Annotated in this window: 108 protein-coding genes and 4 tRNA genes (2 of these 112 cut by a window edge); 69 read left to right on the top strand and 43 right to left on the bottom strand. The window is 68.4% G+C overall.

Features of this window, described 5'->3' with window-relative positions:
* Positions 1-685 carry the 5' portion of a GNAT family N-acetyltransferase gene (locus IPN02_08925; protein MBK9296945.1) on the bottom strand. Its footprint begins 50 nt before the window's first position, so 685 of the gene's 735 nt are visible here — the first part of the coding sequence; the start codon lies at positions 683-685; its stop codon lies off the left edge, out of view.
* A 107-nt stretch (positions 686-792) separates the two neighbouring features.
* Between IPN02_08925 and IPN02_08920 the strand changes: the two genes are divergently transcribed.
* Entirely contained in the window at positions 793-1833 is a 1041-nt protein-coding gene (locus IPN02_08920) for a histone deacetylase (GenBank protein MBK9296944.1), read from the top strand.
* A 55-nt stretch (positions 1834-1888) separates the two neighbouring features.
* On the top strand, positions 1889-3271 hold the full coding sequence (locus IPN02_08915; GenBank protein ID MBK9296943.1) for a CCA tRNA nucleotidyltransferase: 1383 nt from the start codon (positions 1889-1891) through the stop codon (positions 3269-3271).
* Positions 3272-3352: 81 nt separating this feature from the next.
* On the opposite strand, the gene IPN02_08910 is transcribed toward IPN02_08915, so the two are convergent.
* Positions 3353-4171: a methyltransferase domain-containing protein gene (locus IPN02_08910; GenBank protein MBK9296942.1), complete on the bottom strand. Its 819-nt coding sequence runs from the start codon at positions 4169-4171 to the stop codon at positions 3353-3355.
* 72 nt (positions 4172-4243) lie between these two features.
* Here IPN02_08910 and IPN02_08905 point away from each other — a divergent pair, with 72 nt between their 5' ends.
* Both IPN02_08905 and IPN02_08900 read left to right on the top strand, forming a co-directional pair.
* On the top strand, positions 4244-4642 hold the full coding sequence (locus IPN02_08905; GenBank protein MBK9296941.1) for a DUF5318 family protein: 399 nt from the start codon (positions 4244-4246) through the stop codon (positions 4640-4642).
* A gap of 138 nt (positions 4643-4780) precedes the next feature.
* Positions 4781-7165, top strand: a complete 2385-nt coding sequence (locus IPN02_08900) for a transglycosylase domain-containing protein (protein MBK9296940.1) — start codon at positions 4781-4783, stop codon at positions 7163-7165.
* A gap of 6 nt (positions 7166-7171) precedes the next feature.
* On the opposite strand, the gene IPN02_08895 is transcribed toward IPN02_08900, so the two are convergent.
* Positions 7172-7363, bottom strand: coding sequence for a hypothetical protein (locus IPN02_08895; protein MBK9296939.1), 192 nt, complete (start codon positions 7361-7363; stop codon positions 7172-7174).
* An 87-nt stretch (positions 7364-7450) separates the two neighbouring features.
* On the opposite strand from IPN02_08895, the gene panB reads away from it, so the two are divergent.
* The 10 genes from panB (at position 7451) to IPN02_08845 (ending at position 15036) form a co-directional block, all read left to right on the top strand.
* On the top strand, positions 7451-8314 hold the full coding sequence (gene panB / locus IPN02_08890; protein ID MBK9296938.1) for a 3-methyl-2-oxobutanoate hydroxymethyltransferase: 864 nt from the start codon (positions 7451-7453) through the stop codon (positions 8312-8314).
* A gap of 190 nt (positions 8315-8504) precedes the next feature.
* Positions 8505-8840, top strand: coding sequence for a 30S ribosomal protein S6 (gene rpsF, locus IPN02_08885; GenBank protein MBK9296937.1), 336 nt, complete (start codon positions 8505-8507; stop codon positions 8838-8840).
* An 11-nt stretch (positions 8841-8851) separates the two neighbouring features.
* Positions 8852-9325: a single-stranded DNA-binding protein gene (gene ssb, locus IPN02_08880; GenBank protein ID MBK9296936.1), complete on the top strand. Its 474-nt coding sequence runs from the start codon at positions 8852-8854 to the stop codon at positions 9323-9325.
* Complete coding sequence (locus tag IPN02_08875; protein ID MBK9296935.1) at positions 9325-9786, top strand: 30S ribosomal protein S18; 462 nt, start codon at positions 9325-9327, stop codon at positions 9784-9786. The genes ssb and IPN02_08875 overlap by 1 nt, the downstream gene beginning before the upstream one ends.
* A complete protein-coding gene (gene rplI / locus IPN02_08870) occupies positions 9783-10232 on the top strand; it encodes a 50S ribosomal protein L9 (GenBank protein ID MBK9296934.1) in 450 nt (149 codons plus the stop codon). The genes IPN02_08875 and rplI overlap by 4 nt, the downstream gene beginning before the upstream one ends.
* Positions 10233-10420: 188 nt before the next feature.
* Positions 10421-11827, top strand: a complete 1407-nt coding sequence (gene dnaB / locus IPN02_08865) for a replicative DNA helicase (protein ID MBK9296933.1) — start codon at positions 10421-10423, stop codon at positions 11825-11827.
* An 85-nt stretch (positions 11828-11912) separates the two neighbouring features.
* Positions 11913-13490, top strand: a complete 1578-nt coding sequence (locus tag IPN02_08860; protein ID MBK9296932.1) for an AMP-binding protein — start codon at positions 11913-11915, stop codon at positions 13488-13490.
* Positions 13491-13580: 90 nt separating this feature from the next.
* On the top strand, positions 13581-13973 hold the full coding sequence (locus IPN02_08855) for a hypothetical protein (GenBank protein MBK9296931.1): 393 nt from the start codon (positions 13581-13583) through the stop codon (positions 13971-13973).
* A gap of 136 nt (positions 13974-14109) precedes the next feature.
* The gene (locus IPN02_08850) at positions 14110-14409 is read left to right on the top strand and encodes a hypothetical protein (GenBank protein ID MBK9296930.1); all 300 of its coding nucleotides are present in this window, start codon (positions 14110-14112) and stop codon (positions 14407-14409) included.
* 33 nt (positions 14410-14442) lie between these two features.
* Entirely contained in the window at positions 14443-15036 is a 594-nt protein-coding gene (locus tag IPN02_08845; GenBank protein MBK9296929.1) for a class I SAM-dependent methyltransferase, read from the top strand.
* A gap of 4 nt (positions 15037-15040) precedes the next feature.
* Here the strand turns inward: IPN02_08845 and IPN02_08840 are convergent, their stop codons facing one another.
* The 3 genes from IPN02_08840 to IPN02_08830 are packed head-to-tail and all read right to left on the bottom strand — an operon-like array spanning position 15041 to position 17232.
* On the bottom strand, positions 15041-15589 hold the full coding sequence (locus IPN02_08840; GenBank protein MBK9296928.1) for a VOC family protein: 549 nt from the start codon (positions 15587-15589) through the stop codon (positions 15041-15043).
* A gap of 9 nt (positions 15590-15598) precedes the next feature.
* Positions 15599-16357: a leucyl/phenylalanyl-tRNA--protein transferase gene (locus IPN02_08835; GenBank protein MBK9296927.1), complete on the bottom strand. Its 759-nt coding sequence runs from the start codon at positions 16355-16357 to the stop codon at positions 15599-15601.
* Between the two features lie 23 nt (positions 16358-16380).
* Complete coding sequence (locus IPN02_08830) at positions 16381-17232, bottom strand: NAD(P)-binding domain-containing protein (GenBank protein MBK9296926.1); 852 nt, start codon at positions 17230-17232, stop codon at positions 16381-16383.
* A gap of 84 nt (positions 17233-17316) precedes the next feature.
* Here IPN02_08830 and IPN02_08825 point away from each other — a divergent pair, with 84 nt between their 5' ends.
* Complete coding sequence (locus tag IPN02_08825) at positions 17317-18000, top strand: Type 1 glutamine amidotransferase-like domain-containing protein (protein MBK9296925.1); 684 nt, start codon at positions 17317-17319, stop codon at positions 17998-18000.
* Positions 18001-18006: 6 nt separating this feature from the next.
* Here the strand turns inward: IPN02_08825 and IPN02_08820 are convergent, their stop codons facing one another.
* Entirely contained in the window at positions 18007-18720 is a 714-nt protein-coding gene (locus IPN02_08820) for a peptidylprolyl isomerase (GenBank protein MBK9296924.1), read from the bottom strand.
* Between the two features lie 141 nt (positions 18721-18861).
* Here IPN02_08820 and IPN02_08815 point away from each other — a divergent pair, with 141 nt between their 5' ends.
* Entirely contained in the window at positions 18862-20103 is a 1242-nt protein-coding gene (locus IPN02_08815; protein MBK9296923.1) for an aspartate kinase, read from the top strand.
* A gap of 57 nt (positions 20104-20160) precedes the next feature.
* Positions 20161-21192: an aspartate-semialdehyde dehydrogenase gene (locus tag IPN02_08810; GenBank protein ID MBK9296922.1), complete on the top strand. Its 1032-nt coding sequence runs from the start codon at positions 20161-20163 to the stop codon at positions 21190-21192.
* Positions 21193-21247: 55 nt separating this feature from the next.
* On the opposite strand, the gene IPN02_08805 is transcribed toward IPN02_08810, so the two are convergent.
* From IPN02_08805 to IPN02_08795, 3 genes are all read right to left on the bottom strand, one after another.
* Entirely contained in the window at positions 21248-21502 is a 255-nt protein-coding gene (locus IPN02_08805; protein MBK9296921.1) for a pyrophosphohydrolase, read from the bottom strand.
* A gap of 108 nt (positions 21503-21610) precedes the next feature.
* Positions 21611-21685: transfer RNA gene (locus IPN02_08800), tRNA-Pro, on the bottom strand.
* Between the two features lie 1015 nt (positions 21686-22700).
* Entirely contained in the window at positions 22701-24278 is a 1578-nt protein-coding gene (locus IPN02_08795; protein MBK9296920.1) for a glycosyltransferase family 39 protein, read from the bottom strand.
* 106 nt (positions 24279-24384) lie between these two features.
* Here IPN02_08795 and IPN02_08790 point away from each other — a divergent pair, with 106 nt between their 5' ends.
* Genes IPN02_08790 through IPN02_08780 form a run of 3 tightly spaced genes read left to right on the top strand, consistent with a single transcriptional unit; the run spans position 24385 to position 27429 of the window.
* Positions 24385-25155, top strand: coding sequence for an SDR family NAD(P)-dependent oxidoreductase (locus IPN02_08790; protein MBK9296919.1), 771 nt, complete (start codon positions 24385-24387; stop codon positions 25153-25155).
* Positions 25156-25181: 26 nt separating this feature from the next.
* Positions 25182-26075 (top strand): decaprenyl-phosphate phosphoribosyltransferase, encoded by an 894-nt coding sequence (locus IPN02_08785; protein MBK9296918.1) that lies wholly within the window; start codon positions 25182-25184, stop codon positions 26073-26075.
* Entirely contained in the window at positions 26050-27429 is a 1380-nt protein-coding gene (locus IPN02_08780) for an FAD-binding oxidoreductase (protein MBK9296917.1), read from the top strand. Before IPN02_08785 ends, IPN02_08780 begins: the two co-directional genes overlap by 26 nt.
* 134 nt (positions 27430-27563) lie before the next feature.
* Here the strand turns inward: IPN02_08780 and IPN02_08775 are convergent, their stop codons facing one another.
* The gene (locus IPN02_08775) at positions 27564-27986 is read right to left on the bottom strand and encodes a response regulator (GenBank protein MBK9296916.1); all 423 of its coding nucleotides are present in this window, start codon (positions 27984-27986) and stop codon (positions 27564-27566) included.
* Positions 27987-28095: 109 nt separating this feature from the next.
* On the opposite strand from IPN02_08775, the gene IPN02_08770 reads away from it, so the two are divergent.
* The gene (locus tag IPN02_08770; protein MBK9296915.1) at positions 28096-28437 is read left to right on the top strand and encodes an STAS domain-containing protein; all 342 of its coding nucleotides are present in this window, start codon (positions 28096-28098) and stop codon (positions 28435-28437) included.
* A 42-nt stretch (positions 28438-28479) separates the two neighbouring features.
* Here the strand turns inward: IPN02_08770 and IPN02_08765 are convergent, their stop codons facing one another.
* On the bottom strand, positions 28480-29571 hold the full coding sequence (locus IPN02_08765) for an ArsA family ATPase (GenBank protein MBK9296914.1): 1092 nt from the start codon (positions 29569-29571) through the stop codon (positions 28480-28482).
* Positions 29572-29612: 41 nt separating this feature from the next.
* The gene (locus IPN02_08760; GenBank protein ID MBK9296913.1) at positions 29613-30584 is read right to left on the bottom strand and encodes an AAA family ATPase; all 972 of its coding nucleotides are present in this window, start codon (positions 30582-30584) and stop codon (positions 29613-29615) included.
* Positions 30585-30760: 176 nt separating this feature from the next.
* Here IPN02_08760 and IPN02_08755 point away from each other — a divergent pair, with 176 nt between their 5' ends.
* Both IPN02_08755 and IPN02_08750 read left to right on the top strand, forming a co-directional pair.
* On the top strand, positions 30761-32074 hold the full coding sequence (locus IPN02_08755; protein ID MBK9296912.1) for a hypothetical protein: 1314 nt from the start codon (positions 30761-30763) through the stop codon (positions 32072-32074).
* A 90-nt stretch (positions 32075-32164) separates the two neighbouring features.
* Positions 32165-32434 (top strand): WhiB family transcriptional regulator, encoded by a 270-nt coding sequence (locus IPN02_08750; GenBank protein ID MBK9296911.1) that lies wholly within the window; start codon positions 32165-32167, stop codon positions 32432-32434.
* Between the two features lie 23 nt (positions 32435-32457).
* Here IPN02_08750 and selB read toward each other — a convergent pair whose 3' ends face one another.
* Entirely contained in the window at positions 32458-34206 is a 1749-nt protein-coding gene (gene selB / locus IPN02_08745) for a selenocysteine-specific translation elongation factor (protein ID MBK9296910.1), read from the bottom strand.
* A gap of 13 nt (positions 34207-34219) precedes the next feature.
* Positions 34220-35563 (bottom strand): L-seryl-tRNA(Sec) selenium transferase, encoded by a 1344-nt coding sequence (gene selA / locus IPN02_08740; protein MBK9296909.1) that lies wholly within the window; start codon positions 35561-35563, stop codon positions 34220-34222.
* A gap of 34 nt (positions 35564-35597) precedes the next feature.
* On the opposite strand from selA, the gene IPN02_08735 reads away from it, so the two are divergent.
* On the top strand, positions 35598-36470 hold the full coding sequence (locus IPN02_08735; GenBank protein ID MBK9296908.1) for an NUDIX hydrolase: 873 nt from the start codon (positions 35598-35600) through the stop codon (positions 36468-36470).
* Between the two features lie 15 nt (positions 36471-36485).
* Here IPN02_08735 and IPN02_08730 read toward each other — a convergent pair whose 3' ends face one another.
* Positions 36486-37844 carry an Mrp/NBP35 family ATP-binding protein gene (locus IPN02_08730; protein ID MBK9296907.1) on the bottom strand — a complete coding sequence of 453 codons (1359 nt, stop codon included), beginning with the start codon at positions 37842-37844 and terminating at the stop codon, positions 36486-36488.
* A 39-nt stretch (positions 37845-37883) separates the two neighbouring features.
* On the opposite strand from IPN02_08730, the gene IPN02_08725 reads away from it, so the two are divergent.
* The 6 genes from IPN02_08725 to IPN02_08700 all read left to right on the top strand — a co-directional run bounded on the left by IPN02_08725 (position 37884) and on the right by IPN02_08700 (position 42559).
* Positions 37884-38558, top strand: a complete 675-nt coding sequence (locus tag IPN02_08725) for a helix-turn-helix domain-containing protein (GenBank protein MBK9296906.1) — start codon at positions 37884-37886, stop codon at positions 38556-38558.
* Positions 38559-38698: 140 nt separating this feature from the next.
* Positions 38699-39016, top strand: coding sequence for an iron-sulfur cluster assembly accessory protein (locus IPN02_08720; GenBank protein ID MBK9296905.1), 318 nt, complete (start codon positions 38699-38701; stop codon positions 39014-39016).
* Between the two features lie 49 nt (positions 39017-39065).
* A complete protein-coding gene (locus tag IPN02_08715) occupies positions 39066-40817 on the top strand; it encodes a 2Fe-2S iron-sulfur cluster binding domain-containing protein (protein MBK9296904.1) in 1752 nt (583 codons plus the stop codon).
* Positions 40814-41779: a hypothetical protein gene (locus IPN02_08710; GenBank protein MBK9296903.1), complete on the top strand. Its 966-nt coding sequence runs from the start codon at positions 40814-40816 to the stop codon at positions 41777-41779. Before IPN02_08715 ends, IPN02_08710 begins: the two co-directional genes overlap by 4 nt.
* A 231-nt stretch (positions 41780-42010) precedes the next feature.
* Positions 42011-42391 carry a RidA family protein gene (locus IPN02_08705; protein MBK9296902.1) on the top strand — a complete coding sequence of 127 codons (381 nt, stop codon included), beginning with the start codon at positions 42011-42013 and terminating at the stop codon, positions 42389-42391.
* A gap of 9 nt (positions 42392-42400) precedes the next feature.
* The gene (locus IPN02_08700; protein ID MBK9296901.1) at positions 42401-42559 is read left to right on the top strand and encodes a hypothetical protein; all 159 of its coding nucleotides are present in this window, start codon (positions 42401-42403) and stop codon (positions 42557-42559) included.
* Positions 42560-42562: 3 nt separating this feature from the next.
* Here the strand turns inward: IPN02_08700 and IPN02_08695 are convergent, their stop codons facing one another.
* Positions 42563-43324, bottom strand: coding sequence for a winged helix-turn-helix transcriptional regulator (locus IPN02_08695; protein ID MBK9296900.1), 762 nt, complete (start codon positions 43322-43324; stop codon positions 42563-42565).
* A gap of 16 nt (positions 43325-43340) precedes the next feature.
* Positions 43341-44717 carry a glutamine synthetase gene (locus IPN02_08690; protein ID MBK9296899.1) on the bottom strand — a complete coding sequence of 459 codons (1377 nt, stop codon included), beginning with the start codon at positions 44715-44717 and terminating at the stop codon, positions 43341-43343.
* A 177-nt stretch (positions 44718-44894) separates the two neighbouring features.
* On the opposite strand from IPN02_08690, the gene IPN02_08685 reads away from it, so the two are divergent.
* The 11 genes from IPN02_08685 to IPN02_08635 all read left to right on the top strand — a co-directional run bounded on the left by IPN02_08685 (position 44895) and on the right by IPN02_08635 (position 55844).
* Positions 44895-45914, top strand: coding sequence for a glutamine synthetase beta-grasp domain-containing protein (locus IPN02_08685; protein ID MBK9296898.1), 1020 nt, complete (start codon positions 44895-44897; stop codon positions 45912-45914).
* Between the two features lie 177 nt (positions 45915-46091).
* A complete protein-coding gene (locus IPN02_08680; GenBank protein MBK9296897.1) occupies positions 46092-47849 on the top strand; it encodes an NAD+ synthase in 1758 nt (585 codons plus the stop codon).
* Between the two features lie 161 nt (positions 47850-48010).
* Positions 48011-49132, top strand: coding sequence for an MFS transporter (locus tag IPN02_08675; protein MBK9296896.1), 1122 nt, complete (start codon positions 48011-48013; stop codon positions 49130-49132).
* 98 nt (positions 49133-49230) lie between these two features.
* A complete protein-coding gene (locus IPN02_08670; GenBank protein MBK9296895.1) occupies positions 49231-51465 on the top strand; it encodes a molybdopterin oxidoreductase family protein in 2235 nt (744 codons plus the stop codon).
* Positions 51462-52079, top strand: a complete 618-nt coding sequence (locus tag IPN02_08665) for a 4Fe-4S binding protein (protein ID MBK9296894.1) — start codon at positions 51462-51464, stop codon at positions 52077-52079. The genes IPN02_08670 and IPN02_08665 overlap by 4 nt, the downstream gene beginning before the upstream one ends.
* The gene (locus IPN02_08660; protein MBK9296893.1) at positions 52076-52618 is read left to right on the top strand and encodes a Rieske (2Fe-2S) protein; all 543 of its coding nucleotides are present in this window, start codon (positions 52076-52078) and stop codon (positions 52616-52618) included. Before IPN02_08665 ends, IPN02_08660 begins: the two co-directional genes overlap by 4 nt.
* Positions 52615-52929 carry a hypothetical protein gene (locus IPN02_08655; GenBank protein MBK9296892.1) on the top strand — a complete coding sequence of 105 codons (315 nt, stop codon included), beginning with the start codon at positions 52615-52617 and terminating at the stop codon, positions 52927-52929. Before IPN02_08660 ends, IPN02_08655 begins: the two co-directional genes overlap by 4 nt.
* Before the next feature lie 55 nt (positions 52930-52984).
* Positions 52985-53602, top strand: a complete 618-nt coding sequence (locus IPN02_08650; protein ID MBK9296891.1) for an HPP family protein — start codon at positions 52985-52987, stop codon at positions 53600-53602.
* A 57-nt stretch (positions 53603-53659) separates the two neighbouring features.
* Complete coding sequence (locus IPN02_08645) at positions 53660-54082, top strand: CopG family transcriptional regulator (protein ID MBK9296890.1); 423 nt, start codon at positions 53660-53662, stop codon at positions 54080-54082.
* Positions 54079-54435: a DUF5615 family PIN-like protein gene (locus tag IPN02_08640; GenBank protein MBK9296889.1), complete on the top strand. Its 357-nt coding sequence runs from the start codon at positions 54079-54081 to the stop codon at positions 54433-54435. Before IPN02_08645 ends, IPN02_08640 begins: the two co-directional genes overlap by 4 nt.
* Before the next feature lie 44 nt (positions 54436-54479).
* Complete coding sequence (locus IPN02_08635) at positions 54480-55844, top strand: flavin monoamine oxidase family protein (GenBank protein MBK9296888.1); 1365 nt, start codon at positions 54480-54482, stop codon at positions 55842-55844.
* A gap of 1 nt (position 55845) precedes the next feature.
* Here the strand turns inward: IPN02_08635 and IPN02_08630 are convergent, their stop codons facing one another.
* Both IPN02_08630 and IPN02_08625 read right to left on the bottom strand, forming a co-directional pair.
* Complete coding sequence (locus IPN02_08630) at positions 55846-56151, bottom strand: type II toxin-antitoxin system PemK/MazF family toxin (GenBank protein ID MBK9296887.1); 306 nt, start codon at positions 56149-56151, stop codon at positions 55846-55848.
* A gap of 11 nt (positions 56152-56162) precedes the next feature.
* Positions 56163-56408, bottom strand: coding sequence for a ribbon-helix-helix protein, CopG family (locus IPN02_08625; protein ID MBK9296886.1), 246 nt, complete (start codon positions 56406-56408; stop codon positions 56163-56165).
* 162 nt (positions 56409-56570) lie between these two features.
* Here IPN02_08625 and IPN02_08620 point away from each other — a divergent pair, with 162 nt between their 5' ends.
* Both IPN02_08620 and IPN02_08615 read left to right on the top strand, forming a co-directional pair.
* Positions 56571-57596, top strand: coding sequence for a class I SAM-dependent methyltransferase (locus IPN02_08620; GenBank protein ID MBK9296885.1), 1026 nt, complete (start codon positions 56571-56573; stop codon positions 57594-57596).
* Positions 57597-57618: 22 nt separating this feature from the next.
* On the top strand, positions 57619-58986 hold the full coding sequence (locus IPN02_08615; GenBank protein MBK9296884.1) for a TrpB-like pyridoxal phosphate-dependent enzyme: 1368 nt from the start codon (positions 57619-57621) through the stop codon (positions 58984-58986).
* A gap of 8 nt (positions 58987-58994) precedes the next feature.
* On the opposite strand, the gene IPN02_08610 is transcribed toward IPN02_08615, so the two are convergent.
* Positions 58995-59435, bottom strand: a complete 441-nt coding sequence (locus IPN02_08610) for a type II toxin-antitoxin system VapC family toxin (GenBank protein MBK9296883.1) — start codon at positions 59433-59435, stop codon at positions 58995-58997.
* Positions 59432-59725 (bottom strand): transcriptional regulator, encoded by a 294-nt coding sequence (locus IPN02_08605; GenBank protein MBK9296882.1) that lies wholly within the window; start codon positions 59723-59725, stop codon positions 59432-59434. The genes IPN02_08610 and IPN02_08605 overlap by 4 nt, the downstream gene beginning before the upstream one ends.
* A 102-nt stretch (positions 59726-59827) precedes the next feature.
* On the opposite strand from IPN02_08605, the gene IPN02_08600 reads away from it, so the two are divergent.
* The gene (locus tag IPN02_08600) at positions 59828-62737 is read left to right on the top strand and encodes a leucine--tRNA ligase (GenBank protein MBK9296881.1); all 2910 of its coding nucleotides are present in this window, start codon (positions 59828-59830) and stop codon (positions 62735-62737) included.
* Between the two features lie 101 nt (positions 62738-62838).
* The gene (gene arfB / locus IPN02_08595; protein MBK9296880.1) at positions 62839-63282 is read left to right on the top strand and encodes an aminoacyl-tRNA hydrolase; all 444 of its coding nucleotides are present in this window, start codon (positions 62839-62841) and stop codon (positions 63280-63282) included.
* A gap of 24 nt (positions 63283-63306) precedes the next feature.
* Here arfB and IPN02_08590 read toward each other — a convergent pair whose 3' ends face one another.
* Complete coding sequence (locus IPN02_08590; protein MBK9296879.1) at positions 63307-63807, bottom strand: GNAT family N-acetyltransferase; 501 nt, start codon at positions 63805-63807, stop codon at positions 63307-63309.
* Positions 63808-64020: 213 nt separating this feature from the next.
* On the opposite strand from IPN02_08590, the gene scpA reads away from it, so the two are divergent.
* The 5 genes from scpA (at position 64021) to IPN02_08565 (ending at position 69409) form a co-directional block, all read left to right on the top strand.
* A complete protein-coding gene (gene scpA / locus IPN02_08585) occupies positions 64021-66216 on the top strand; it encodes a methylmalonyl-CoA mutase (protein MBK9296878.1) in 2196 nt (731 codons plus the stop codon).
* A gap of 54 nt (positions 66217-66270) precedes the next feature.
* A complete protein-coding gene (gene upp / locus IPN02_08580; GenBank protein ID MBK9296877.1) occupies positions 66271-66894 on the top strand; it encodes a uracil phosphoribosyltransferase in 624 nt (207 codons plus the stop codon).
* A gap of 17 nt (positions 66895-66911) precedes the next feature.
* Positions 66912-67499 (top strand): mismatch-specific DNA-glycosylase, encoded by a 588-nt coding sequence (locus IPN02_08575; GenBank protein MBK9296876.1) that lies wholly within the window; start codon positions 66912-66914, stop codon positions 67497-67499.
* A gap of 75 nt (positions 67500-67574) precedes the next feature.
* Positions 67575-68366 (top strand): SDR family oxidoreductase, encoded by a 792-nt coding sequence (locus IPN02_08570; protein MBK9296875.1) that lies wholly within the window; start codon positions 67575-67577, stop codon positions 68364-68366.
* A 113-nt stretch (positions 68367-68479) separates the two neighbouring features.
* Positions 68480-69409 carry a hypothetical protein gene (locus IPN02_08565; GenBank protein ID MBK9296874.1) on the top strand — a complete coding sequence of 310 codons (930 nt, stop codon included), beginning with the start codon at positions 68480-68482 and terminating at the stop codon, positions 69407-69409.
* Positions 69410-69411: 2 nt separating this feature from the next.
* Here IPN02_08565 and IPN02_08560 read toward each other — a convergent pair whose 3' ends face one another.
* The gene (locus tag IPN02_08560; protein MBK9296873.1) at positions 69412-70554 is read right to left on the bottom strand and encodes an HlyC/CorC family transporter; all 1143 of its coding nucleotides are present in this window, start codon (positions 70552-70554) and stop codon (positions 69412-69414) included.
* Positions 70551-71897 (bottom strand): HlyC/CorC family transporter, encoded by a 1347-nt coding sequence (locus IPN02_08555; protein ID MBK9296872.1) that lies wholly within the window; start codon positions 71895-71897, stop codon positions 70551-70553. The genes IPN02_08560 and IPN02_08555 overlap by 4 nt, the downstream gene beginning before the upstream one ends.
* Before the next feature lie 95 nt (positions 71898-71992).
* On the opposite strand from IPN02_08555, the gene meaB reads away from it, so the two are divergent.
* Positions 71993-73081: a methylmalonyl Co-A mutase-associated GTPase MeaB gene (meaB, locus tag IPN02_08550; protein ID MBK9296871.1), complete on the top strand. Its 1089-nt coding sequence runs from the start codon at positions 71993-71995 to the stop codon at positions 73079-73081.
* 42 nt (positions 73082-73123) lie between these two features.
* Here the strand turns inward: meaB and IPN02_08545 are convergent.
* A tRNA-Leu gene (locus IPN02_08545) sits at positions 73124-73207 on the bottom strand.
* Between the two features lie 158 nt (positions 73208-73365).
* On the opposite strand from IPN02_08545, the gene IPN02_08540 reads away from it, so the two are divergent.
* From IPN02_08540 to IPN02_08530, 3 genes are read left to right on the top strand one after another with little or no spacing between them, the layout of a single operon-like run.
* Positions 73366-74022: an FHA domain-containing protein gene (locus tag IPN02_08540; protein ID MBK9296870.1), complete on the top strand. Its 657-nt coding sequence runs from the start codon at positions 73366-73368 to the stop codon at positions 74020-74022.
* A gap of 46 nt (positions 74023-74068) precedes the next feature.
* On the top strand, positions 74069-74533 hold the full coding sequence (locus IPN02_08535; GenBank protein ID MBK9296869.1) for an FHA domain-containing protein: 465 nt from the start codon (positions 74069-74071) through the stop codon (positions 74531-74533).
* Complete coding sequence (locus tag IPN02_08530) at positions 74530-75978, top strand: Stp1/IreP family PP2C-type Ser/Thr phosphatase (protein MBK9296868.1); 1449 nt, start codon at positions 74530-74532, stop codon at positions 75976-75978. Before IPN02_08535 ends, IPN02_08530 begins: the two co-directional genes overlap by 4 nt.
* Here the strand turns inward: IPN02_08530 and IPN02_08525 are convergent.
* Positions 75975-76130 carry a hypothetical protein gene (locus IPN02_08525; GenBank protein MBK9296867.1) on the bottom strand — a complete coding sequence of 52 codons (156 nt, stop codon included), beginning with the start codon at positions 76128-76130 and terminating at the stop codon, positions 75975-75977. The two genes, IPN02_08530 and IPN02_08525, sit on opposite strands and share 4 nt — an antisense overlap.
* On the opposite strand from IPN02_08525, the gene IPN02_08520 reads away from it, so the two are divergent.
* The 5 genes from IPN02_08520 to IPN02_08500 all read left to right on the top strand — a co-directional run bounded on the left by IPN02_08520 (position 76129) and on the right by IPN02_08500 (position 83413).
* Positions 76129-77325, top strand: a complete 1197-nt coding sequence (locus IPN02_08520) for an FtsW/RodA/SpoVE family cell cycle protein (protein MBK9296866.1) — start codon at positions 76129-76131, stop codon at positions 77323-77325. The two genes, IPN02_08525 and IPN02_08520, sit on opposite strands and share 2 nt — an antisense overlap.
* The gene (locus IPN02_08515) at positions 77322-78878 is read left to right on the top strand and encodes a penicillin-binding protein 2 (protein ID MBK9296865.1); all 1557 of its coding nucleotides are present in this window, start codon (positions 77322-77324) and stop codon (positions 78876-78878) included. Before IPN02_08520 ends, IPN02_08515 begins: the two co-directional genes overlap by 4 nt.
* Positions 78879-78981: 103 nt before the next feature.
* Positions 78982-81048 carry a Stk1 family PASTA domain-containing Ser/Thr kinase gene (gene pknB, locus IPN02_08510; GenBank protein MBK9296864.1) on the top strand — a complete coding sequence of 689 codons (2067 nt, stop codon included), beginning with the start codon at positions 78982-78984 and terminating at the stop codon, positions 81046-81048.
* 77 nt (positions 81049-81125) lie between these two features.
* Positions 81126-82094 (top strand): PASTA domain-containing protein, encoded by a 969-nt coding sequence (locus IPN02_08505; GenBank protein MBK9296863.1) that lies wholly within the window; start codon positions 81126-81128, stop codon positions 82092-82094.
* Entirely contained in the window at positions 82091-83413 is a 1323-nt protein-coding gene (locus IPN02_08500; protein ID MBK9296862.1) for a PASTA domain-containing protein, read from the top strand. Before IPN02_08505 ends, IPN02_08500 begins: the two co-directional genes overlap by 4 nt.
* On the opposite strand, the gene IPN02_08495 is transcribed toward IPN02_08500, so the two are convergent.
* Positions 83414-84031 (bottom strand): aminodeoxychorismate/anthranilate synthase component II, encoded by a 618-nt coding sequence (locus IPN02_08495; protein MBK9296861.1) that lies wholly within the window; start codon positions 84029-84031, stop codon positions 83414-83416. It abuts the gene before it with no gap.
* Positions 84032-84123: 92 nt separating this feature from the next.
* On the opposite strand from IPN02_08495, the gene IPN02_08490 reads away from it, so the two are divergent.
* On the top strand, positions 84124-84543 hold the full coding sequence (locus IPN02_08490; protein ID MBK9296860.1) for a hypothetical protein: 420 nt from the start codon (positions 84124-84126) through the stop codon (positions 84541-84543).
* Positions 84544-84681: 138 nt separating this feature from the next.
* Here IPN02_08490 and IPN02_08485 read toward each other — a convergent pair whose 3' ends face one another.
* Together IPN02_08485 and IPN02_08480 are read right to left on the bottom strand one after the other, a co-directional pair.
* Entirely contained in the window at positions 84682-85089 is a 408-nt protein-coding gene (locus IPN02_08485) for a hypothetical protein (protein MBK9296859.1), read from the bottom strand.
* Positions 85090-85182: 93 nt separating this feature from the next.
* On the bottom strand, positions 85183-86388 hold the full coding sequence (locus IPN02_08480; protein ID MBK9296858.1) for a thiolase family protein: 1206 nt from the start codon (positions 86386-86388) through the stop codon (positions 85183-85185).
* Positions 86389-86585: 197 nt separating this feature from the next.
* On the opposite strand from IPN02_08480, the gene IPN02_08475 reads away from it, so the two are divergent.
* Positions 86586-88376: an AMP-binding protein gene (locus IPN02_08475; GenBank protein MBK9296857.1), complete on the top strand. Its 1791-nt coding sequence runs from the start codon at positions 86586-86588 to the stop codon at positions 88374-88376.
* A 43-nt stretch (positions 88377-88419) separates the two neighbouring features.
* Here the strand turns inward: IPN02_08475 and IPN02_08470 are convergent, their stop codons facing one another.
* A complete protein-coding gene (locus IPN02_08470) occupies positions 88420-89241 on the bottom strand; it encodes a DUF983 domain-containing protein (GenBank protein MBK9296856.1) in 822 nt (273 codons plus the stop codon).
* Between the two features lie 407 nt (positions 89242-89648).
* Here IPN02_08470 and IPN02_08465 point away from each other — a divergent pair, with 407 nt between their 5' ends.
* Complete coding sequence (locus IPN02_08465; protein MBK9296855.1) at positions 89649-90518, top strand: maleylpyruvate isomerase N-terminal domain-containing protein; 870 nt, start codon at positions 89649-89651, stop codon at positions 90516-90518.
* Positions 90519-90773: 255 nt separating this feature from the next.
* Positions 90774-92510 (top strand): hypothetical protein, encoded by a 1737-nt coding sequence (locus IPN02_08460; GenBank protein ID MBK9296854.1) that lies wholly within the window; start codon positions 90774-90776, stop codon positions 92508-92510.
* An 18-nt stretch (positions 92511-92528) separates the two neighbouring features.
* Here IPN02_08460 and IPN02_08455 read toward each other — a convergent pair whose 3' ends face one another.
* Positions 92529-95543, bottom strand: coding sequence for a hypothetical protein (locus IPN02_08455; protein MBK9296853.1), 3015 nt, complete (start codon positions 95541-95543; stop codon positions 92529-92531).
* A 654-nt stretch (positions 95544-96197) separates the two neighbouring features.
* Between IPN02_08455 and IPN02_08450 the strand changes: the two genes are divergently transcribed.
* Together IPN02_08450 and IPN02_08445 are read left to right on the top strand one after the other, a co-directional pair.
* A complete protein-coding gene (locus tag IPN02_08450) occupies positions 96198-97271 on the top strand; it encodes a tyrosine-type recombinase/integrase (GenBank protein ID MBK9296852.1) in 1074 nt (357 codons plus the stop codon).
* Entirely contained in the window at positions 97268-99196 is a 1929-nt protein-coding gene (locus tag IPN02_08445; protein MBK9296851.1) for a tyrosine-type recombinase/integrase, read from the top strand. Before IPN02_08450 ends, IPN02_08445 begins: the two co-directional genes overlap by 4 nt.
* A gap of 2 nt (positions 99197-99198) precedes the next feature.
* Here the strand turns inward: IPN02_08445 and IPN02_08440 are convergent.
* Positions 99199-99272 (bottom strand) — tRNA-Ala (locus tag IPN02_08440).
* A gap of 197 nt (positions 99273-99469) precedes the next feature.
* Positions 99470-100351 carry an AIM24 family protein gene (locus IPN02_08435; protein ID MBK9296850.1) on the bottom strand — a complete coding sequence of 294 codons (882 nt, stop codon included), beginning with the start codon at positions 100349-100351 and terminating at the stop codon, positions 99470-99472.
* Between the two features lie 112 nt (positions 100352-100463).
* On the opposite strand from IPN02_08435, the gene IPN02_08430 reads away from it, so the two are divergent.
* Positions 100464-101483 carry an alpha/beta hydrolase gene (locus IPN02_08430; GenBank protein ID MBK9296849.1) on the top strand — a complete coding sequence of 340 codons (1020 nt, stop codon included), beginning with the start codon at positions 100464-100466 and terminating at the stop codon, positions 101481-101483.
* On the opposite strand, the gene IPN02_08425 is transcribed toward IPN02_08430, so the two are convergent.
* A complete protein-coding gene (locus IPN02_08425; protein MBK9296848.1) occupies positions 101437-103029 on the bottom strand; it encodes a peptide chain release factor 3 in 1593 nt (530 codons plus the stop codon). The genes IPN02_08430 and IPN02_08425 overlap by 47 nt on opposite strands.
* A gap of 259 nt (positions 103030-103288) precedes the next feature.
* On the opposite strand from IPN02_08425, the gene IPN02_08420 reads away from it, so the two are divergent.
* Positions 103289-104248, top strand: coding sequence for an alpha/beta hydrolase (locus tag IPN02_08420; protein ID MBK9296847.1), 960 nt, complete (start codon positions 103289-103291; stop codon positions 104246-104248).
* Positions 104245-104940, top strand: coding sequence for an alpha/beta hydrolase (locus IPN02_08415; protein MBK9296846.1), 696 nt, complete (start codon positions 104245-104247; stop codon positions 104938-104940). The genes IPN02_08420 and IPN02_08415 overlap by 4 nt, the downstream gene beginning before the upstream one ends.
* Before the next feature lie 133 nt (positions 104941-105073).
* Here IPN02_08415 and IPN02_08410 read toward each other — a convergent pair whose 3' ends face one another.
* The 5 genes from IPN02_08410 to IPN02_08390 all read right to left on the bottom strand — a co-directional run bounded on the left by IPN02_08410 (position 105074) and on the right by IPN02_08390 (position 111557).
* The gene (locus tag IPN02_08410) at positions 105074-105910 is read right to left on the bottom strand and encodes an endo alpha-1,4 polygalactosaminidase (protein ID MBK9296845.1); all 837 of its coding nucleotides are present in this window, start codon (positions 105908-105910) and stop codon (positions 105074-105076) included.
* Positions 105911-105990: 80 nt separating this feature from the next.
* Positions 105991-106263: an exodeoxyribonuclease VII small subunit gene (xseB, locus tag IPN02_08405; protein ID MBK9296844.1), complete on the bottom strand. Its 273-nt coding sequence runs from the start codon at positions 106261-106263 to the stop codon at positions 105991-105993.
* The gene (xseA, locus tag IPN02_08400) at positions 106260-107840 is read right to left on the bottom strand and encodes an exodeoxyribonuclease VII large subunit (GenBank protein MBK9296843.1); all 1581 of its coding nucleotides are present in this window, start codon (positions 107838-107840) and stop codon (positions 106260-106262) included. Before xseA ends, xseB begins: the two co-directional genes overlap by 4 nt.
* A 115-nt stretch (positions 107841-107955) precedes the next feature.
* Positions 107956-109839: an ABC transporter ATP-binding protein gene (locus IPN02_08395; GenBank protein ID MBK9296842.1), complete on the bottom strand. Its 1884-nt coding sequence runs from the start codon at positions 109837-109839 to the stop codon at positions 107956-107958.
* An 83-nt stretch (positions 109840-109922) separates the two neighbouring features.
* Positions 109923-111557: an acyl-CoA synthetase gene (locus IPN02_08390; protein MBK9296841.1), complete on the bottom strand. Its 1635-nt coding sequence runs from the start codon at positions 111555-111557 to the stop codon at positions 109923-109925.
* 198 nt (positions 111558-111755) lie between these two features.
* On the opposite strand from IPN02_08390, the gene IPN02_08385 reads away from it, so the two are divergent.
* Positions 111756-113165 carry a DUF1298 domain-containing protein gene (locus tag IPN02_08385; GenBank protein ID MBK9296840.1) on the top strand — a complete coding sequence of 470 codons (1410 nt, stop codon included), beginning with the start codon at positions 111756-111758 and terminating at the stop codon, positions 113163-113165.
* Between the two features lie 94 nt (positions 113166-113259).
* Here IPN02_08385 and IPN02_08380 read toward each other — a convergent pair.
* From IPN02_08380 to ric, 3 genes are all read right to left on the bottom strand, one after another.
* Positions 113260-113349, bottom strand: a tRNA-Ser gene (locus IPN02_08380).
* A gap of 65 nt (positions 113350-113414) precedes the next feature.
* Complete coding sequence (locus tag IPN02_08375) at positions 113415-113846, bottom strand: nucleoside deaminase (GenBank protein ID MBK9296839.1); 432 nt, start codon at positions 113844-113846, stop codon at positions 113415-113417.
* Positions 113847-114705: 859 nt separating this feature from the next.
* A protein-coding gene (ric, locus tag IPN02_08370) for an iron-sulfur cluster repair di-iron protein (GenBank protein MBK9296838.1) crosses the window boundary here: on the bottom strand, positions 114706-115343 show its 3' portion. 85 nt of this gene lie beyond the right edge of the window; only the last 638 of its 723 coding nucleotides appear in the window; its start codon lies off the right edge, out of view; it ends in the stop codon at positions 114706-114708.

The following is a 115343-nucleotide window of genomic DNA, read 5'->3' as shown; positions in this document are numbered from 1 at the left end:
TCACGGTCAACGGCCGCGACCGGCGCTGGAACCCCAGCTTGTCGTACAGCTCGAGGGCGGCGGAGTTCGAGCGCTGAGTGTTGACGAAGGCCACCCCGGCCATGTGCGACTTGGCCCAGGCCAGGCCGTCGACGGTCAGCGCCCGGCCCAGGCCCACTCCCTGGTGGTCCGGGTCGACCGCCAGACGCTGGATGAAGGCTTCGGACCCGGACAGTCCGACCACGCTGTAGGCGATGACCGAGTGGTGATCCCTCACCAGCCGCCCGCGGGCCCGGGGCGTCGCCCCGAAGGCCTCATCGAGGCCGGCCGAGTCCAGCTGCCAGAATTGCTGGAAGGCGCGCTCGTCGACGGCGAGTACCTCGCTGCGGTAGCGGAGACGAAACGAGCGCACCCGGTAGGTCGGCGCAGTCGGCAGGGTGGCCAGGTCGTGGGCGAGCACGATCAGCTCCTCGACCGGCTCGAACCCATGCTGAACGAACGGATGGAGATCGTCGTCGTGGAGGGCGGCGGTCAAGATGCGCTCGAAGCCTCGTTCGGTTGCCTCGGCGACGCATCGACCCACGCCCGTGGTGGTGGGGTGTGCACCGCGGGCATCGATCGACAGGTGGGCGACAACACCCTCGCCACGCCAGGGGGTCACCCGAAAGCGTTCGCCGCGCCAGGCGAGTGTGGAGGATCGAGCCATGGCAGTCGCGAGGTTAGTGCTGGCTCCGCTACGGTGACCGCACCCGAACCCGGGAGGATCGACATGCCATCGCCGAGGCACCTGCGACGCAACCGATGGTTCATGCCGTGACGGTGCTGGTCGTCACCAGCGATCGCTTCGCCGCACACGACACCGGTCGTTGGCACCCGGAGCGTGCCGCCCGCCTGACGGCCACCGCTGCGGCGCTCCGCGATCCGGAGTTTGAGGGCGCCCTGAGGGTGATCGAGCCACGACCGGCGACCGACGCCGAGCTGATGCTGGTTCATAGTGCCGAGCACGTCGGACGCATCCGCGTGCTGGCCAACTCGGGAGGCGGCTCGATCGACGCCGACACGCCGCTGGTGGCGGCGTCGCTGCCAGCAGCGCTCGCCGCAGCGGGCTCTGGGCTGAGCGCGATCGAGACGCTGTCGGCCCAGCCTGCCGGGCCGCCCTCCCCCGAGCTGGACACCGCCTTCTGCGTGGTCCGGCCCCCAGGCCATCACGCCACCGCCACGACGGCGATGGGCTTCTGTCTGTTCAACAACGTGGCCGTGAGTGCAGCGGCGTTGGCAGCGCGCGGCGAGCGGGTGCTGATCGCCGACTTCGATGCCCATCACGGCAACGGCACCCAAGACATCTTCTACGGGCGCGACGACGTGATGATGGTGAGTTGGCACGAGTTCCCTCAGTATCCGGGATCCGGCAGGATCGAGGAGATGGGGGCGGGCCGGGGGCTGGGCACCACGCTCAACATCCCTCTGCCAAGCGGTGCCACCGTCGAGCATTACCTGGCGTCGCTCGAGGGCCCGGTCGGCGCAGCGATCGAGGCGTTTGCCCCCACGTGGGTGCTGATCTCGGCGGGCTACGACGGCCACCGGCGCGACCCCCTTTGCGGGCTGGCGTTGACCGACGCCGACTTCGGGGCACTCACCGGCGCATTGCTCGGCTGGTCGACGCCCGGCAGGCGCATGCTGTTCCTCGAGGGGGGCTACGACCTCGAGGCCCTGCGGGATTCGTTGCGCGCCACGCTCTCGACGATCACCGACGCCGGGCTCCCCCCGGTCGACCGGCCCTCCTGGGGCGGCCCGGGTGCCGAGGTCATCGCCAGCCTCGACGCGGCGCGCCGCCGCCTCGACCTGCCGGCCTGAGGCCCTGCGGCCCCGCCTGTCTGCAGCCCCGACAGCCTCTTGTAGCCTCGCTGCGGTGATCCCGACCCGACTGGCGTCCTTACTGGACAGCCTGCGCCCCCTGGCCGAGCGCTTCAGCGCCCGCGATCATCGCCTGTACCTCGTCGGCGGCTCGGTGCGCGACCTGCTCTTGGGCGGCGACCGCCTGCCCGAGGACCTCGACTTCACGACCGACGCCTCGCCCGAGCAGATCAAGGCGACGCTCGGCGGGTGGGCCGACGCCCTGTGGACCCAGGGCGAACGCTTCGGCACCATCGGGGCGATGGCCGCCGGGGTGACCGTGGAGATCACCACCCACCGGGCCGAGGTGTACCACCCGGAGAGCCGCAAGCCCGAGGTGACCTTCTCGGCCGACGTCGTCGACGATCTGGCCCGGCGCGACTTCACGGTCAACGCGATGGCACTCGAGGTCACCGGCACGGCGCCCGAGCTGATCGACCCCTTCGACGGTGCGGCCGACCTGGCCGCCTCGCGGCTGCGCACCCCGTCCGGGCCTCAGGTGTCCTTCGGGGAGGATCCGCTGCGCATGATGCGGGCGGCGCGCTTCATCGCCTCCCACCACCTGGTGCCCGATGACGACGTCGTCCAGGCGGTGCGCGACATGGCCGAGCGACTGTCGATCGTGTCCCCCGAACGCATCCGCGACGAGCTGAACAAGCTGGTGGTCGTTCCGGACCCCTCGCCCGGCCTGTGGTTTCTTCACGACACCGGTCTGGCCGCCCAGTTCTTTCCCGAGCTGCCGGCGCTGCGCGTCGAGCAGGACCCGATCCACCGCCACAAGGACGTGCTCGCCCACTCGATCGCGGTCGTCGCCAAGACTCAGCCCGAGCTGGTCGTGCGCCTGGCGGCGCTGTTTCACGACGTGGGCAAGCCGGACACCCGATCGTTCTCCTCGGGCAAGGTGAGCTTTCATCACCACGAGGTGGTCGGGGCCCGCATGACCAAGGCCCGCATGCGGTCCTTGAAGTACTCCAACGAGCTGGTGTCCGACGTCAGCCGGCTTGTCTACCTGCACCTGCGGTTCCACACCTACCAGATGGGCTGGACCGATTCGGCGGTGCGTCGCTTCGTGCGCGACGCCGGCCCGCTGCTCGACCGGCTGGTCGATCTCACCCGCTCGGACTGCACAACCCGCAACCAGCGCAAGGCCCAGGAGCTGTCGCGCCGCATGGACGCGCTCGAGGAGCGGATCGAGGTGCTGGCGGTCGAGGAGGAGCTGGCCGCCATCCGTCCGGATCTCGACGGCAAGGCGGTGATCGAGTTGCTCGGCATCGAACCGGGTCCGGTGGTCGGTCGTGCACTCAACCACCTGCTGGAGCTGCGCCTCGACGAGGGTCCCCTCGAACCCGAGCGGGCCGAGGCCGAGCTGCTCAAGTGGTGGGCCGACCAGAACGCCTGACGCCAGGCCCGATACTTCCGTAGTGGGGAGCCCAGAGCGCGCTCTGGCGGTCGTGCGGGCTCCCGAGTTCGGGGTTTGGCGTTATCCGCCGTCCTTGCGGCCCCGGAAGATCACGGTTTCGGGCAGCCAGCGGCGGGCGGGATGAAAGTGCTGGGAGTTGGCCGACCCGGGGACGGGGAAGGGCTCGGCGAGCGTATCGACCCGAAAGTTGGTGCGGGCCAGGGTGGTGAACACTTCGGAGATCGGGTGCAACAGCACCTCGCCCACCTCGCCGGCCACCCGCCAGTTGATCGTGTCCGCCGACGGATACGGGGTGGCGAGGACCGGCCGTTCGTAGTCGTCGGGCTCGGTGAGGTGCGCCACCGGATGAGGCAGCGACACCAGAAACACGCCGTCGGGCCGCAGCACCCGGTGCACCTGGCGAAACACCCGGCTGAGGTCGTGCTCCCGGGCCATCGCGTAGATCGACACGCACAGGTCGACGCTGTCCGCCCGGATGAACGCCAGGTCGGCGAGATCCGCCTGATGGAGTTCCACCCGAACCTCGGCCTCGTCGGCCAGCGCTCGCGTGCGCCGCAGCCGGGCGGTGGAGGGCTCGACCGCAATCACCCGGGCGCCGGCGCGGGCCATGGCGACGGTGCCGGCGCCACCGCCGATGCCCAGCTCGAGCACCCGGCGACCCTTGAGGTTGCCGAGCAGGCGTTGGTGGTTGGCGTGGTCGAGGTCGGGGCCGAGCTCGACCAGGTCGGTCTGCTGGCTCAGGCCGTGGGGAAAGCTGGTCGGCGGTAGCCCGGGGGCGGGCGCGTCAGGGGTCAGCAGCAACGGGCGGGGTCCAAGATTGCCGGCGGAGGGATGGCGGCGGGAGCGACGCAAGGCCGGGCGATTTTCGAGGCTGGACACGCTGCCAGTCTGACCCGCGCACCCCGGTGGTGTGGGCGATGGTGGGGGTCGCCACGGGTAGGTTGTCGGCCCATGGAGCAACTTTGGGCTCAGCTACCCGGGCGCACGACGCCCTCGGGTGAGGTGGATTACCGCATCTCGCGGCAGTCCACCCTGCGGAGCCTGGCCGCTGGTGAAGTCGAGCGCTCCGAGGTGTGCGACGCCCAGCGCGAGCTGATGCGGGTGGCCCTCGGCTGCTCGGAATCGGCCGACGGGGTCTGCCCGGTGTGCTCCTCATCCGACGGCCTGCGCCTGGTGCGCTACGTCTTCGGTCCACGGCTCGGGCCGGGTGGGCGGGCGGTGGCGTCGGCCAGGGAACTCAAGGCGATCGGACGTCGCAAGGGCGAGTTCCGGTGCTACGTCATCGAAGTGTGCACCGCCTGTGCGTGGAACCACCTGCTGCGCACCTTTCTCGTGCCGCAGCTGAGCTGACGGCGTGAACCTGTTGGGTTCACGCCGTCGGCAACCGTCTGCGGGAGGGTGACCGGGCCCGGTTTCTGAGTGTCCGACGGCACATTGATGACGGGTCGGTCCCCGTCGGCCCTGCGCACGGGGCAAAATGGTCCGGTCATGCCCGAAACGCCCCCCACCAAGCGCAGCCTGTTCTGGCGTAGCCGCCGACTCTGGTACTCCGCTGTGGTCGTCATCGTGCTGGGCGCTGGGGGCGTGTGGCGCCTGCTCGACCAGCTGGAACTGCCCGAAACGACGCTGAACCCGCTGGCGAGCACCTCGTTGATCTGCGATGCGTCGGTGCCGGTCGGCGAGTGCGACGCCGACAATGCCGCCGGCCAGATCTTCTCGGGCACCGAGAGCCTTCCGTTGGCCTACGACGACATCCCGCTGGTGGTCAAACAGGCGGTGGTTGCGTCGGAGGATCGGAAGTTCTTCGAGCACCAGGGCCTCGACCCGTTCGGTATCGCCCGCGGCCTGTACCAGAACTCCAAGGGCGGCGGCAGCTTGCAGGGTGGCTCGACGATCACCCAGCAGTACGTGAAGCTGGCCTACCTCGAGAACAAGCGCTCGCTGGTGCGCAAGGTGCAGGAGTCGGTGCTGGCGCTGAAGCTCGAGCGCTCCATGCCCAAGGAGAAGATCCTCGAGAACTACCTCAACAAGGCGTTCTACGGGCGTTCGGCGACCGGAATCGAGGCGGCGGCCCGGGTGTACTTCGACAAGCCGGCGGCCGACCTGTCCGCCTCGGAGGCAGCGTTTCTGGTCGGCCTGGTGCGCAACCCGGCGCGGGCGGAACCGACCGAGCATCAAGAGACAGCGGTGAACGTGCGCAACTCGGTGTTGGCCGCCATGGTCGAGGAGGGCTACCTCCCGCAGTCGACCTACGACACCGAATCCAAGCTGCTCGTCGTCACGACCGACCCCTCGGCAGGGGAGTCCAACGGCAACTCGCCGCGCAACTTCACCATCCCCGACGATCTCAAAGCGGTGGGGTACGAGTACATCCTGGCGCAGGCCCGCACCCAGGCGAAACAGTTGCTCGGCGGCGACGACGCCGCGGCCGACCTGGTCAACGAGGGTGGCGTCCGCATCTACACGACGATCAACCCCGACTGGCAGAAGAAGGCCTACGCGGCGATCTATGGCCGTCTGCCCGACCCTGCGGGCGACCCGGACGGCGCGATGGTGACCCTCGACAAGCTCGGAGCGGTGCGGGTGATGGTCGGTGGTCGCGACTACGCCCGCAGCAACGTCAACCTGGCGATGGGCACCGAGGGCGGCGGTTCGGGCCGTCAGCCGGGATCGACGTTCAAACCAATCGTGCTCGCCGAGTTCATCAAGCAGGGCTACAACCTGGACAGCACCTTCGACGGACCGCCGCGCATCATCGTCCCCGAGGCCAACATCGACGGCACCGACTGGCGCGTGGACAACTACGGCTACGTCGACGCCGGCCGGGTGACGGTGCGGGAGGCCACGAAGAAGTCGATCAACACGATCTACGCCCAGATGATGGAGCAGGTCACCCCCGAGAAGGTGGTCGAGCTGGCCGCCAACCTGGGCCTGGGCGACTTCAACCCCGACCCGTCGCTGGTGCTGGGCACCAGCGAGGTGTCACCGGAGGCCCTGGCGGCCGCCTACCTCACCTTCGACAACGACGGCACCTTCACCGAACCGTTCCTGGTGTCGCACATCGATGGCGCCGACGGAACCGCACTGTGGGATGCGAGCGGGGAAGGCAACATCACCCGGCGATCGGTGATGGACCCGGCGGTGGCCAAGTCGGTGTCGTCGGCACTTCGCGGCGTGGTCGCCCAGGGCTCCGGTCAGAACGCGGCGCTCCCCAACACCCAGGCTGCGGGCAAGACCGGTACGACCCAGGACAGCCGCGACGCATGGTTTGCCGGGTTCACCTGCAACGTCGCCAACGTCGTGTGGATGGGCTACCCCGAGGGTCAGCAGCGCATGACCAACGTCGACGGGGAAAAGTCGGTGACCGGCTCCAACGTGCCCGCCAGGATCTGGCACGACCTGATGAGCCAGATTGCCGACGACGACCCCGGCTGCGACTTTCCGGCGGCCAACGGAGGCCCGAACGTCGTGGTCGGGCCCACCCTCGAGCGGATCCCGATCACCGACGAGAAGGGCGAGTTGGTGCTCGACGACGAGGGTGTCCCTGTGTTCAACCCGGTCCCGTCGGTTCCCGACCGAGACAAGGGCACCTCCGGCACCGGGTCGGCATCGACAGGCGGCGGCACCAGGACCGGCACGAGGACCGGCACTCAAACCGGCAACAAGACCGGCGGCGGAACCTCGACGGGCACCGGTGGATCGAGTGGTACCACCGGGGGCGGGTCGACCGGTTCTTCAGGGTCGGGCCCGACCGCCCCGCCGTCGACAGCGGCACCACCCGAGGGGACCGAGCAGCCTCCGACCGATGGCGGGGCCGGCGATGGCGGTGCCACCACCGGCACCGATGGTGCCGAGTCCCCCGACGTCGGTTAGTTCCCTCTACCTCTGGCCAAGGTGGGGATAGTTGGCCACGCACGAGGCGCACCACGCCTCGATGTCGTCGTCCACACTCGCCGCCTCGAGGTCGTCGGGTGCGTCGGGATCGAGGTACACGCGCCGCACCGGCTCGGTGTCCACGTCGGTCGAGGCGCAGTTCTCGCACTCGGTGATGGGGGCAGGCGTCGTGCTCATCGGGGGGAGGGTACCCCCGAGGCCGCACCCGCACTAGGGTGGGGTATCCGGCCGGCAGCCTTCGGGCGCTGGACCAAAGGAGGAAACATGAGTGATCGTCCGACCGTTCCTCAGATCCGCGCCCGTAAGGTGCGCGACGGCGCCGAACCGTTGGTCATGGTGACCGCCTACGACGCGCCCTCGGCCCGCATCGCCGACGCTGGAGGGGTCGATCTGATCCTCGTCGGCGACTCCCTGGCGATGGTGGCCCTTGGCTACGACGACACCCTGACGGTGACGATCGACGACATGGCCCATCACACCGCAGCGGTCGCACGGGCCAAGCCCGGCGCGCTGATCGTTGGCGACCTGCCCTGGATGAGCTATCACACCGGGCCCCACGATGCCGTCCGCAACGCCGCCACGCTGGTGCGCGCCGGTGCCCAGGCGATCAAGCTGGAAGGTGGTGCCAAGCGGGTACCGGTGATCGATGCCATCGTCGACGCCGAGATCCCGGTGATGGGGCACCTCGGCCTGACACCCCAATCGATGCACGCCATGGGCGGCTTTCGGGTGCAGGCCAAGACCTCCGACGCCGCCATGGCGCTGGTCGAGGAGGCCAAGGCGCTCGAACACGCCGGCTGCTTCTCGATCGTGTTGGAGGGGATCCCCGATGTCGTCGCCAACCTGGTGACCGAATCGGTCAGCGTTCCCACGATCGGTATCGGCGCCGGTGCGGGCACCGACGGCCAGGTGTTGGTGTTCACCGACCTGCTCGGCCTCGACCCCTCGCGCCCACCGAAGTTTGTGCGGCGCTACGCCGAGGGCTACGACCACCTGACCGGTGCCGTCGCCGGGTACGTGGCCGACGTGCGCTCGGGGGCGTTCCCCGCCGACGCGGAGACCTATCACGCCTCGGCTGAGACGACGGAAACGCTGGCGATCTACGGCGGCACCCCCGGGGACTCCTGAGGCGAGCCATCCGAGGGTCGGTCCCCGGTGACCGCGACCCAATGACAGGGCCACCGTCGGCGGTCATGCTGTGTCGATGAGGAACCTGACCTGCGCCCGGTCTACGCTCGTTCGCTTGCGTGATCCCCTGGCCCCGGAGATTCCGGGGTCCGATCGGCCCGATGGGCCGTGGTCCACAGGGAGGTATGAGATGAACCGCGCCTACGAAATGATGGTCATCATCGACACCGATGTTGCCGACGCCGATAACAAGGTGATCGTCGACCGGGTCGAGGCCCTGATCAACGATGCTGGTGGTGAACTGACCAAGACCGACCGGTGGGGTCGGCGTAAGTTCGCCTACCTGATCAACCACAAGGCCGAGGGTTATTATGTCGTCTTCGACTTCACGGCCGATCCGGCCAAGCTCGAGCCGATGGAACGCTACCTTCGACTGCACGACGACGTCGTCCGACACAAGATCTTCCGCCTGCCCGACGCCGAGGCCGAACGCCGGACCTTGGCCGCCGTGGCCGCCGACGACTGAGGAGCACCCCTATGGCGACGAACACCGTCACGATCATCGGAAACATCACGCGCGACCCCGAGTTGCGCTTCACCCCGAGCGGCCAAGCGGTCGCCAACTTCGGGGTGGCCGTCAACCGGCGCTGGCAGAATCGCCAGACCAACGAGTGGGAAGAGGCGACGTCGTTCTTTGACATCGTCGCCTGGGCCCAACTCGGCGAGAACGTCTCGGAGTCCTGCCCGAAGGGCACGCGTGTGATCGTCACCGGTCGCCTGGACCAGCGCAGCTGGGACGGCCCCGAAGGCGATCGCCGCTCCAAGGTGGAGATCGTGGCCGATGAGGTGGCACCCAGCCTGCGCTGGGCATCCGCCGAGATCACCAAGAACGAAAAGCGTAATCCCGGCGACGGTGGGTTCAGCGGAGGAGGAGGCGGCGGCGGTAGCGCTGCGGCCCCGCCCCCTGCAGCACCCCCAGCTGGATACAACTACGACGAGGAGCCCTTCTAATGGCACGCCCACGCCGCCCCAAGCCCAAAGAGTCCACCCGACGCACCAAGAAGAAGGTGTCGATCCTCAACACCGAGAGCATCGACTACGTCGATTGGAAGGACGTCAACCTGCTGCGTCGCTTCCAGTCCGATCGGGCCAAGATCCGTGCCCGTCGGGTCACCGGTAACAATACCCAGCAGCAGCGTCAGATAGCGGTCGCCATCCGCAATGCCCGCGAGATGGCCCTCCTGCCCTACACCAACCGCGTGACCACCCATCGCGGTGGCGGCGGTGGACGCGGCGGCGGTCGCGATCGTGGCGAGCGCGGTGATCGTGGCGACCGCGGTGACCGAGGTGATCGTGGCGAGAGCAGCGATCGCGGTGGCCGGGACGAAGGGTCGTCGGAGGACCGGGACACCGGCACCGGCGACACCGAGGCCCCAGTGGTGGAGACGAGCACCGAGGAAGTGACGTCATGAAGCTGATCCTTCGTGCCGATCTGGCCGACCTGGGCAAGCGCGGCGACCTGGTCGAGGTCGCCGACGGCTACGCCCGCAACTACCTCATTCCCAAGCACCTGGCCATGCCGTCCACCCCCGGCGCGTCGGCTCAGGCCGACTCGATGCGGCGAGCCCGGGACCAGCGCGACGCTGCGGCCCGCGAGCAGGCCGAGGAGATGGCGACCAAGCTGGTCACCGCAGCGATCACGATCACGGCCAAGGCCGGTGCGTCGGGCAAGCTGTTCGGTTCGGTCACCAACGCCGACGTGGCCGACGCGATCGCCGAGCAGACCGGTTACGAGGTCGATCGCAAGGTCATCCACCTCGAGGACCAGCACCTGCGCTCGCTGGGCAGCCACACGGTCACGTTGCAGCCGCACAGCGATGTGTCGTTCCCGGTCAACGTCGAGGTTGTCTCGGCCTGACCGGCAGCCGCCGGTGGCGGGTGGGCCCCGACGGGTCTATCCACACGGCATCCACAGCTGTGATCAACCCGATCATCCACCCATGATTTGGGCAGGTGATCGGGTTGTCGCGTCCACAGGTGATGTGGACAACCGAGCCGACCCTGTGGGCTTCGTTCGTTGTCGGTGGGTGGCACCATGATGGAACGATGACCGCGACCGCTTCGCACTACACGGACGCTCGACCCGGAAACGGGGCGGAGCGCTCCGGACCCTCCGCCGGGCGCGGTGGGCGCCAACCCCCCCACAACCTGGCGGCCGAACGGTCCCTGCTGGGTTCCATGTTGCTCAGCCCGGCGGCGATCGGCGACGCACTGCAGCGCTTGGACGCGTCCGACTTTTACCAGCCAGCGCACAGCCACGTGTTCGACGCCATCGCCGGCCTGTATGCGGCTGGGTCGCCGGTCGACTCGGTGCTGGTCGCCGACCAGCTGACCCGCAACTCGCTGCTGGACAGCATCGGAGGGGTCGGCACGATCATCGAGCTGCAGGGCTCGGCCGCCGCCGTCTCCAACGCCGCCTACTACGCCAAGGTGGTGGAGGAGAACGCCCTGTTGCGGCGCTTGATCGCCACCGCCTCGGAGATCTCCGAGCTGGGCTTCCAGCCGGCCGACGACGTGTCGCAGACGATGGACCGGGCCGAGTCGCTGATCTACCAGGTGGCCCAACGCCGGGTGACCGACACGCTGGTGCCCCTGCGCGACCTGCTCGGCGACACGCTCGACCGCTTCGAGCAGATGTACGAGCAGGCCGGCGCGGTCACCGGCACGCCGACCGGCTTCACCGACCTCGATACCAAGCTCTATGGCCTCCAGCCCGGCGCACTCGTCGTGCTGGGCGCTCGTCCCGCCATGGGCAAGACCGCGCTGGCGTTGGCGATCGCTCGCAACGCTGCGATGTCGGCGGGCAAGTCGGCGGTGTACTTCAGCCTGGAGATGAGCCACCTCGAGCTCACCCAGCGGCTGGTCTCGATGGATGCCCGGGTCGACTCGAGTCACCTGCGCAACGGCAAGGTGTCCGACTCGGACTGGACGCGCATTACCCGGTCGCTGGGACGCCTCGGCGACGCGGACCTGTGGATCGACGACAACGCCAACCTGACCGTCATGGAGCTGCGGGCCAAGGCCCGCCGCCTGAAGTCGGAGCTGGGCGGCTCGCTCGGGCTGATCGTCGTCGACTACCTCCAGCTGATGAGCGGGCCCGGTCGGGCGGAGAACCGCCAGACCGAGATCGCCGAGATCAGCCGTGGGCTGAAGGTGCTGGCCCGCGAGATCGATACGCCGGTGTTGGCGCTGTCCCAGCTATCGCGTTCGCTCGAGCAGCGGGCGGACAAGCGGCCGATGCTGTCCGACCTGCGCGAGTCCGGCTCGATCGAGCAGGACGCCGACGTCGTCTTGTTCCTATACCGCGACGAGGTTTACAACCCCGACACGCCCGATGCCGGGCTGGCCGAGGTGAACATCTCCAAGCACCGCGCCGGGCCCACCGGCACCTGCCGACTGGTCTTCCTGCCCCACCACACGCTGTTTGAGAACGAGGCTCGCGAGGAGCACTGAGCTCACTCCCGCTGAGCCCAGCAGCTGAGCAACTACTCTCACCCCCAGTCGATTCGGGGCGCTGGCGCCTCGCAAAGGGGACAGCGTGAGCACACCGGAAACCGCCGCAACGATCTGGGAGCTCGTCGAGGCCAGGGCGGTGGCGTCGCCCGACGCCATCGCCCTGATCGACGAATCCGACACCCGGATCAGCTGTGCCGAGCTGCGCGATGAGGCGCTGCGCACGGCCGCCGGGCTGGCCGAGATGGGCGTCGGCGAGAACACGCCGGTCACCTGGCAGCTGCCGACGACGATCGACGCCATCGTCATCTCGCTGGCGCTCGCCCGGCTGGGTGCGCTGCAGAACCCGATCCTGCATATCTATCGGGAGCGGGAGCTGGGCGTGGCGATCCGTCGCACGCGGCCCGAGCTGGTGATCGTGCCCGGCGAATGGATGGGCACCGACTTCGCCGCCATGGCCGCAGGCGTCATCGACTCGCTCGACGGCGCCGTTCCGGAGGTGCTCAACCTCGCCGATGGCCGCCCCAGCGGCGACCCGGCCACCCTCAGCCCGTTCGTGGCCCCGGCCGATCCGGCGACCACCGTGCGCTGGATCTACTACACCTCGGGCACCACGTCGGAGCCCAAGGGCGTGCGCCACACCGATGCCACGCTGCTCGCCGGCGGTCGTGGCCTGGCCGCAGCGGTCGACCTCGGCCCCGATGACGTTGGGTCGATGGCCTTTCCCTATGCCCACATCGCCGGGCCCGACTACCTGATCATGTGCCTGCACTCCGGGTTTCCGGTCGTGCTCATCGAGGCCTTCAACCCGCCGAAGGCGGTCGAGACCTACAACCGCTTCGGCGTGACGATGATCGGCGGATCGACCGCGTTCTACCAGATGTTCCTGGCCGAGCAGGCCAAGACCCCGGGCGAGAAGTTCATCCCCACGCTCAAGTTGATCTCGGGCGGCGGGGCGCCCAAGCCGCCCGAGCTCGCCGCCCGCATCCGCGACGAGATCGGCGTGCCGGTGTGCCACGGCTACGGCATGACCGAGGTGCCGATGATCTCCCAGGGGTCACCACGCGACACCGAGGAGCAGCTGGCCAACACCGAGGGGGCGCCGGTGCCCGGCTGCGAGGTCCGCATCGTGACCGAGGGCGGCGACGTGGCGCCCGCCGGCGCCGAGGGCGAGGTTCGCCTGAAGGGCCCGATGGTGTGCCTCGGCTACACCGACGACGAGGCCACCGCAGCCGCGTTCGACGACGATGGCTGGTTCCGTACCGGCGACCTGGGTGTGCTGCGACCCGACGGACATCTGGCCCTCACCGGCCGCCTCAAGGACGTGATCATCCGCAAAGGTGAGAACATTTCGGCCAAGGAGGTTGAGGACCTGCTGTTCACCCATCCCAAGGTGGGCGACGTCGCCGTGATCGGGCTGCCCGACGAGGATCGGGGGGAGCGGGTGGCGGCGATCGTCGAGCGGGCCGACGGCACCGACGACCTCACCTTTGCCGAGATGTCGGCACATTTGAACGCCGCCGGGCTGATGACCCGCAAGATCCCCGAGCAACTCGAGGTGATCGACGCGCTGCCCCGCAACGAGACCCTGCGCAAGGTGCTGAAGTTCAAGCTGCGTGAGGCGTACGCCAAGGAGCCCTGGACCCCCGCACGTCGCCAGTAGTTGCGAGTTGGCGAGGGTCGCGCTCCCCGTTGCCGCCCCGAGACGCGCTTTCTACCCTGGCCATGAGCAGGCGATGGATGGCGGGAAGACATGGCGTTGACAGAACCAAATCGCTCGGTAGTGTTTCGAGGGCTGAGCAATCTGCTGGAGAGTGAGGAGGCGGCGGTCGAGATGATGTCATGTCTTCCTTCAACCGCAGCGTCCGAACCGGCGACGAAGGCGGACCTCGACGAGCAGTCGGTCGAGGTGGAGAAGCGGTTTGTCGAGGTGGACAAGCGGTTTGTCGAGGTCGATAAGCGGTTTGTCGAGCTGACCGCGGCGATGCAGGTGGGGTTCGCAGATCAGAACCTGAAGCTCGCCAACATGGAGACTCGGTTGATGGCGCACGTACACGCCGAGGTTCAAAGCTCGATGCACTGGACCATCGGGGTCGTGATCAGCTTCGCCGTCGTTCTTGTGGGGGCTTTGGCGTTGTTCGTCTGACGACGCCGATTCCTCGGGTTGTCCGGTCACACTCGACGCACGTGCCGGTGTCGTCCCTGGGTTCAGACGAACCCCATGGGAATCAGCCAGCGGGAGGCGCGTCGGCGGCGGGGCGCAGCGTCGGTAGTTTCGCGATGTGCTCTGCGACATCACTGGATCGGTCGATACTGCGTCGGTCACCGACGACGAACTGGTCGCGCAGGCGATCGCCGCCGATCCGACCGACGAACTGCCCGACGACGCGGTCAGCTTTGACGAGCTGACCGGCGTCGTTGACCACGAGCTACTGCCCGATTGGTACATGCCCCGGCCCGGGCCCAGAGCCCGGATCATCGACGGGTGGCGCCGTCGGCTGGTGGTGGCGGTGGTCGGCAGCATCGTGCTGGTCGACGCCGCCGGGTTCTGTGTGATCTACGGTCGCATCACGATCGGCTGACCGCGTCGATCGCCGAGTGGGATGGATCATGCGATGAGTTCTCGTTGGAACGACACCGACGCGCCGCGGGGGGCCGAGTACGACGCTCGCTTCGCCGTCCTGGCCGCAGCCGGCGAGGACGTCCATGGCGAAGCGACCTTCGTGGCCGGGTTCCAGCCGCGCAGCGTGCTCGATGCCGGGTGTGGAACCGGCCGGGTGGCGATCGAGCTGCGCCGTCGCGGCATCGAGACGGTGGGCGTGGACGCCGACAGCGGAATGCTGACGGCTGCTCTCGAGGGCGACCCCGATGGCGAGTGGCACCTGGGCGATGTGTCAACGATGAGCTTCGATGACGGCTTCGGGGCCCTGCGGCGCTTCGACGTGGTGGTGGCCGCCGGCAACGTGATGATCTTCCTCGCCCCGGGCACCGAGGCGGCCACCGTCGCCAACCTGGCGGCGCACCTCACGCCCGGCGGGGCACTGATCTGTGGCTTCCAGCTCAAGCCCGACCGCTACTCGCTCAACCGCTTCGAGGCCGATTGTGAGGCGGCCGGTCTGGAGCCGGTCGAACGCTGGAGCACCTGGGACCGCCAGAGCTTCGACCCGGGCGGCGACTACGTGGTCGCCGTGCACCGCCAACCCCGCTGAGGGCTCAGCCCACCGTGGCCGGGTCGGCCGCCGAATAGCTCACCAGGTCGGGCAGCGCGTCGAACTCGGGCTGCTCGGCCAGACGGTCGGCCTCTGCCCGGGTGGCCTCCTCGTCGGTGAAGGAGCGCACGTCGAGGCACCACTCGACCAGGATGCCGTTGGGATCGTGGGCGTACACGCTGCGACAGAACTCGTGGTCGAGTTCGACCACTTCGAGGCCTGCGGCGACCATCGCATCGCGCCTGGCGGCGAAGCGGGCCTCGTCGATGGCGTCGAAGGCCAGGTGGTTCACCCAGTCGGGCAGGCCCAGGTCGGTCGACACGGCCGTCTTGGGCGGGTCCATGCCGGGGACGTGCAGGTCCCAAAAGGCGATCATGCCCGGACTGCCCGGGTGGCTGTCGCGGGCGGTTGCGTAGAACAGGTGCTTGGCCCAGCCGCCAACCGGCGTCGGCGCCGAGACCGTCTTCACCAGGGAGAACCCCATCACCTCGGTGTAGAAGCGGTGGGTGGCGTCCAGGTCGGCGGTGGCGTAGGCGACGTGGTGTACTCCCATCGGTCCAGCCTACCGATGACGACCTCGCTTGGCTCGGGAACGAGCCAACTCGGTGAATCCGGCGGGGTCGCCCGCCCAGCGGGCGAAGTCCGGACCGGTGGCGCCGATCAGGTCGGGAAGGCCGTCGAGGTAGCGCTCACGATCCCACTCCTCGATGCCCAGGGAGGCCAGATGCGGCGTGACCCACTGGGTGTCGATCAGGGTGGTGCCCGGCTCGCTGTCGGCCATGAGGAGGGCCGTCAGCCCGACCAGCGCCACCTTGGAGCCGTCCCTGGCGGTGTGGAACATCGATTCGCCGGCGAACAGCGCCCCCAGCGAGAGGCCGTAGACGCCGCCGACCAGCTCGTCGTCGCCGTTCCGCACTTCGACGCTGTGGGCCAGACCCGACCGGTGCAGGCGAACGTAGGCCTCGAGGATCTCGTCGCTGATCCAGCGGCCGCGCCGCGCCGGATCGGCACACCCTGCGATCACCGCCTCGAAGTCGGCGTCGACGCTCAGGTGGTAGCGGCGGGTCGATTTGGCCAACGAGTGGGAGATGTCCAGCGCCTCGGGCCTCAACACGCCGCGTTGCTGCGGTGAGAACCACCCGATTCGGGGCCCACCGTTGGCGCGGCGCAGGCGCACGCGCTCGAGTGGGCCGCTCATCGGCATGGGGAAGTACCCGGCGGCGTAGGCGGCGATCAGCGTCTGGGGCGCCAGGTCGGCGCCGAACGCCACCAGGTCGTCCGCGTCGGGGTCGGGTCGGGGGAAGCTCCAGGTGGTCTCCACTCCGGCCCGCCGCCCGTCGCTCGCTACTTGCTGTAGTCGTAGAAGCCCTGGCCGGACTTCCGACCCAGGTAGCCGGCGGTCACCATGCGGCGCAGCAGCGGCACCGCCCGGTAGTGGTGGTCGCCGAACTCGTCGTAGAGGGCGTCGAGGATGGCCACCGAGGTGTCGAGGCCGACCAGGTCGAGCAGGGCGAGGGGACCCATCGGGAAGTTGCAGCCGCCCATCATCGCCTGGTCGATGTGCTCGCGGCTGGCGGTGCCGTTCTCCAGCATGCGAACGGCGTTGTTGAGATACGGGAACAACAGGTGGTTGACGATGAACCCGGCCCGGTCGGCCACCTTCACCGGATCCTTGCCACACTTGGTGGCGAAGGCAACGGCGGCCTCGATCGTCTCGTCGCTGGCCGTCATCGGCGTCACGATCTCGACCAGCTTCATCGCCGAGGCCGGGTTGAAGAAATGGATGCCGCACACCTTGTCGGGGCGCCCGGTGGCCACCGCCATCTCGGTGACCGCCAGGGTGGAGGTGTTGGTGGCGAGGATCGTGTCCGGTCCGCACACCTGATCGAGCTCGGCGAACAGGGCGGTCTTGGTGGCGAGGTCCTCGACGACCGATTCGATCACCAGTCCGCAGTCGGCGACCTGGGACAGGTCGTCGGTGGCGGTCACGCGGGCCAGGATGGCTGCGTGCTCCTCCTCTGAGAGGCGGCCCTTGCTGACCGCCCGGGCCAGGCTGGAGTCCATCTTGGCCAGCGTGGCGTCGGCGCTCTCCTGCTTCCGGGAGCGCAGCACCACCTCGTAGCCGGCCCGGCTCGCCACCTCGGCGATGCCCGAGCCCATGATTCCCGATCCGATAATGCCCACGCGTGTCGTCATGGCGCCGGAGGGTACAGACCAAACGCCATCGCGTGCCACGCTGGGCGATGTGGGACCATCTCGGTCCATGGTGAAGGAGCTGACATGAGCGGAACGCTGGCGCTGTTGGGCGGGGCCGAATGGACCGAGGGGGTCACCCTGGATGCCCGGCTGGCCGCGGAATCCTCGGCCACCGAGGTGGTCGTCCTGCCGACGGCGACCGCCTATGAAAACCCCGGTGCCCGCGTCGAAGCGGCCCGGCGGGCGTTCGAGCCGCTCGGGCTCTCGGTCACGGTCCTTCCGGTGTACAAGCGGGCCCAGGCGATGGAGCCCGAATGGGCCGACCTGGCGGCCGGGGCCTCGTGGCTGTACCTGAGCGGCGGGTCGCCGATGCACCTGCGCTCGGTGCTCCTCGACACACCGCTCTGGGACGGCATCACCGAGGCCTTCGAGCGCGGGGCGACGCTGGTCGGCGCTGGTGAGGCGGCATCGGTGTTCTGCGATGCGTTGCCCGACCCTCGGGGCGGCGCGTTCACCGTGGGCCTCGACATGATCGACACGCTGACCGTGCTGCCCCGCTACGAGCGGTGGTCCGAGGACACGTTGCATCGCACGGTGTCGCTGGCACCCGCCGGGCTGCCGGTGGTCGGGCTCGACGCCAAGACGGCGCTGCTGCGATCGCCCGACGGTACCTGGAGCGCCGAGGGCCCGGGCAGGGTCGCCGTGTTTATCGACGGCCACCGGGCCGAGGTGTCCGATCTACCCTCCGAGCTGCGCCGAGCCTCGTAGGTTGCCCTACTTCTCGGTGATTTGAACCGACTCGATCGTCACCGGTTTCTCGGGCGTGTCGCCGTTGGGCCCGCCGACGGGGGCGTTGCCGATGGCGTCGACGACGTTCTTGCCGTCGGTGACCGTGCCGAACAGCGAGTAGGTGGGGCTGGAATTGAGGGGAGCCGGGTCGCCGGTGACGACGAAGAACTGCGAGCCGGTGCTGTTGGGCTCCTGCGTCTTGGCCATCGCCAGGTCGTAGGTGTCGTAGACGCCGTCGGTGGGTGGCTCCTCGGGGATGGTGTAGCCGGGCCCGCCCGCGCCCAACTGGGTGAGGTCGTCGGTGTCGGTGGGATCGCCCGCCTGAATGACGAAGTCCGGCACCACCCGGTGGAACGGGATGCCGTCATAGAAGTGTGAGCGGGCTAATACCACGAAGTTGTTGACGGTCGTCGGCGCCGCCTGGGCATCGAGCGAGGCGGTAAAATTCCCCGCCGACGTGACGAACTCCGCCGAGTACTCCTTGGACGGGTCGATGCATTCCCGCGGCGGTCCGTCGAAGCTGGTGATGCGCTCGTCGGTGCCCCCCGCAGGTGGACACGGGGCATCGGACGCTGTCTGGCCGGTCGCGTCCGCCACGGTCGTCCCCGAGGCGGTGCTCACCGTGTCGTCGCCGCCCCACAGCGCCCACGCTGCCACCCCGATCACGGCGATGACCGCCACCAGGGCGGCGCCGCCCATCAGGTTGCGGCGCTGCTGTTGTCGCTTGAGCTCCGCCCGGACTGACTCCTGGTGCTGGCGGTGCTGGTCCTTCTGACGATCACGGCGTTCGGTACCCACGTGGGGTCACGCTACTGCCCCCGGCGTGTAGCCTCGCCGCCCGTGGATACCGTCGTGCAGAAGTTCGGTGGAACCTCGGTGGCGGATGCCGATCGCATCCGCGAGGTGGCCGACAACGTCGCCCGCTATCGCCGTCGAGGCGACCGCGTGGTGCTGGTCGTGTCGGCGATGGGCAAGGAGACCGACCACCTGCTGCGGTTGGCGGAAGAGGTTTCCTCGGTGCGCCCGGGCCGCGAGATGGACATGCTGATCACCGCCGGCGAGCGCAAGGCGGTCGCGCTGGTGTCGATGGCGCTGGCCGACATCGGGGTGCCATCGGCGTCGTTCACCGGCAGTCAGGCGGGGTTCATCACCGACACCAATCACATGGCGGCCAAGATCATCGAGGTGAAGGGCGACCGCATCCGAGCGGCCCTCGACGCCGGCCAGGTGCCGGTGGTCGCCGGGTCACAGGGCTATTCCACCGACGGCGACGTGACGTTTCTGGGCCGGGGTGGCTCGGACACGACGGCGGTTGCATTGGCCGAGATGCTCGGCGCCGACAGCTGCGAGCTCTACACCGACGTCTCCGGGGTGTTCACCACCGACCCGCGTCTGGTCCCCGAGGCGACCAAGATCAAGCGGATCAGCTTCGATGAGATGCTGGAGATGGCTGCGACCGGTTGCCCCAAACCGGCGATGCGCTCGGTCGAATACGCCTCGCGTCACGGGGTGGCACTGCACGTTCGTTCGGCATTCACCTGGGAGCCGGGCACCTGGATCGTCGAGGAGGAACCCGACATGGAACAAGCCGTTATCCGTGGGATCACACAGGACCCCAGCCAGGCCAAGGTGACCGTCGCCAACCTGCCGGACCGCCCCGGCGTGGCCGGCACGCTGTTCCGCGCCCTGGCCAACCGTCACGTCAACGTCGACATGATCGTCCAGAACACCTCCGAGGCTCAGAAGACCGACATCTCCTTCACCGTGCCCCACGACGAGCTGGAGGTCACCCTCGAGGAGGCCACCGCCCTGATGGGCGAGCTCGGCGCCAGCGGCGTGTCGGCCTCGGCGGACATCGCCCGGGTGAGCGTGATCGGCGCCGGGATGAAATCCCACCCGGGCGTGGCGGCCACCATGTTCGAGACGCTGGCCGACAACGACATCAACATCGACATGATCTCGACCTCGACGATCCGCATCAGCTGCGTGGTGGCCCAGGTCGACGCCGAGCGGGCGGTCAGGTTGCTGCACAAGTGCTTCGGCCTGGGCGACGGCGACGAAGCGGTCGAGTTCGACGCCTGAGGCCCGCCCCCCGCAACTTGGTTGGGTGCCAAGGCCTCACCGCTTAGCCTGGGTGGCATGAAGATAGGAATCGTAGGAGCCACCGGTCAGGTCGGCGGGGTCATCGCACGCCTGCTCGACGACCGTCACCTGCCCATCGACGAGCTGCGGCTGTTCGCCTCCGCCCGCTCGGTGGGCAAGGTGCTGTCGGCGGCCGGACGCGAGGTGACCGTCGAGGATGCCGCCACGGCCGATTACACCGGCCTCGACGTGGCGCTATTTTCCGCCGGCGGAGCCACCTCGCAGGCGCTGGCGCCCAAGGTCGCCGCTGCCGGTGTGGTCGTCGTCGACAACTCGTCCGCCTGGCGGATGGACCCACGGGTGCCGCTCGTCGTGCCCGAGGTCAACGCCGACGCGCTGGACGACCTGCCGCTTGGGATCATCGCCAACCCCAACTGCACCACGATGGCCGCCATGCCGGTCCTCGGCCCGCTACACGCCGAGGCCCAGCTGACCCACCTGGTCGTCAGCACCTATCAGGCCACCTCCGGCGCCGGCCTGGCCGGGGTGGACGAGCTCGACTCGCAGGTCACCCAACTGGGCGACACCCGCACCGGGCTGACCGAGGACGGGTCGCTGGCCGACGGCCTCACGCCCAAGAAGTTTCCGGCGCCGATCGCCTTCAACGTCGTGCCCCAGGCCGGGAACTACGTCGACGACGGCTCCGGCGAGACCGACGAGGACCAAAAGCTGCGCAACGAGAGCCGCAAGATCCTCGGCATCGACGGCCTCGTCGTCTCCGGCACCTGCGTGCGCGTGCCGGTGTTCACCGGCCACGCCCTGTCGATCAACGCCCGCTTCGCCCGCCCGATCAGCCCCGAGCGGGCCACCGAGGTGCTGGCCGACGCTCCCGGGGTGGAGCTGAGTGACCTGCCCACGCCGCTGGATGCCGCCGGGCGCGACCCGTCGCTGGTCGGACGCATCCGTGTCGACCCCACCGTCGAGCACGGCCTCGCGCTGTTCGTCGTGGGCGACAACCTGCGCAAGGGCGCCGCCCTCAACACGGTGCAGATCGTCGAGGCCCTCGTCGAGCGCGGCCGCTTCGGCTGATCGGCTGAACCCAACAGGTCCACCGCAGTATCACTCCCGCTGGCGGTGTCGGCAGCTACAGCGGCGGGTCGGTGACGTAGCGCCCCATCGCCTCGTCCAAGGTGATGTCGCACTGGTTGGCCAGCGACGCCAGCCAGGCGAGCACGTCGCCGAACTCGTGCACCTGTTGGTCCCGCGTGCCCTTGCGCACCGCCTGGGCCAGCTCGCCCAGCTCCTCGCACAGCCAGGCGACCGTGGCCGGCACGCCGCGCTCGCGGTCGGCCTCGCCGTAGAGACGATCCATGAGGGATTGCACGTCGCTGAGCTCCATCGGGCCAGTCTCTCAGCCCCACTCCGGGCATCGACAACGAGCGGGCCATCCCGAGGCGACGGCTGCCCTGGGGGATCACGTTGACGTGACCCCCCAGGGCGGACGCAGTCGGGGAGGGGAGATTTGAACTCCCGGCCTCCACGTCCCGAACGTGGCGCGCTAACCAAGCTGCGCTACTCCCCGGATGTGGTGGTCATGTTACCGCCGCGTCGCCCTCGCCCGGCAATACGGTTGGGAAGTGGCCTGGTGACTTGAAGAACGCTCATGGTAACTTTCTGCTCGCGAGCTGGCACCGTTGGGGTGTCGCCCTGGCGGAGAGCAGATCCCCATGACCTCACTGAAGCTTCGCCGAGGGCGCTGCTGGGCGGCCGCAGGTGCTGCCCTATGGCTCCTCGCCGCCTGTGGTCCCGTACCGGGCAACCCCGCCCGTCGCCAGCCAGCGGCCGCCCCCCGGGTGTGGGACCAGTCCGATCCGGCCGTGCTCGTGGCCGGCACGACCACCTACCTGTACGGATCGTCGAACAACAAGAAGCTGCCGGTGCGCAAGGTCACGACCTTTCGAGGTTCGCTGAGCGCCAGCCAATCGGACTGGGCGGCCAATGCACGCGACGCCATGCCGACCCGGCCGGGGTGGATCAACCCCGGCAACGCCGGCATCTGGGCGCCGTCGGTCATCAAGATCGGCAGCCGCTACTGGGCCTACTTCGCCGGTCACCGCGCAGGCGCCACCGATCGCTCCAACGACCAGTGCATCGGCCGGGCCTCGGCCACCTCTCCGATGGGGCCGTTCTCGCCCGAGTCGAGCCCGATCTACTGCGGCCTCACCAAGGAACGGGGTTCGAACTCGTGGGGTCGCGGTGCGCTCGACCCAGAGGTGATCAGGGGGTCGGACAACAAGCTGTACCTGCTGGTGGCGCTGTCGCGCACGAAGGCCAACATCGGGGCGCTCAAGTTGAACACTGCGGGCACGGTGGTCGGCGGCACCAACGCCAAGCCCACCACGTTGGTGTCACAGTCGGCGCCGTGGCACGACGGAGTCGACGACAAGACCATGACGTCCAAGGCGTTTCTGGAGAACCCGTCGATGGTCTACGAGCCCAAGTCGAGGACCTACCTGCTGTTCTACTCGGCAGGCGAGTGGTACTCCGCCCGCTACAACACCGGGTTCGCCCGCTGCTCGAGCCCGGTCGGGCCGTGTTCACCCGATCTGGCCGGCCCGATGCTGATCAGCAGCTCCACGCGCACCGGTCCCGGCGGCCTCACCGCCTTTCGTGACGCGTCCGGGACTCTTCGAGCGGGTTACGCCACCTGGCAGAAGGGGTACGAGAGCCCCCGCAGCAATCCCGGCGGTCGGTACTCCCGCCACCTCAGCTGGGCCACGATCAAGGTGTCCGGGTCCTCGCCGCAGACCCAGGCCGTCTCGCTCGGCGCTCCGTAGCGTTCGGGTCCGGTCTGAGGGCCAGCGCCAATCGGCGAACCAACCGAGCAACAGCCCCAGGCCGATGCTGCAGGCCAGGTCGAACGGCGCCCGCAGGCGCGGAGGAGCGACCAGCAACAGCGACAGCACGACGTACTGGGCCGTGATCGCTGCGATCACGCGAACCCGGTTGTCGCGCCAGTGCCTGGCCAGACCGACCAGCCCCAGGATCGTGGTGAGGAAGAACAACGGTCGCACGAGCGGCAACAGACCGAGGCGTCGGCCGTCGATCCGCTGGGCGACGACCGAACGGCTCGGGTCGATCTCGAAGAACGCCGGCAGGTTGCTGCCGACGACCTGGGGGATGTAGCCGGGGTTGCTGGTGATCCCCTCGATGGCCCGATCGGTGAGTAGCGCGTTCCATTCACCCTCGTTGAACTGGGACAGGCGAACCTCCGGGTCGCTGAACGCCGGACTCAGCACCGGGTCGGTAAAAGTACCGGCGGCCTGGGCGGGTTGGGCGTAGATGGCGGCCAGCGTGAACCCGTCGGAGGTATTCAGGGTCCACGTGCCCAGCTGGACGCGGTTGCGCACCAGCCACGGCACCAGGACACATGCGGCGACGGCGACCAGCGCGACTGCGGCCCGGGGGCCCAGCTTGCGCCACACCCACAACGCCAGGATCGCCACCACCAGGTAGCCGTTGGGGCGGGTGAGCAACAACAGGCCGGTGACGAAGCCGGCCTGGAGGTATCGGCCCTCGTCCAGCAGCAGGATCGCCGCCAGGCCCAGCAACAGTGCCAGCGGTTCGGTGAGGGTGATCGTGTCGTTGGCCAGGAGTGGGGGCGAGAACATCACGACCAGAGCGGCGAGGTAGCCGGCGCGGCGACCGCCGATGCGTGCCGCCAGCACGCCGGCGAGCACCACGACCGTGCTCCCGAGGATCACGCTGAGCAGCCGCCCGGGCCACAGCGCCTCGCCGAACAGCCAGTGGCCGGGGGTCAAGAGCAGCGGCAGCAGCGGTGGCCGGAACGCGGTTGGGTGGTGCACGATCTGCGGGAACTGCAGGCCGTAGCCGGTGCCGTTGGCCAGCGACCTGGCGATCTTGTCGTACTGGTCCGCGTCGGAATCGGGGATCCAGTGGGGTTGGACGACCACCCAGTAGGCGATCCGAACGGCGACCGCGGCCAGAAAGGTCGGACCCCAGCGCCGCACCCGGTCGGACAGCGCCGCACCCGGTCGGGCAGTGACACCTGGTCGGGCAGTGACGTGCGATTCTGCGATGACTGCTTCAGCGGACTCACTCCCCCCGGCCCAACCGGCTGGCCAGCGCCCGACCACCGGTGTCGATTCTGGCACGAGGCCGACACGAAATGGGTGACCGATGCGACTACCTGGGGGTCGGACAACGCATCGGAACTAGTGTCATGCCCGCTCTGACGTCGAGCCGATGAAGGACCCCGCCTTGGAAGACGCACACGGCGAGCCGCGCACCGCCCTGATCTTCGGCGGTACGTCGGAGATCGCACTGGCCATCGCCCGCAAGCTGATCGATGGTCGCCTGCGTCAGGTGGTGCTGGCGGTGCGCGACCCCGAGGACGAGCGCACCGTGCAGGCCCGCGCCGACCTCCAACGGGCGGGCGCCACCTCGGTCGACGTGGTTGCCTTCGACGCGTTGGCCCCCGAGACCCACCAGGCGGTGGTGGCCGCAGCGGTGGAGGCCGTCGGTGACCTCGACCTGGTCGTGTTGGCCCACGGCCAGCTCGGCGATCAGGAGTCGCTGGTCGACGACCCGGTCGGCGCCGCGCTCCTGGTCAACGTCAACTTTGCCGGTGTCGTGTCCGCCGGCCTGGCCGCCGCCGCCCGCCTGCGGGGGCAGGGCCATGGTCGGTTGCTGGTGATCTCGTCGGTCGCCGGCATCCGTCCTCGAGCGACCAACTACCTGTACGGGTCGACCAAGGCCGGGGTGGACGCCTTTGGCCGCGGCCTGTCCGACGACCTCGAGGGCTCCGGGGTGCGGGTGTCGGTGCTGCGTCCCGGGTTCGTGCGTTCCCGCATGACCGAGGGCATGGAGGAGCAACCGTTCACCGTCGACCCCGACGAGGTGGCCGAGGCCGCGGTGACCGGCATGTTGAAGGACCACCGGGTGATCTGGGCGCCCGCTGCGTTGCAGGGTGTCTTCGGTGTGATGTCGGTGTTGCCCGGTCCGATCTGGCGTCGTCTGTCCAAGCGGTGAGCGAACAGCGACCAGCGGTCCGAGCGGTGAGCGAGAAGCAACCGTCGTTGATCGTCGGCCTGCTGCGGGCGCTGCGTCCCCAGCAGTGGACCAAGAACCTGCTGGTGGTGGCCGCGCCGCTGGGCGCGGGCGTCCTGGGCAGCGCCGATGGGCTGGCATCGGTGGTGATCGCGTTCGTCGCGTTCAGCCTGGGGGCGGGCGCCACCTACGTGCTCAACGACCTGCGCGACCTGGAACGCGACCGGATCCACCCACGCAAGCGACACCGACCGTTCGCTTCGGGTGCGGTGCCGGTTGGCGTGGGGGTGGCCTGGGGGCTGATCGTGTTCGCTGCTGCGATCGGCGTCTCGTTGCTGCGCCCCAACCTGGTGTGGGTGCTGTTGGGCTACGTCGCCCTGACGACGGCGTACTCGCTGTGGCTCAAGCACCTGGCCGTGATCGAGCTGGTGGCGATCGCGGCCGGCTTTGTCGTGCGCGCCGTCGCCGGTGCGGTGGCCGCCGACGTGCCGATCTCCCCCTGGTTTTTCGTGGTCGTCTCGGCCGGGGCGCTGCTGATGGTCACCGGCAAGCGGTCCGCCGAGATGTTTCACCTGGGCGAGGGGGCCGTCGTCGCCCGCCCGGTGCTGGCCGAGTACACCGCCGGCTACCTGCGATCGGTGGAGATCATCGCCGCCTCCCTCGCCCTGATCGGCTATGCCCTGTGGTCCTTCGATTCGGCCGTCGCCCTCCAGGGCGGCCTGGCCGACGTCTTGTTCAAGGTGTCGCTGGCGCCGTTTGCGGCGGCGCTGTTGCGCTTCGTGTTGATCGTCGACCGGGGCGAGGGTTCCGAACCGGAGTACGTGTTGGTTCGTGATCGCCAAATGCTGATCGTCTCGTTGGTGTGGTTGGGTGTGTATGGCGCGGGTGTCCTCCTTACCTGAGCCGCGCCGATCGGCGCTGCTGACCGGCTGGGGGCGCACCAGCCCCACGCGGGCCGAGGTGCTCGCGCCCGTATCGGCCGCCGAGCTCGACCGTGCGCTGTGCGACCCACCGTCGCGGGGGATGGTGGCCCGGGGCCTGGGCCGGTCCTACGGCGACGCCGCCCAACGCTCCGGCGGACGGGTGATCGACCTCACCGGGTGGACCGACGTCGACCTCGACATCGACACGGGCGACTGTCGAGCCCGGGCCGGCACCAGCATCGACACCCTGTTGCGAGTGCTCGTGCCGCGGCGCTTCTTTGTGCCGGTCACCCCCGGTACCCGCTTTGTCACCCTGGGCGGTGCCATCGCCGCCGACATCCACGGCAAGAACCACCACCGCCGGGGTTCGTTCGGCTCGCACGTCAGCTCGATGGTGCTGCGAACCGCCGACGGGCAGAGGCGCACGATCAGCCCCGACCGCGAGCCGGCGCTGTTCTGGGCGACCGTCGGCGGCATGGGGCTGACCGGGGTGATCGAGGAGGCCACGTTCCGTGCCCGCCCGATCGCCTCCTCCCGCATCTCGGTGCTGGCCGAGCGCACCCGCAACCTCGACGAGTCGATCGCCCGCCTGATCGAGCTCGACCAGACCGCCGAGTACACCGTTGCCTGGGTGGACCTGGCCGCCACGGGGGCCAGGGCCGGTCGGTCGGTGATCACCTCCGGTCGTTTCGCTCAGCCCGACGAATTGCCCAAGCGCTGGGTCGGATCCCCGTTTGCGTACGACCCGGGGCTGCCGATCGACGTGCCGGTCACCCCGCCGCCGATCGTGTTGAACCCGCTCTCGATCCGGGCGTTCAACGAGGCCTGGTTTCGCAAGGCACCCCGTCGACCCAAAGAGATGATCAGTTCGATCCCCGGGTTCTTCCACCCCCTCGACCTGGTCGGCAGCTGGAACCGCATCTACGGTCCCAAGGGCTTTTTGCAGTGGCAGTGCGTCGTTCCCGACTCGGCCACCGACGTCCTCGCCGGGATCATGCGGCAGTTCACCCGCACCGGCGGTCGCTCGTTCCTCACCGTCCTCAAGCGTTTCGGTCCCGCGAACGAGGCCCCGCTGTCGTTTCCGCTGGCCGGTTGGACCCTGACGGTCGACGTGCCGGTCGGCGACCCCGACCTGCCCCGTCTGCTCGACCGGTTCGACGAGCAGGTGGCCGAGGTCGGCGGGCGCATCTACCTGGCCAAGGACGCCCGCATGCGTCCAGAGCTCTTGGCGGCGATGTATCCGAGGCTGGCCGAATGGCAGGAGGTGCGGGCATCGGTCGATCCCCACGGCCTGATCCGCAGCGACCTCTCGGAGCGCCTCGGCCTCAGCTGATCCGGAACTCGGGAGCCCGCATGACCGTCAGGGCGCGGTTTGGGCTCCCCGGTTCGGGTCTGATCCGGAACTCGGGAGCCCGGATGACCGTCAGGGCGCGGTTTGGGCTCCCCAGTTGCGGGTGTGACCGCGGGTTAAGCGGCGGGTTCGCCCTCGTCGACCCTGCCGTCGGCGTGCTCGCACCAGCTGCGACCGTCGGCGACAGCATCGGCGGCGCGGCGCAGCCGAAACGAGTCGATCGGCTTGATCATCCAACCGTCGGCCTCGGACTCACGGGCCAGAAACACGTCGGCGCCACGATCGAGAAGCAACAGGATGCGTTGGGGGGCGAGGCGGCGACCGCCGGCCTCGTTGCGGAGGTGCAGCGACGTGGCCATGCCGCCCATGTTGCCGATCTGCAGGTCGAGCACAACCAGGTCGGGCTGGCGCTCACGCACCGCACCGAACACGGCGGCGCCGCTGTTCACGCGGCCGACCTCGCAGCGGTCGTCGCCCAGCGAGGCGTCGACGTCGTCGAAGAGATCGTCGGAATCGGTGGCGACCAGCACGTATTCCACGCCTTCAGCGTAGTGCAATGCGGTAGGGGTCGATCTACACTGCCCTGGCAGGTCTGCGTGGCTGGGCTAGCTTCGGTCGGGTTTCGACAACCGCTGGGGGAGAGTGGGCATGGTGAAGATCGGGTTTGATCACCAAGACGGGTTGACCGTGTGTCAGCCGGTTGGGGAGCTGGACGCCTATACCGTGCCCGACTTTCGTGAGCGCCTTACCGAAGCCGCCACGATGGGCAACGTCATCATCGACCTGTCCGAGGTGCCGTTCATGGACTCGGCCGGCCTCGGCGCCCTGGCCGGGGGCATCCGGCGCACGCGCGATGCGGGGGGCGACATCGTCGTGTCCTGCAATCGGGCCACCCTGGTGCGTCTGCTGCAGACCACCGGCTTCGACAAGATCGTTTCGGTGGTCGACAGCGTCGACGAGGCCCGCCTGTCGCTCCAAGGCGCCGGTTAGCGCCAGGCCGACCAAAACGTTCGGCGACCCCGCCGGCGTCGCTCAGGCTGGGTCGGGGTCGAGCAATGACTCGCCCACGCGGTTAAGGCCGGCCACGTCGTGCACGTCGGTGGCGAGCGACGGCACGTAGACGATGACGGCCGACGACACCTGGGCGGTGAGCTGGGCCAGGTTGGCCAGTTCCTCGGACGCCAGGCGCCGCAGATCGGCTCGGGCACGGTGGTAGTCGGCCAGCGCGGCGCCGCCCGGTGCCCCTCGCAGCTCACCGTCGGCCTTCTCGTCGGCGGCGGGGTCGGCTTCGCCAAATGGCGGGTGCATTCGGTTGACGATCAGCGCCCGCACGTCGATGTCGTCCTCGGCCAGGCGCTGGGCGAAGAAGCTGGCCTCGGCCACCGAGTCCTCGCGGGGAGCGGTGACGAGCACGAAGGCGGTCACCTCGTCGGCGAAGAGCTCGGTGACCGAAGTCGCGCGCTGGCGAAAGCCCTCCTCCATACCTTCAAAGGCCTGAAAGAACGCCACCGCATCGCTGATCACCTGCGAGCCGACCACCTTGCCCACCTGGCGCAGGGCGGCGCTGGTGGCGGCGTTGAAGACCCGCAACACGCCCCGACTGGGAGCGGTGACCGCTCGATAGATGCGGTGGTTCAAGAACCGCGACAGCCGCTCGGGTGCTTCGAGAAAGTCCAGCGCGTTTCGGGTGGGGGGCGTGTCGACGACCACCAGGTCGTAGGCCTCGTTCTGGTGCAGCTCGTACAGCTTCTCCGACGCCATGTACTCCTGGGTGCCCGACAGGGTGCCCGAGATGTTGCGGTAAAAGGAGTTGGACAGAATGCTCAACGCCTGGGCGTCGCTGGCGGCGTAGCGTTCGACAAGTAAATCGAAGGTGGACTCGGCGTCGAGCATCAGGGCGGACAGCTCGCCGGGCCACTCACCGTCGATCAGCGACGCCGTCGCACCGATGTGGTCCAGCCCGAGCGCGTCGGCCAGGCGCCGGGCCGGGTCGATCGTGACGACGACCGCCCGGCGGCCGCGCCGGGCGGCGGACAGGCCGATGATCGCAGCGGTGGTCGTTTTGCCCACCCCGCCCGAGCCGCAGCACACGATCACCTCCGCCGTGTCGATCAACTCGGCCATCGTCGGGCGGGTCCCGGGTGCGTCGTTGGTCCCTGGGTCGCTCACAGCGCTGCCCAGTTCGGGTCGAGGGCCTCGATCCCGCGCAACAGGTCGTCGGCCAGCGTCCGCAGGTCGTCGCTCTCCAGCTCGTTGGTGAACACAAAGTCGAGGTCGAGGTGGGGCAGTGGCAGCTCGGTTGCGAGCCGCTCGGTCAGCTCTTGTTGCAGCTCGCTGCGCTCGGTGCGGTAGGCCCCGGCCGAGGCCAGCGACACCCGCTCCTCGGCGGACAGGTCGACCGATGCCCGACGGGCGGCCTCCGCCAGCGGGGTGTCCAACCCGGGAAGCGGTGGCCAGGTACCGTTGAGGATCACCGGGCCCAGCATCACGCCCACTTCCTCCTCCAGGCTGAAGGCAGTTTCGACCAGCTCGTTGATCGGCGTCTCCTCGGGCAGCGTCACCAGCATCACCCGGGCTCGGGATGGGTCGCCCAACATGGCGAGCGCCTCGGTGGCCTGGGTGTGCAGCGCACCGCTGGTGGCGGCTTCGGCCACCCCGGTCGGGCTGCGCAGAAAGCTGATGGCGTGGCCGGCGGCCGGCGCATCCAGGATGATCAGGTCGGCCACCCCCTCCTTCTCCAGTTGACGGATCTTGCCGAGCACCAGCAGGTCGCGGACGCCCGGCGTTGCGGTTGAGACGATCTCGAGGATGCCGGAGCTCACCATCAGCTTGGCCACCCGCTTCAGCCCGTGATCGGCCAGGTAGTCCATCAGCGACTCGTCGGGGGTGATCAGCCTGGTCGTGAGGGTGCCCGGCGTGTCGGCGGGGAGGGGCACCTCGACCGGCTCGTAGTCCAGCGGCTCGCAGCCGAGCAGTCGGGACAGGCCGGTCTTGGCGTCCAAGGCCACCAGCAGCACCGACAATCCGCACTTGGCGGCCGCCACGGACAGTGCGGCGCTGGCGGTCGTCTTGCCCACACCCCCCTTGCCAGCGACGATAATGAGTCGCGATGCAGCAAAGAACTGTGTCGGATCCACGTTCTCCCCTCGGAGGCCTGCCTGTGGGCACACTACTTCAACGCATCTCGGGTTCTTTTCCTCGTGCCAGCGCAAGGCGTCTCGGCGCGGGTGGACCGGCCGGCCGGGGTCCGATCGGGCAGGAACGGTCCCGTGCTGAGAGGTTCCATAGTGTTCGGGCTCTCATCGGCGCGTTCATGGTCGCAGGAGCGGTGTTGGCGCTCGGCGGGGTGACCGGGGGCTCGCCGGCGGGCGCTCAGAGCGAGCGCTCCGAGATCGCCCAGGGCGGCGACGGCGGCTGTGGCCCGGCCGGTTGCGTCACGGTCATCGCCGTGTCCGGCCTGATCGACCCGCTGGTCGCTGACGGCATCATCGAGGAGCTGGACGAGACGCAGCGCTCCGACGACCTGGTCGGCGTGGTGCTCCAGCTCGACAGCCCCGGCGTGGTGCTCACCGACGGGCAGTTCACCAACCTGGCCCGGCGCCTCGACCGCTTTCCCAAGAAGATGTCGGTGTGGGTGGGCCCCAGCGGCGCCGAGGCCATCGGCGGCGCCGCCGAGCTGGTCGCACTCAGCCCGGATGCGTCGATCGCCCCCGGATCGACGGTGCGCTTCGACAGCACCCAGCGGCTGGACCCGGCCGAGTTCGGCGACCTGTTGCCTAGCGAACCAGGGCAGCTCGACACCACGCTCGAGGCCGAACCCGCCCAGAAGGCGGGCGTGGTCGCCGTGGTGGCGCCCACGCTGGGTGACGCGCTGGTCGGCCTCGATTGGTTCGAGACCAAGGTGGTCGACGTCGGCGGCGAGAGTCGGCGCGAGCCGGTCACAGTCGTGCGCTTCGTCAAGCTGCCACTGCCCAAGCAGCTGCTGCACACCGCCGCCAGCCCGGCGGTGGCCTACCTGGCCTTCGTGATCGGCTTGGGCCTGTTGTTGTTCGAGTTCTACACCGCCGGTGTGGGCGTCGCCGGGGTGGTGGGTGCGGTTGCCCTGCTGCTCGGCGGGTACGGCCTGGGCGTGCTGCCGGTGCGGAACTGGGCGGTGGCGCTGGTGGTGGCGTCGATGATCGCGTTTGCCATCGACGTGCAGACGGGCATCCCCCGGTTCTGGGCGGCGGTGGGCATGGCCGGGTTCATCATCGGGTCGCTCACGCTTTTCGACGGCGTCCCCTTCCCGTGGATCGCCGTCGTCGTCGGGATCATCGGCATGGCGTCGATGATGTTCTCCGGCATGCCGTCGATGGTGCGGGCCCGGTTCGGCACCCCGACGATCGGGCGGACCTGGATGGTCGGCGAGATGGGGCAGGTCACCGAGTCGGTCGACCCCGAGGGCATGGTGCGCATTCAGGGTGGGCTGTGGAAGGCCCGCGCCAACCGGTCCACGCCGCTCAGCGTGGGTGACCGGGCGCGCGTGGTGGACGTGGACGGCCTGTTGTTGGAGGTCGAGCCCGAGGAGGGCGGCGCCAAGGACTACCGCGAGCTGCGCAAAAACCGCGGCGGAGATGCCGCCGAGTAGTGCCGTCGGGCACGCCTGACTTTCGCTGCGGTGGGCGGGCTCTCTACAGTCGTCGGGGTAGTCATCAGCGAGCTCATCGGGGGATAGAGCGTGAGCATTCAGTTGTCGCCAGTCGCTTGGCAGTTACGGGCCGCCTGTCGTGGTCCGCAGTCCGAGGTGTTTTTCCCGCCTGCACAGACCGAACGCAAGCACGAGCGCCTTGAGCGTGAAAGGCGGGCGAAGGCCATCTGCGGGATCTGTCCGGTTCGGTCGGACTGCCTCAGCTACGCAATCGAGATACACGAACCTCACGGCATCTGGGGCGGGCTCAGCGAGAGCGAGCGTAAGTCGATGCTCGAACGCCAGCTCGCTGCCAGCTGATCCAGCAGGGAGCCGGTCGAGGCTCAGCGGGCGTCGAGCGGCTCGCCGTCGGCGACCGCTGCGAGCCGCGGCCCGGCGACGCGCAGGTCGCCGCGCCGACGGGTGATGCCGTTGGCGTCGAAGAGGCCGAGCACTGCCAGGGTGGGCTTTCGCGAGCTGTCCAAGGCATCGCGCACCTCGGCCACCGTGATGCCGTCCGGGCGGTCACCGAGCGCGGCGGTCACCCGACGGGCGGCCTCGGCAACAGCGGTGGCGGCCCACCAGGCGTCACCCACTTTGACGACCCGGCCGTCGGCCACCCAACTGCGCAGCGCCGCGGTCTCGATACCGGTCGGGGGTGGCGGGTCGAACCCCGCCTGCGCGATCTCGTCCAACCATGGATGATGGAGGTCGACGCCGGGCAGGACGAGGCGGCCGTCGCGCAGCGCCAGGCGTTCGCCTCGGTCGGCCAGCACCTCGGCCAGCGCCCGGTCGCGGTCGTCGAGCTCTGCGAGGGCCAGCCCGAGGGCACCGGCCGCGTGTGTCCGGGCCTCGAGTTCCGTCTCGGCACGGTGGCGCACCCCGGGGTCGACCAGCCAGTCGCCGACGTCGGCCGGCCGGGCGACGCCGGTCAGCCGTCGGAACTCCTCGGCCCGCACCCACCCTCGGTCGGCGATCACGCGCTCGGGGTCGGCGCTCGGGTCGGCCAACGCGGCGCGACGCTGCGGTGCGACCTCGAGGATCGTGCCCCCACCCTGGGTTTCGCCCCGCCCGCTCTCGCGCAGCACGTAACGGTCGCCCGGGGCGAGCGGGAGCGGCTGGGGCAGGTGGATGCGCAGGTAGCCCTCCTCACCCGGTTCGAGCGCCTCGCCGCCGAGCACCCGCACCTTCACCGGCCACTCGCCCGACCCGAGGTGCAAGACGTGCGCGCCGCGCCGCGACAGGGAATGGTCGAGGCTGGGCAGCACGGTCACCGTGGCGTCAACCATCGTCGTCGGTGACCAGTCCTCAGGGCCGACGACCGCAACGCCACGACCCACCAGGTCGCGGGGCACGCCGCTGAGCGCCAGGGCATAGCGGTTGCCCGGCTCGGCCCGCTGCACGGGCGCATGGTCGCTGTGCAGGTCGCGGATGCGGGCGCTGCGGCCTCCCGGCGCCAGTGCGACCAGGTCGCCGACCGCCAGGGGCGCACCGCTGAGGGTGCCGGCGACCACCGTGCCGGCGCCCGGCGCGCTGAACGCCCGATCGACCCACAGGCGGGCGCGGCCGGTCATGGCGGCGGTGCCGACCCGGTCGACCAGCCGGTCCATCTCGGTGCGCAGCGTGGCCAGGCCCCGGCCCGACAGCGAGTCGATCGCGATCGGGTCGGCGTCGGCCAGTGGCGAGCCCTCGAGGAACTCGAGCACCTCCAGGGTGGCGTCGTCGAGGCGTTCGTCGTCAACCGCGTCCGCCTTGGTGATCACCACGAGGCCGTGCTCAACCCCGAGCAGTTCGAGCAGCATCAGGTGCTCGCGGCTCTGAGCCATCGGACCTTCGACGGCATCGACGACGAAGATCACCCCGGACACGGCGCCGGCGCCGGCCAGCATGTTCTTGAGGAACCGCACGTGTCCGGGCACGTCGACCAGGTGCACGCGACGCCCCGAGGGCAACTGGGCGACGGCAAAGCCCAGGTCGATCGTCAGGCCGCGCTCTCGCTCGGCGGCCAGGGTGTCCGGATCGGTGCCGGTCAGGGCGCGCACCAGGGTGGACTTGCCGTGGTCGACGTGTCCGGCTGTGCCCAGCACGGTCATGGCAAGCGCCGCCTCATCGGTCGGCTGAGCCGGAGAGGACGGCGTTCAAGGCGGAGCCAAGATGGTCGTCCTGGTCGGCGAACACCGTGCGTAGATCGACGATGGTGTCGCCGTCGGCCTGGCGGGCGATCACCGGGGGGTCGGCTGCGCGCAGTGCTGCGGCGTGGTCGCCGGGCAGCGCCAGGCCCACCGACGGGATCTCCGCCCCGGGCAGCGTCCCACCCCCGGTCGTGGCAACGGTGTCGATCACCCGTGCCGCCGCCACTCGCCGGGCCAGCGCGTCCGCTCGACCAGCCAGGGCCTCGACCGGCTCGGTTGCGAGGGACCAGAACACCAGCGCGTCCAAGTCGCGTGCGGCGTAGGCACCCAGCGTGTGCTCCAGCGCGGCCAGCGTGGCTCCGCCGCAGCGCAACGCCCGCATGAGGGGGTGGCGGGCGCAGCGGGCGATCAGGTCGGCCCGGCCGACGAGCAGCCCGGCCTGGGGCCCGCCCATCAACTTGTCGCAGCTCACCGCCACCAGGTCGGCCCCGTCGGCAAGTACTTGGGCGACGCCCGGCTCGTCGGCCAACCAGGCGGGAGGGCCGCCGGGCAGCCAGCGGCAACGAGCGTCGAGCAGCCCCGACCCCAGGTCGGCCATCACGACGACGTCGTCGGGAGCGAGACGTCTCGACTCGGCGACCGACACCGCCTCGGTGAACCCGACGATGCGGTAGTTGGACTGGTGCACCTTCAGCACCATGGTGACGGGTGGGCCATCCCCCGGTGCGCGCTCGAAGGCGGCGATGAGGTCGGCTGGTTTGGTGCGGTTGGTCGTGCCCACCTCGACGAGCGAGGCGCCGGATTGGGCGAGCACGTCGGGTATTCGGAAACCGCCGCCGATCTCGACCAGCTCGCCGCGGCTGACGATGACCCCGCCGCCACCGGCGACTGCGGCCAACGCCAACATGACCGCGGCGGCGCAGTTGTTGACGACCAACGCTGCCTCCGCCCCGGTGAGCACGGTCGCCAGGTCGGTGACCGCCGCCGCCCGGGGGCCGCGCTTGCCGCCGCTCAGGTCGACCTCCAGGTTGGAGTAGCGGTCGGCCGGCGCCGGGTCGACCGGCGCCCGGCCCAGGTTGGTGTGCAACAGCACGCCGGTGCCGTTGATCACCTCCTGGGTGCGTTGGGCCAGCCGGTGGGCCACCGCCGCCGCCAGTGTGGTCTCGACCGCTTCGGGGGCGACCTCGGCGACCGTTCGGCGGGCCAACGCCACCAGCGTGGGGTGGGCCAGCCCCGACGCCGCATGATCGCGGGCCAGGCGGTCGATCGAAGGTGGACGCACGGAGCGGAGGCTAGCGCCGAGGGGTCGGACCGGGATCGTGGGAGTAGCCTGGCCGACCGTGGCTGTAGGGATGATCTCCGAAGAACCTCACCTGGTACCGATCCTCGATGCGGCCACGGTCGTGTTGTTGCGTGACAGCGATGGCACCGAACCGACCGGCACCCCGGGGCCGGGCCTCGAGGTGCTGATGATGCGCCGCAACCTCGACAGCGACTTCGTCGGCGGCGCCTACATCTTTCCGGGCGGAGCTGTTGACCCCGACGACGACCCGGTGGCCCAACCCCGCATCGTGCACGAGCAGTTGCCGAGCAGCTGGGAGCTCGCCCCCCGGGTGGCGGCGGTGCGCGAGGCGTTCGAGGAGGCCGGCCTGCTGCTCGCTCGTCGCAGCCATCAGGCCGACATGGTGTCGTTGGACGAACCCGAGGCCGCCAGGCTGATCGATGGTTTGCACCCCGAAACCGGGGGGGACCGCTCGTCCACCCCGTCGTGGCGCGAGTTGATCGACTCGGGCTCGGCCAACATGGCCCAGCTGTGCGTTGCCGAAGATCTGGTGTTGGCGGTCGATCGGTTGATGCCGCTCTCGCGTTGGACCACTCCGCTCGGGGCCAACCGCCGCTACGACACACGCTTCTACGTCACGGGGGCGCCGCCCCGCCAGGTGGCCCTGCACGACAACGTCGAGCTGGTGTCGACCCGCTGGGTCGCCCCGTCCCAGGCGCTGTCCGAGGCGGCCGCGGGCACGATCACGATGATCTTTCCCACCGTGGTCACCATGCACTGGCTGAACCGCTTCGAGTCCACGTCGGAGGCGTTGGCGGCGCTCGATGGTCGAGACGACCCCACAGCGGTCACGCCCGAGCTCGTCGTCGAGGGCGACCGGTTGGTCATCATGCTCCCCGATGGCAGCCGTTACGACGCCGAGACCGCCGCGCCGCTCGACTGAAGGCACCGGGCTCGCTCAGGTGAGCTGAACGACGGTCTCGCCCGGAATGCGCATCGTCTCCAGGTCGACCGGACCAAAGTGGGCCGTGCATCCAGCCATTTCGATCGGAGGGGACACCTCGGTGGCGACCAGGCGGGCCAGCTCACCGAACGCTCGGGCGGCCGGGCTGGGCGGAGCGGCGGAAGCATCGATGTGGCTCAGCTGCAACGCCACCGGCTTGCCGTCGTCGCCGCCTTGGGCGACCGCCGGCTCGATCGGGATCTTGCCCAGCAGCGGCACGCCGGATTCATGGGCGAGAAACTCGCCGCCCCCAGAGCCGAAGATCTCGTGGTTGGAGCCGTCGGGCGCCACATAGCTCGACAGGTTCTCGACGACGCCGATCACCCGCAGGTAGTTGTTGCGGGCCATCGACACCGCGCGCCGGGCCACCCGGCTGGCGGCGAGTGACGGCGTGGTCACCACCAACATCTCGGCGCGGGGCAGCAGGCGGGCCAGGCCCATCTGGACGTCGCCGGTTCCGGGTGGCAGGTCGACGAGCAGGTAGTCGAGCTCGCCCCAGGCGACATCTTCTAAAAAGTGCTGAACCGCTCGCTGCAGCATGAGGCCGCGCCACATCAGCGCCACCGATTCGTCGTCGACGAGGAAGCCCATCGACACCGCCTCGACCGCGCCTCCCGGCCCGTCGTGCAGGGTCGACGGGACCTGGATCCGATGGGGGCTGATCTTGGCGTCGCTGTCCTTGCCGTCGTCGCCATCTTCGGCCGCGGCCTGCAGGCGCCCGTCGATGCCGAGCATGCGGGGGATCGAAAAGCCCCAGATGTCGGCGTCGATCAGGCCGACGGTCATGCCGCGGCCGGCCAGCGCCACCGCCAGGTTGGCGGTGACCGATGACTTGCCCACCCCGCCCTTGCCCGAGGCGACCAGGATGACGCGGGTCCTGGCGGGCAACAGGTCGGTCGGCGCCCGCTCGCTTGCCCGCTTCCGGGCGATCGCCATGGCGTCGGCCTTCTCCGCCTTGGTCATCTCCGCCCAGCTGATGCGGACCTCGCCCACCCCGGGCAACGAGCCGACCCGTTCGATGATGTCGCGGCGCAGCTGGGCGCGCAGCGGACACCCGGAGGTGGTCAGCGCCAGCGTGACGACGACGACGGCACCCTCGGGGGTGCCACCGTTGGCCCGGTCGGGGCCGTCGTCGGTGCGGCTCAACACGATGCGCGGCACCCGGGCGGCCAGCTCGCCCTGGGCGGCGACGACCACCTCGCGAGCCATGCCCAGCTCGACGATGTTGGCTCCCAGCTCGGGGTCGACCACATGGGTGAGCACGGCCGTCACCTCGTCGACCGAGGGAGCCTGCGGAAGCTGCGTCGTCGCCATGGCGACATTCTACTGGCGAGGACCGTGTAAACTGTAGCCGTGCAGTCGAACCAACTGGCCATGTTCAAGGCGCTCGGTGACAACACCCGGTATGCGATCTACCTTGAGCTGGCACGAGCCGCGTCACCACGGTCCACCGTCGAGGTGGCCGAACTGCTCGACCTGCACCCCAACACGGTGCGGCCCCATCTGGAGCGCATGCGCGAGTTGGGCCTGCTCGAGGTTCGCCCCCGCACCAGCGGGGGGGTCGGCCGGCCACAGCACCTGTACTCGCTGGCCGCCGATGCCCCCAGCCTGGGGCTTGAGCCACCGGTGTACCCGGCGATCGCCGGCATGCTGTTGGCGCTGGCTTCGGAGGCGGGGCTCTCCGGCGCGGACGCGGCCGAGGTGGGGCGCGATCATGGCCGCACGCTGGCCGGAACGCACCCGGGCGATGCGCTGGAGGCGACCATGTCGCTCATGGGGGCCTGGGGCTTCGACCCCGAGCCGGTCGGCGCCGAGCCCTCGTGGGTGTGGTTCGGCCACTGCCCGTTCTCCGAGCTGGCCGAGGCCAACCCCGAGTTGGTCTGCTCGCTGCACCGCGGCCTGATCGAAGGGCTTCTCGAGGCCCGCGGCGACGCACCCCCGGTCGACTTTCACGACCGCACCGCCCGCGAGCCGTGCTGCGTCGTCATCGACAAGGACCGCCCCCGACCGCAGCGGGCGGACGTCTGATTCGCTGAGCGGCACCAAACCCGACCGCACGCGACGCCCGACCCCTCGGTAACCTGTCCCGCGAGGTCGACCCGTGACCGATCGTTCGACCACAGCTACCATGGCCGCATCGCCGGCTCGCCAACCACCTGGGAGACAAGATGATCACGCTGACCGATACGGCAGCCGACAAGGTTCAACAGCTCATCGCGGCTGAGGGCGACGATGCCCTGGCGTTGCGGGTGGCCGTTCGTCCCGGTGGCTGCTCGGGCTTCTCCTATGAGATGTTCTTCGATTCCGAGACCGACGCCGAGGACGTCTCCGAGGCCTATGGAGCGATCAAGGTCGTGAGCGATCCGTCCAGCGCCCAGCTGCTCGACGGGGCCACCCTGGATTACAAGGACGGGTTGGAGAGCGGCTTCGCCATCACCAACCCCAACGCGCAGCGCACCTGCGGCTGCGGCTCGTCCTTCAGCTGAGCCACACTCTCCCGAGACCAAACAGCACTCGACGGCCGTCGGCCTCACGGTGAGTTCACTCACGCTGGTGGTCGACGGCGTCAGCGTCGAGGTACCCGAGGGCACCCCCACGCTGCTCGACGCACTGCGCGACCATGCCGGCGTCATCTCGGCCAAGGATGGGTGCAGCCCGCAGGGTCAGTGCGGGTGTTGCACCGTGCTGGTCGACGGCGCCCCTCGAGTGGCCTGCGTGACCCCCGTGCGGCGCCTGGCCGGACGCTCGATCACGACGTTCGACGGGCTGGACGTCGACCGGCGTCGGGCGTGGACCGCCGCCTTCCTGGCCACCGGGGCCTCACAATGCGGCTTTTGCACCCCCGGGATCATCTGTCGGCTCGAGGGCCTGGCCGCCAAGACGGAGCGCGGCGCAGCGGCGCGTTCGGGGTCGGATGGGGCGCCGGAGACCCCGGTGCGTCTGGAGGTCCCGGCGGTTCAACGGGCGCTCGCCGCCCACCTGTGCCGCTGTACCGGCTGGCAGACGATCACCGAGGCTGCACTCGGTGTCGGCGAGCTGACCGCCCCCGACCGTGACGACGCTGCGGTGACCAGCGCTGCATTCCGGGCGGTGATCGAGGGCGGCGCACCCCAGAGCGTCGGCGCCGACGTGGTGGCGGGCCGAGCCGGTTTCGCCGCCGACGCCGCACCGGCCGATGCCGTCGTCGTCGTGCCCGACGGAACGGGGGGCTGGACGGCGGGCGACACGCTCGCCAGCGCCCGTCTCGAATCGGGCAAGGTGCAGGGGCGGCGTTCCACCGTCGCGACAGCGCCCCCGCTGTCGGTGCCCGAGGGCGACTGGGCGGTGCGGCTGAGCACCTCATGGGTTGAGCCGGCTTACCTGGAGACCGATGCCTCCTGGTGCGAACCGGGCGGCGAGCCCGCTAGCCCGCTGGCCAACGGTGGCGCCTTCGGCGGCAAGATCGAGCCGGTGTTGTCCGGCGATTCCGGCGCTTCCGCAGGCGGGGTTCAGCGCGTCGGCGTGGATGCGATCGCCCGGGAGTGGGCCGACCGTCTCGGCCGGCCCGTGCGGGTTTTGCTCAGCCGGGAGGATGTCGTGCGCTTGGGGGCCAAGCGCCCACCGATCGCAGCGGGGCTCCGCAGTGACGGCTCCGGCCGTGTGCTCGTCGGCTGGTCGGGTCCCGCCGACCCGTCACCGGTGGTCGCCCGCATCGAGGCGGTGTTGCCCGCCGCCACGGTCGAGGTGGTTCCGATCGCCGGACCGTCGACGTCGGCGGAGCTGCGCGGGGCGGGCTGGGCGGAGGCCCAGACACTGGCGGTCGCGCTGGCCGGCACTGCGCCCGACCGGGTGAGCGTCACCGCCCCGGAGGGTGGGTGCGCCACGATCACCGCATTCGGTCCCGACGGCATCGACGTGACCGTCTCGGCCGGTACGCCGCTCGATGAGGTGGTGTTGCGCTCGTACGCGATCGGCGCCGTCCACGCCGGGCTCGGCTGGGTGTCGACCGAGGGCCTGGCGGTGGACGAACTGGGCGAACCCCAGGACCTCACGATCCGCTCGTTCGGGATCCTCAAGGCCTCCGAGTTGCCGCCGGTGTCGATCACGATCGATGACGACGACCTCGATGAGGCGGCGCGCCCGGTCAGTACGGCGGTGTTCGCCGCCGTGGCCGCGGCCGCCTGGTCGGCCAGCGGATTCGTGTCCGCCTGGCCGCTCGGCGGTCTTCCCTGGGGCCGGCCGCCGCGAGCCCGGCAGCCCGGGTCCCGAGCGACACGCTCCCAGGCACCGGACACCGAACCGACGTGAGCGCCAACAGTGGCCGCGCACTGGTGGCGATGTGTCGCACCCTCGCCCAACGTCATCGCTGGACGGTGTCGACCAGCGGCGCCGACTGGGTGGTCCGGATCGAGGACCGAGCCGGTCACCGGGTGGGCATCTATGGGTACTCCTTTGATCTCAACCCGGCGGCGGTCGCCCTGATCTGTGACGACAAGGTGGCCACGGCGCAGCTGCTCACCGCTGCCGGGGTGGCGGCGGTTCCCCACGAGCTGGTGATCGCCCCCGAGTTTGGGCGTTGGGTGGGCCAGTCCTCGGTGGGGCGGCGCACCGACGAGCTGACCGGCCAGTTCGGCTGGCCGCTGGTGGTCAAGCCCAACGACGGCACCGGCGGGGCCGACGTGTACCGGGCCGCCGACCGTGGCGCTGCCGAGGTGGCGCTGAGCAGCATCCTCACCCGCCACCGGGGTGCGGCCCTCGGCCCCTGGCGCGAGGTGACCGCCGAACACCGGGTGCTCGTCGTCGACGGCTCCACCCCGCTGATCTACCGCAAGGACCGGCCCAGCGTCACCGGCGACGGAGCGTCGGCCGTGATCGAGCTGGTGTCGGCTGCGGTGGTGGCCGGTGGGATCGGGCCGGACACCGTTCGGGACTGGATGGACACCCACGACCCGTCGCTGCTGCGCCGGGTGCCGGCCGACGGTGAGTTGGTGCACCTGGGACTGCGCCACAACCTGGGCGCCGGGTCGATCCCGACGCTCGTCGATGACGGACCCCTCGTCGACGAGCTTTCCCGGCTGGCGCTGTTGGCCGCAGCCGAGCTGGGGGCGGTGTTCTGCTCGGTCGACGTCGTCGACTCCGAGGCGGGACGAGAGGTGCTCGAGGTGAACTCCGGCGTCATGTTGGAGCGCCTGGCCACCGAATCGCCGGCATGGTGGCACCGGGCGGAGGCGGTGTACGAGTCGGCGCTGCTGCTGGCCCTCGACCCCTGACCCCGGCGGCCTCACGCTCAGGCTGCACCCAAACCCAAACCCGACCCTGCGCCCGACCCTCCCACCGCCCAACTGGGGAGTCCGGAGCGCGCTCTGGCGGTCGTGCGGGCTCCCGAGTTCGCAGCTCGTGCCCAAGTGGGGAGCCCGGAGCGCGCTCTGGCGGTCGTGTGGGCTCCCGAGTTCGCAGCTCGTCCCCTGCGCTCCCCAGATGGCCTGTGACACCCTGGGGGTATGAGCGACACACCGATCGGGCCGTATTCACCGTGGGTTCGAGCCGGGGAGTGGGTGATCCTCTCGGGCCAGATCGGCATGATCGACAACACGATGGCCGACGGTCTGGGCCCGCAGTGCGACGCGGCGCTGGCCAACCTGGGCCTCCGCCTGGCCGAGGCGGGGCTGGTGCCAACCGACGTGGTGAAGACGACGGTGTTCATGGTGTCGATGAACGACTACGGCGTCATCAACGAGCATTATGCGGCGTTCTTCGACGGTCACCGGCCGGCCCGCTCGGCCGTTGCGGTCTCGGCGCTGCCCGCAGGCGCACTGGTCGAGATCGAGGCCTGGGCGCACGCCCCGCTCGGGGACCGGGAGCGCAGCGCAACCGCTCGCTAGGCTGGCCGCATGCTTGGTGCGCTCATCATCGTCGTCGTCCTCTTGGTGGTCATCCCCGTGCTCGTCATGGCGACGAGCCCCATCCTGGCCGCCGCATTCGGTCAGACGCTCACCGCTGATGCCGAGGCCCGCCATGAGGGCTCCGAGCTGATCGAGCTCAACACGTAACGGCTACCCCTCCGGTCCGGATTCGTGGCGACCGAAGCGATATCCCACCGACCGCACGGTCTGGATCATGCGGGCGTGCTCCTCGCCCAGCTTCGAACGCAGGCGACGGATGTGCACGTCGACCGTGCGGGCCCCGCCGTAGTAGTCGTATCCCCAGACCCGGCTCAACAACACCTCCCGGCTGTGCACCCGGTCCGGGTTCTGGGCCAGAAAGGCCAGCAGCTCGTACTCCATGTAGGTGAGGTCGAGCGTTCGTCCGGCGATGCGGGCCTGGTAGCTCTGGGTGTTGAGCAGCAGCGGCCCGTAGTTCACCAACTCGGACGCGTCGTCGGACGCTCCCGAGAGGAGGACGGCTGCACCGGCCGGGGCGGACGTGGCCAGCAGGTGGGCGAGCCGGGCCGCCGCTTCGGCCGGATGAAAGGGCGTGAGGCAGAAGTCGGCGAACAGGTCGTCGCGGCCCTCCAGCTCGCCCAGGCGGGTGCCACCGACGAGCACGAGCACCGCTCGCAACGGTGGCTCCCGGCGGGCGAGGGCCGTGAGCACCGCCCAGGCCGGGTCGGAACCGTCGTTCTCCGAGGCCGGATCGGCCGTGCCGAAGCCACGATCGACCAGCTCGACGATGGCGCCACACGGTTCGCCCTCGGCATTGCGAGCCTCCAGGTCGTCGGCGACGGCGCACCAGGGCCGGCCGGCCAGGTCGAGCAGACGGGCAAGGTCGGGGGAAGGGCGCGGGTAGACGAGCAGGTCGCCCGCGCTGTCGCTCATCTGTCCGCCCACCGGCTCACCACGCTCGCAGGTAGCGGTCGAGTTCGAACTGGCTGACGTGGGCCTTGTAGTCGGCCCACTCCGAGTTCTTGTTGCGCACGAACCACTCGAAGATGTGGGGTCCCAGGGTCGATCGCACCAGCGAGGAACCCTCCATCACCTCGAGGGCCTGGGCCAGCGATTTGGGCAGCGTGGCGATGCCGAGGTCGGCCCGCTGATCCTCGCTCAGCAGGTGCAGGTCGTCGGGGGCCTCGGCCGGTAGCTCGTAGCCCTCGCGCACGCCCCGCATGCCCGCTGCGAGGATCAGCGCAAACGCCAGGTAGGGGTTGCAGGCGGCGTCGGGGGAGCGGAACTCGATCCGGGTGGAGGAGTGCTTGTGGTGCTTGTACTCGGGGATCCGCACCAGCGCTGAGCGGTTGTTGCGGGCCCAGCTGATCGAGTTGGGCGCCTCGAATCCGGGCACCAACCGCTTGTAGCTGTTGACCAGCTGGTTGGTGACGGCGGTGATCTCGGCGGCATGGCGCAGCAGTCCAGCGACGAACGCCCGGCCGACCTCGGAGAGCCCGTACGGGTTGTCGGGGTCGTGGAAGGCGTTGGCGTCGTCGCGGAACAGCGACATGTGGGTATGCATGCCCGAGCCCTGCTGGTCGGCGAGCGGCTTGGGCATGAACGTGGCATGGATCCCCTCGGCGTGGGCCTCCTCGCGCACCACCATGCGCAGCGCCATCACGTTGTCGGCCATCGACAGCCCGTCGTCCCAGGTCAGGTCGATCTCGTGCTGACTGTTGCCGTCCTCGTGGAAGGAGTACTCGACCGGGATCGCCATCGCCTCCAGTCGCCCGATCGTGCGCCGGCGCAGGTCCGAAGCCACATCTGCGATCGTCACGTCGAAATAGCTGGCCTCGTCGAGCGGTTCCGGGGGACGGGACGGATCGCCGGAGAGGAAGTAGAAGAACTCCACCTCGGGGGCACACATGAACTCGTATCCGGCCTCGCGAGTCTCGGCCATCACCCGGCGCAGCACCGCTCGCGGGTCGCCGGGGTAGGGCTCGCCGGCAAGCGTTTCGATGTCGCAGAACATCGTGGCGGTGGCAGGATCGCCGTCCCGCCCGGAGCGCAGCACCCCGAAGCTGGACGGGTCGGGCCGGGCCAACACGTCGCTCTCGTGCACCCGGGAGAACCCGTCGATCGCCGAGCCGTCGAACTGCAGCCCCTCCTCGAACACGGTGTCGAGCTCCACTGGCGAGATCACCACCGACTTCATCTGGCCCAGCACGTCGCAGAACCACAGTCGGATCAGGCGGATGCCGCGCTCCTCCACCGTGCGTAGCACGTAGTTGCGTCGGGCGGAGCTGTCGGGCCGGTCGGGTCCGCTGGGGGTCGCAGGCGTCATGGATGCCATTTCACCATGGGCGTCACGCGTTGACACCTCCGATCGTGCGCTGCGGCCATCTGTTCACATTCCCGTGACATTCGGGTCATGACGCCGAAACGCAGCCCGCCGATCATGGTGTTCGTCAACCCCCGTTCATGCCCGGCGCGCTGCGCCGCCACCCCGAGGAGCCCACCGATGGCCTACCGAGCCGAATACATCTGGATCGACGGAACCGAGCCCGTGCCCCTGATCCGTTCGAAGACCAAGATCGTCCCCGACGGCACCGAGCTGGGACTGTGGGGCTTCGACGGATCGTCGACCAACCAGGCCCAGGGCGTCAACAGCGACTGCGTGCTCAGCCCGGTGTTCATCACCCCCGACCCGATCCGCAGCGGCGACGACAAGCTGGTGCTGTGCGAGGTGCTCGTGCCCGACACGCTGTTGCCGCACCCGACCAACAGGCGAGCCGCAGCGGTCGAGGTGGCCAAGAGCTTCGCCGACCAGGAGCCGTGGTTCGGCATGGAACAGGAGTACACGTTCTTTGAGGAGGGCCGACCGATGGGCTGGCCCAAGGCCGGTTACTACTACCCCGCCCCCCAAGGCCCCTATTACTGCGGGGTGGGGGCGATCGAGACCGCCGGGCGCCGGATCGTCGAGGCACACGCCGACGCCTGTCTGGCCGCCGGTCTGGCCATCTCGGGCACCAACGCCGAGGTGATGCTGGGTCAGTGGGAGTTTCAGATCGGTCCGGTGGGCACGGTCGAGGTGGGCGACCACATGTGGATGGCCCGCTACCTGCTGTACCGGATCGCCGAGGACTTCAACGTCAACGCCTCGATCTCCGCCAAGCCGATCGAGGGCGACTGGAACGGCGCCGGCTGCCACACCAACTTCTCGACCAACGCGATGCGGGAGAGCTACGACGCGGTTATCGCAGCGTGCGAATCGCTCGGTGCGCCCGGCAAGCTCGAGGAGCACCTGGCCGCCTACGGCCACGGCTATGAGGCCCGTCTCACCGGCGATCACGAGACCGCCCACTACTCGGAGTTCCGTTACGGGGTGTCCGACCGGGGCGCCTCGGTGCGGATCCCGTGGCAGGTCGCTCAGGATCAGAAGGGCTACATCGAGGACCGTCGACCCAACGCCAACATCGACCCCTACGAGGTGGCAGCGCTGATGACCAACACGGTGTGCTCGGCCTGGGCCAAGCGATAGCCGAACCGTCTGGACGCCACTCCGACCATCCAACCTCACGGGAGGTGTGGAGGTGTGGAGGTGGGAGGTGTGGAGGTGTGGAGGTGTGGAGGTGTGCCCACCATTCTGGCGGGCACACCTCCACACCCGAGCGCTTCGGCGGGTTCCCGCTGGGAGGTCACTCGGTAAGGTCACGCGATGCCCACGTTGCGTGTCGCCCTCGGCCAGATGAACCCGCACGTGGGCAATTTGCCCGGCAACATCGCCCGGTTGGGCGAGCTGTACGACCAGGCCGAGGCTGCCGGGTGCGACCTGGTGGCGTTTCCCGAGCTGGCCGTGCCCGGCTACCCGTCTGAGGACCTGTTGATCCGGCGGGGGTTCCTCGAGGACAACGTCGAGGCCCTCGACCGCCTGGTCACCCGCACCGGGCGATGCGTGGCGCTGCTCGGTTACGCCGACGATGACCTGGCCATCGATTCGGTGGGCGGCATCCGCACGGCCAACACGGTGGCGGTCGCCTCGGACGGTGTGATTCACGGTCGCTACCAGAAACAGCGACTGCCCAACTACGGCGTGTTCGATGAAGACCGTTACTTCACCGAAGGTCCCGAGGATCAGCCGCTGTTTCGCATCGGTGGCCTGGTCGTCGGCGTGTCGATCTGCGAGGACATCTGGTACGTCGACGGCCCCCCCACCCATCAGTCGGCGGCGGGCGCCGACGTGCTGATCAGCTTGCACGCTTCGCCTTTCGAGGAGGGCAAGGTGGCCGTGCGCGAGGCCCTGTTGTCCGACCGGGCGCGCCGGGCGGGCATCCCGGTCGTGTACGTCAACCAGGTCGGCGGGCAGGACGAGCTGATCTTCGACGGTGCGTCGACGGTCGTCGACGGCGACGGCGAGGTGCTCGCCCGGGCACCCCAGTTTGTCGACGACCTGATGATCGTCGACCTCGAGTTGGAACCCCGCGGCCTGGAGATCGCCCTGCCGCTGGTGACGATCGAGCCCGGCGCCGCAGCGCCGTCCGAGCTCCCGTCGATCGATCCCCCGACGATCGCGCTGGAGCTGCCTCCCGACGCCGAGGTCTGGGAGGCGCTTCGTCTCGGGCTGGCCGACTACTTCGCCAAGGGCGGCTTCACCGATGCCTGCCTGGGGTTGTCGGGCGGGCTCGATTCGGCCCTCGTCGCCATGCTGGCCGCCGATGCACTGGGCGCCGAGCACGTGCACGCCGTGTCGATGCCGTCGCAGCACTCCTCCGAGCACAGCCGCGACGATGCCGCAGCACTGGCGACCAACCTTGGGCTCGACTACCGAACCATCGCCATCGCGGACGTCTACGGGTCGTTCATGGGTGAGCTGGCCCCGAGCTTTGAAGGGACCGAGGCCGACCTGACCGAGGAGAACCTGCAGGCCCGCATCCGCGGCACCCTGGTGATGGCGCTGTGTAACAAGTTCGGCTGGCTGGCCCTGGCGACGGGCAACAAGTCCGAGTTCGCTGTCGGCTACTCCACGCTGTACGGCGACAGCAACGGCGCGTTGGCCCCGATCGGCGACATCTACAAGACCCGTGCCTTTCAGCTGGCGCGCTGGCGCAACCAGCTGGCGGTCGAGCGGGGCGACACGCCGCCGATCCCCACCTCGACGATCATCAAGGCGCCGTCGGCCGAGCTGCGCCCCGACCAGCGCGACGACCAGAGCCTGCCGCCCTACGACGAGCTCGACGTCGTCCTGGAGCGCTACGTCGACGACGACTTCACCGTCGAGGAGCTGCTCGAATCCGGCGCCGATCCCGAGTTGGCCCGGTGGGTGGCCCGCCTGGTCGACCGCAACGAGTTCAAGCGGCGCCAGACGCCCTTCGCCCTTCGGGTGACGCGCAAGGCCTTCGGTCGCGACCGACGGATGCCCCTGACCAATGCCTACTCGGAGGTCCGCTGGGCTGCGGATGAGGTGATCGCCGACTGACGCCGAAGGTGATCGATTCGTCGGGTGGGGCATCCAGCCTGGCCGCCAAGGTGTGAATGCAGAGGGTTGCCGAGCGGCGTGACCGACGACCGGTTTGAGCGATCCGGTCATGGCTGAACAAATCGCCTAGGTTGACGAGCATCCGAGCGAAGGGTGCTCCCGTGGCGCAACCAACCGCCCAGCAGACGCGACCGACCCCTCCACCGCCTGCGGCCCCACGGCGGCAGGCGTCCTACGCGGCGGGCTCGTGGCGATCGAACGTCGACGTGCGCGCCGGTGTCATAGCTACCGCTGCGGTCGTCGTGCTGCTCGTTCTCGTGTACCTGGGCAGCGGCGGGCTGAAATGGTTTGATGCGGCACTGGCCGGCTACCTGGTCGGGGTGGTGCTGGCGGTATTCGCCACCGTGTATCGCTACCTGATCTGGATCAAGCGGCCGCCCACCGCCATGCTCCAGCGTCGCGGCTGGGAGTCGTTCCGCCGGTCGGGCAGCCGGGGCAAGAACGTGGTCGGCCTGGGCGGGCTGGTCGTCACCAACCTGCTGACCCAGGGCTTCATCCGGCGCCGCTCGACCTCGCGCTGGGCGGCCCACCAGCTGGTGTTCTGGGGCTGCATCCTGGCGGCGCTCGTCACCTTCCCGCTCACGTTCGGCTGGGTGCACTTCGAGTCGGTCGGCCAGCAGGGCGGCCGCTACGAAGCCTTCCTGTTCGGCGTCGGCAGTGGCACGTTTGAGGCCGAGTCGGTCATTGGTTTCACCACGTTCCACCTGCTCAACATCGCGGCGTTTCTCGTCATCGCCGGCGTGGTCATCTTCCTCTACCGGCGCCTGAACGATCCGGGCGCCCTGGCGGTCGAGCGGGCCGGCGACTTCGCAGCCCTGGCCGGACTATTCGCCGTGTCGATCACCGGGCTGTTCCTCACCGCCAGCTCGCTCTGGTTGGAGGGCAAGTACTACTCGTTCCTCAACAACCTGCATGCCCTCACCGTGATCGTCGGGTTGATGTACATCCCGTTCGGCAAGCTGTTCCACATCTTCCAACGCCCGGCCAACCTGGGCGTGAAGTTCTACCAAGATGAGGGCAGGGAGGGCGGGGGACAAACCTGTAGAAGCTGCGACAAGCCCTTTGCCACCGAGATGCAGGTCTCCGACCTCAAGCAGGTCCTCCCCGAGCTGGGCTTCGATTACTCCGACGGGGCAGGCGGCAACTGGCAGGACACCTGCCCGGCGTGTCGGCGCGGTCAGGTGGCCCTGGCTCAGACCGCCCGGGTCGGTGGTTTTGGATGAACCCAGGCCCGACTGTTCTCGGCACCGACTTGGCGAGGGAGCCACGTATGTACCTGTTGAATTCCACCGCTACCCAGCACCTGACTGGAGTGTGACCAGTGGCAACCAAGCCCGTCACCGACGAAGAACTGATCGAAAAGTACGGCCCCCACCTCAACCAGGCGCCTCCCGGTGGCTGGAATGCCGGGTTGAAGGTCGAGAAAGAGGTCGAGACCCACTGCTGCTTTTGCGGCCAGCAGTGCGGCATCAAGTTGAAGGTGGCCAACAACGAGGTCGTGGGCTTCGAGCCCTGGTACGACTTCCCGTTCAACGAGGGCAAGCTGTGCCCCAAGGGCGTGAAGCGCTACCTGCAGGGCAGTCACCCCGACCGGCTGCTCGACCCGCTGGAGCGCGACCCGTCGTCGCCCGGTGGGTTCCGCACCATCACCTGGGACGAGGCGCTCGACCGCACGGTCGCCGAGATCCGCCGCATCCAGGACACCTACGGCAGGGACAGCTTTGCCATGCTGTCCGGTGTATCGCTCACCAACGAGAAGTCGTACCTGATCGGCAAGTTCGCCCGCCTGGCGCTGCAGACCGCCAACCTGGACTACAACGGACGCCTGTGCATGGTGTCGGCCGGGGCCGGCAACAAGAAGGCCCTCGGCATGGATCGGGCGTCCAACCCGTGGAGTGACATCCCGCTGGCCGACGTCGTGTTCGTCGCCGGTGCCAACGTCGCCGAGTGCGCGCCGATCACCACCAGCTACATCTGGCGTGCCCGCGACCGGGGTGCCAAGCTGATCGTCGCCGACCCTCGGGTCACCCCGCTGGCCCGCACGGCCGACGTGTTTCTCGGGATCAAGCCGGGCACCGACTCGGCGCTGATGGGTTCGATCCTGCACGTGCTGATCGCCAACGACTGGATCGACCACAACTACGTCGACGCTCACACGGTCGGCTTCGCCGAGTCGGCGGCCGCGGTCGCCGACTACACCCCGGAGTGGGCGGCCGGGATATGCGGCGTGCCCGCCGACCGCATTGTCGAGGCGGCCCGTCTGTGGGGCACGTCGGCCACCGGCATGCTGCTGCACGCCCGCGGTATCGAACACCACTCCAAGGGTGTCGAGAACGTGCTCAGCTGCATCAACCTGGGCCTGGCCACCGGCAAGTACGGCAAGCCGGGTTGCGGGGTCACCACGATCACCGGCCAGGGCAACGGCCAGGGCGGGCGCGAGCAGGGTCACAAGTGCGACCAACTGCCCGGCAACCGCGACGTCGAAAACCCCGAGCACCGCGCCTACGTGGCGTCGGTGTGGGGCTGCGACGTCGACGAGATCCCCGGCAAGGGCATCACCGCCCCCGAGATCATCGAGGCGATCCACGAGGGCGAGATCAAGGGTCTGTTGTCGATCTGCTTCAACCCGGTCGTGTCGCTGCCCGACTCCAACTACACCAAGGCGGCGCTCGAGAAGCTCGAGTACTACGGCAACATCGACTTCTTCCTGTCCGAGACCGCCCAGTACGCCGACATCGTGTTTCCCGGCTCGCTGCACGAGGAGGACGAGGGCACGGTCACCACGGTCGAGGGCCGTACGGTGAAGATCAACGCGGCAACCGATCCGCCCGGCAACGCCTGGCGAGACTGGGAGGTTTTCACCGAGCTGGCCAAGCGGCTCGGTCGGGGCCAGTACTTCGACTATTCGAACACCGAAGAGATGTTCGAGGAGATGAAGGTGGCCTCCCACGGAGGCACCGCCGACTACAACGGCATGACCTGGGAGCGCATCGTCGACGAAAAGGGCATCTTCTGGCCCTGCCCCGAGGAGGGTCACCCAGGCACGCCACGGCTCTACGAGGGCGGACAATTCGCGCACCCCGACGGCAAGGCTCGCTTTCATCCGATCACCTACCGTCCACCCGCCGAAGTGGTCGATGACGAGTACCCGGTGTGGTTGACCACCGGCCGGGTGATCTCCCAGTACCTGTCGGGCACCCAGACCCGTCGCATCAAGCCGCTGGTGGAGCAGTACCCCGAGCCGCTGTGCGAGATGCATCCCAGGTTGGCCGCCAAAGTGGGCGTCGCCGACGGCGACCTGGTGCGGGTCAGCTCGCGCCGGGGCGAGATGGTTGCGCCGGCCCGAGTGGTCGAGTCCATCCGTCCCGACACGGTGTTCCTCCCGTATCACTGGGCCGGCAAGAAGTCGGCCAACCAGCTGACCATCCGGTCGCTCGACCCGATCTCCAAGATCCCCGAGTACAAGGTGTGCGCGGTAAAGGTGGAGAAGGCCGAGGGCCACGTCGAGATCCGGGACCGTCGGGTCCATACCCTCCAGGAGAAGGCACGCAGATGACCTCGTTGATCTCCGACAAGATGTTCGTCATCGACCAGAGCCGTTGCATCGGCTGCGAGTCGTGTGTTCAGGCGTGCGAGGAGTGCGGCACCCACCGGGGGCAGTCACTGATCCACCTCGAGTACCTCGACCGGGGCGCCAACACCCAGACCGCCCCGATGGTGTGCATGCACTGCGAGGACCCCACCTGCGCCGAGGTGTGCCCCGCCGATGCCATCAAGCAGAACGAGGACGGCGTGGTGCAATCGGCGCTGAAGCCTCGCTGCATCGGCTGCTCGAACTGCGTTGTCGCCTGCCCGTTCGGGGTGCCCAAGTACTTCGCGCTGCCCGACCAGATGATGAAGTGCGACATGTGTTACGACCGCACCTCGGTGGGCCTGGCCCCGATGTGTGCCTCGGTGTGTCCCAGCGAGGCGCTGTGGTACGGCACTCCGGCCGAGTTCGAAGAGACCCGCACCGGCGAGCTGATGTTCGAGTTCCAGTTCGGCCGCCAACTGGTCCCGACCCAGGTGGCGACCGTCGTTCGCGACCCCAACCAGGGCCCGGTCGACGTGATGGGCGGACAACCGACGGCCGGATGGCAGGACGACCCGTTTGCATTGGAGGGTGAGTGAGCAACGAACCTCAACCGGAGGATGGCCCGGGGGGCGCGAGCGCCTCCGGCGGTCAGCCAGGCGACCCACTGTGGCGGGATGAGTTTCCGCTGACCAGCGAGGGTGAGGACTACGTCGCACGTCGCGACTTCACCCGCTACCTGATCGCCGCCTCCGGCGTGTTCGCTGCCGGCGCGGTCGGGGCGGGCACTTGGGCGACCATGCAGCGGGCCAATACCGGTGAGCCGCGGCCGATCATCAAGGAAGCAGACATCCCCGAGGATGGCGAGTACCTGTTCAAGTACCCGGGCGACGACGATCCGGCGATCCTGGTGAAACTCCCCAACGGTGATCTGCGGGCCTTCACCCAGAAGTGCACCCACCTGGGATGCGTCGTCTACTACAAGCCCGAAGAGGCGACGCTGTACTGCCCTTGTCACCACGGCTTCTTCGATCCCGACTCGGGCGCAGCCACCGCCGGACCACCCGATCGGCCGTTGGCGGCGATCGACGTCGAGGTGCGGGGCGACACGGTGTGGGCGTTGGGGATCGAAACATGAGCGCTTCACAGGCGTCCGCACGAACAACCGGGCGGGCCACGGCTTCGGCGCCGACCTCGCAGGTGCGCGGCGGTTCCCAGCGTCCGGTTGGTCGTGCGGCGGTCGCCCCGCCGGACCGGTCCCGGTACAAGCGCTCGGGTGGCATCGCCGCCTACCTGCTCGTGATGGTGTCGCTGCAGATCTTCCTGCTCGTCGTTGCGGTCGAAGGGGTGCTGGCCCACGAGGGCGGCCTGGCCCGCGCTGCGGCCGGGCTGTCGGTAGGCCTGTGGGTCATCGTCGTGGCGCTGAGGCGCCTCATGCCGCATGAGTGAGCCGACGGGCGAGCAAACCGGCGCCGATCACCCAACAGCGAAGGGCTCTGGCGACCTGGCGTCGAAATCGCCGCGCTCGGGGCCGATCGGTGGCGACATCTCCGCCATCGTCGAGGGCTTCGGCACCCGGTTCCGCATCCCGGTGCTGGTCAGCCGCCACTCGCAGACGTCGGTGATGGGCCTGTTCGCCCTGGTCAACGGGGTGCTGTCGATCGCGCTGATGTCGATGGCCGCCGTCGTCACCGGGCAGGCGTTCATCTTCCCGTCGCTCGGGCCAACTGCGTTTCTTCTTTTCTATACGCCGACCCTTCCAGCAGCGTGCCCTCGCAACACGATCTTCGGCCACGCCATCGGCGTCGCCGCCGGGTACCTGGCGCTGGTCATCTTCGGGCTGACCGAGGCCGCACCGGCCCTGGCCACCGAGGTCACCTGGCCACGGGTCGGTGCGGCGGCAGTGTCGCTCGGCCTCACCAGCGGGTTCATGGTGTGGTTCAAGGTGCCCCATCCCCCCGCCGGAGCCACGACGCTGATCGTGTCGCTCGGCATCCTGAAGACGCCCGCCCAGCTGACGGTGTTGATGATCGCCGTCGTGTTGATGGTGGGCCAGGGCATGGTGATCAACCGCCTGGCCGGCATCGACTACCCGTCCTGGGCGCCCAGGCGTCCCGCCTGAGCGGGTTGCTGCCCAGCCGACCTACACTCATTGACGACATGTGACTACGTTGTCGTCATGGCGGTCGTTTCCATTCGCTTCACCGATGAGCCGTTGCACGGCAGGCTGAAGGACCGAGCCCGGCGTTCCCGCACCTCGGTGTCGTCCCTGGCGGAACGCCTGATCGATGAGGGCCTCCGCACCGAGGCACATCCGGCGGTCATCTTTCGTGATGGCCCGGCCGGTCGACGCCCGGTGATGGTCGGTGGACCTGACCTGATCGATGTCGTTGGCGCCATTGTTGGGGGCGATGTTCCAACCGATGAGCGTCGTGAGCGGGCGGCGAAGATGCTCGGCGTGACCGTGGGGCTCGTGGATGCAGCGATGGCCTACTACGCCGAGTTCACCGACGAGGTTGACCAGCTCATAACCGAGCTGGCCAATGAAGCCGAGGCATCGGAAACGGCGTGGCGCCGGCAACAGGAACTCCTTGGCCGGTGAGGTTGCTGATCGACGAGATGCACCACGTGGCTGTCGCCGGTGCGCTGCGGGCTGATGGGTTTGATGCGATCTCCGTGGCGGAACGTCCCGATCTTCGAGGTACCTCTGACTCGGACCTGTTCGAGTTGGCGGCATCGACGCACGGGGTGATCGTCACCGAGAACATCCGCGACTTCGCCCCGCTGGCAGCCCGTTGGGTCGCGGAGGGTCGACTGTTTGTTGGCCTCGTACTCACCAGCCCGCAGCGCTTCAATCGGGCGGCGGTTGCCTATCCGGGAGATCTGCTGGCAGCCCTTCGATCCTGGCTCACGGCTGCACCTCCCGCTGGGGAGGGCTGGACATGGTGGCTCTGATCGAAGCGATGCTCGACTGTTGATCCGGCCGGTACGGTTGAGCCATGCGGGATTCTGGAGACAGGGTGATCGTCGTTGGGGCCGGGCTGGCGGGGCTCAGCGCCGCCCGCCGCCTGGTGACCCAGGGGTTCGAGGTCACCGTGCTCGAAGCTCGAGACCGGGTGGGCGGGCGCACCGAGGGCGCAGTCACCGCCGACGGCACGTCGATCGAGCTGGGCGGGCAGTGGGTCGGCCCCACCCAGGACCGCATGTACGAGTTGATCGCCGAGCTGGGCCTGGAGACGTTCCCCACCTACAACGAGGGTCAGACGCTGGTTCGGTTGGGCGGCAAAACCATGCGCATGGCACCCAAACGGGGGGCGGTTCCCAAGCTCAACCCGTTCGTGCTGGCTGACCTGGCCCAGGGCATGGCCCGCTTCAACCGGGCGGCCAAGACGGTGTCCCTCGACGAACCGTGGATGTCCAAGGAGGCGAAGCTGCTCGACGGCCAGACGTTCGAGACCTGGATCCGCAGCCACCTGCACACCCCCACCGGACGGGAGTACTTCCGGGTGGCCTGCGAGGCGGTGTTCTCCACCGAGTCGGCCGACCTGTCGGCGCTGCACGCCCTGTTCTATGCCCACTCGGGCACCGACCTCGACACGCTGCTCGGGGTGGATCGGGGCGCCCAACAGGACCGCGTGGTCGGCGGGACGATCCGGATCGCCGAGACGATGGCCGCCCAGCTGGGCGACCGGGTGCGGCTGAACACCCCCGTGCGTCGGATCGTGCACGACGGCGACGGCGTTCGGGTCGAGACCACCTCGGGCGAGGTGCTCGCGGGACGCCGGGTGATCGTCACCTTGCCGCCGACGTTGGCCGGCCGTCTCGAGTACTCGCCGGCGTTGCCGTCGTGGCGGGATCAGCTCACCCAACGGCTGCCGGCCGGCTCGGTCGTCAAGCTGTACTGCGTCTACCCGGAGCCGTTCTGGCGGGCCGACGGCCTCAACGGGCAGGCCGCGTCCGACGAGGGGCCGGTCAAGGTCACCTTCGACAACACGCCGCCCTCGGGGACGCCGGGCATCCTCGTCGGGTTCATGGAAGCCAACGACGGACGGACATGGGTGCGGCGCCCGCACGCCGAGCGTCGCCAGGCGGCCATCGACTGTTTCGTCCGCTATTTCGGCTCCCAGGCCGCCGATCCTGTCGAGTACCTCGAGCGGGACTGGATGGCCGAGGAGTACAGCCGTGGCTGCTACGGCGCCCACTTCACGCCCGGCGTGTGGACCGCGTTCGGCCACGCGCTGCGGGAGCCGGTCGGCCGAATCCACTGGGCGGGCGCCGAGTGCTCACCGGTGTGGAACGGCTACATGGAGGGGGCCGTCCGCTCGGGCGAGTCAACCGCCGACCAGATCGCACGCCTGTTGTAGGTCAGTACAGGATGTCGAGGGCGTAGCGCAGTGCGGCGTCCAGCTCCGCTCGTGTGGCAACGTCCAGGCGTCCAACCGGTTTCGAGTCGAACAACGACAACGGCACCGATACCAAGGCATCACAGGCGATGACGCTGGGCTCGGGGAGCCCATGGGCGGGACCGACCTCCACCTCGCTCCGAATTCCTCGGATCGTCCGGGTGATCGGCGCACACGTGATTGCCGTCAGGCTGCCGAGCGCAGCATCTCGAGTGAGCACGCACACGGGACGTCGACCCGACGGCGGGCCCAGGTCGGCCCAGAACACATCGCCTCGCGCTACCACTCCGGGGCGGTTTGTGCGGCCAACCGTGCCGCCGACTCGACGAACGCTGGGTCTTGTGGAATTCGGCGATAGGCATCCCGCAGTTGCTGGTCTGCTTGGGCGAGCTCGGTGGCCTCAAGCACGGCCGCGGCGCCGCGACGGAGGAGTTCGGATCGATTGGTGCCTTGCTCAGAGGCGACTTGGTCGAGCCGTCGCACCAGGTCGTCATCGAGTTGGACCAGGACTTCTCGTCGCGCCATGTACATATGGTACGGCATATGGGTTGAGGCTTGCAGCGATCGGCTCACGAGGCGACGTTGGCCGACTACGTTGCTTGCGGGGAAACGGCGGCCGACCGTGCGGATCAACCCGCAACGGTTGGAGGCAATTCGTCCACCGCCGCGACATATCCAGGGGGATACATGGCACAGCAGCAGCATCAACCGACCACGATCGTGGACCGGCTCAAGGCCTTCGGCGACCTATGGCGACTGTCCGATGAGGACTACCACGCCTACATGGGCACCTACACCGAGTTGTTCACCGACTCGCCTGAGAACACCAGGGCCGATTACGACCTGGGCATCCCGATGAAGGGGTACGACCAGGGAAGTAGCGACGAGATCAGCCAGCTCTACAAGGTGATCCACATCATGTGCACGCTCGGCTCGGTCGAGAAGATGTACATGCCTCCAACGGTCGACCCGAACAAGTCGGTGCTGGACAACCAGATCCTGTTCGAGCAGATCGTCGCCGACGACCTCGCCGTGTTGCCGGGCGCCAAGGTGCTCGACCTGGGCTGCGGTTGCGGGGCCATCGCCGAGCACATGGCCGAACTGACCGGCGCCGAGCTGTTCGGTATCAACATCGACCGCTCGCAGATCGCCAAGGCCTGGCGCAACCCCAACCTGAACGGGGCCAACTTCAACGTCGGCGACTTCAACGTGCCGCTCAACTTTCCGGACGAGAGCTTCGACGCGGTGTACGCCATCCAGCCGATGACGTACGTGACCAACCTGGAGGCCACATGTCGCGAGGTGCTGCGGGTGCTCAAGCCGGGCGGTCGCTTCGTGGTCAACGACGTCGCCGCCCTCGACGCCTACGACCGTGACAACGCACACCAACGGGGGCTGATCCAGGACACCCGTGAGCTCACCGTTTTTGGCGGGTTCTGGTACTACAAGTACTGGGAGGACGCCTACCGGGAGGTTGGATTCGAGCTACTCGACTCGGAGGGCAGGAGCGCCGTCGAGATGATCAAGCGCGAGGTGTCCCTGTACGGCAAGTACGAGGCGGCGGTGGCGGCGCTGGCCAAGGTGCACATCATCCCCAAGAAGGTCAACGCCATGATCCACCGCATGAACACCAAGGCCGACTCCTACATCCAGGCCGAGGAGGAGGAGCTGCTCACCCTCAACTGGAAGACGGTCGCCAAGAAGCCGGGCTGACCGTTCGGGTACCGTCTTGGTCATGGCCGACGACATGCCCACCAAGATCCTCCTCAGCGAAGACGAGCAGCCCACGCAGTGGTACAACGTCATCGCCGACCTGCCGACGCCGCCGCCACCGCCGCTGCATCCGGGCACCCACCAGCCCGCCGGGCCCGACGACCTGGCGCCGCTGTTCCCGCAGGCGCTGATCGAGCAGGAGATGACCGCCGAGCGCTACATCGATATCCCGGGCGGCGTGCTCGACGTCTACAAGCTGTGGCGTCCGAGCCCATTGTTCCGGGCCCATCGCCTGGAGGCGCTGCTCGATACGCCGGCCAAGATCTTCTACAAGTACGAGGGCGTCAGCCCGGCCGGTTCGCACAAGCCCAACACTTCGGTGCCCCAGGCGTATTACAACCACCAGGAGGGCGTCACGAAGCTGACGACCGAGACCGGCGCCGGCCAGTGGGGCTCGGCGCTGGCCTTCGCCACCGCCCAGTACGGCATGGAGTGCGAGGTGTGGCAGGTGGCGGCCTCCTATCGGGCCAAGCCGCACCGCAAGACGATGATGGAGATCTGGGGTGCTTCGGTGCACTCCAGCCCGTCCGAGCTGACCGAGTTCGGTCGCGAGCTGCTGGCCGAGAATCCCGATCACCCGGGCAGCCTGGGCATCGCCATCTCCGAGGCGGTCGCCATGGCGGTCGCCGACCCCGAGGCCCGCTACGCCCTGGGCTCGGTGCTCAATCACGTGCTCCTTCACCAGACGGTGATCGGCGAGGAGGCGTTGCTTCAGCTGGCCAAGGTGGGCGTGACCCCCGACGTGCTGGTGGGCTGCACCGGTGGTGGCTCCAACTTCGGTGGCCTGGCCTTCCCGTTCCTGCGCGAGAAGCTGGCCGGCAACATGAACCCGACGATCCGCTGCGTCGAACCGGCGGCGTGCCCCAGCCTGACCAAGGGCGAGTACCGCTACGACTTCGGCGACACGGCCGGCCTGACCCCGCTGCTGAAGATGCACACCCTGGGCCACGGGTTCATCCCCGAGTCGATCCACGCCGGTGGCCTGCGCTATCACGGCATGTCGCCGCTGGTCAGCCACGTCTACAACGAGGGCCTGGTCGAGGCGATCTCGATCCCCCAGACCGAGTGCTTCGCCGGCGCGATCCAGTTCGCCCGGGCCGAGGGCATCGTGCCCGCACCCGAGCCGACCCACGCCATCGCAGCGGCCATCCGCGAGGCCCAGGCCGCCAAGGAGGCGGGGGAGGAGCGCGTGATCCTCACCGCACTGTGCGGCCACGGCCACCTCGACCTCGCCTCGTACGAGAACTACCTGGCCGGTGGGCTGAAGGACTACGACCTTCCCGACGAGGCGATCGCCGCCGCCATGGAGGCGGTGCCGGTCTTCGACTGAGCGGAGACCTAGCCGAGAGTGGCCGGTATCAGGCCGAATCGTTCGGCGGATGCCGCTGCCCGCAAGTCGTTGTCGAACGCAGCGAAGCGCTCAAGGCCCCCAAGCTGTGTCCGGGCCTCGACCGCCGACGCCAGTTGGACGGCGTCGTAGGCGCGGAGTCCGTGTCGAGCCACCATGTCGAGAGCGGCATCGAGGATGGACGGATTGGTCGCAACCAAGGCGATGTCTCCAACCGGATCGTCGAGGTCTGCTTCGAATCTCGCCGTGAGCGTGTGCGCATCGGATGGGTCCAGTTCGCCCATCCGATGTTTGCGCCACAGCGCCGACGCCAGTTCCACTCTGCTGATCTCAGCAGTCACCAGGGTGGAAGTGATCGCCCGGATCTGCTCGTGCCCTCGTTCGGGCACGTACAGCTTGACCAGTGCGGAACTGTCGGCATAAACGCTCACCGGCCAGTGGAGATCAGCTCGTCGAGGGGCGTTCCAGAAGCAGCCCGCTCGCCGGCGGCCTTGACCTCAGCGTCGGACGGTCGGGACCGAGGCGCCCTGGTCGCTCCCAGCAATCCGGCTGCCGCCAGTCGTTCTCGAACGGCTTCAGACTCGGAGCCGGCGAAGTCCGGGTTGGACGCCGCCGATACGACCAGCGTGATGTATTCGTTGAGGGAACGATTCGACCGCGCCGCAGCGTGTTTCGCTCGCTTCACGATCTCGTTGTCTGCGCGCCAGCTGACCTGAGCCATGCAAGCATGCTAGCAAGCATGATCAGATTCTGGAACACCGCCGGCGGCGGCGCCTCCTCCTCTCGTTCCGTACCCGAACGCCCGAGCGCCTAGCCTCAGCACGTGGCAGACACGCTCCCCCCGTACCGATACACCCCCGAGTTGGCCGCCGACATCGAGCTTCGGTGGCAGGAGCGCTGGGAGGCCGACGGCACTTACGAGGCGCCTAACCCTTCCGGGCCGCTCGCCGATCCGGAAGCGGTGGCCGGCCGGCCTCGCCGCTACGTGCTCGACATGTTCCCCTATCCCTCCGGTGCGGGTCTGCACGTCGGGCACCCGTTCGGGTTCATCTCGACCGACGTCTATGCCCGCTATCGCCGCACCCGGGGCGACAACGTGCTGCACGCGATGGGCTACGACAGCTTCGGCCTGCCCGCCGAGCAGTACGCCGTCCGTACCGGCGCCCACCCCCGCACGACGACCGAGGACAACATCGCCATCATGCGTCGCCAGCTGCGACGCATCGGCCTGGGCCACGACGCCCGCCGTTCGGTCGCCACCACCGACGTCGACTTCTACCGCTGGACCCAGTGGATCTTCACCCGCATTTTCGAGTCGTGGTTCGACCCGGACGCTGACGTCGCCCGGCCGATCGCCGAGCTGGAGGCATCGTTCGAATCGGGGGAGCGGGCGACCCCGGACGGCCGTGTCTGGGACGAGCTGACCGAGGGTGAGCGGCGGGCGATCATCGACGCCCACCGGCTCGTCTACTCCGCCGAGATGCCGGTCAACTGGTGCCCGGGGCTGGGCACGGTGTTGGCCAACGAGGAGGTCACCGCAGAGGGACGCTCCGACATCGGCAACTATCCGGTGTTCCGCCGCAACATGCGCCAGTGGGTGATGCGCATCACCGCGTACGCCGACCGGTTGCTCGCCGACCTGGACCTGCTCGATTGGCCCGAGCCGATCAAGGTGATGCAGCGCAACTGGATCGGCCGCTCGACCGGCGCCCAGGTTCGCTTCGCCAGCGACGCCGGCGACATCGAGGTGTTCACCACCCGGCCCGACACGCTCTTCGGCGCCACCTTCATGGTGCTGGCGCCCGAGCACCCGATGGTCGACGCGCTGGTGCCCGACGCATGGCGGGAAGGCACGCCGGACAGGTGGCGCCGGGCCACCGCCGACGGCGCTGCGGCGGCGACACCTCGAGAGGCGGTCGCCGCCTACCGGGCCGCCGCCTCGGCCAAGACCGATCGCGAGCGCCAGGAGGACCGCCAGAAGTCCGGCGTCGCCATCGGCGCTGTTGCCACCAACCCGGTCAACGGCGAACCGGTACCGGTCTTCATCGCCGACTACGTCCTCATGGGTTACGGCACCGGCGCCATCATGGCCGTGCCGGCCGGCGACGAACGCGACTTCGAGTTTGCACGCGACTACGGGCTGCCGATCACCGCCATTCAACAGCCGTCGGATGAGTGGTTCGCCGCACGCGACCTGGAGCCCACCCTGGAGACCGCCACATGGCCCGAGGCTTTCGTCGGCGAGGGCGCCTACGTCGGCTCCGCCAACGAGAACGTCGATCTGAACGGTCGGCGCACGATTGCCGAGGCGGTCGCGCTGATCAACGGGTGGCTGGAATCGATCGACCGCGGCGAGGCCGCCATCACCTACCGGCTGCGGGACTGGCTGTTCAGCCGCCAGCGCTACTGGGGCGAGCCGTTCCCGATCGTGTGGGACGAGCACGGCCCGCGGGCGCTGCCCGACTCGGAGCTGCCGGTCGAGCTGCCCGAGGTGGAGGACTACTCGCCCCAGGCACACGACCCCGACGATGCCGACTCCAACCCGGTGCCGCCGCTCGGCCGGGTGGAGGAGTGGGTCAACGTGGAGGTCGATCTGGGCGATGGTCCCCGGACCTACCGCCGCGAGCTCAACGTGATGCCCCAGTGGGCGGGCTCGTGCTGGTACGAGCTGCGCTACCTCGACCCGACCAACGCCGAGCGCTTCGTCGACCCCGAGGTGGAGCGCTACTGGATGGGGCCGCGTTCCCCAAGTGACAGCCCGGATGCGTCTGGCGAGGGCCAGACCGTCGGTGGCGTGGACCTGTACGTCGGCGGCGTCGAGCACGCCGTGCTGCACCTGCTGTACGCCCGCTTCTGGCACAAGGTGCTGTTCGACCTGGGCCTGGTCAGCTCGCCCGAGCCGTTCCACCGGCTGGTCAACCAGGGCTACATCCAGGCCTACGCCTACACCGATGCCAGGGGCCAATACGTCGAGGCCTCCGAGGTGACCGAGGTCGACGGGGAGTTCCTCTTCGAGGGTCAGCCGGTCAACCGCGAGTACGGCAAGATGGGCAAGAGCCTGAAGAACATGGTGACGCCCGATGAGATGTACGACGCGTTCGGCGCCGACACGTTCCGGCTCTACGAGCTGTCCGGCGGCCCACTCGAGTCCAGCCGTCCCTGGAGTACGCGCGACGTGGTGGGCATGCAGCGGTTCCTCCAGCGGCTGTGGCGCAACCTGGTCGACGAGGACACCGGTGAGCTGACCGTGGTCGACCGGCCGGCCGACGACGAGACCCGGCGCCTGGTGGCCCGCACCGTGGCCGGGGTTGGGGAGGACCTCGACGCCCTGCACGCCAACACCGCCATCGCCAAGCTGATCGAGCTGAACAACCACCTCACCAAAGCGGCCGCTCCGGTGGCCCGGGAGGTGGCCGAGCCGCTGGTGCAGTTGCTCGGCATCGTGGCCCCCCACATCGGCGAGGAACTGTGGGCCAAGCTGGGCCACGACACGTCGGTGGTGTGGGCCCCGTTCCCGATGGTCGACGAGGGCCTGCTGACCGAGGACACGATCGAGCTGCCCGTGCAGGTGAACGGCAAGGTGCGGGGTCACATCACGGTGGCGGCCGATGCCGACCAGGCCACGATGACCGCCGCCGCTCTGGCGATCGACAACGTTGCCGCCCACCTCGAGGGCACCGAGCCCCGCAAGGTGATCATCGTCCCCGGCCGCATGGTCAACGTCGTCGTCTGAGTTGCGCCGCACAGCCCACATGGTCGACGGCGACCTGGCGGGGTCGGCGGCCCAGGCGCCAGCGATGCGGCCGGCGGTGCTCGATCGACGACACTGGTGCAATGGCCGACGGATCACACAAGACCGTTCCCTCCGAACGCGGGTTGAAGGTGAACGAACGCCTGACCATCCCCGAGAACGAGCTGACTTGGCAGTTCACCCGGTCGGGTGGGCCGGGTGGGCAGCACGCCAACACCTCCGACACTCGGGTCGACGTTCGCTACGACCTCGTCGCCTCGACGGTGCTCAGCGATCGCCAGCGCGCCAGGCTGATCGAGCAGTTCGGCGACGAGGCCCGTGTGATGGTCGATCGCCACCGCTCCCAGTGGAAGAACCGGGTGGAGGCCCGCTCTCAGCTGGCCGGCCGGATCCGTGCGGCGCTGGCGCCACCAAAGGCGCCTCGTCGGGCCACCCGGCCCACCCGTGGCTCCAAGCGGCGGCGGCTCGAGGCCAAACGCCAGCAGAGCGAGAAGAAGGCCAACCGCCGCCGTCCGACGATGGACTGAGGGCATGGGCTTCGGCCCAGCCGGTTACAGCATCAACTCGAGCTCCCATTCGGTGTAGGTGTCGCGCGGCGGTTGGAAGGTGTCGGTGCGACCGGTGCGGGTAAACCCGAGGCCGGCGTAGAGCCGGTCGGCCCCGGCGTTGGCGCTGGCCACCCAGAGCACCACTCGTCGAAACCCCGTGTCACGAGCGTGGCTGACAACGGCACCGCTCAATGCCTGGGCGGCGCCGCACCGCCGTGCCGACCGGTCGACCCACAGGCCAGACAGGTGGGCGGCGTTCGGATCGTCCCAATCCGGGCTCGAGGTGACGAGGCCGACGTCGCCTCCGTCGAGCACCGCAACCCATGTGTTGGCCGACGCGAGCCGCGACCTCCACTCGGCCTCGGCCAGGTCGATCTCCTCGGACAGCAGCTTGAAGAACGCCTGGGGATCCTGGCGGAGGCTCGCCAGCCGCAACGCCTTGACCCGCTCCCACTGCTCGGCGCCAACAAGCTCAACGATCACCGGGGCTGCGGCCGAGTTCACCAGCGGATTCTGGCAGGAAGAGCAGAATGGTGACACCTGAGCACCACAGCGATCGCACCCAAGCCCTAACTGGGTGTGATCACTGTGGCCCGTCCCACAGTGATCGCACCCAGATCGACCGTGGGTGTGATCACTGTGGGACGGCGAGGCTCGATGGCGCACGTGCAGCGGTTGCCTGCGATGCGGCCTGGAGGGCTCCGGTAACCTGAGGGGGTGAGCGCTCTTCCCGATTACACGACCATCGGCCCGCCCCCGACCGCCGCCCCGCCCGAGGGCGCCGCGGAGCGCTGGCGCAGCGAGGCCGCAGCGATCGCCGGAGGCGAACCGGGCGACCTGAGCGTCTCCACGCCCGAAGGCATCGACATGGCGGTGCTGTCGACAGCCGCCGACACCGACGAGCTGGGCTTCCTGGACTCGCTGCCGGGCATCGCCCCGTTCGTTCGTGGGCCGTACCCGACGATGTACACCAACCAGCCGTGGACGATCCGCCAGTACGCGGGCTTCTCCACCGCCGAGGACTCCAACGCGTTCTATCGCCGCAACCTGGCCCAGGGCCAGAAGGGCCTGTCGGTGGCCTTCGACCTGGCCACCCACCGGGGATACGACTCCGACAACCCCCGGGTGGCGGGCGACGTGGGCATGGCCGGGGTGGCGATCGACTCGATCTACGACATGCGCACCCTCTTCGACGGCATCCCGCTCGACAAGATGTCGGTGTCGATGACGATGAACGGTGCGGTGCTGCCGGTGCTGGCGCTGTACGTCGTGGCCGCCGAGGAGCAGGGCGTCGCCCCCGACAAGCTGGCGGGCACCATCCAGAACGACATCCTCAAAGAGTTCATGGTGCGCAACACCTACATCTATCCGCCCAAGCCCTCGATGCGGATCATCTCGGACATCTTCGCCTTCTCCTCCGAGCACATGCCCAAGTACAACTCGATCTCGATCTCCGGCTATCACATGCAGGAGGCCGGGGCGACTGCCGATTTGGAGCTGGCCTACACGCTGGCCGACGGCCTCGACTACGTGCGGGCCGGCATCGAAGCCGGGCTGGACGTCGACGCGTTCGTGCCCCGGCTCAGCTTCTTCTGGGCGATCGGCATGAACACCTTCATGGAGGTGGCCAAGATGCGGGCCGCCCGGCTGCTGTGGGCCGGCCTGGTGAAGCAGCACTTCAACCCCAAGAACCCCAAGTCGCTGTCGCTACGCACCCACAGCCAAACCTCGGGCTGGTCGCTGACCGCCCAGGACCCGTTCAACAACGTGATGCGCACCTGCCTGGAAGCGATGGCCGCCACGCAGGGCCAGACCCAGAGCCTGCACACCAACGCGCTCGACGAGGCGCTGGCGCTGCCGACCGACTTCTCGGCCCGCATCGCCCGCAACACCCAGCTGTTCCTCCAACAGGAGTCGGGCACCACCGACGTGATCGACCCGTGGGGCGGTAGCTACCACCTCGAGTCGCTCACCGCGTCGCTTGCCCGCAAGGCGCTGGCACACATCGGCGAGGTGGAGGAGCTGGGCGGTATGGCCCAGGCGATCGAGGCGGGCATCCCCAAGCTGCGTATCGAGGAGGCGGCCGCCCGCACCCAGGCCCGCATCGATTCGGGCCGCCAGCCGCTGATCGGCGTCAACGCCTACCGGCCCGACGTGGAGGACCCCCTCGAGGTGCGGGTGGTCGACAATGCGGCGGTGCGCTCCGGCCAGATCGAGAAGCTGCGCCGACTGCGCAAGGAGCGTGATGATGAGACGACGACAGCGGCGCTCGACGCCCTGACCAAGGCGGCCGACACAGGCGAGGGCAACCTGTTGGCGTTGAGCATCGACGCCGCCCGGGCCATGGCGTCGCTCGGGGAGATCTCCGATGCGATCGAGCGGTCCTACGGACGCCATCAGGCACAGATCAAGACGATTTCAGGGGTGTACCGCAGCGAGATGGGCGAGAACGCAACACAGGTGATGAACGTGCGCGAGCAGGTGGAGCGCTTCGCCGAGGCCGACGGGCGCCGTCCGCGCATCCTGCTGGCCAAGATGGGCCAGGACGGTCACGACCGTGGCCAGAAGGTGATTGCCTCGGCCTTCGCCGACCTGGGCTTCGACGTCGACATCGGTCCGCTGTTTCAGACGCCGGCCGAGGCCGCGTCGCAGGCGGTCGAGGCCGACGTCCACATCGTCGGCGTGTCGTCGCTGGCCGCCGGCCACCTCACCCTGGTGCCCGAGCTGCGCGACGCTCTGGCCGAGGCCGGGCGGGACGACATCATGATCGTCGTCGGCGGCGTCATCCCGCCCCAGGACTTCCCGGCGTTGCGGGAGGCCGGTGCGGCGGCGATCTTCCCGCCCGGCACCGTGATCGCCGAGGCGGCCGAGGGGTTGTTGGACCAGTTGCTGGCAAGCGTCGCTCAAGCCTGAAGTCGGCGGCGTCGGTGCCGCGTCCTCACCGCTGCGATGGGCCAAGATGGGGCGATGCAGCTTACCGTGGTCGATCATCCGCTCGCCCGGGTGGCGCTCAGCGTGCTGAGGGATGAGTCCACCGATGTGGCCGGATTCCGGCAGGCGATGGGAACGCTGTCGAGCATCCTGGCCTATGAGGCGGCGCGCGGACTGAGCGTCACCGAGTTGCCGGTCAGGACGCCGCTGACCGAGACGACCGGCGCCCGACTCGATGAGCTGCCGCTGGTCGTGCCGGTGTTGAGGGCGGGCCTTGGGCTGCTGCCGGGCATGCTCGAGCATCTGCCCGGGGCGCCGACCGCGTTCGTCGGGGTGAAACGCAACGAGACCACCCTGGTGCCGGAGCCCTATCTGGACACCGTGTCCGAAGGCCTCGACGGAATTGAGGCGTGGGTGCTCGACCCGATGCTGGCCACCGGCGGATCGCTCAACCATGCGGCGGAGCTGCTGCGGCGCCGCGGCGCCGAGCGGGTGACCGCGCTGTGCGTGCTCGCCGCCCCCGAAGGAATCGCCGCCCTGCGCCGGGAGGGGTCAGTCGGTCACCTCGTTGTTGCGTCGATTGACGACTACCTCGACGACGATGCGTTCATCGTGCCCGGGCTGGGCGACGCCGGCGACCGGCTGTACGGCCCGGCCTGACGTGTGATGAGGTGAATGTGGGTTTCGGCCGCGCTGAGCTCGAGTCGTTTCGCGATGCAACCGTGCCCGACATGGTGGGCCCCGGGCTGAAGCTGTTGTTTGTCGGCATCAACCCCGGGCTGTGGACGGCGGCCGCCCAAACCCACTTCGCCTACCCGGGCAACCGGTTCTACCCGGCGCTGCTCAAGGCGGGGATCATCGAGCGGGACATCGACCGCTCGGCGGGGATGTCCGACGCCGACCGCAACTATTTTCTCGAGCGGGGCCTGGGCATCACCAACGTGGTCGGTCGCGCCACCGCCAAGGCCTCCGAACTCAGCCGGGACGAACTGCGCAAAGGGGGCGAGCAGCTGCGGGCATTTGTGGCCCACCACCGACCGAACGTCGTGGCGGTGGCCGGCATCACCGCCTACCGCGACGCCTTTGGCCGGCCGAAGGCGACGATGGGACGTCAGGACGAGACCCTGGGCGGCGTCGAGCTGTGGGTGGTGCCCAACCCCAGCGGCCTGAACGCCCACGAAACGGTCGATTCCCTGGCGGAGGCGTACCGGGCCCCGGCGCTGGCCGCCGGGCTGGACCTGCGCCCGTCGACGGCCTCGGGCTGAAGCGTGCTGCCCGGCACCAGACGCAACGGCCTTCCCCGCCAGCAGAGGGCAGGTGCGGATGACAGGCTGAGCGCCATGCGCATCCTCATCACCGGTTGTTCCACCGGCTTCGGCCGTGCCACCGCGGTCGAGGCGACCCGTCGGGGACATGAGGTGATCGCCACCGCCCGCGACGTCGCCACGCTCGACGACCTCGACGTGGCCGAGCGGCTGAGCCTCGACGTGACCGATCGGGCGTCGATCACCGCTGCGGTGGCCCAGGCCGGACGCCTGGACGCGCTGGTCAACAACGCCGGCGTCGACCGCCACGGCCCGGTGGAGTCCTACCCGGAGGATGTGGCCCAGTGGGTGATGGACACCAACTTCTGGGGCACGTTTCGCATGACCACAGCGGTGGCGCCGGCCATGCGCGCCCAGGGGTCGGGCGTCATCGTCAACATGTCGTCGGTCCAGGGTCGGGTCGGCACGCCGTTGGGCGGTGTCTACTCGGCGAGCAAGGCGGCGATCGAGAGCTACAGCGAGTCGGCGCACTTCGAGCTGAGCCACTTCGGCGTGCGGATGGTGGTCGTTCAGCCCGGCTACTTCGATACGCCGATGGCCACCAAGGGCTCCGACGAGCTGATCGAGGGCACGGTCTACGAGGAACTGGCGGCACAGTGGTCGTCCGGCTCGGACTCGCTCAACCCCGCCGGTCGACCGGGGCCCGACGTGGTCGCCACGGCGATCGTCGACGCTCTGGAGGACCCCGAGACGCCGCTGCGGGTGCCGGTGGGCAACGATGCGGTCATGGTGCTCGGGGCGCGAGGTTCGATGGATGATGTTGCCTTTGAAGCGGTGATGCGCGGCACCCTCAACCTCACCTGGTAGCGCTCCCGGTCGTCGACGGCAATGGGCCGCGGTCCCCGTAGTCGCGCTTCAAGACCCTCGATACCGTCGTCATCGGGGCCGACCGCACCGGCCTCGATGGGAGGAATCGAACGATGGACACCTTCGGTACGCAACCAGGCGACATGGAGCAACCCGGCGTGGCGGCACTCGATGGGTTGGCGCTGCCCCCCTGGGCCCGGCCGTTGCGCTCGCAAGGTCGGGCCCGGGAGCTCCTGAAGGTGACGACCGCGGTCGTCACCCACCGCTACAGCGCTCCGGTGGTCGACGGGTGGGAGGGTTCGCTTGCCGTCCCCGACGGTGGCCCGGTCTTCGGCATGACCACGCTGGCCGAGGTGGCCGCCCGTATCCCTCGGAGCGAGTGGCGGCTGCTGGTCTACGACATGATCTCGGCGTTGGACCAGCTCGACGCTCCGGCGATGGACGCGATGCTCTCCGACTGGGACGAGGTGAAGGACCGCTTGAGGGTGCGCATCTTCGGCGGGCGCAGCGACGAGCGGCCCGTGCCGGTGGTCGCCAAGCCACTTGGGCCCACCTCCTACATCGGCCTCGGCGTGGAGCTCGATCGGGTGATGGCCTCGGTGAGCGTGGTGCATGCGGGCCGGTGGGGAGTGCCGATGCCCGATGTGTGGGCGACAGCGGCGGTCAACCGGGCCGAACTGGTGTCGGTCACCTACGAGATCCAGTTGCACGACTGCTGCCCCTTCGCCCTGGTCGACGGTGATGGGCTGGCCGTCACCGGACACGCGCTCGACCTGACACTGGCCATCCCCGAGCTGTCGTGCCCACCCGATGTGGCGGTGATGGCGCCAAGCGCCCACAACCTGTTGGTGCTGCCCCAACCCCTGGACGGCCTCGAGAGCGCCGGCGAGTTGCTCCGTGCGTTTCACGGGGCGGGCATCGACCGGGCGGAGGCCAGCGGCAACCGGGTGTCGTTCGACGTGTTTCGCTACCGGGGGCCGGGCCTGTTGACCTACGAGGCGGCGTGGTCCAGGCCGGCCCCCGCACGGTCCGTCTACAACTGAGCTCAGTCGCTCTCGGGCAGCATGGGGGTGCGGCGGCGGGCGTTGTGGCGCACGCTGCGCAGGCGGCCCTGAACCTTGACCCGCACCGGTGGCTCGGCCAGGTCGCCGACCGCCTCCTCGATCAGGTCGCGCAGGGTGACCAAACCGAGGGTGAGGCCGCTGTTGCTCACGACGAGGGCGACGTGGGCGTCTCCGCTCTGCAACAACAACAGCACGTCCTCGGTCAAGTCGTCCGGTGAGACCGACACCACCGGCCGAAGCAGATCACCGGCGGTTTTCTCGGCCCGCTCAACCTCATCCAGCAACAGAACGTCGCGCACGAGGACCATGCCGGCGACATCGTCCAGATCGGCGTCGTGGGTTACCAGCAGGCGGCTCCGTTCGGTTCGCCGGGCGGTTTCCTCGATCGCGTCGGCGTCATCGTCGATGCTCACCTCGACGATGTCGTTGCGGCTCGTCATCACCGAACCGAGCGTCGTTGCGCTGAGGTGCAGCCCGCGGGTGAGCAGTTCCTGGTCGGCCGGATGGATGCCCACCCCGCCCTCGGCGTTGGCGCCCGATTGTCTGATGAGCAGCCCGAGGTCGGCGGCGCTGTAGGCGGCGGCATCGTCGCGTGGGGTGGTGCCGGTCAGCCTCACGGTGACGTTGGCCATCCAGTTGAGGGCGGCGATCAGCGGGCGAAAGAGCGATACGAACCCGACAAAGGGCCGGGCGAGCACGAGCATCGACTTTTCCGGCGACGAGATGGCAATGCTTTTGGGTGCCATCTCGCCGAGCACCATGTGCAAGAAGACGACGATCGACAGCCCGATCGTGAACCCGATCGCGCGGACGACCCCGCCCGGTAGCTCGATCCTCCCATCGAGGACAGCGTTGAGTGCGCCCTCGATCAGGTGGGCGATTGCGGGTTCGGCCAGGGCACCGATGCCCAGCGAGCACATCGTGATCCCCAACTGGGCGCCGGCGAGCATCACCGACAGTTCCTTCGAAGCCTTGATACCGGCGAGGGCCCGCCCGTCGCCGTCTGCCGCCAGTTGTTCCAACCGGGACCGGCGGGCCGCCAGCACGGCGAACTCGGCAGCGACGAACGCCCCGTTGGCGGCCAGCAGCAGCAGCGAGAGCCCGAGGGCGACCGGGGTGCTCATCGCTCGATGCCCCCGGCACCTTGGTCGGACTGTCGGATGTGGATCCACTCGGCGGCCCGGTGGTCCATCGACTCGACCTCGAGTTCGAGGGTCGTGCCGCCGTCCCCGGACACGACGACGACCTCGCCGACCGCGGGGACGGAGCCCAGCAGGGTCATCACCAGCCCGCCGACGGTGTCGTAGGGTCCTTCGGGCAGCTCGAGACCGAACTCGCGCTGCACGTCGACGACCAATGCGGAGCCGCGAATGCGCCAGCCGTCATCGACGACCGATCCCAGCTCCGGCCCGACCGCCGGCAGGTCGTACTCATCCTCGATCGGTCCGAGCAGGCGCTCGACCAGATCCTCCAGGGTGACGATGCCGGACAGGTCGCCGTACTCGTCGGTGACGACCGCCAACTCGCTGCCCCGCTGACGGAACCGCTCGAGGACCTCCTGCGCCGAGGTGGATTCGACCACTTCGGTCGGGTACGCGGTCATCAGGTCGACGACACGCGCCGACGCCCGCTTCTCCGGCTTCACCCCGACGAGCTGTTTCAAGCTGACCAGCCCGCGCACCTCGTCGATGCCGTCCTCGCTGCGGTGAACGACGGGAAAACGGGTGTAGGCAACACGAGCGGCGGCCATCAGGTCGGCGCCGGTGGCGGTGTCGGGCAGCGTGACCACCTTGCGGCGCGGCACCATCACCTGGTCGGCGGTGAGGCTGCGGAACTCGAGGACCCGGCTGAGGAGCCGGGCCTGGCCTTGCGAGAGGTTGCCTTGCTCGGCCGCCGCCTCGACGATGTAGTCCAGTTCCTCGATCGTGACCGACGAGTCGAGTTCCTCGACGGCGTGCAGCCCAAAGCGGGCGAGGAGCGCGTTGGCCGACCCGTCGAACAGCCGGACGATCGGCCCGAAGATCCGCATGTAGATATTCAGGCCGCGGGCCAGGCGAAGGGCGACGCGCTCCGGTTTGGTGATCGCATAGTTCTTCGGCGCCAGCTCCCCCAGCACCATCTGGGCGACGACCGCCACCAGGAAGGCGAGGGTCGTCGACACCGCCGTCCGCGCCGCTCCGGCGAGACCGATCATCTCGAACAGCGGGCGGAACAGCTGTTCCAGGACCGGTTCGGCGATGAAACCGAGGACGAGCGAGGTGGCGGTGATGCCGAACTGCGCGCCGGACAACATGAACCCGACACGACCCAGCACCGAGAGTGCCCGTTTGGCGGAGGCGTCTCCGGCGGCCTCCGCCTCCTCGAGCCGGTGCCGACGGACAGCGACGTAGCCAAACTCCGCAGCGACGAACCAAGCATTGCTGCCGATGAGGGCAAAGATGGCGAGCAGGCCGAGGAAGGTGTTCATGGGATGCGTGGGCGCTCGGGAGAGACTATCGGGGTGTCGATCGGCCCCGGGCCGGAACCGGGCGGGGTGCGCCCCGGCTGTAGCTTGGACGCCCGATGGCTGCGCCGTGGGACGTCGAACGTTACGTGGAGGGCACTCGCTCCGGAGACCGGGCGGCCGTCGCCCGCACGATCACCCTGATGGAGAGCAGCCGTCCGGACCATCGGGAGGTCGCCCGCGAGGTGCTCAGGGCGCTGTTGCCGCACACCGGCGGGGCCCAGCGGGTGGGCATCACCGGGGTGCCGGGCGTGGGCAAGAGCACGTTCATCGATCAGCTGGGCGTCAACCTCACCGCCGCCGGCCACCGGGTGGCGGTGCTGGCGGTCGACCCCTCCAGCTCGCGCACCGGCGGGTCGATCCTGGGCGACAAGACGCGCATGTCCCGGCTGGCGGTGGACCCGGCGGCCTTCGTTCGTCCGTCGCCCACCGGCCGCACCCTGGGTGGGGTGACCAGCGTGACCCGCGAGACCATGCTGGTGTGCGAGGCCGCCGGGTACGACGTGGTGCTGGTCGAGACCGTCGGCGTTGGCCAGTCCGAGACGGTCGTCGCCGACATGGTCGACATGTTTTGCGTGCTGATGCTGCCCGGTGCGGGCGACGAACTTCAGGGCATCAAAAAAGGCATTCTGGAGCTGGCCGACCTGGTGGTGGTCAACAAGGCCGACGGCGACAACGTCAACCGCGCCCGGTTGGCGGCAGCGGAGCTGAAGCGGGCGCTGCACCTGCTGGTGCCGGCGAGTCCCAACTGGTCGCCGCCCGTGCTGATCGCCTCGGCCCTCGCCGACACCGGTCTCGACGAGCTCTGGGAGCAGGTGGGCGAGCACCGACGGCGGATGACCGCCTCGGGCGAGCTGGAGCAGCGACGACGCGACCAACAGGTTCGCTGGCTGTGGGGCCTGTTGGAGGACCGCCTGATGGCCGAACTGCACAGCAACGAAGCGGTGGCCTCGGCGGTGTCCGCCGCCGAACGTCAGGTTCGGGATGGGCAGATCCCCGCACCGGTGGCTGCCGAGACGGTATGGGCGAGCTATCGCTCCGAGGTGGCCCGGCTCGACCGACCGCCGGGTTCGATCGATCCGCCGCTCTGTCCGACGAGCTTGCTCAACCGCCCGGAGGGGGCGCCATCGAAGGTGCGCCGCCCGTGATCCGGAGCCGGGAGCCGGGTCCTGCCGGGAACTTTTCTGTTGTGCGCGAGGAGGGACTTGAACCCTCACGTCCTTTCGGACACTGGAACCTGAATCCAGCGCGTCTGCCAATTCCGCCACTCGCGCGTGGCTTGCCCGGCCCAGCGTAGAAGGTTCGCGGCCCCGGTGCACACCGACGGTGCGCAGGCCCTTGCCCAGGTACTCGCCGACCGGCGGGGCCGCACCGGTCGCTTGGGATCGGGAGGGTTAACCCTCTGCGGTCCGCCGGTGGGTATCGTGTGGCTGTGGGTATCCAAGGATTTGAACGTCGGCTGGAAAACCTCATCGAGGGCACCTTCGCCCGGGTGTTCCGCAGTGGTCTCAACCCGGTCGAGCTGGGTCGCAAGCTGGTCCGCACGCTGGACGACAAGCGCTCGGTCGGGGTCAACGGACGGGTGATCGTGCCGAACGACTTCACGTTCGTGCTCGCCGAGGACGACTACGAGCAGATGGCCGACATGGCCGGGGTGCTCGCCCGCGACCTGGGCGACGCAGCGCGTGAGCACGCTCGTGACATGGGCTACTCCTTCGCCGGACCGATTCAGACCACCTTTGCCGTGTCGACCGACCTTCGTCCGGGGGTTTTCGAGGTGGAGGCGGCCCACAAGGAGGGCGACGGCTCGCCGGTGGGAAGCCTGCTGTTGCCGACCGGCGACCGGGTTCCGTTGGGTCAGTACGTCGTGTCGGTGGGCCGTCAGACCGACTGCACGATCGTGCTCGGCGACCCCAAGGTGTCCCGCCGCCACGCCGAAGTGCGCCCGTCGGGAAGCGGTTTCGTGCTCGTCGACCTCAACTCGACCAACGGCAGCTACGTCAACCGGCAACGCATCAGCCAGCACCAACTGGTCGACGGCGACGAGCTGGGCTTCGGTCACACCTACTTCTTCTTTGAAGCGTTCTGAGTCGGAGCGTCCCCGGGTGCCCTCCCGGGGCCGGTAATCTTTCGCCGTGCCCGAGCAGCTGCTCAACCTCCTGAAGATCTGTCTTCTCGTTCTGTTGTACCTGTTCTTTCTGCGCGTGCTGCGCGCCGTCTGGGCCGAGGTCAGCGTGACCAACGGGGCGTCGGTGATCGCAGGAACCGATCGGCGTCGCTTCGGTCGGCGGCGTTCCACGGGCGGCGCAAAGGCGCCTCAGGGACTGCGGGTACTCGAACCGCCGGATTGGGCCGGACGGGCGATGGGCATGGCGCCGCACATCACGATCGGGCGAGACCCCAGCTCGACGCTGCCGATCTCCGACAACTACCTGTCCCATCACCACGCCCGCATCGTCGACCGGGACGGCGATTACCTGTTGGAAGACCTGGGGTCGACCAACGGCACCTACCTCAACGGCAAGCGCATGACCGCCCCGGCGCCGCTGCGCCGAGGCGACCGGGTGCAAGCGGGCAACCTTGTGATGGAGGTGACATGACCTCCTTCACCTGGGGTGGAGCCACGCACACCGGTCAGGTCCGGGCGATGAACCAGGACAACCTGGTGACCGCCGACGGTCTGTTCGCGGTCGCCGACGGGATGGGCGGCCACCTCGGCGGTGAGGTGGCCTCCGAGCGGGCCGTCCAACTACTCAAGGATCGGGCCCCAGCCGGGCTGGAGGCCCTGATCGACGCGGTGAGGGCGGCCAACCTGGGTGTTCACACCGAGGCGGCTGGCAACCCCGAGCTGCGGGGCATGGGGACAACCCTGGTGGCGGTGGTCGGCACCGATGACGGACTTGGGTTGATCAACGTCGGCGACTCGCGCATCTACCTGTACCGCTCCGGCGTGCTCAAGCAGCTCTCCGAGGACCACTCGCTGGTCGAGACGATGGTCCGCCGAGGTGAGATCACCGCTGAGGCCGCGCTCACCCACCCCCAGCGCAACGTGGTGTTGCGCGCGCTTGGGGTTGACTCCGAGGTGGACCTGGACGCGTGGACGCTCACGCCGGCAAACGGCGACCGCCTGGTGCTGTGCAGCGATGGGTTGTTCAACGAGGTCTCCGGCGTGCAGATCGCCGGGATCCTGGAGAGCAACGCCGATCCGCAGGCGGCGGCGGACCGCCTGGTCGAGGCGGCCAACGAGGGGGGAGGGCGGGACAACATCACCGTGGTGGTCGTCGACGTCGAGGCCGACGCCGTCAGCTCTCCGGTCGAGGATCGACTCACGCAGGTGCTCTTCGCCGACCAGGCGGCGCGGGCACGAGCCGACGACGCCACCCGCGAGGTGGCCGTTCCGGTCGGCGCAACCACGCCGGAGGAACCCGACGAACCGCTCCCCCCGGCGCTCCCGCCCGACGACGGTCACCCGAACCAGGACGCGGATCGTGTTCCCGTCGACGACGATGGGGCCGACGCCGGCGAGGTGTCCGAACCGGTCGGGGCGGCGCCGACCCGTTCGCTGTTGCGAACCCTTGCGTTCCTGATGGCGATCATCCTCACGTTCGGGGTGGCGGCGGCCGGCGTGGGCATGTGGGGGCGCATGTCATGGTTCGTCGCGCTCTCGCCCGACGACCAGGTGACGATCTACCAGGGACGACCCGGCGGCTTCCTGTGGCTGGAGCCGACGGTCGCTGAGCGCTCGACGCTGCGGCCCGACGACCTCGAGCAGGCCGACCTGCTGGAGATGGACGGGGGCAAGGTGGTCGGCAGTCTGAACGCGGCCGAACAGTACGTGGAGAACCTGCGCAACCGCGCGATCGAACGGGCGACGACGACCACCCGGGCCACGACGACGACCAAGAAGCCGACGGCGACGACCAAGAAGCCGACGGCGACGACCCTCAAGCCGCCGACGGCCACCACCGCCCCACAGCCAAGCGTCACGACCAAGGCGAACTCGCTGCGGAGCCCGGTGGCCCGCCCGCCGATGGGCGCGCCCTAGATGAACGGCCCTGCATGAACGGCAAGGACCGACGTACCACCGAGCTCGGCCTGATCCTGCTGGGCCTGGTGATCATTGGCGCCGCCTACACCCTGGCCGGCCTGGGCAGGCCGGGCCTCGTTGCCCGCCGATGTGGTGCCGTTCCTCGTCATGATCGTCGTCCTGGTGCTGATCGCGCACCTGGCGGTGCGACGTCTGGCCCCCAACGCTGATGGGATCATCCTGCCGGTGGTGGCACTGCTCAACGGGCTCGGTTACGTGTTCATCGCCCGTATCGACCAGGACCTGGCCGTCCGCCAGGCCGGTTGGACCGCGGCGGGTGTGGTGGCGTTCGTAGCGACGCTGGCGCTCGTGCGACGGGTCAAGAGCCTGGCGGACTACGGCTACACGTTGTTGTTTCTCGGCCTCGGGTTGTTGTTGTTGCCCCTGCTGCCCGTGATCGGCAAGACGATCAACGGAGCCCGGATTTGGATCGGCGTGGGCCCCTTCTCGGTGCAGCCCGCCGAGTTCGCCAAGATCGCCCTGATCCTGTTCTTCGCCACCTATCTGGTGACCAACCGGGAACTGCTCGGGCTGACCAACTGGCGGGTGGGCCCGTTGCACCTCCCCGCTCCCAAGTTCTTGGCCCCGGTGCTGCTGGCCTGGGGAGTCGCCCTGTTGATCATGGTCGTGCAAACCGACCTGGGCTCGGCGTTGTTGTTTTTCGTTCTGTTCCTGTCGATGCTGTGGATCGCCACCGAGCGCCTGATCTATCCGGTGGTCGGCGGGCTGTTGTTCGGTGTGGGTGCCACGCTGGCGTGGACTCAACTCGGTCACGTGCAGGACCGTGTGGCGGCCTGGTTGAACCCCTGGGACCTGGCCGACGGCTCTGGCTTTCAGATCGTTCAGGGAACCTACGCGTTGGCGTGGGGCGGCATCGGCGGGCAGGGGCTGGGCCGGGGCTACGGCATCCAGGGCTTGGGCAAGGCCTTCGTCGCCACCGACTCGATCTTCGTGATCATCGGCGAGGAGTTGGGGATCTTCGGTTCGACGGCCGTGTTGGCGGCATTTCTGTTGATCGCCGGCGCCGGCTTTCGCATTGCGATGCGGGCCGATGACCCCTATCACAAGCTGCTGGCTGCAGGACTGACCGTGTCGCTGAGCTTCCAGGCGTTCGTCATCCTCGGCGGGTTGTTGCGGGTGTTGCCCCTGACCGGCATCACCTTGCCGTTCCTGTCCTATGGAGGTTCGTCGCTGATCGCCAACTACGTGTTGGTGGCACTGCTGCTGCGAACCTCCGATGAGGTCTCGACCCGTGCCGAGGGAACGGCTCGCGGCGGCCGGGTCCGGGTGGGGGCGAACGTGTGAACGTCCAGATCCGGCGGCTGGCGGTGGGGATATTGGTGCTGTATTCAGCGCTGTTTGTGCGGCTGAACGTTGTGCAGGTGTACTCGGCGGGCGACCTCAACGTGCGCGAGGGCAACAACCGCCAGGTGCTTCGAGACTTCGATCGCCCGCGAGGCAAGATCCAAACCTCCGACGGCACGGTGCTGGCCTTCACCACCGAGACCGGAGGCGACGGCTTCGAGTACCAACGCAACTATCCGACCGGCGAGCTGTTTGCCCAGGTCACGGGCTACTTCACGCTCGGGCTGGGGTCGACCGGCGTCGAGCGCAGCTACGGCGACGACCTGTCCGGCCAGTCGGGCGCGTTCGAACTGCGGGCGCTCACCAACCTGTTCGATTCCGAGGGGACGACGGGCGACGTCGTGTTGTCGATGCGCAACGACGTTCAGGAGACCGCACGCGACGCTTTGGGCGACCGGCGCGGGTCGGTGGTGGCCCTCGACCCCCGGACCGGGGAGATCCTGGCGTTGTGGTCCACGCCGTCCTACGACCCCAACCTGCTGGTCGATTCGACGGGCAGCGAGGCCATCCGGGTGAAGACCCTGCTCGACGAGTCACCGGACAAGCCGCTGCTCGCCAGGTCCTTTCGCGAGTTGTTTGCCCCGGGCTCGACGTTCAAGGTGGTGACCGCCTCCGCCGGTGTGCGTTCGGGTGCGGTCACCATGGACACGCCGTCCTACCCACAGCTGACCGAGTGGACACCTCCCGGCACCACCAAGGCGATCCGCAACTTCGATGGCGCCCTGTGCGGCGGTCCGCTCGACGAGATCCTGCGGGTGTCGTGCAACACGAGCTTTGCCGAGATGGGTGCCCGCACGGTCGGGCCCGACCAGTTGGTCGAAACCGCCGAGGACTTTGGCTTCGGTTCCAAGCCACCGATCGACATTCCGGGGGCGGTCGCCTCGGAGATCCCCACCGATTACGGCCGCCCGCTCGGACCTTTCCCCGACGGCGAGGGTGGCACGGTGTACGAGAACACGGCCGGGTTGGCCCAGGTTTCGATCGGGCAGGGCGATGCCCGGGCCACACCGCTGCAGATGGCGATGGTGGCCGGCGCGATCGGCAACGGGGGGATCGTCATGGAGCCCCACGTCGTTGCCGAGGTACGCGACACCGAAGGCGATGTCGTGCGCGAGATCGAGCCCGCCATCTGGAAGCGGCCGCTCGACCAGAAGCAGGCGGCGGTGGTGAGAACCGCGATGGACGGCGTGGTCGACGACGGGACGGCGGAGGCTTTGGACATCGAGGGCTTCGAGGTGGGTGGCAAGACCGGTACGGCCCAGACCGTCGCCGGCGAGGACCGCTCGCACGCCTGGATCGTCGGGTACGCCGGCGTCGAGGGGGAGGCTGCCGAGGTTGCGGTGGCGGTGATCGTCGAGGCCCAGCAGGGCATCTCCGAACAAACCGGGGGCCGGGTGGCCGCTCCGATCGCCCAGAGGGTGCTGCGCACCGCCCTCAACCCGGCGCCGGTATCGGCGCCGGGCGATCTTCCCGGCCAGCTCGGAGGCAACTGATGAGGCCAGAGCGCACCCCGGGAGGCACCTGCGTGAAGGGATCCCGCCAACGGAGGGCCGATGCCCCAAAACCGCGTCGGGCCACCGGTAGTGTAGGCACACGATGACGCAGCAACTCGAGGTGCTGAGTGATCGCTACGAACTGCACCGCAAGCTGGCCACGGGCGGCATGGCGGACGTGTGGCTCGCTCGCGATCGGGTGCTCGATCGACCGGTCGCGGTCAAGATCATGTTCGCCCAGTTCGCCACCGATCCGCTGTTCGTCGAGCGATTCCGACGCGAGGCCAAGTCGGCGGGCAACCTGAACCATCCCAACATCGTCGGCGTTTACGACTGGGGTGAGCAGGGCGGCACGTACTTCATCGTCATGGAGTACATCGAGGGCCCGTCGGTGGCCGAGGTGCTCAAGTCCGAAGGCCCGCTCCATCCCCGCCGGGCGGCCGAGATCGCCGCCGACGTCGCCGAGGCGCTGAGCTTCGCCCACGTGGAGGGGGTCATCCACCGGGACATCAAGCCGGGCAACATCATGTTGACCAAAGCCGGGCGGGCCAAGGTGACCGACTTTGGCATCGCCAGGTTGGCGACGGCCCCCAACAACGAGCTGACCAAGGCCGGCTCGGTCATGGGTACCGCCACCTACTTTTCGCCCGAGCAGGCCCAGGGCCACACGCTGGATGGTCGTTCGGACCTGTATTCCCTCGGCGCGGTGCTCTTCGAGATGCTCACCGGCCAGCCGCCGTTCCAGGCCGAGTCGCCCGTGGCCATCGCCTACAAGCATGTGCAGGAACGACCCCGGCGACCGGCATCGATCCAGCCCGGCCTTCCCTTCGCCATCGAGGCGATCACCCTGCGGTTGCTCACCAAGAACCCGGCCAACCGCTACCCCGATGCAACCGAGCTGCGCGACGACCTGCACCGGTTCCTTGCCGATCAGACCACGCGCGCCGAGCTGGCGCTGCAGCGCTCCCAGCAGGCGGCACCCGCCGCCACGGCCGCCACGCAGGTGGTCACCACCACGCCCGGTGTTGGCGACGCCACCCAGGTGGTGGCCGCTGCGCACCCGGAGGACCCCGACGACGAACTGACTCCGGAGGAGGAGCCGTCGCGCTCCAAGCGGTTCGCCATCATCCTGGCGGCCCTCCTCATCCTGGCGGCGTTGATCGCCGGCGGGATCGTCGCCGCGCTCAACGCCGGCAGCAGCACCCGGGAGGTGCCCGACGTGATCGATCGGCCCCTCGCCGAGGCCACCGACCTGCTCGAGGCCGATGGGTTCAACGTCGAGGCGGTCGCCGAACCGAACGCCAACGTAGAGGCGAACATCGTCTACCGCACCGACCCGGCGGCCGGGGTCGAGGCCGATGAGGGCTCGACCGTCACCGTGGTCTACAACCCTTCGGCCGAGCCGGTCGAGGTTCCCAAGGTCACCGGCCTTCCGGTCGACGAGGCGTTGAAGCTGCTGGCGAGCAAGGGATTTCGCAACGTGGAAACCCAGGACGCCGAGGGCGCCCAAGGTGAGCCGGGCACCGTGGTGAGCCAGAACCCGGTGGCGGGCAGCGAGAAGCCGGTGAAGGACAAGGTCGTCTTGCGCATCGTGCCGATCCCGGTGCTCAAGGACATCCCCGAGGTGGCCGGGCTCTCCCCGGACGAGGCGACGGCCAAGCTGCAGGCGGCTGGGTTCGTCGTGGCCAGCACCAGCTCGGAGGCTTCGAACAGCACGCCCAACGGCAAGGTGACCCGTACCGATCCGACCGGCCGCGTGGAGCAGGGCAGCGAGCTCACCCTGTTCGTGTCGAGCGGTCCGTCGAGCGTGAAGGTGCCGACGGTGGAGGGCAGCACCGAGCAGGCGGCGCGCCAGCGCCTCCAGGAGCGGGGCCTCAAGGCGGCGACCGAAACGGTCCGGACCGAGGATTCGTCGCTGGACGGGGTGGTGTTGTCATCCAACCCCGAGGGTGGCGAGTCGGTGGACGCCAACTCGACGGTCACCCTGCGGGTGGGCAGCTACCGGGCCCCGCCGACCGCAGCGCCGACGACGGCGCCGCCGGCCACCGAGCCCCCGGCGACCCAGCCACCGGTCACCCGTCCCCCGGCGACGACGAGGCCGCCGACGACATCGCCGCCCCCCAGCACCACGGTGGCGCCGACCACGACAGAACTACCAGCGGGCGACTGAACATGACCGATCCGACCCCATCGTCGGGACGCGGAGACGCACCGGTGACAGCGGATCGACAGCTCGGCCAGCGAAGGATGACGTTCGCAGAGCTGCGCCGCCGGGGCTTCGAGTCCGGCCAGCTGGTCGTCCTGAGCTTCCTCCTGGTCCTGGGCGCCGGCATTCCGTTGCTGGCGCTGTCGCCGACGCTCAACCCGGCCGACCTGCTGTTGGGCCGGTACCGGTTTCAGGAAACCCCGGACCTGATCGGGTTGACCCAACCGAAAGCGATCCAGGCGCTCGTTCGCGAGGGTTTGGACTCGACGGTCCGCTTCGATTACTCGGCGACGGTGCCGAGGGGTGAGGTGGCCGCCCAAGACCCACCGTCGGGCGATCCGGTACGGCGCGGTGGCAAGGTCACCGTCACCGTGTCTCGGGGCAAGGCGGAGTTTGTTGTACCCAAGTTGGTCGGCACCACCAGACGGTCGGTCGAGAAGCTCTTTGCCGACACCGGGGTGGCCCTCGACATTGCCGAGTTCCCCACCGAGGACGCTGTCGCCGGCGAGGTGATCCGCCAGGATCCGTTGCCCGGCGAAGTGGTTCGCTCCGGCGACACGCTGGCGCTGGTGGTGTCCCAGGGCGCCCAGAAGCGGAAGGTGCCGGAGGTGCGCAGGCTGCCCGCCGCCGGGGCGGCGTTCATCCTGGGCAACGCCGGGTTCGTCGTCGATGGGGTCACGTTGGAACGGGATCCGTTCCTGCCCAAGGGGGCGGTGGTGCGAACCGATCCGGCGGTGGGCAAGAACCTGAACAAGGACACCGTGGTCGAGTTGGTCGTCAGCGATGGACCCCCTCAGGTCAAGGCCCCCACCCTGGTCGGCACCCAGGAGACCCAGGCTCTGGAATCCTTGGAGTCGATCGGCCTGGTGGCGGCGACCACAACCCGGTTGGTGGGTCCGTCAGACCCGATCAACGGCGAGGTGCTGACCCAAAAGCCCGATGCCGGCACGTTGATGGATCCGGGCCAGGTCGTCGAGATCTTGGTGGCACGCGGGGGGACGCCGGGATGAGCCTGCTCTCGACCCAGCCGGTCGACGTCGAGCCCGAGGATGGCGTGGCCAACGCCGAAGCAGCCGCCAGCGCCGAACCAGCTGCGCCGGGGGGTGCCGCCGAACCCGGCGGGGTGACCGATCCCGCCGGAGTGCCAGATCACACCCGGGTGACCGAGATCGGCGACTACGAGGTGGTCGAAGGTGGTCAGCGTTGGACCTCGCTGGCGGTGGCGCTCATCGCGCTGGTGTTGTTGATGTGGCTGGCGGTCGATGCGTTCACCCAACGCCTCGGCATCGAGCGCGACGTGGTCGTTCCCGACATCCAGGTTCAGGACTTCAGCGGCCAGGGCCTGGCCGATGCCCAGCGCGAGGTCGAGGCCGGCGGGCTGGTGGCAGCGATCGAGTTTCGCGCCAACGACCTGGAGGAGTTCCCCCCAGGCACCATCTTCACCCAGCGTCCTCTGCAGGGCGCCAAGCTGCCGGCCGGGTCGCGGGTGACCCTGGTCGCGTCGTCGGGGCCGTCCCAGTTCGTCGTTCCCGACGTGGCTGGCCAGGAGTTGGACGAGGCCCAGCGCCTGGTGAGCGCCATCGGGCTGAAGCCCAAGGCGGTCCCTCAGTACTCGGACTCGGTGCGGGTCAATGAGGTGATCGAATCCCGTCCGCGGCCGGGCACCGAGGCTGCGGAGAACAGCGAGGTCGAGATCGTCGTGTCGGCCGGATACGCCCCGCGCAAGGTGCCCAAGATGGTCGGCCTGCCGGCGGAGGAAGCGCTCAACCTGCTGGGCCGAAGCGGTTTGGGTGCCGGCGACCTCGACACGCAGTACCGCGCCGGCGCCGAGGAGGGAACCGTGCTCGAGGTGTCGCCGAACGTCGGGACCGTGCTGTCGCGCAACTCGGCGGTCAACGTGGTGATCGCCGGTCCGCCCCCGATGGTCGGCGTGCCCTCGGTCGAGGGTCTGGGCCGGGAGCGAGCCGAGGGCGAGGTGGCCGACGCCGGGCTGGATGCGAGGGTTCTCGTTCTGCGCGTTCCGCTGGGCAGCCCCGATGACGGCCGGGTGATCAGCCAAGGGGTGCCTCCTCAAACCGAGGTGGCCCCCGGGTTTGAGATCGAGCTCATCGTCGGGCAGGCACCGCCACCTCCGACAACGCGACCGCCGCCGCCGACCGTGCTGATCACGGTGCCACCGACCGCGCCTCCGACGACGCAGCCACCTCCGACCGCGCCTCCGACGACGCAGCCGCCTCCGACGGAGCCTCCGACGACGCAGCCACCTCCGACGCAGCCGCCGACGACCCAACCGCCCCCCGTCACTGGGGCCCCACCGGTCCCGGGCTGATCAGCTGGGCGAGGATACGACCGGCGGCTGCGGTGCCGGCCGACCGGCCAGCGTCAGAAAATTGCCGAGCAGTTGGTGGCCGGCGACGGTCAGGATCGACTCGGGGTGGAACTGGACCGCCTCGGTGAGCTGGTGGCGATGGCGCAGGCCCATCACCAGCCCGTCGTCGCTGCGGGCGCTGATCTCGAGGTGCTCGGGCACGGTGGCCTCGTCGACGATCAGCGAGTGGTATCGGGTGGCCACCAACGGGTTGGGCAATCCGGCAAAGACGCCCCGACCATCGTGATCGATCGACGAGGTCTTGCCATGCATCACCTGCGGTGCGCGCACGACCGACGCTCCGTTCACTTCGCCCAGGCATTGCAGGCCGAGGCAGACGCCGAAGATCGGTACCTCGCCGCCGAGCTCCCGGAACACCGCCTTCGAGATCCCCGCTTGCGGGGGCCGCCCGGGACCAGGCGAGATCACAACCCCGGCGGGGCTGAGGGCACGAATCTGCTCGATGGTCACCGCATCGTTGCGAAACACCTGCGGTGCGACCCCGAGCTCGCCCAGGTACTGGACGAGGTTGTAGGTGAAGCTGTCGTAGTTGTCGATGACGACGATGCCGGTCGGCATCGCCCCGACGGCGGGTGCGGGGGTGGACGCAGCGTGGGCAGGCACGGGGGCAGGCTACCCGTGCAGGCGGTGTGGGCCGGTAGGCTGAGGCGATGGCCAAGCCCACCAAACGTCGTGTTGAGGGCGAGCATTCTCGCCGAGTGACCCCCAAGGCAGGCGCCGCAGCCCCCGCCAAGGCACCCTCGACGGGTGCTGCAAGCGATACCTCGACCGGCGCCGACCAGAGGCCGTCGAAGCCGGGCACCGCAGCCTCTGACGCCACGCGTCGGTCGAAGCGGGTCACCGAGCATGCCGAGTCCCGCCGTTACACCCCGCCGAGCCCTGTCGACATGCCCTCGCCATGGTGGGTGCCCGCCATGATGTGGACGTTCATCGGTGCGGGCGGACTGGCGATCATCTTGAACTACGCCGAGATTCTGCCCGGGACGAGCAACGGTGCCAACGGTTGGTACCTGATCGGCGGCCTGGTCGCCATCCTGGCGGGCATCATGACCGCCACCCAGTACCGCTGAGCACAACCCCGACCGATATCGCCAGGCGAGGGTAGGGGAGTGACGCCAGGCGGGGTGTGAAGTTACACCGGTGTCACTTAACCCCAGGTTTATCCACAGGTGGGGATAACCGGTTCGGAGGGGGTCGGCGCGATCGGGTTACTCCTTCGGCGTGATCAGGTCCATGTCCTCCATGCAGTGGCGGGGAGGTTCGGGATCCTCTTCGAGCGCGGCGGTCATGCGCACCTCGGTGCTGCACAGGCTGCAGCGGTACACCAGCTTCACCTTGCGCAGCGTCCCAGGGTCGGGCGGCGGCGGCAACGGTGTGGCAACCGAACGGGCCATGGCGATGCCCGGAAACAACAGCAGGCCGATCGCAATCACGGCGATGACGGCGCGCCAGGGGCCGACGCCCCAGATGCCGACCATCGCCCCCCAGGCGGCCGCGCCGAAAGCCGCCCTGAATGCCCAGGCGCGAAGCCGCGAGTGACCAGCCGGGGCCGGGCTGGGCGCTTCGTCGGTTGACGGCCGGGTCGCCGGGCTCAGCGCTGGGGTCGTGTCGTCCACGTCACCAGTCTGGCCCGGCGCCCTGCTCCGGACACACCGCCGCTCCCGTTGACAGCGGACCAGTCCGAGTCAGCGGGCATGGGGGCGGGGCGCTCAGCCCAGGCGCTCGATGATGGCGGCGTTGGCCAGGCCACCGCCCTCGCACATCGTCTGCAGGCCGTAGCGGCCGCCGGTGCGCTCCAGCTCGTTCACCAGGGTGGCGAGCAGCTTGGTGCCCGATGCGCCCAGCGGGTGGCCCAAGGCGATGGCGCCGCCGTTGACGTTGACCTTGGCGTCGAAGGTCTCATCGTCGAGGCCCATCTCGGCCTTCCAGGCCAGCACGACCGAGGCGAAGGCCTCGTTGACCTCGAACAGGTCGATGTCGTCGATGCTCATGTTGGCGCGCTCGAGCACCTTCCGGGTCGAAGGGATCGGTCCGGTCAGCATGGTCACGGGGTCGACGCCGGCCAACGAGAAGGCGTGGAAACGGGCCCGCGGGGTGAGCCCCAGCTCGGCGGCCTTCTCCTCGCTCATGATCAGGGCAGCCGAGGCGCCGTCGGTGATCTGCGAGCTGTTGGCTGCGGTCACCTTGCCGTCGGGCTTGAAGGCGGGCTTCAGCTTGGCCAGGCCCTCGGCGGTGGTTCCCGGGCGGATCCCCTCATCAGCGGTCACCGGGGCATCCTCGATGGCAACGTCGCCGGTCTCCTTGTCGCGGCGGCGACCCTGCACCGGGATGATCTCGTTGTCGAAGCGGCCCTCGTCACGGGCACGCTCGGCGAACTGCTGGGACCGGGCACCGAAGGCGTCGAGGTCCTCGCGGCTCAGGCCCCACTGGTCGGCGATCATCTCGGCGGAGATGCCCTGCGGGACCAGGCCGCCCTGCTCGGCGTAGCGCTCGTTCATGCCCTCGGTGAAGGGGAATCCAACGCCTTTGGAGACCGAGGCGCCCATCGGCACCAGGCTCATCTCCTCGACACCGGCGGCGACGACGACGTCGTAGGCGCCGGCCATCACGCCCTGGGCGGCGAAGGTGTAGGCCTGCTGGGACGACCCGCACTGTCGGTCGATCGTGGTTGCCGGCACCGTGTCGGGCCAGCCGGCGGCGAGGACGGCGTTGCGGCCCACGTTGAGGGCCTGGGCGCCCACCTGCATGACGCAGCCCACGATGACGTCGTCGACGATCGCCGGATCGAGGCCGTTGCGCTCCTGGAGCGCCTTCAGCGCCTCGGCGGCCAGGTCGGCCGGATGCCAACCCGACAGGACACCGTTGCGCCTTCCCCCTGGGGTGCGGACGACATCGACGATGACTGCGTTTGGCATGGAGGACTCCCGATGGTGGTGATCGTTGCTGGCTGAACGGCCTCTTGACCGGACGGTCAAGTCTTCCCCAGCCCGGGGGAGGGGGTCAACCACGGGTTGTCGCGGCGGTCTGTGACCCAACGCACATCAGCGCGACTATCCTGCTCTCAGACGTACACGAGCATCCGCATCGAACGGGTGCCCCGGGGAGGACCACCATGCCGCTAACCGACCAAGAGATCCTCGACCGAGTCGAGGGCCAGACCGTGCCCACTGCGTTCATGGCCACGCTGGCCGAGCACAGCGACCTGGTGGCGGTGCGGTGGATGTCAGAGGGCGACTGGTTTCAGCTGAGCTTCGCCGAGTTCGCCGAGCGGGTGGCGACCGCAGCTGCGGGCCTGAGGGCGCTGGGCGTCGGCCATGGCGACCGCATCGTCATCATGATGCGCAACATCCCCGAGTTTCACATCGTCGACCTGGCCGCAACCTTCCTCGGCGCCACCCCGATCTCGATCTACAACAGCTCGTCGGCCGACCAGATCGCCTACCTGGTGGGCGACTGCGAGGCCAAGGTGGCCGTGCTTGAGAACGATGGCTTCCTCCAGCGGTTCCAGGCGGCTCGCGACCGCCTACCGGCTCTCCAGTCGATCGTCACGCTGCACGGCGGCGACGACGACACGGTGCGCTGGGACGACTTCATGGGCCACGACCCGGTCGACCTGACCGTGGAGGTCACCAACGCCACGCCCGACGACCTGGCCACCGTCATCTACACCTCTGGGACCACGGGCAACCCCAAGGGGGTGATGCTGAGCCACCGCAACATTGTGTGGACCGGCCAGTCGCTGCGCGAGACCTTCCCGTTCCCCGAGACCGCCGGCGTCAAGGTCATGTCGTACCTGCCGATGGCGCATATCGCCGAGCGCATGACCTCGCACTATGCCAGCGTCATCATGGCCTACGAGGTGATCTGTTGCCCCGAGTTCTCCGAGCTCACCACCTACATCGGCGCGGTGCACCCTCAACTGATGTTCGGCGTGCCCCGGGTCTGGGAAAAGGTCCACTCGGGGATCACCGCTGCGCTCTCGGCCGATCCAGAAAAGGAGCAGAAGGTCGCGGAGGCGGTCGAGGCGGCACTGCCGATCATGGCCAAGATGGACGCCGGCACGGCGACCGAGGACGAGATTGCCACGTGGAACTTCCTCGACGACGTGGCCTTCTCCACCATTCGAGAGCTGTTGGGCCTCGACGAGCTGAAGCTTGCGGTCACCGGTGCTGCACCCATTTCGCCCGAGCTGTTGTCGTGGTTCCGGGCGATCGGCATCAACCTGTGCGAGGTGTACGGCATGTCGGAGTCGTCCGGCCCGATGACCTTCACGGTGGAGAAGCCGAAGGCGGGCACGGGAGGCCCGGCCATCCCCGGCTCGGAGGTGGCGCTTGCCGACGACGGTGAAGTGATCTTCCGGGGTTCCAACGTGTTCGTCGGCTACCTCAACCAGCCCGAAAAGACCGCCGAAACGCTCATCGATGGCTGGCTCTATTCCGGTGACATCGGCACGATCGACGAGGATGGCTACCTGACGATCGTCGACCGCAAGAAGGAGCTGATCGTCACGGCCGGTGGCAAGAACATCAGCCCCGCCAACCTGGAGGCCGAGCTGAAGATGATCGACATCGTCGGCCAGGCCGCGGCCATCGGGGATCAGCGCAAGTTTGTGTCGGCGCTGTTGGTGCTCGATCCCGAGGTGGCCCCGATCTGGGCCAAGAAGAACGGTGTCGAATTCTCCAGCCTCGACGACCTTGCCCAGCACGAGGCGGTGAGGGAGCACATCGACGAGGGCGTCGCCGAGGCGATGCAGGGCTTCAACAGTGCCGAAGCGGTGAAGCGTTGGGTGATCCTCGGCGACGAGTGGGAGCCCGACTCCGACGTGTTGACCCCGACCTCCAAGCTGAAGCGCCGGGGCATCCTGGCCCGTTATCAGGACGAGATCGACTCGATGTACGCCTGAGCACTGCCGACGGGGTGGGCCGCTGGCCCGTCGGCCGGAGGGTTCAGTTCAGGTCGGGCCGTGCCGGCACCTTGGGTTTTGTGCGGGCCTTGGCGGCCCGCGGCGAGTTTCCACTCGGCAGCACCCGAGGTGCATGCGGGGCCTCGTCGTCGCGCAGCGGCGACAACAACAGGTCGATCGCCAGCCAAAGAGCCTTGGTGAACGGCAGACCCGCCAGCGACACGAAGATGGCCCAGCTCACTGCGACCACGGTCAACGGCACGGTCGGGATGTCCGGTTGGGTGAGCACCACCCCAATGGCGACGACGCCCATCAGCGATGCAAACGTCACGATCGTATTCATGCCGATCGCCCCGATGAAGGTGCCGGGCTCCCGCTCGAAGCGCAGCCCGCATCGGGGGCAGTGCTTGGCCAGGTTGAACCACTTGGAGAAAAGGTGGCCCGAACCGCACACCGGGCAGCGCCGCGTCGCCCCGCGGAACAGGATGCGATACGAGGTGATACCCAGCTGGGTCATGGTCGTGGGCGGCTCGCCGCTGGGCCGGGTCGGGCGCGGGCGGCCGGTGCGTGGGTCGATTCGGGTCACTGGATCCTCACAGGCGGTGCGGCCGCAGCGGCTGACGACCGCCTTCACTCTCCCCCGCTGCGGTAGCGGGATGCCAGTCGCCCCGGTTGCTGGGTGCTCTCCTCGCAGCGCCGAGATCCCGGCCTCATAGTCCGTCAGCGCCGAAGCGATGCTCGGCGTGGCGAGAGCTGATGCCGGGTCATACCCCAGCGTGAGGTCGGTCAGGCTGCGCCAGCCAGTTTGGCCGGTAGGAAATTCCCACGCCACCGAGAGCGCTTCGGGACGATCGCTCGTCGCCACCCGGATGGAAGCACCGACGGTGCCCCCATCTGATCGACAGCCCCTGCCCCTCGCAGAAGTCGAGAAACTCGTCGAGCCAGGCCCGATGGTGAGCGTCGGTTTCTTTCTCAAGGAACTGCGCTCGGTTCAGGATCGACGAGCTTGATGCTCTCGTCGTTGTAGCGGCCGGTTTCAACACGGTGCGTGGGACAGAAACTGGGCCTTGTCGTGTGCCATTACTTCGGTGAGCAGCGGCTTCTCGCCATCCGGCGTCATCACGATCATCTTTCGGGCCATACGGTTCCTTCGGGTACGTGTGCCCGGGTCCGGACCACGCACAGGGTGGCGGGCACAGCGCTGCGCCGCAACCGATCAGATGCGGCGGCCCCGCTACGGTTCGGTCAGATCATGACGAACGGGGGAACGAGATGACCGACGCAAGCGAACCAACGTCGCAATCAGCGGCCGACGAACCCGTGGTGGGTCTGTTGTCCGAGCAGTTCGCCGCCGTGCGGGCCCTTGCCGACGAGGTCCCCGACGAAGCCTGGGCCGGGCCGACGGACCTTCCGGGGTGGACGGTGCAGGACTGTTTCAGCCACATGATCGGCGTGGAACGGGGCATGTTGGGGCACAGCGAGGACACGCCCTCGGTCGATCACCTGGCGCACGTCGACGATGACTTCTCTCGGATGGTCGAGGCACCGGTTGAGCTGCGTCGCAGCCGAACTCCGGCGGAGGTGCGCGCCGAACTCCACGACACCCTCGCTGAGCGACAGCGCGCATTGGAGGGCTTCGGCTCCGAGAAGTTCGACGAGGAGTCGTGGACGCCCGCCGGGCCCGGCACCTACCGCGACTTCATGGTGATCCGGTTGTTCGATCTGTGGATGCACGAACAGGACGTTCGCCACGCGCGCGACATGCCCGGGCACCTGTCCGGGCCGGTGGTGGCCTCGGTGCTTGCCAACAATGCCGGTAAGGCCCTGCCGCTGGTCGTCGGCAAGCGGGCCGACGCCCCGATCGGCGCGGTGGTGGCGATCGACGTCGTCGGGCCCACCGAGGCGTCGTTCGTCGTCCAGGTCAACGACGTGTCGGGCAAGAAGCGGGCGGCGCTCATCGACCCGGGCAGCTCCGGCAACCCGACGGCCACGGTCGAGGTCGATGTGGACACGTTCATGCGGCTGTGCGGCGGCCGCGTCGGCGCCGCGTCGTTGTTCGAGGCTCACCCCGATGCGGTCACCCTTGGCGGCGACGTGACGCTGGGTCGGGCCGTCGTCAACAACCTGGCCTTCACCCCGTGACGGCGGCGGCGCCAGGGACCGGCGGTGCACCCCCGCCGGACCGGCCAAGTAGATCCAGGGGTAGGGCCGCCGATCCGTCGCCCTGGGTTGAAAACTGCATCGACTGAAGTGGAGCTGACGGGACTCGAACCCGTGACTTCCTGCTTTTATCTCCACCTCGCACGGGCGGCACTCGCCAATTCCGAAGGGTCGGGGTCTATCGTGCAGCAGAGCCGTCGCCCTGCCTGACCGATGTGGCTCGGTAACCTGAGTGCAGTGCAGACATACAACTGGCCGCTGATACAGAATCGAAGCGGGGACTCTATTGAGTCCTTGGTAGCGACGCTGCTTCGCCGGGAGTACACCGATGCGCGGCGGCTCAACCCATCCCAGGGCGACGGGGGTATAGACATCGCTCGTTCTACGCCGGATGGAGATGAAATCTGGCAAGTCAAAGGATTCACGACAGCGATGACCGATGGCCAGTTCCGCCAGGTTAAGCGGTCGTGGGAGCGGTTCGTTCAGCAGCACGTCACTCCCGGACGACGTCTGATTGTGCGCTATCACCTCGTTACTCCGTGGTCGCCGACCGAAGAACGCATCGCAAAGTTCACTGCGCTCACCTCAGGCGCGGCGTTCCCTTGTCAGTGGGACAGCGATGCTTTCCTCGCCGGGCTGGCAGATCGCTACCCCGAGACCATGCTGAGGTTCACCCACGGCGAAGGTGCACTCGAGCAGTTCCTCACTCAGAAAGCGATGCTTGCGTGCTCGCCGGTCGAACGTGGTGAGTCGTTGACGATGCTCGAAGCCATCGAGGTTCGTCAGGATGCGCTCGATGACCTCCGATCAACGGTGAGCGACAACTACCGGATCGAGCATGGCACCCTTACTTCGGCTAACACGTGTGAGATTCCGTCGCCGCTTGATCATGGTCCGGCCGTGCATCACCGGATGACCTACCTGGGCGACTCCCGGTGGAAGTACGAGTCGGTCGTGCAGACGTCGCCTGACGCCGCCGAGATCGAGCCCATCAAGCTGAGTATGGTGTTCCTGGCAGAGCCAGGAACACCAGAGCACGAGGCCGTACGAGCTTGGTTCGAGTGGGGGTTCCCACTCGAACATGCCCACGTCAAGACCGCAACCCTCGGCGGGCCGTTCTCCGGCGATGAATCAGCAGAATCAACCGTCTCCATCTCTGCGAGAGCCAGCGACGAGACGCCGTCGCTCTACCTTCGGTGCACCACGACAGATGGCGAGAATCGTTTTCGCCTGCGGTTAATCGTTGCCGAGCGAACAGTCGGGGCACAAACCGGCTGGGTGCGACTAGTGGTCGACACCCCCGAGAGGACCCTCAGTTTCGAGTTGCGATTCAAGGAGGGAGAGAACGCTGAAGCGAAGGGCCAGATGGGGAACGCGGAAGGTCGCAACCCTGAGGCAGTCCGCGATGAGCTCGAAAGTGTGCGGCGCATTAGCGCCACCGACATCATCTCCGTGGAGACGGGCAGCGGCGATTCAATCATGCGGGTGTTCGGCACAGTCCTGCCCACCGCGCTGGAAGCGATCCACCTTCCCGTCGCTCAATGCCTGACCAATTTGCAGGTCTACACAGCGCCAGCTCTCGTGATGCCGTCGATCCCGGAGATCACCGACAGCCAATTCGGCTACCTCTCCTTGCTCACGTCCATCTACGGCGGCGTGGCTCACCACTGGACCTGGACCGACTTGACACTTGAGATACCCAACGACGACGCCGGAAGAGATCGCATCAAAACCGTTGTAGACGCCTTTGCATCCGGCCAGCACTTGGTCAAGGTCGAAACACCTGTCTTTCAACTCGGAGATCGGATTTACACGATCGATCATCCCCTCACCAGCGCAGCGCATTCGGCCAAGGTCGAATCCGGGGTCAATCCCGCGGCGCTGAGATCGGGGGACACCTTCCGGCTCGTCCCCGGCTCAGACGCCGGAGTGACAACAGCGAAGCTCGTCGACTGGGTCCCGGGGATCATCTAGCGCTAACCCGGGTTGATCTCAGGTCGCCATTGCGTCGGCGCCTGGTTGAACCGGATAGCCACTGAGAGCCGACCGCACGCTGTGAGCTGGGTCCCCCTCCAACTGCTCTCGCACGGCCGAATAGGCCGAGTCAGCCGCCCCATTCAATGCACTAGCAAGCGCTCGGCGGACACGGACGTCTGGATCTGCCGCTAGGCGGTTGCCCAGGTGTGCTGGCTCCCCGTGGCCAGCCCAAAGGGTTGCGGCGAGGCATCGGATTGCCCACCCTTGGCTGGCGAGGAATGCGAGGTCATCCTTGACGGTATCGCCGAGTTGTTGAAGAGTTCGGGTGGGCCAGTAGTCAGACTCCTCGCCCAACAGCGAGTACGCGAGGCGCCGCACATGTTCACGTTGGGGAGCGTCAACCGCTAGCGAGGCGGCAAGGACGAGCGCTTGCCCTCGGCTTTCACGGGGCGTGCCACTCATCCGAAAACCACCGAGCTTGTGGGTGAACTGCTCGTTGAAGTTGTCGTGCTCTGAGGGTGTGGGTGAGGTGGCCAGTCTCACTGCAGCAGCGAAGTAGTCCTTCCGCTTGGCCTGATCGATGTGAGGACTGAGATTGGCGGCGGCGATCAGATACTGGCCCCGGTCACTCGAGCTCACGTGGGGATCGTCGGCTCGCGCCAAGAGTTCGGCGAGGGCCGGATCGATCGCCGTAGGAGAGAGATGGCGGACGAGAAAAGAGTCCCCGATCGCGTTCGTTCCTCTGGAATAGACGCCGACGGCGTGCTTGAGGGGTGTCGTGAGTCTTGTCAGAGCGCCGACGGCGTCGGTGTCGTTGAGGAGTGTGGGATCGTCAACCGACAGCATCTCTCGGGCCCAAAGGCTACCGGCGTTCGCCAAGGGGACGAGGGCGGCTCGGGTGAGCAAGCGGTGCTGTTCGATCGCGTCGAAGGCTGTGCTGTTTCGCGCTCTTTGAGAATGGTTGAGCAGAGCTACGAGGTGCGGGATACCACGCTCCGCGAGCGAAGCATGGGTGGCGACGATCTTGGCGACCACCTCAGCTTCGTCCTCATCGTGGTAGCGGTGGTAGTCCTTTTCTAAGGCTGGCTGCCTCTCGAAGTGACTTAGTACGTCGTTTGCGCTTGTCAGATCGAGGCGGTCGGCGATACCAGCGAGCGCCTTGACTGCGTTGTTGTACCTGGACGTAGCGAACGACCGTAGGTCCGGCCGGCTTCCCGTCTCCGCCGCCGCCAGTTCATCGACGAGGTGCTCCGACACGGTCTTGACGAGATCGTTCGGCATCAAGTCTGCCTGAACGGCGAGTAGCCGATAGCTCGTGCCGACTGTCCAGTAGTTTGGAGCATCGAGATCGTCGCGGATGTCGATGAACTCGAAGGGAAGAGATTTCCCAAGCGCCTCGATAGCTTTGATCGCACCAGCTCGGACAAGATGACGGGCCGCCATGGCGGGTTCGTCTGACTTGGTGAGAATCTCGGCAAGAGCCCTTCGAGCGCGGTCTTCGCCGGCCCAGTCGCTAACCGCCACGGCGTCACGGAGTGCTCGTTGTGCCGATACTGCCGCAGACCGGAGCTTCCCAGCGCTTAAGGATGCCAATGCGTCCTCGTAAGCGCCGTTGGCAGTGGGTAGGAGAGAAGACGAAGTCCCCATCCCGCGAATCGCCGTCTGCAGGGGCAGGAGATCGTTGCTCGTGTAAGGGTTCCAGCGCGCCCGGAAGGCTCGACGACTAAAGATCCACGTCGAGGCTTCGCCCCACTGCTGTGCTAGCGATGCAGAGCCCGATGCCTCGTCCCACGCGAGATCAGCTTCCTCAAACTTTTCATGTAGGGCGCAATGTCGCGCGTAGCGTGCCGTGACGAGGCCGAGTAGGTCATGCCCGAGTTGTAGCTTCCGAGCGTCGGATAGGAGTTCTGACCAGTCTTCTGTGGTTTCGGCGAGAAGCAGTCTGAGCCGGGTGTGTAGCACGCGGTCGAGTGGCAAAGTGCTTAGAAGCTCCGTGAAGGTCGAGGCGGCTTTCGTCAGCCACTTCCGGTCGTCGTTCGCCAGGGAGGTTTCGCCAGCCAGCAGAGCAATTCGGACCTGGTCAAAGGGGTCCCCGATCTTCAGGCTGGCGATATCAGGAACGTAAGCGAGGGGATTTATGTAGAGACCAATGGCGACCCTGGCGACGCGCTGGCAAACTTCAACCCGATTACTACCCGCAGCCTGCTTCGACAGCTCACCCAGCCAAGATTGCGTCAACTGAGCGGTCGAGGACGACCCCTGGTCGAGAGCCGCCCAGAACTCATCCAATATGTAACGCGCAGCTTCGTCAGCTCGATCAAGGCTCGCAAGCAGGCGGATACGATCCTGATCGTGCTGCGCTGCGTGCGGCCCAAATCCCGCGTTCCGAAGTCTCGCCTGCCCAGCCTCGATGAGCGAGAGGGCTTGCGAAGGATCGGATAGCGCTGCTGCCCTGCTGAAGAGTTCTTGCGCGCCAGTGGCGACTTCGGGCGTGCGGGCGATCGCCTCACGAACAGCCACGACCTCTGTAGGTGGTACGACGGTCGTGTCGACCTTAAAAGGTAGACAGAAGGCATCGGCAGTTGGCATTCCGAAGAACTCGATTACGATCTCCGGCCGATCTCTCAGGAGGTAGGACAGCTCCTGCGCGTCCCATAACTCCAACCCGATCGGCTGGAGCGTCTTGCGTTGGTTCGCCAGTTCTTCCACGACCCTGGTGCTTCGGATAGTGCTGGCCACGCCGATGACGAGGCGGTCAATCGAGAATGGACGTTCTGTCGTTCGGAACTTCTTGACGGCCGCCATCAGCTCCGCAGGGCCGAACCTTCGGGTCCTCTTGCTTTGGAGCGCAAGGCCTGTGCCGTCAGGTGCCAGAGCGACGACATCAAGGCCGTGCTGCGCCTGGCCTCGGTCTCCATAAAGCTGAGCATGGCGTAGGCCTTCCACATCGCGCATGACGCGCCACTGCAGACGTTCGAAGTCTTCCCATGACAGGGAATCGAAAGGAAGCAGTTCAAGCTTCCCGATCACCGGCGCAGACGAAAGAGCCGAGGGCATGCCATTGAGTGGTGACCCAATCGACAAAGGATGCCAGTTCGCCATACGTCTCCCTTTGTAGTTCGTTAGCCAGGTTCGAGTTGGGTTAGCCGGTTGCTCAGGCGCCAGCGCTGGATCTAGCGGGACTCGAGCCGAGCACCTGACCTGTCGCTCTTGGCTTCACCCCGTGCAGTAGCCGCAGTCTGACCGTTCATTGGTTTGAAGTCTCGCCAAGCGCCGTCGCAACGGTCAGGTCGATCCGTTGATTCAGGCCGTCCCTGGTAGAGCACGTTGGCGGAGGTGAGCTCAGTGCCTAGAAGGGTGGCGGCAAGTGCCTCCCGCAAACCTGAGCGAGCCTCACCGACCAGAGTTGAGGTGTCGACGTTTTGAACTACCAAAGTGGCAACGCCGTCCCAGTAGCGATTGCCCAAATGGGATTCGGTCAGCCACGGCTCCAGGACTTCAATGCCCCTCATAGCGGCTGACCAACGTTGGATGGCCTCCTGCTCGGTGGTCACGAAGTCAGTTTCACACACCGGTAGCCAGCGGCCGCAGGATCAGGCCCAACTCGGGCTCCGGCCAAAACGTCACTCCTCCTCCGTACCATCGAGTTGAGACCATGTCGACGACCTAAGGAGGTCGGTGATGATGCGGGTACGGAAGCGGGTGCTTCATGACGGTCAAGCCTGCTACGAGCTCAAGGGCGACGCCGCTGACGGGACCGGGGCGGCGAATCGGTACCTGCTGTACCTGACCAACTTGGATCGTTCGCCTAACACGATTCGTGCCTACGCGACGGACCTGCGGTTGTGGATCGGCTGGCTGACCGACCTAGCCCGACCATGGGAGTCCGCGGATCTAGAACTCCTTGGCCAGTTCGTGCACTGGCTGCGCACGAGCCGATCAGGACACTCTGACGAGGTCGTCACGCGGCTGATCTCAGCGCAGCCTGGCAGGAGCCCCAAGACGGTCAACCGCGTCGTGGGCACGGTCTTCGCCTTCTACGAATTCCACGCCGAGGCGGGCGCACCGATTAGCCGTCAGCTGATCGATTTTCGAGCGACTCATCACGACTACAAGCGCAGCCTCGGCAGGCGCAGCAGCCGTCGCCGGCCGATCACCCTTCCCGAGCCATCAACCCGTCCGGCCACACTCTCTGCGGCGCAGGTCGGCAACCTGCTTCGGGCATGCGAGCACCGCCGGGATCGCCTGCTGATCGGGTTCTGGTGGCTGGCGGGCCTTCGCGTCGGTCAGACCCTAGGGCTACGACATGATGACATAGACGCCCGCAAAGCACAGCTCCGAATCGTGCCTCGGGCGAATCCCAATGGTGCCCGGCCCAAGGTGCGCGAGACGCAGACGGTTCCCCTTCGGCCTGAAATCTTGGAGCTGTACGGGGAGTACGTGCGAGAAGAGCTGCAGTCGGTTGAATCCGACTACGTCTTCGTCAACCTGTGGTGCGAGCCGCTTGGGTCACCTATGACCTACTCGGCCGTGGACGGCTTGGTCCGCCGGCTCCGGGCTCACTCAGGCGAGAACTTCACCCCACACCAGCTGCGTCACACCTTCGCCACTGACCTGCACCGGGAAGGTGTGTCGCTGGAGGTGATCAGCCGGCTGCTGACCCACCGCTCCATCTCAACCACCAGCGACCTCTACCTGCACCTTGACGTTGAGGACCTTCGAGCAGGGCTCGAAATGGCGAAAAGAGCCAGATCATGAGCGCGCAACTGGCTGCTGTTCCCGACCCAAGAGATGCGAGGCCGGTCGACGCCCTGACGTCGGCAATTCGGCCCGAGTTCGCCGTCGGCACGTATCTGCCCGAGCCTGACGACGCGGCACTGTGGGGACCGGTGTGCATGGTGCCTGCCTGCCCCGGAGGCCGGGTGCAGATGAAGGAGCCGAGGCTGTGCATCACGCACCTCAGCCGGTGGAGGAAGCACGGCAAGCCCGACATCAACCGATTCCTCCGCTCCGACCGGGTGCATCCAGTGCCAACGGCTTCAGACCAGCGTGAGCGGTACGGCTTCAGCGTGGACGGCACGGAGGGCATACTCCGTGCTGAGCTTCAGCTCGGGCTCCAGCAACGTCACGACCATCGAACCACCCGGCTGTTCGCCAGCGACTTCCGAAGCGCCGTCAATGCCGTCACGTGTGCTGGTGTCGAGACACTCGTCGGGACTGAAGCGTCGTGGTCGGTCAAGGCGACTCGCGGTGGCGCCGCGTTTCTGAGGTTCACCGAGCGGGAAGTAGCTCGGCTGTTGGAGCCATCCGACCCATTGGAACGAGACGTGTGGCGGTCGAGCGATTTTCCCAATAGCGGCGCCAACCGGGTGCTCAATCTGCGGTTCGAGGTGATCGATCAACCCTGGCTGAGGAAGGCGGTCAAGCGGTGGCTCAAGCATCGCCTGGCTACGGGTACCAAGTGGAACACCGCGCACGCCAACCTGGAAGCGATGCGCCGCTTCTCGGAGTTCCTGACGACGATCGGTCAGGTGGCTCGGTCGATGGGCGACCTGGATCGAAACCTGCTGGTGGACTACCTGGGCTGGTGCGCCGCCCTCCCGGTGGCGGCAGAGACTCGAGCCAAGGCGGTTGGCGGGGTGCGGCTGTTCTGCGACGACTACCGGCTCAACGGCTGGTCGCCTCGTCTACCTGCGACCGCGTCGATCGCGAGGGGTGAGGCACCCAAGGCACCGGACGGGCTCCCTCGACCCGTCGACGAACGGGTGATGCGTCAGATTGAGGACGAAGACAACCTCGCCCGGCTGCCCCTCAGCGTGATGGCCGTTGTCGTCATCGGCATCAGGTGTGGGTTGCGCATCGGGGACGTGCTCAGCCTGCCGTTTGACCCCTTGAGGCAGGACAGCACCGGGCAGCACACCCTGGTGTACGACAACCACAAGCTGGACCGCGAGGTGGCGCTTCCCGTAGTGCACGACGACGTCGTCGAGCTGATCGAGCGCCAGCAGGGCGAGGTTCGCAACCGGTTCCCAGCCGGGTGTCGGTGGCTGTTTCCCAGGTTGACCGGCAACCCCGATGGTGAGCGGCACGTTCCATACCCGACGCTTCGAGGCCAACTGGAGGAGTGGTTGGAAACGTGTCCCATCGTCGACTCGACGGGTGCGTCCGCACACGTGACCTTCCACCAGTTCCGCCACACCTTTGGCACCCGACTGATTGAGTCGGGCGCATCAGAGCACCTGGTGCAGCGTCTCATGGATCACCGGAACGCTCGGAGCACTCGTGGGTATGCCGAGCTGTCCGATCAGACGAAGCGCAAGGAGTTCTTCAAGTACACCCGCTTCAACAACCGGGGCGACTCGGTGCTGCTCAACCCCGAGACGCCCACCGGGGACGCCGAGTGGATGAAGGAGCAGCTCAACCGTGCGCAGGTGACACTGCCCAACGGCTACTGCACCCTGCCGCTCACCCAACCGTGCGAGATGCGCAACGCGTGCATCGACTGCGACAGCTACTTCGTCACCACCGTCGAGTTTCTCCCGACGCACCGTAAGCAGCGGGACGAGACGGTCGTGCTGATCAAAAAGGCCGAAGCCGAGGGGAACCGGCGCCTCGTCGAGAAGAACACGCCGCTACTCAAGCGTCTCGACACGATTGTCGAGACGCTTGAGAGCGATGTCTGAGGTGGAGGCGATGGGACTCGAACCCACGGCCTGTTGCTTGCAAAGCAACTGCTCTAGCCAGCTGAGCTACGCCCCCAGATGGGAAGTGATGATGATACTCGGGGCCGATGCCGATGGCTCCACCTGATTGCCGCCGCCGCACTCCGCAAGTGGAGATAGCTGCTTGCAAAGCAGGTGCTCTAGCCAACTGAGCTACAGCCCCAATGAATTGCCCATGATACTCCGGTCTCGGTGCTGATCCTCCAATGGATGGTCCAGCGGTCGACCGGTTCGTCAGGCGTTTGCGATGGAGCGCCCTTCGGAGGGCTGCACGATGACGATACCGTCGCCTTGGAACGTGAGTTGTACCGCCTCGCCCGAGCCGAGGCCGATGGCCGCCTTGGCCTTCATCGTGCGGTTCAGGCCGGTCTGCAGGTTGGAGCTCCAGGCCACGACGGCATCGGTGTCGACGAACGTCGGGGCGTCGGTGCGCAGCACCACCGGGTCGCCATCGGTGGTGATCGCCACCCAGCCGCGTCCCTCAAGGCGGGTGTTGAACAGCCCGCCGGCGGCCATGCCGGCGCCCTTGATCCGCTCGATGTCCCAGGTGAGCGTCGGCTCGAAAGCCAGGATGCTGCGGCCGTTGACGGTGAGGCCGCCACCCTCGAGGTGGATGATGTGCACCTGGTTGCCCTGGTCAGCCAGAAACAGTTCGCCCTGCCCCTTGCAGCGCATGAGGGCCAGGCCTTCACCGGTGACGGCCTTCTTCATGAACTTGGCCATGCCGGCGCCTTCATGGTCGAAATCGATGTTGCCCTGCACGGCCACCATCGAACCCTGCTTGGCCAGCAGATCCTCACCCAGCACCACCTTGAGCAGCCGGCTGTTCTGCTTGACCACCCGCTGACCCGAGCCGACCTCGGCGTAGCGCGCATCGCTCAACAGGTCGGTGCGGATCCCGGCCACCAGCGTGTTGCCGGGGGTGGTGGTGCCGGGTGCCGCTGCGGTCGCCCCGACGGTGGCTCGGGTCGGGTCATCGCTGGGTCGGGACGCAGAGGTGGGCGTTGCCGCCGTGATCGAAACCGCGTGGGTTTGCGCAGTCCATTGCGACCCGTCCCAGTAGCGCTGTGCGGACGGGTCGGACGGGTCGGGGTACCAGCCGGCGGGAGTATTCATCGGCGACACGATAGGACGATCAATGGTCAAGCGCAGGTTTCCGGGTCGCCCGACCAGAACGCGTTCGGGCGCCCGTGAGCAGGCTGCCGAGTGGCCTCGATACGGTTGGGACGTGGACCGTCGCAGAGCAGCCATCATCGGAGGTGTGGGCCTCGGTGTCCTCGCAGCGGTCGCCGCCGTCCACGTCGCCGGCACAAGGATCCGCCGTCGGCACCATGTCGACCTCGACGAGCTGTTGGTGCCACCCGAGAACGTGACGCGCCACCGCATCGCGACCAGTGACGGCGGATCCTTGCACCTCGTCGAGGCGGGCAGCGGTCAACCGCTGGTGCTGTTGCACGGCGTAACGCTGCAATGGTGGGTGTGGAGCCCGCTGTTTCACCTGCTGTCCGATCGCTTCCGGGTGATCGCCTGGGACATGCGAGGTCACGGCGGCTCCGAGGTCGGCGTCGACGGCGTCACCCTCGAGGCGGCGGGGCGCGATCTCGTCGAGGTTCTCGAACACCTCGACCTGTCCGACGCCATCGTCGTCGGGCATTCGATGGGCGGCATGGCGATCGGTCGAAGCGTGGTCGATCATCCGGACCGCCTCAACGCTCGCAGCGCCGGGCTGGTCTTTCTGGCCACCGCCGCCACGTCGGTGTCACCCCGTTTTGTCGCCGGGTACCTCGGCGCCGGGGCGGGCGTGCTAGCCGGTAAGGCCGACCGGGCGAACGCGGTGCCGGTCGATCGTCTGTGGCGGCCCGGCGACCTGTCGGCGTCGCTGATCCGGATCGCCTTCGGCAAGGAACCGTCGGCGGACGCCATCGAGGCGGTGCGCCAGATGATCATCGACGTACCGACGGTCACGTCGGTCGAGGCGGGTGCGGCCATCCTCAACCACGACCTGACCGACGATCTGGGCGCATACGAAGGCCCCGCCATGGTGATCGTCGGCTCCGACGATCACCTCACCCCGCCGCGGCTGGCCCAACGCATCGCCAAACTGTTGCCCCAGGCCGAGCTCCACGTGCTCGAGGGTGTCGGCCACCAGGTGATGCAGGAGCAGCCGCGTCGGCTCGGCGAACTGCTGGAGCGCTTTGCGTTCAGTGCTCGCGCAGAGCGCCCTCGGCGAGCAGCCGGTCGAGCGTGAGCTCGGGCTGGTCGGCGATCACCCGGTCGAGCCAGTACGGGCTCTCGAAGAGGGCGAGCAGCACCCCGTCGGAGCGTTCCAGCACGGTCACCCCAGACATCTGTCGCAGCGGCACCGCCGAGTCGGCATCGGTCTGACGGGCCACCTGATACGGCGTGGACTCGAGCATGGTCGGAGCGCCGAACTCCTGTTCCAGGCGCCATTTGGCGACGTCGAACTGCATCGGGCCCACCGCCGCCAGCGTCGGGGCCTGATCGCCGAGATCGGGGTCGCGCAGCACCTGCACCACACCCTCCTCGTCGAGCTGGTTGATGCCGCGTCGAAACTGCTTGAAACGGCTGACGTCGGCCGGGCGGGCCACTCGGAAGTGCTCGGGGGCGAACGCCGGGATCGACGGAAACTCGACCGGTTCTTCAAGATAGAGGGTGTCGCCGACTCGCAGGTCGGTGGCGTTGACCAGCCCGACGACGTCGCCGGGGAAGGCCTCCTCGACCGTTTCGCGATCGTTACCGAACGCGGTGTGGGCGTACTTGGTGGCGAAGGGCTTGCCGGTGCGGGCGTGGGTGGCCACGTCGCCCCGTTGAAAGCGACCCGAGCAGATCCGCACGTAGGCCACCCGGTCGCGGTGGGCCTTGTCGGTGTTGGCCTGCACCTTGAATACGAAGCCGGACAGCGGTGCGTCCAGGGCGCGGGCCCCGCCGTCGGCGGTCGTGCGAGGACGAGGCGAGGGGACGAGGTCGATCACGGCGTCGAGCAGCTTGCGAACCCCGAAGTTGGTCATCGCCGAGCCGAACAGGGTGGGGGTGGTGATGCCGGCCAGGAAGGTCTCGACATCGAACTCGGAGCCGACCTCGTCGAGCAGCCCGAGCTCCTCGTTGGCGCGCACCCACAGCTCGCCGTCGAGTTCCTCGGCCCGGGCGGGGTCGAGGTCTTCCTCCGGGGCGATGCGGGCGCCGCCGGTCGTGCGGGAGTAGCGGGTGTAGCTGTGGTCGCGCCGGTCGATTACTCCCCGAAAGTCGGTGTCGGCGCCGACCGGCCAGGTCACCGGCGTCGGGATCAGGCCGAGCTGGCTTTCGATGTCGTCGAGCACCTCGAGCGGTTCGCGCGCCGGCCGATCCCACTTGTTGACGAAGCTCAAGAGCGGCAGGCCCCGGTCGCGGCACACCTCGAACAGCTTCAAGGTCTGCGGCTCGATGCCCTTGGCGGCGTCGAGCACCATGACGGCGCCGTCGCAGCCGGCCAACACCCGGTAGGTGTCCTCGGAGAAGTCGCGGTGACCCGGGGTGTCGAGCAGGTTGACCACGCAGTCCCGGTAGTTGAACTGCAGCACGGTCGAGGTGATCGAGATGCCGCGTTGCTGCTCCATGGCCATCCAGTCCGATGTGGCCGAACGGCGACCGCCCTTGCCCTTCACCGAGCCCGCCTCCATCGCCAGGGCGCCGCCGTAGAGCAGAAACTTCTCGGTCAGGGTGGTCTTGCCGGCGTCAGGGTGCGAGATGATGGCGAAGGTGCGGCGCCGGGCCGCCTCACTGAGAACGTCGGACATAGACAACAAACCTTGCGTGGGGGCCGAAGGGTGGGGAGGAGAGGGGAGGGTCAGCGCCCCGGGCGTGTCGATGGTACCCCCACCACGCCGTCATCGGCCCGACGCAGCGTTGACGACTGCGTGTACCCTCCCCGGCAGTCCTCCGCCGGCCGTCGAAACCCACCACGTTTGTCGGCGAAACGCGGAGTGCCAGGGTTCGAAACCGCATCGCTCGCCGGCGTTGCGGCCCACCGGTCAGCGAGGTCATGGAGTGAACGAGGTGTCAGCACATCCGCCGCCCGGGGAGCCCGCGACCGGCCAAAGCGTCCCGGTGAGCGCCGCCGTAGCGGGGGCGTATCCCGGGGCGCACCGGCCGGATCGACGGCGCCGGGTCGACTCCTCCGGCGTCGGCATCTCGGTGGTCGAGTGGGGCGACGAGGGCGATCCGCCATTGTTGTTCGCCCATGGCGGGTTCGACTTTGCCGAGACACTCAACGTGTTCGCACCGATTCTGGCCCGGGCCGGATGGCGGGTGGTCAGCTGGGACCAGCGGGGTCACGGCGACTCCGATCACGCCGACCTGTACTCGTGGCACGCCGATACCCGGGATGCCGCCGCCGTCGTGCACAGCACCACCGACGAAGCGATGCCGTGGATCGGCCATTCCAAGGGTGGCGTGCTCACCATGCAGCTGTCCGAGGTGCTGCCGCATCGGTTGAGCAAGCTGGTCAACCTCGACGGGTTGCCGTCGCGCCGCTTCGTCCCCGACGTCGCCGAGCAGCGCAACGCCATGATGAGCGAGGCGGCCCTCGGCTGGCTCGACCATCGGGCATCGCTCGAGGGCAAGCAGCGACGCCCCGGCACGATCGAGGGTCTGGCTCAACGGCGGGCCCGCATGAACATCCGCATGTCGTCCGAGTGGTTGCAGTATCTGGTCACGGTGGGGGCGAGGCAGGACGCCGACGGTTGGCGCTGGAAGATCGACCCGACGCTGCGCATGGGCGGCTTGGGACCGTGGCGGCCCGAATGGTCGATGGCTCGCTTGCCCGCCCTCGGCGTGCCGTTCCTGGGCGTGCTCGGCCTGGAACTCGAGGAGATGGGGTGGGGCACGCGTCCCGGGGACGTCGAGGCCTACCTGCCGTCCGGCGCCCGGTTTGAGACGTTGGACGGCGTCGGCCACTTCGTGCACATCGAAGCCCCCGAGCGGGTGGCCGACCTGATCTTGGAGTTCCTGTCGTGACCACGCCGTCCGCTGCCTGTCCATCCCCCGTCGCACCGGCGACCGTGCTGCGCCACGGACGCATCGAGCTGGCGTTGCACCGTCTGGTCGACGCCGACGGCCCCAACCTGCTCCTCCTCCACGGCTTGGGCGAGTCGACACCCTCCGATCCGCCCAGTTCCATCGTCGAGGCGTGGCCCGGTGCCATCTACGGGCTGGACTTCACCGGCCACGGGGCATCGTCGATACCCAGCGGAGGTGGCTACACGTCGGAGGTCCTCGTGGCCGACGCCGACGCTGCGCTGCGGCACCTGGGCTCGGCGGTGCTGCTGGGCCGGGGCCTGGGCGCCTATGTCGCCCTGATCCTGGCCGGCCTGCGCACCGACGCGGTGCACGGCGTCGTGCTGGCCGATGGCCCGGGCATCGCCGGCGGCGGCACCGAGCCGGGCAGCCCATCGATCGTCGCTCCGGCGGAGCGCTGGGAGGGTACGCCCGACCCCTGGGCGTTGGCCGAGCTGGCCACCGATGTACGGCCCCAGGACTACGCCCAGGCTTTCGCTCGGTTCGTCCTGACCGCTCACCCCGACGACCACCCGCTGTGGGTGTCGGCCCGGGTGCGGCCGCCGTGGCTGGAGTCGGTCGTCGAGGAGGCGGGTGTGTTGGAGGGTTCGATCCCCGACGCGTTGGCCGACCTGGGCCGCGCCCAAGGCTGAGACAGCACTCAACCCGGTCGATCGGCCTCAGCGATCGCACCCGCGCTCGATCTGGGTGTCATCGCTGTGGCCCGGTCCTCAGCGATCGCACCCAGATTGACCTTGGGTGGCTTTACTGCGGGTTGATGGTTGGTCACTTGGGCGCCGGGCAGGCGTTGCGATAGCTGTCGTCCAGGTCGAGCGGCAGGATCAGCGTCGTGGTGCCGGCCGCCATGGCCTCGGCGCACGTGGCCTTGCGCTGCCGCTCGGCCTCCGCCGCCGTGTCCGGGTCGACGTACTCGGCGTTGAACACCGGCTTGCCCCGTTCGAGGAACGGGGCCAACTCGGCGCATTCGCCGTAGCGATGGCATTGTTCGTTGACGGCGAAGTCGAACTCGCCGGCCAGATCGTCGGCCAGGCCCAACGTGTTCTTCAACCCGATGGCCAGCCCCCGCCGGTGGGCCTCCTCGCCCAGCCAGCGCAGATAGGAGCGGGTGTCGGCCTCGGTCAACCCGAGGCCGTTGCTGCTGCCCCCGCCATCAGTACTCCGGTAGCCGTCGGTGTTGTCGGGCTCGACGCCGTCGCAACCCTTGTTCACAGCCAGGTCGAGCCGGTCGGACATGATCGAGCGAACGTTGGCCGACGCCAGATCCACCCAGCGCTCGTCGGGCCACCCGTCGAGCACGTTGCCCTGGTCGGCGTCGGTGAAGTTACCGTCGTCTCGTCCGACCTCGGAGGATCCGGCGGAGAAGTAACAGATCACCCGCCGTCCGTCGTCGTGCAGCGCGTCGATGGTCGCCTGCGGGGTCTCGACGAGGTCGAGGTCGTAGACACCGACGTCGTAGCCGATGTTGGGTGGGTCACCGTCGGGCGCGGACAGCTGCCACTGCCACGTGGCGTCGGCTGCCGGGGTCCATCGCTCCGGGGCGCCGTTTGACCGCTCGTCACCGCCACCGCAGCCGACGGCCGCCAGGACCAGCAGGGCGATCATGGCGGCGCCTCGTCGGGGCAACGCCCTCGCCCTCGCTCTTCCCGCCGGTCGGTTGAGGTCGGATCCGAAGCGGGCACCGATCACCCGGTCGGGTCCTCGGGGATCAGGTCGGCCACCAGTTCGTCGACGCGCAGGCGGGTGCCGGCGATGCGTTCTCGACAGACCGAGATCAGCCAGGCGGCGCGCTCCACCCGGTCGGCGAGCACGTCGAGGTCGACGTCGTCGCGTTCCAGCTCGGCGAGGATCCCCGACAGCTCGCCCATCGCCTCGGCCCAGCCGAGCTCGGCGCCGGTCGGGTCGCCGGTAGCCGCCTCGGTCGTGGATTCGGCGGAGGTAGGGGTCGTCTCGTTCATGGGTGGTCCTGGGGGTCCTCGGTGCGGGTGGGGTCGATGCTGCTGGTCGCGACGGCCGTGCTCGCCGGCTCGGTCGTGCCGGGGGCTCGGGGAGTCGAGCCGTCGGTGTGGTGGCTCTCGTCGGCGTCGTCCGTCGGCGGGCCTGTTGTCGCTGCGGTGGCGGTGGCGGTGGCGGTGGCGGTGGCGGTGGCGGTGGCGGTGGCGGTGGCGAGAGTGCCGTCGGCCAGCCGGATGCTGAGGAGGTCGCCGGCGGCCACCTGGCCGACGCTGCGAACCAGACGGGCGGGTCGATCCGCAGGGGTGCTGCGCACGATCGCGAAGCCCTTGGCCAACAGGTGCGCCGGGTCGGCTGAGCGCACGAGCGCTTCGGTGTGATCGAGCCGTTCGGCGGCCCGGTCCAGCCGGGACCCGACCCGGGCGAGCCGGCGGGTGGGTTCGTCGAGGCGTCCTTCGGCGGAGCGCAACGCGGCGCCGACCAGCAGCGGCACACCGGAGGCCGCGGCCTGCACGCTGCGCTCGCTCTGGCGGACCGAGCGGCGTGCGGCGGCAGCGACCCGCGGAAAGGCGGCGGCGACCCGTGCGTCGGCCAGGTCGGTGGCGCGGGCGGCGGCGTCGCCCACCCGGCGGCGGCGCTCGGCGAAGTCCTCGTCGGTGCGGCCCAGGGCCCGGGTCGATGCCCGGCCGAGGCGGGCGGCGCACTCCTCGGTCTCCTGGCGGCACAGGGTCACCGCCTCGATCAGCGCGCCGGCGGCTGCGGTCGGCGTCTTGTACGCACGGTGGGCCATCTGGTCGGCGACCGAGGTGTCCACCTCGTGGCCGATGCCGGTCAGCACCGGGTGCCGGCAGCCGGCCACGGCTCGGGCGACGATTTCGGCATCGAAGGCGGCCAGGTCGGTGCGGGCGCCTCCGCCGCGCACCAGCACGACGGCGTCGAGGGGCAGCGAGGAGGCCAGTGCGAGGGCTGCTGCGACCTCGGCGGGCGCATCGACCCCCTGCACCCGGGAATCGATGCGGGTGACGTGGAAGGCCAACCGGCTGAGCTCCAGCTCGTGGAGAAAGTCCGTCTCGGCCGCCGAACCTCGGCTGGCGATCAGGGCGATCCGCTGGGGGAGGGTGGCCAGGGGGCGGGCGGCGTTGGCGACCAGCAGGCCCTCGGCCTCGAGCTGTTGCAGCAGGGCGGCGCGTTCGGCGGCCAGGCTGCCCAGCGTGAACGTTGGGTCGATGCCGACCATCACCAGCTGAAACGAGCTGCTCGCCGGGTAGATCGCCACCGTGCCCCGCAGTCGCACCCGCACCCCGTCGTCCATGCGTACCTGTCCGTGCGCCCGGCGCAGGTGGCGGTTCACCCGGTCGCGGGCCTTGTTGAACAGCGCAACGTTGACGGTGGCGGTCTGCTTGCGCCCGGTCACCGGGTCGGTACGACCCTCGACCAGGCTGAAATAGGTGTGTCCGGCGGCGGAGGGGCGGCCCTTGTTGTGGATTTCGCCCTCCACCCACACCTCGCCGGGAAACACGTCGACCAAGGCCTGGTTGGCTCGGTCGACGAGCTCGCCGACGGTGAAGGTGGGAGCGGCCACCGGTTCAGGCTAGTGGTGCGCTGTGACATCAACTGCGCCGTGGTCGCTTCCGGATTTCACCACGCAGCGCACGCGTGTCGAGCGCCATCTGCGAGCACATCGCTCGCCGAAGCGCCTACGGCGCGACGGTCTCGATCCTGGGGAGCAGCGCTTCGGAACCTTCGACCAGCGTGCGGTACAGCGCGGCGTACAGGCCGTCGTCGGCCAACAGCTCGCTGTGGCGACCCCGCTCGACCACGCGCCCCTCGTCGAGCACCAGGATCAGGTCGGCGCCGACGATCGTCGACAGCCGGTGGGCGATCACCAGGGCGGTTCGGCCCTCGAGTGCCGTGGCCAGCGCCCGCTGCACAGCGGCCTCGGACTCGGTGTCCAGGCTGGAGGTGGCCTCGTCGAGGATCACCATCGCCGGGTCCTTCAGCAGCATGCGGGCGATCGCCACCCGTTGCTTCTCGCCTCCGCTCAGCCGGTAGCCCCGTTCACCGACGACCGTGTCGAAGCCTTGGGGCAGCGCCTCGATCACCGACAGCACCTGGGCGGCCCGTGCAGCCTGGCGCAGCTGGTCGTCGGTGGCGCCGGGCCGGGCATAGCGCAGGTTCTCGGCAACGGTGATGTGGAACAGGTGCGGGTCCTGGGGCACCACCCCGATGGCCGCCCGCAGGCTGTCCTGGGTGAGGGAGCGCACGTCGTGGCCGTCGAAGGTGATCGACCCGGAGGTGACGTCCCACAGGCGGGGCACGAGCGAGGCCAACGTGGTCTTGCCGGCGCCCGACGGGCCGACCAGCGCCACCGTCCAGCCGGGCTCGACGTTGGCCGAAACGTCGCGCAACACCGGCCCGCCCTCGCGGTGGTCCTCGCCGACCGCCTCCAGCGAGGCGATCGAGGTCGACTCGCTGCCCGGATAGCTGAAGTCGACGTGGTGAAATTCGAGCGCACCGGCGGGCGCGGTCAGCTCGGTGGCGTCGGGCGCATCGGTGATCGGGTTGGGCAGGTCGAGCACCTCGAAGACCCGGTCGAAGCTGACCAGGGCGCCCATGACGTCCACCCGGGTGTTGCTCAGCGCGCTGAGCGGTTGGTAGATGCGGGGCATCAGGATGGTGAGCGCGGCCAGCGTGCCCAGCGTCAGCCCGCCGTCGATCACGAGCAGGCCGCCCAGCCAGTACAGGACGCCCAATGCCACCATGCCGACCAGCTCGAGGCCGGTCATGAAGGTGCGCACGGTCATCGCCTGGCGCACCCCGATGTCGCGCACCCGGGCGGCCTGGGTGTCGAGCGTGGCCTGTTCGTCCTCGTAACGGCCGTACAGCTTCACCAGCTGGGCGCCGGCGGCGCTGAGGCGCTCGGTGAGGCTGGTATTCATCTCGGCGTTGAGGTTCATTCCCTCCAAGGTGACCGCCGCCAGCCGCTTACCGACCCGGCTAGCGGGCACCAGAAACAGGGGCAACAGCACCAGAGACAGCAGGGTGAGGCGCCATTCGAGCGCGAACACCGTGATCAGCGTGGCGGTGAGCGCCGCGCCGTTGGAGGCGACCGAGCCGAGCGTGCCGGTGAGCGCCCGCTGGGCGCCGATCACGTCGTTGTTCATGCGGTTGGTGAGCGCTCCGGTGCGGGTGCGGGTGAAGAAGCCCACCGGCATGCGCTGTACGTGGTCGTGCAGCGCCGTACGGAGGTCGTAGATCAGTCCCTCGCCGATGCGGGACGACCACCAGCGTTCGAGCAGGGACAACGCGGCGGTGACCAACCCGACCGCGATCACGATGCCCGCCAGCATGGCGAGTTGTTGGGTGTTCTTGTCGGGGATCGTGTTGTCGATCAGCGCCCGGAAGACCAGCGTCGGCACCAGGGCCAGCACCGACTCGACGACGATCACGGTGACGAAGGCGATCAGCTGGGAGCGGTACGGACGGGCAAAGGAGAGCACGCGCCGGATCGTCTGACGGGTGGGTCGCTCGGTCTCGTCGATGCCCATCCGGGCGTTGCGCATGTAGCTGAAGGCGTGCATGGTGGTCGACTCAACGTACTGCGGCCGCTCGGTGTTCCCGCTGCGCTCGGCGGTGGGAGTTCAGTTCACCCCGGCCCGAAGTGTCAGGGGGTGTGGTCCATCTGCTCGTCGGCCAGGCCGGAGGCCCAGCGATAGTCGGGCTTGCCGCTGGGTGAGCGGACGATCTGGTCGCTCAGCACCAGGTGGCGGGGCACCTTGTAGCCGGCCAGGTGGTTGCGGCAGTGATCGGCCAGATCGGCCAGTTCGGGCGGGGCGTCGGCGTGGCGGGGCTGCACCACAGCGCATACCGCCTGGCCCCAGCGGTCGTCGGGCACCCCCACCACCAGGGTGTCGTACACGCCGGGGTGGGCCTTCAGGACGCCTTCCACCTCCTCGGGGAAGATCTTCTCGCCGCCGGAGTTGATCGATACCGAGCCGCGACCGAGCAGGGTGATCGTGCCGTCGGCCTCCAGGGTGGCGAAGTCGCCAGCGACCGCGTAGCGGACGCCGTCGGCGGCGGTGACGAACGTGGTGGCGGTCTTCTCAGGGTCCTTGTAGTAGCCCACCGGGATGTTGCCGCCCCGGGCCAGCCGGCCGATCACGCCGGTACCCGCGGGCATCGGGTTGAGGTGGTCGTCGAGCACGACGGCGTCGCGTCCGGCCGTGACGGTGGGGCCGCCGCCGCCGTGGGTGCTGGTCTGGCCCTTGGTCTGGACGACCATGCCGTTCATCCCGCTCTCCGACGAGCCAATGGCGTCGACGATGATGATGTCGGGGAGCAGCTCCAGCATCTGGTCCTTGACCGACGGGCTGAAGACGACGGCGCTGGAGGACACGACGAACAGCGAGGACAGGTCCCAGCGGTCGGGGTTTTCGGCCAGGGTTTCGACCAGCGGGCGGGCCATGGCGTCGCCGGTGATCACGATCGTCGTCACCCGGTTGGCCTCGATGGCGTCGAACACCGCCTCTGCGCTGAAGTTGCGGACGAACACCACCGTGTTGCCCTCGAAGAGAAACCGCAGCGAGCCCCACTGGGCGGCGCCATGCATCAGCGGCGGGGTGTTCAGCGCCACCATTGGCGCGTCGGATGCTCTGGCCTTGTCGGCCAGTTCGTGGCCGTGGGTGACCCGTTCGTTGGTGTAGGCGTCCACCCCGCCGCCGAGCGCGTAGAACACGTCCTCGTGGCGCCACACCACCCCCTTGGGCATGCCGGTGGTGCCGCCGGTGTAGAGCACGTAGAGGTCGTCGCCCGAGCGTTCCAGCTGTGGACGTTCGGTACTGGCGTCGGCGACCGCCTCCGCCCACGGCACCGAACCCACTCGGGTCGGGTCGGCGTCGCTGCCGTCCTCGATCATCACGAAGTGCCTCAGGCCGGGCACGCGAGCGGTCACCGCCTCGATGCGGTCGAGGTAGGCCCGGTCGTGGACGAGGGCGACCAGGTCGGCGTTGTCGAACAGGTAGGCCAGCTCGTCTTCGACGTAGCGGAAGTTGATGTTGATCGGCACACCGCGCACTTTGAACGCCGCCATCATGGCGATCAGCCACTCGACGGAGTTCTGGGCGTAGATGCCGATGTGGTCGCCGGCGCCGATGCCCTCGGCGAGCAGGTGGTTGGCCATTTTGTTGGCCTCGACGTCGAACTCGGCGAAGGTCAACGAGGCGTCGCCGCACACCACCGCCGTCCGGTTGGGCACCGCGTCGACGGCGCGTTCGAACAGGTCGGCGATGTTGAACCCCATCGGGCGGTTCTAGCACCGAATCAGAACATGGTCTCGTTCTGCGGCCGGTGGAGGCCCCGACATCCGGGTCTCCAGCAACCGGCCTGGAGTTTGCAGCGGTCGAGAGACACTGCCGCCCGGCCTGAGTGACCGGCCGACCCTGGCCGTCGGACGGTTCCGGGTCTAGTTTCATGGGCCGACGTGGTAGGGGGAGATGCAATGGTCGAAAGCCTCGATCCGGTAGTGCGTGAGGTGGACGCATTCGCCGTACACATGGAGGAAGACCCGCTATTGAGGTCGACCATCGTCGCCGTGGCGTTGTTCGACACCACGCCCGACTGGGACGTGTTCGTCGACCGGATGGAGCGCGCCACCCGGTTGGCTCCCTCGTTCCGTTCGCTGCTCGTTCAACCGCCGCTGCGGCTCGGTCCGTTGCGCCGTGTCCCCGATCCTGACTTCGACCTCAGCTGGCATTTGCGCCGCATGGCCGCCCCGGCACCGCACACCCTCGACGAAGTGCTCGGCTTTGCATCCACTGCGGGCATGACCGCCTTCGATGTGGCCCGTCCGCTCTGGGAGTTCACGCTCGTAGAAGACCTCACCGATGGCAGATCGGCGCTGGTGATGAAAGTGCACCACTCGTTGACCGACGGTATCGGCGGGATCCAACTCGCCCAACACGTGGTCGACCTGCAGCGGGAGGCGCCGGAGCTCGGACCTATGCCGGCTGTACCCCCGGCCGAGCGCATCAGCACGGCCCGCCTGGTCGTCGACTCGCTCTCGTCGAACCTGACTCGGACGGTCGGATTGGCGGGGGATCAGCTGCGTCGGCTGCCCAGAGACCTGGTCGGCTTGGTTCGCAACCCGATCGGCGTCGCCGGGCGCGGCCTGAAGGTCGTCGGCTCGATCGGCAACTTCGTCCGGCCCGTGACCAGCACTATGTCACCGCTCATGACCGACCGGCGGTTGGCATGGCGGTACGAGACTCTCGACGTGCCGTTCGCCGAACTGCGGTTGGCCGGCAAGTCGGCAGACGGCACCGTCAACGATGCGTTCATGGCAGCGGTTGCTGGCGGCCTGGCCCGCTATCACGACCGGCACGACCAGCCCGTCGAGGAGCTTCGGGTGACCATGCCCGTGTCGGTTCGGGAGTCTGACGATGCCGAGGGCGGCAACCGCATCACGTTGGCCAGGATCGTCATTCCGGTGGGGTTGGCCGACCCGAAGGACCGAATTCGGGCCATCCGAAGCATCAGCCGGCAGTGGCGCAGCGAGCCGTCAATCTCCTACACCAGCGCGATCGCCGGGGCACTCAACCTCCTACCCCGGTCGATCACGGGTGAAATGCTCAAGCACGTCGACTTCACCGCCAGCAACGTGCCTGGATTCACCGTGCCCGTCTACGTCGGCGGTGCGCGCGTGACGGGCTTCTACCCGTTCGGACCGCCGATCGGGGCGAGTGCCAACTTCACGCTCATGTCGTATGCGGGCACCTGCAACATCGGCGTGACGGCAGACCGCAGTGCGATCACCAATCCCCAGGAGCTCATGGCCTGTTTGGTCGAGGGATTCGATGAGGTGCTCGGACTCGGCGGTGGGCAGGAGGACAGCGTGCACCGGCCCACCTGATCGGCCGGGTGCCAGTGGAGCATTCAACGGGCCGGCCAGCCCGACGCCCGGCGAGCCCACCGGAGCGGCTTCCGGTGGGCTTGAGGGAAACGAATGGCGGAGAGTAAGGGATTTGAACCCTTGGAACACTTGCGTGCTCAACGGTTTTCGAGACCGTCCCATTCGTCCGCTCTGGCAACTCTCCGCTGAGGACATTAGCCGGGCGGCCGGGTGTGTTCCTAGCCGGTTGTCCGCTGACGCCTGCCGGGGTCAGCGGCGGCGGTCGCCGAAGAACGTCCGGAGCAGGGCGGCGGCCTCTTCGGCCCCCGGGCCCGATTCGACGGGAAACTCGTAGCCGAGGCGGGGATCGGAGCCGAGGTGGTACGTGGAGCCGAGAGCGCCGCCGCTGAGGTCGGGCGTGGCGAACACCACACGGCCCACCCGAGCGGCCAAGGCCGCGCCGGCGCACATCGGACACGGTTCGAGGGTGACGACCAGCGTGGCGTCGTCGAGTCGCCAATTCTGCCCGGCCGCAGCTGCGTCGCGGAGGGCCAGGATCTCGGCATGGGCGGTGGGGTCGCCCGTGAGCTCCCGCTCGTTGTGTCGGGCGGCGACGATGACGCCGTCGACGACGACGACCGCACCTACCGGCACGTCGCCGTGCTCCAGGGCCGAACGAGCCTCGTCGATGGCGGTGGCCATCCACGCGGCCTCGGGGCTTGAGGGCGGGTCGCCGGCGGGGAAGACCGCCGATCCGGGGATGCTCACCCACTCAGTGTAGGAGTGGGACCGGGCGCGGTGAACGCTCGGCGATCGAGTTGGGATGTGGGCGGGATGCTGCGGCTGGCGCCCTGTGGATGAAGTGTGCACCGAGCGGTGGAGAACCGGCTGGGTGCGGGGGACAATCCACAAACCCTGGGGACAACCTGGGGATTGTCCACAAAACGGTTGACCCGGAAGGCGTGGGGGTGCACAGTGCCTTCTCCACACGGAACGCCAGCGTTCCCGACGGACAACACCGGAGGCGCTTCGGCGTCGAGGGTGGTTTCGAGCGGCTTCGGCCGATCGGACACCGGAAGGTCACGCTGGCGACTCGGGAGGACTTCGGTCCGACCGACCCAAGCGGGCGCCAGCTCGGTTGGGCACCACCGAGGGCTTCGGCCCGAGGTGGCACCGGGGCTCAGAGTCCCAGTGTCCGTGGAGGACACCGGCATTCGCCACCCGCATCGATCCCCGGACCGGTGCGGATGGACCGGCCGCTTCGGGCGAACGGTTCACACAAGGGGAGGACGGCCTTCGGGCCAGAGGCCTCTACAACGGCATCGCCCGCCGCACCCTCGGGCACGACGGGCGATGAATGAGCGCTTGGACGTCAGGCTACGGCCGACGCCAGGTCGCTTGGCGGATACCGGTGTTGAGGGCCCCGGGCCCGGTCTGCGGATCGGCCCGGGGCCCTCTTCGTGCCCGAGGTCTTGCTGTGCTGGGTCGTCCCGCGCTGGCCCCTTCGTGGTGGAAACGGAGGCCGCCGGTGTTCGCTACGACGGGCCGGCCTTGGCTCGCCCTACAGGCCGGCGACCGCCTCGAAGAGCACGTTGTTCTCTTTATGCACGTGGAGGTGCGTATCGGCCTCGAGCGCCGCCAGGCGTTGGTACAGGCTGGTGTAGCTGGCGCAGCCGTCGGCGGGCACGTCGAAGTCGGAGCTCAGCGAGCGGAGACGCTCGAGCAGCCGCCCGGTCTGGTCGTGCTCGATGCGCATGCTGGCAATCGGCCCTCGATCAAGGTCGGCTGCCGTCGGGCCTTGACTCGTCTCGCCGTCCGCAGCGACCAGCTGACGGATCATCGGAAAGAGCGCCAGTTCCTCGCGCGCCATGTGGGGTAAGAGATCGGCCCGCAGCTCGGCCACCGTCGCCGCCAGGTCGATCAGCTCGGGATGCCGTTCTCCGTGGACCGACGCCACCTTGTTGGCCAGCTGATCGAGGGCGGGCAGCTCGTCGCGCAGGTAGGCGTGGTGCACGGCGAGCACGTGGTCGATGAGCTCAACCGGCTCCAGATCGGCCCAGGCGACCTCGTCGTCGATGGCGACGTTGGCCAATGCGTTGCGGACCTCATCGGGGTCCAGGCCGGCCTCCATGCAGGCGACGGTCAGACGGGTTTGGCCGCCGCAGCAGTAGTCCAGCCCAAACTGTTCCAGCACACGGG

This window comes from Candidatus Microthrix subdominans (assembly GCA_016719385.1).
Classification (GTDB): domain Bacteria; phylum Actinomycetota; class Acidimicrobiia; order Acidimicrobiales; family Microtrichaceae; genus Microthrix; species Microthrix subdominans.
The sequence above is the reverse complement of the archived record's forward strand: the minus strand, read 5'-3'. Positions and strand labels throughout refer to the sequence as shown.

What these genes read in the sequence shown, in the direction of transcription:
- IPN02_08905 (MBK9296941.1), top strand. Translation starts at nt 4,244, where the DNA reads ATGGAGCAACTTTGGGCTCAGCTACCCGGGCGCACGACGCCCTCGGGT.
- IPN02_08900 (MBK9296940.1), top strand. Translation starts at nt 4,781, where the DNA reads ATGCCCGAAACGCCCCCCACCAAGCGCAGCCTGTTCTGGCGTAGCCGC.
- IPN02_08895 (MBK9296939.1), bottom strand. Translation starts at nt 7,363, where the DNA reads ATGAGCACGACGCCTGCCCCCATCACCGAGTGCGAGAACTGCGCCTCG.
- panB (MBK9296938.1), top strand. Translation starts at nt 7,451, where the DNA reads ATGAGTGATCGTCCGACCGTTCCTCAGATCCGCGCCCGTAAGGTGCGC.
- rpsF (MBK9296937.1), top strand. Translation starts at nt 8,505, where the DNA reads ATGAACCGCGCCTACGAAATGATGGTCATCATCGACACCGATGTTGCC.
- ssb (MBK9296936.1), top strand. Translation starts at nt 8,852, where the DNA reads ATGGCGACGAACACCGTCACGATCATCGGAAACATCACGCGCGACCCC.
- IPN02_08875 (MBK9296935.1), top strand. Translation starts at nt 9,325, where the DNA reads ATGGCACGCCCACGCCGCCCCAAGCCCAAAGAGTCCACCCGACGCACC.
- rplI (MBK9296934.1), top strand. Translation starts at nt 9,783, where the DNA reads ATGAAGCTGATCCTTCGTGCCGATCTGGCCGACCTGGGCAAGCGCGGC.
- dnaB (MBK9296933.1), top strand. Translation starts at nt 10,421, where the DNA reads ATGACCGCGACCGCTTCGCACTACACGGACGCTCGACCCGGAAACGGG.
- IPN02_08855 (MBK9296931.1), top strand. Translation starts at nt 13,581, where the DNA reads ATGGCGTTGACAGAACCAAATCGCTCGGTAGTGTTTCGAGGGCTGAGC.
- IPN02_08845 (MBK9296929.1), top strand. Translation starts at nt 14,443, where the DNA reads ATGAGTTCTCGTTGGAACGACACCGACGCGCCGCGGGGGGCCGAGTAC.
- IPN02_08840 (MBK9296928.1), bottom strand. Translation starts at nt 15,589, where the DNA reads ATGGGAGTACACCACGTCGCCTACGCCACCGCCGACCTGGACGCCACC.
- IPN02_08830 (MBK9296926.1), bottom strand. Translation starts at nt 17,232, where the DNA reads ATGACGACACGCGTGGGCATTATCGGATCGGGAATCATGGGCTCGGGC.
- IPN02_08825 (MBK9296925.1), top strand. Translation starts at nt 17,317, where the DNA reads ATGAGCGGAACGCTGGCGCTGTTGGGCGGGGCCGAATGGACCGAGGGG.
- IPN02_08820 (MBK9296924.1), bottom strand. Translation starts at nt 18,720, where the DNA reads ATGGGCGGCGCCGCCCTGGTGGCGGTCATCGCCGTGATCGGGGTGGCA.
- IPN02_08810 (MBK9296922.1), top strand. Translation starts at nt 20,161, where the DNA reads ATGAAGATAGGAATCGTAGGAGCCACCGGTCAGGTCGGCGGGGTCATC.
- IPN02_08805 (MBK9296921.1), bottom strand. Translation starts at nt 21,502, where the DNA reads ATGGAGCTCAGCGACGTGCAATCCCTCATGGATCGTCTCTACGGCGAG.
- IPN02_08780 (MBK9296917.1), top strand. Translation starts at nt 26,050, where the DNA reads ATGGCGCGGGTGTCCTCCTTACCTGAGCCGCGCCGATCGGCGCTGCTG.
- IPN02_08770 (MBK9296915.1), top strand. Translation starts at nt 28,096, where the DNA reads ATGGTGAAGATCGGGTTTGATCACCAAGACGGGTTGACCGTGTGTCAG.
- IPN02_08765 (MBK9296914.1), bottom strand. Translation starts at nt 29,571, where the DNA reads ATGGCCGAGTTGATCGACACGGCGGAGGTGATCGTGTGCTGCGGCTCG.
- IPN02_08755 (MBK9296912.1), top strand. Translation starts at nt 30,761, where the DNA reads ATGGTCGCAGGAGCGGTGTTGGCGCTCGGCGGGGTGACCGGGGGCTCG.
- selB (MBK9296910.1), bottom strand. Translation starts at nt 34,206, where the DNA reads ATGACCGTGCTGGGCACAGCCGGACACGTCGACCACGGCAAGTCCACC.
- IPN02_08735 (MBK9296908.1), top strand. Translation starts at nt 35,598, where the DNA reads ATGATCTCCGAAGAACCTCACCTGGTACCGATCCTCGATGCGGCCACG.
- IPN02_08730 (MBK9296907.1), bottom strand. Translation starts at nt 37,844, where the DNA reads ATGGCGACGACGCAGCTTCCGCAGGCTCCCTCGGTCGACGAGGTGACG.
- IPN02_08720 (MBK9296905.1), top strand. Translation starts at nt 38,699, where the DNA reads ATGATCACGCTGACCGATACGGCAGCCGACAAGGTTCAACAGCTCATC.
- IPN02_08705 (MBK9296902.1), top strand. Translation starts at nt 42,011, where the DNA reads ATGAGCGACACACCGATCGGGCCGTATTCACCGTGGGTTCGAGCCGGG.
- IPN02_08700 (MBK9296901.1), top strand. Translation starts at nt 42,401, where the DNA reads ATGCTTGGTGCGCTCATCATCGTCGTCGTCCTCTTGGTGGTCATCCCC.
- IPN02_08695 (MBK9296900.1), bottom strand. Translation starts at nt 43,324, where the DNA reads ATGAGCGACAGCGCGGGCGACCTGCTCGTCTACCCGCGCCCTTCCCCC.
- IPN02_08690 (MBK9296899.1), bottom strand. Translation starts at nt 44,717, where the DNA reads ATGACGCCTGCGACCCCCAGCGGACCCGACCGGCCCGACAGCTCCGCC.
- IPN02_08685 (MBK9296898.1), top strand. Translation starts at nt 44,895, where the DNA reads ATGGCCTACCGAGCCGAATACATCTGGATCGACGGAACCGAGCCCGTG.
- IPN02_08680 (MBK9296897.1), top strand. Translation starts at nt 46,092, where the DNA reads ATGCCCACGTTGCGTGTCGCCCTCGGCCAGATGAACCCGCACGTGGGC.
- IPN02_08665 (MBK9296894.1), top strand. Translation starts at nt 51,462, where the DNA reads ATGACCTCGTTGATCTCCGACAAGATGTTCGTCATCGACCAGAGCCGT.
- IPN02_08655 (MBK9296892.1), top strand. Translation starts at nt 52,615, where the DNA reads ATGAGCGCTTCACAGGCGTCCGCACGAACAACCGGGCGGGCCACGGCT.
- IPN02_08645 (MBK9296890.1), top strand. Translation starts at nt 53,660, where the DNA reads ATGGCGGTCGTTTCCATTCGCTTCACCGATGAGCCGTTGCACGGCAGG.
- IPN02_08635 (MBK9296888.1), top strand. Translation starts at nt 54,480, where the DNA reads ATGCGGGATTCTGGAGACAGGGTGATCGTCGTTGGGGCCGGGCTGGCG.
- IPN02_08625 (MBK9296886.1), bottom strand. Translation starts at nt 56,408, where the DNA reads ATGGCGCGACGAGAAGTCCTGGTCCAACTCGATGACGACCTGGTGCGA.
- IPN02_08620 (MBK9296885.1), top strand. Translation starts at nt 56,571, where the DNA reads ATGGCACAGCAGCAGCATCAACCGACCACGATCGTGGACCGGCTCAAG.
- IPN02_08615 (MBK9296884.1), top strand. Translation starts at nt 57,619, where the DNA reads ATGGCCGACGACATGCCCACCAAGATCCTCCTCAGCGAAGACGAGCAG.
- IPN02_08605 (MBK9296882.1), bottom strand. Translation starts at nt 59,725, where the DNA reads ATGGCTCAGGTCAGCTGGCGCGCAGACAACGAGATCGTGAAGCGAGCG.
- arfB (MBK9296880.1), top strand. Translation starts at nt 62,839, where the DNA reads ATGGCCGACGGATCACACAAGACCGTTCCCTCCGAACGCGGGTTGAAG.
- upp (MBK9296877.1), top strand. Translation starts at nt 66,271, where the DNA reads ATGCAGCTTACCGTGGTCGATCATCCGCTCGCCCGGGTGGCGCTCAGC.
- IPN02_08570 (MBK9296875.1), top strand. Translation starts at nt 67,575, where the DNA reads ATGCGCATCCTCATCACCGGTTGTTCCACCGGCTTCGGCCGTGCCACC.
- IPN02_08565 (MBK9296874.1), top strand. Translation starts at nt 68,480, where the DNA reads ATGGACACCTTCGGTACGCAACCAGGCGACATGGAGCAACCCGGCGTG.
- IPN02_08560 (MBK9296873.1), bottom strand. Translation starts at nt 70,554, where the DNA reads ATGAGCACCCCGGTCGCCCTCGGGCTCTCGCTGCTGCTGCTGGCCGCC.
- IPN02_08555 (MBK9296872.1), bottom strand. Translation starts at nt 71,897, where the DNA reads ATGAACACCTTCCTCGGCCTGCTCGCCATCTTTGCCCTCATCGGCAGC.
- meaB (MBK9296871.1), top strand. Translation starts at nt 71,993, where the DNA reads ATGGCTGCGCCGTGGGACGTCGAACGTTACGTGGAGGGCACTCGCTCC.
- IPN02_08530 (MBK9296868.1), top strand. Translation starts at nt 74,530, where the DNA reads ATGACCTCCTTCACCTGGGGTGGAGCCACGCACACCGGTCAGGTCCGG.
- IPN02_08520 (MBK9296866.1), top strand. Translation starts at nt 76,129, where the DNA reads ATGATCGTCGTCCTGGTGCTGATCGCGCACCTGGCGGTGCGACGTCTG.
- IPN02_08525 (MBK9296867.1), bottom strand. Translation starts at nt 76,130, where the DNA reads ATGACGAGGAACGGCACCACATCGGCGGGCAACGAGGCCCGGCCTGCC.
- pknB (MBK9296864.1), top strand. Translation starts at nt 78,982, where the DNA reads ATGACGCAGCAACTCGAGGTGCTGAGTGATCGCTACGAACTGCACCGC.
- IPN02_08505 (MBK9296863.1), top strand. Translation starts at nt 81,126, where the DNA reads ATGACGTTCGCAGAGCTGCGCCGCCGGGGCTTCGAGTCCGGCCAGCTG.
- IPN02_08500 (MBK9296862.1), top strand. Translation starts at nt 82,091, where the DNA reads ATGAGCCTGCTCTCGACCCAGCCGGTCGACGTCGAGCCCGAGGATGGC.
- IPN02_08495 (MBK9296861.1), bottom strand. Translation starts at nt 84,031, where the DNA reads ATGCCGACCGGCATCGTCGTCATCGACAACTACGACAGCTTCACCTAC.
- IPN02_08490 (MBK9296860.1), top strand. Translation starts at nt 84,124, where the DNA reads ATGGCCAAGCCCACCAAACGTCGTGTTGAGGGCGAGCATTCTCGCCGA.
- IPN02_08480 (MBK9296858.1), bottom strand. Translation starts at nt 86,388, where the DNA reads ATGCCAAACGCAGTCATCGTCGATGTCGTCCGCACCCCAGGGGGAAGG.
- IPN02_08475 (MBK9296857.1), top strand. Translation starts at nt 86,586, where the DNA reads ATGCCGCTAACCGACCAAGAGATCCTCGACCGAGTCGAGGGCCAGACC.
- IPN02_08465 (MBK9296855.1), top strand. Translation starts at nt 89,649, where the DNA reads ATGACCGACGCAAGCGAACCAACGTCGCAATCAGCGGCCGACGAACCC.
- IPN02_08450 (MBK9296852.1), top strand. Translation starts at nt 96,198, where the DNA reads ATGCGGGTACGGAAGCGGGTGCTTCATGACGGTCAAGCCTGCTACGAG.
- IPN02_08445 (MBK9296851.1), top strand. Translation starts at nt 97,268, where the DNA reads ATGAGCGCGCAACTGGCTGCTGTTCCCGACCCAAGAGATGCGAGGCCG.
- IPN02_08435 (MBK9296850.1), bottom strand. Translation starts at nt 100,351, where the DNA reads ATGAATACTCCCGCCGGCTGGTACCCCGACCCGTCCGACCCGTCCGCA.
- IPN02_08425 (MBK9296848.1), bottom strand. Translation starts at nt 103,029, where the DNA reads ATGTCCGACGTTCTCAGTGAGGCGGCCCGGCGCCGCACCTTCGCCATC.
- IPN02_08410 (MBK9296845.1), bottom strand. Translation starts at nt 105,910, where the DNA reads ATGATCGCCCTGCTGGTCCTGGCGGCCGTCGGCTGCGGTGGCGGTGAC.
- xseB (MBK9296844.1), bottom strand. Translation starts at nt 106,263, where the DNA reads ATGAACGAGACGACCCCTACCTCCGCCGAATCCACGACCGAGGCGGCT.
- IPN02_08395 (MBK9296842.1), bottom strand. Translation starts at nt 109,839, where the DNA reads ATGCACGCCTTCAGCTACATGCGCAACGCCCGGATGGGCATCGACGAG.
- IPN02_08390 (MBK9296841.1), bottom strand. Translation starts at nt 111,557, where the DNA reads ATGGGGTTCAACATCGCCGACCTGTTCGAACGCGCCGTCGACGCGGTG.
- IPN02_08385 (MBK9296840.1), top strand. Translation starts at nt 111,756, where the DNA reads ATGGTCGAAAGCCTCGATCCGGTAGTGCGTGAGGTGGACGCATTCGCC.
- IPN02_08375 (MBK9296839.1), bottom strand. Translation starts at nt 113,846, where the DNA reads ATGGCCACCGCCATCGACGAGGCTCGTTCGGCCCTGGAGCACGGCGAC.